An 80800-nucleotide genomic window follows, 5' to 3' on the forward strand; every position below is an offset into this window, starting at 1 on the left:
TCGAATCTAGACAACTCGAATCATACCGAAGGCCGGAGCCGTGTCTTTTGGTATCTAGGCTATGCTGCTGTGAAAGTGCGCAAGAGATTGTACGTTACCCTGGAATCGTCGGCCGACGATCCGGAGTTCCCCGCCATGCAGGAGTTCGAGGTAGACGAGGGCGGCCCCAAAGCGAACACGCGCAAGCATCCCGGGCTCATATGGGCGATCATCGCCATCGTGGCGGTCATCGCGCTCTGCATCGCTTTCGCCGCCGCCGGCGACTGGATGAACCCCACCCAGGCCGAGAAGGTGCAGCAGACCGAGTTCGAGGAGCAAACCGTCCCCGAGGATTTAGGGCCGAACGAGAACCCCGAGGCAGCCTAAATCGGGCGAGCACGCCCCCACCGCCGTCCGCCATATCGTGCGACGGCTACATCACCTGCGCGCCAAAGGGCAAAAGCGACAGCTTCGCCATCTTAAGACACTGGAGGCCAATGGGGATACCGATGACGGTGATGCAGTAGAGAACACCGAGCACCGCGTAGGAAACCGCCATGGGCAGGCCGGCCAAGATGAGCCAGAATATGTTGGCGATAAGCGACGGCGCACCGCCGCCGTAGACGATCGTCTTCCCGAAGGGCGCCAGCGTGAGCGATGCCATCTTAAAGCACTGCCGTCCGAGCGGAATGCCAATGATGGTGATGGAGAACACAATCCCCGCAAGACACCACCCAATCGCCGTGACCAGCCCGCCGAAGATGATCCAGATTATGTTCGCGATAATAGACATCAGGCGCGCGCTTCTACGCTGTCGTCTTCGACCAGCACTTGCGACAAAGACTCTAAAAGCTTGGCAGAATTCTCCTCATCACAAGGGAATAGGTAGAATCTGACACCCTGGCCATACTTTACATCTGCGTAGATGTCGGCATCTCCTCGCCCTTCTATATCATCGATGATCGAGCGTCCCATATTATCGGAATAGAACACACGAGCCTCGCGATATTCGGCAATATGCTTCCCGCTAAACTTTTCCCCATAGGTTATCGCGACGTAGCAGCCGGGGAAGCTGACAAACCGACCTGCGCTTACATCTCCGCAATCCCCAGAGTCGTGCTTCAGCGTCTTAGCGTCGATAACCACCGGAGCACACGCGAGCAATTCCTTCCGAGCCTCAACTTGTGCCATCTGCTGTTGCTTTCTCTCAGAGGCTGCTCGGCTTTTTTCCCTCATCTTATCCCTGCCGTCTCCGACAACTTCAACAACTTTGTCCTTCGCGGCGCCAGCTGCTCCAGCTGCAGCACGACCGGCCTTCTTTACGACTGGTGCCGCCGCCTTGGCGGCTGCAGGAGCAACCTGCGCAGCCACCGCAACCGCAGGAGCGGCCTTATGCACCACCTTTGCAGCAGCTTTGACCTTCGGATTCTGAATCTTACCCATCATTGCCGCCACAGCTGCTACTGCCTCTGCAACATCCTTCCCGTCCATACCGACCCCCATTCTCTCCACGGGTTTCTTGCCAAATGACGATATACGTTTTTCTCTGCTTGCCCGCAACTCCCACAAACTTCATATCTTTCCCAGAATACGCCCCAGACTCAAAACGCCGGCCGGTTGACAACCTCATCGACAATCTGGGGGACCAAGCAACCAGTTATACGATTGTAATCGTACTTGATTTTGGTGGTTCTTCCAACTTTGACCTCAATGACCCCTTTGCTAGGATTAATGCCGCATTTTGCAGTGATGATGGAATTCTCTCTGATTGAGAACTCAAGTACGCCATGTTTTTTAACCGTGCCCGCATGAACGCCATTAGCGTATATCTTGAGGGAGCCGCCTATGAGGTTCATTTGCGAGAGCCCGTAGACAATCACTGTCCCACTACCCTCATCGGCATCGCCCCCAAGCGGGCATCCGCATTTTACACAAGCGCAAGCCCTGTTGCTCACATCGGCGCCGCACTCGGGACATTTAATAAGCATGGCATACTCCAATCAAGCTCGATCGGTATATCCGAACCATCAGAAAAGAATGGGAGTGTCGCAGAAACGCAAACGCGACTCAAATCCATCCTATTCTAAAGAGTCGCGGAGTCCTCCGCATTAGCTGCCAGCTAAATGCTGCTTCCGTCCCTCGCGCATAATTGCGTCAGCGCGCACTGAACCTTCTGCATCTAGAGAGGCAGGAGAGACTACGGCGCTTCAAGGATACAAGAGATGCCTTTCGACGAGGAGTAGAGGACAGTGACAGCCTAGGCCACCACGACGAAAGACTCTTCCTCCATGACCACCTCGGTTGAGCGCTGCGCGTCCAGGCGGCGATTGCGGAAGTAGACGAGCCAGTTGGCGGCAATGCACACCACGTTGATGAAGTAGACGATCAGCACCCAGTTGAGGTTGCCGGAAACGAACTTGGCCGCGATACCGGCGAAGTAACCGGCAGTGATCAGCGCGATGAACTGCCAGCTGGTACCAACCGCTGTGCCGGCTCGATAGTTCTTGTACGCGTTCAACGGCCATGACAGACCGAAGCAGATGAGCATGATGGCCTCGAGTAGCTCCGCCATAAAATCGATCGCTTCCTTTGCAAATCGTCGTATGTTCCGTACGGTTGTCGATTCTAGAACACCCGGGCCGCACGTCAACCTCTTTAACGGCATGACGGCATCCGTTACCCACTTGCCACGGCGTGCCCACAGAATCGGCGAGCTGCGCGCGACCCGTACGAGACAGCCGCCTGACGCGCGCGGACTCGCCGCGGAGTTCTCCCAGGACGCCTCGGCCCGACTGCGCCTCTGCATGCCAGCCCAAATCTGACTGCCGCCATCCGCCTCGCGCTTAACGCTGCGCTACCTTCCATGTTTTCATCGATTTCGCGGCGACCCCTTCGGCCGTGGTATGCTGCTGTTCATGGAAAAACTCTACGATATGCACTGCCATGTGGGATTTGCACCCGCACCTGCCACCGTAGCGGCTGAGGGGGCGCAAGCGGGCATCGGCGCGCTCTCGTGCACGGTGGAGCCGACGGAATACGAGCAGCTGCGCGCAGCCCTGGCCGATGCGCCGAACGTCGCTGTGGCCCTGGGCGCACACCCCTGGTGGATCGCCGACGGGCGCGTGGGCGAAACCGAGCTGGCCCGGTTCTGCGAGCTTGCGCGCACGACCCGATTCATCGGGGAGATCGGGCTCGACTTCGCCGGCCCGCGCGATACGGAAGAGAGCCGTGCCCTGCAGACGAGCGCTTTCGCCTGTATTCTGGCCACATGCAACGAGTCCGCAGCGCCCTTGGCACCCACCAATCCCGAAGGCGCGACAGCAACCAGCGGGCAAAACCGAACCTGTATCGCAACCACGAGCCCCGAGGCGAACCCACCCAGCGAAGGCACCCTCACCCGCAGTGCCACCGACACTGCGCCGAAGCTCATCTCCATCCACGCCATCAATGCCGCCGCAGCAGCACTCGATGCGCTCGAACAAGCCAGCACCTTTGCGCTGCATCGCGTGATCTTTCACTGGTTCTCAGGCACTTCCGATGATTTGCATCGAGCCGTCAAGCTTGGCTGCCTCTTTTCGGTGGGGCCGCGCATGCTGGCGTCGCGGCGCGGACGCGAATACGCCCGGCAGATTCCCCTAGGTCAGCTACTCCTGGAAACCGACATGCCCGCCCGCAAGGACGACAACCTACCCGCCGAAGTTTGGCGCGCCGAGCTGAACAACGCCCTTTCCGGCATCGCGCAGCTGAAGGGCATCGACCGCGCAGAGCTTGCGGAGCACATCGCCTCCACAAGCCGCGAGCTGCTGATACGCTAGCAGTGAGCGCTCCTCGCGTGCCGGACAGCCCATCTTGGCCACAAGGTTTCTTCTTCTGAGGAGGACATTTCCGCAGCCGTTTCGCGACAGCACTTACGCGGCGTGCAAACGAGGCAGCCGACTCGCGTATAATGGTCGCCATGAACGCTAAGCCCAAGAAAATACGCCTGGACGACCTGCTGGTAGAACGGGGAGACTTTCCCGACCGCGCGACCGCGCTGCGGGCCGTGATGGCGCGCGAGGTGCGGGTAGACGACGTGTACGCCACGAGCGCCGCGATAAAGGTCGCGCCCACAGCCGACATCTTCATTCGCGGCCGCAAGCAATTCGTCTCCCGCGGCGGCAAGAAACTCCAGGGGGCGCTGGACGCGTTCAAGCAGGACGTCGCCGGCATGAACTGCCTGGATATCGGCTCGTCCACCGGCGGCTTCACCGACTGCCTGCTGCAGGCGGGCGCCTCGCGCGTGGCGGCCCTCGACGTGAACTACGGGCAGCTCGCCTGGAAGATCCGCCAAGACCCGCGAGTGGCCGTCTTCGAGCGCACGAACATCAAGGACGCCGATCCCGCCGAGGTCGGCGCACCCTTCGACCTCATTGTCATCGACGTATCCTTCATCGGCCTGGCAGCACTCGCCCCCCTCTTTCCCCGCTTCAGCCGCCCGGGCACGATCTTCATCGGCCTGGTGAAACCTCAGTTCGAATCGGCCCACGACGAGACCGACCGGGGCGTCGTCCGCGATGAGGCAGTGCGACTGCGCACTGTGGAGGAAGTAAAGGCCGCCCTCGCCGCCGCAGGGTTCACCGCAACCGGGGTGGTCGAATCCCCCATCACCGGCCCCGAAGGCAACGTGGAATACCTCGTCCGCGCCGTCTTTCGCAACAAGTCCGAGGCAATCTGAGAAGGAGCCTGCGGCGATTCCGCGACTCGCATTGGGTTCAGTCAACGAACCCTCCAATTTCTGCACGAGATCTCGAGTTATAAGCGTCTGCGAGCAGCCCATTGAGGCACTTCGAAGGATCTTTTCAGCAAACCCCCAGGTCACGCTCTTCAGATCAAAAAGATTCCGTTCGGCATCTCGACATCGGACGCTTACAACTCGCGATCTGCTGCAATTTCAGGGCAGCTCGTCGACCGAAGGCCGATGATCATCTGCAAGTGATGCTCCGGCACCCATCCCGAACTCGGCCGCACGAAGCGCCTTCTTGCTTGACCCATCTCAGCAGGCCGCACGGGTTGCGAACGTGAGCTACGCGTCGCCCTCTTCTGAGGGGGAGACTGGCGGAAAGTGCTGGTGGTGAAATGCGCGCAGCTCGTGGCGAAGCTGCAGATGGCGGTCGAGAAACGAGACAGGGCGCACAGGAGTTCTGCCTCTTGTTTTGCGCGAGAGGGCGTCGGCTATCTCGATGAACTCTGAGACGCTATCGATCTGCGAAGACGTAACCGTTACAACATCGAAGCCATCGGCGATGAGGGCGTCGCGGCGCCGGGAATCACGCGCCTGCTGATGTCGCCCGCCATGAAAGGCAAGGCCGTCGTACTCCGCCGCAACGCGGGCCTGCGGCCACAGAAGGTCGCATACCACCCGATCGCCCCGTGCGATGCGCGCCGCCTCCTCCGAAAGCGCAACCGGCTCGTTGGCGAGTGCCGGAGGCAGGCTCAAACCGCCCCACCGCATGGGCGTCATAAGCAACGCATCCATTTCCGTCTCCTTGGCAGAAGCAGATTTCGCGTAGACGAACTGAACAGCGATGCGCGCTTTCCGCAGGCCTTTCATGCGCTCGACGCGGTTAACGAACGCGGAGAGTCGGGCCGGCGTTGTAAGCTGCGCCCGCACGAGCGCGCCCGAACGATTCGCCTCAAGGGGGTAGCATCCGCAAAACTCATATCCCAAAGCAATGAGCTCGCCCATAGGGAGGGTTTCGGCCAGTTGGACAAACACAAGTTCAGGAGAGCATACGGCCACGCCGGGAGCGATTTCGAGAAAGGCCCCACGCAGCAGCGGCGCAGCAAGCTGATGGAAGCAAACACGCTTCGTGGAATGACGCCCGATTTTGGGCCGCGCGAGAACGTGAAGAGGGCGCTCGACCGTGGCGTTGCCCCATAGCTCTTCGAGCATTCGCTTCAGGCTGGGCCTTTTCGCACTCTCGATGGCCGCACGAACAGCAGCCTCGGTATCTGCGGCACGGGCAAGCGAGCTGAAGCCCTTCAAATGGGAGGAAGGAAGGTGCCCCACATCACGCGAACGCAGATCGTGGAAGGCACGCAAAGCCAGAGGATGATTGCACGACCACATCCTGAGAAAATCCAAAGCTGTTGTATGACTGAAGATCACTTCCATGTGCTGCAAGATAACAGGCTTTAGCTGTCGCGAGGCGTACATGCGGTAAATCTGCCGAACCGACATTCATGAGCAGAACAGTTACTTTTATCGCAACCGCGCCTTTGCACGTTGAAAGAAGGCCTGAACTGCTTGGCAGAAGTAGCTCGCACGAACCGTCCTCGCTCACGGGAAAACGAAGCGCAACGACCGTCCTGAGAACATTGGCGGTTCACGCAGAGTGATTGCCGACGGGTTCAGTCAACGAAGATGCCCTTTTCTGCATGAGATCTCGAGTTATAAGCGTCATCTCTTTCCAAGAAAGATCACAGCTAGAAAGGACTTTTGGAAAACACCAGTTCAGAGAAGCGCGCAGAACTGCGGTGCTTTCGCGCCGGCCCCTCAGCAACTCCCGAGACGCTTATAACTCGAGATCTCATGCAGAAACCGAGGGGTTCGTTGACCGAGCGGGCCATCAGTCGTTCGGATCATCGCGATAGGCGGCGCGGGCGAGATACGCGCAAAAGACCGATGACTGTCCGAGACCCAGTAGGCACAATGCCGCCGCACGGGCCCGCGCAGAAAAATGGAGCCCCATAGCGGGACTCCATTGGAGATCCTTCGACTCGCTTCGCTCGCTCAGGATGACGCCTGTTCTACGGCAGAAGCAGCTGGGCGATTTGCACGGCGTTCAGGGCCGCTCCCTTGCGGATCTGGTCGGCCACATCCCAGAAGGCGATGCCGTGGGGCACGGTCGGATCCTTGCGCAGACGTCCGACGAAGGTGCCGTCGGTGCCAGCAAGCAGACCAGGCATCGGGTACACCTTGTTCGCGGTGTCATCCATCACCTCCACGCCGGGGGCCGCCTCGAGCGCCGCGCGGGCCGCCTCCACGGTCACCTCATCGGCGAACTCCACGTTGATGGCCTCACCGTGGCAGCGCAGCACCGGCACGCGCACACAAGTGGCCGCCACTTCGATGGCGGGGTCGCCCATGATCTTCTTGGTCTCGACGACCATCTTCCACTCCTCTTTGGTGGAGCCGTCGTCCAAAAAGACGTCGATATGCGGAATGGTGTTGAAAGCGATGCGGTGGGCGAAAGCGGAGATTTCCAACTCGTCCTCGGGAGTGCCGTCCAGGAAGGCGCGGGTCTGGTCGTACAGCTCGGCCATGGCCGGCGCGCCGGCACCGGAAGCAGCCTGGTAGGTGGACACCACGACGCGCTTGATGGGGGAGAGGTCGTAAAGCGGCTTCAGCGCGACGACCATCTGGATGGTGGAGCAGTTCGGGTTCGCGATGACGCCGGAATGCCAGGCCACGTCCTGGGGGTTCACCTCGGGCACCACCAGCGGCACGTCCTCATCCATGCGGAAGGCGCTGGAGTTGTCGATCATGACGGCGCCGGCAGCGGTGACCGCCTCGCGCATCTCCTTGGACACGGAGGCGCCGGCTGAGAACAGCGCGATGTCGACGCCCTCGAAGGACTCCGGCGTCATCTCCTGCACGGTAAGCTCGCCGGCCGGCACGAGTCCGCACCCCTCGAAGGGCACCTTCTTGCCAGCCGAGCGCGCACTCGCAAGAGCGCGAACCTCACTCGCCGGGAAATCCACGTCGTGCAGCACGCGCAAAAACTCCTGCCCCACCGCACCCGTCGCTCCGGCCACAGCCACCACGGGGTTTGCCGGCATTTCCTTCGTCCAAGTCATGTTGGTTCTCTTTCTCTTCTCGAATGAATATCTCACTTGGTTGGGAGGGACGACCAAGGTCGCCCCCTACGGGATTAGCTAGAAACGAATCACAAGTTCGCCCAAGGAAGTCAGCGAGGTTGCGACAGGTGCCTGGAATTGGGCCGCCTTTGGGCCAAGTTGCCTTCGCGCAACGCCGAGCCCAAAACAAGGGCCAAGGCCAGGCGCAGTCGCAACCGCAGCGTCGGCGTTCCCGACGTTGCGTCAGCAATGGCGGAACATCAACGGCCTTTCTTCATTTTGGCGGCGATCTCTTCCGCTGAAAGCTGGGTTTCCACGAACACGTCGTCGGAATCGAGCCCGAAGGCGGTGTGCAGGCACTGGACGGCCTGCACCGCCTGGGCCGCGTCCACGATCATGGACAGGCGGATAGGCGAGGTGGAGATGGCCACGATGTTGATGTTGTTGTCGCCCAAAGTCTGGAACGTGCGCGAGGCGACGCCCGGCGACGACTTCATGCCCGTGCCCACCAGCGACACCTTCGCGATGTCCTCGTCGACGATGAACTCGCGAGCGCCGATCTCGGGCACGATGCGCTCCATGGTCTCCTTGGCGCGGGGCAGATCGGCCCCGGGAGTCGTGAAGGAGATGTCGGTGAAGCCGGCCTCGGACACATTCTGGATGATCATGTCCAGGTTCACGTTGGCAGCGGCCAGCGCCCCGAACACGCGAGCGGCCACGTTCGGCGCATCGGGCACCTGGCGGATGGTCACCTTCACTTCCGACGTGTCGCTGGCGATGCCGGTAATGACGGCTTCTTCCATTTCGTACTCCTCCTTGACATAGGTTCCCTCGGCCTCCGAGAATGCGGAGCGAGAATGGATGACCACTTTCCATTTGCGGGCGAACTCCACCGCGCGGCTCTGCAGCACACCCGAGCCGGCGCTGGAGAGCTCCAGCATGTCGTCGTAACAGATGGAATCGAGCTTGCGGGCCCGGGGCGCGATGCGCGGGTCGGTGGTGTAGACGCCGTCCACATCGGAGTAGATCTCGCAGACGTCGGCATTAATGCCCCAGGCGATGGCCACCGCCGTCGTGTCCGACCCGCCGCGACCGAGCGTGGTGATGTCGCCGTTGGCGTCGATGCCCTGGAATCCGGCGACCACGGGAATGGCGCCATCGTCCAGCGCGTCTAAGATGCGCTCGTTGTGCACCTTCACGATGCGCGCCTTGTTGTGCGTGCCGTTGGTCTCGATGCCCGCCTGGCGGCCGGTGAAGCTGATGGACTTGTAGCCCAAAGCCTCGATGGCCATGGCCAGAAGCGTCATGGAAACCTGCTCGCCGGTGGACAGCAGCCGATCCAGCTCGCGGGCCGGCGGCGCCGTCGTGATGGCGGAGGCGAGCCCCATGAGCTCGTCGGTGGTCTTGCCCATGGCAGACACCACGGCCACCACCTCGTCCCCGCGCTGGCGCATGCCCACCAGGCGCTTGGCGACGTTTTTGATGCGCTCGGGGGAGGCAACCGACGTGCCCCCGAATTTCGCGACGATCAGAGCCATTGCGCTTGCTCTCCTTCGATACGGAACTAGTCGAAAATGCAAGTGGGCACCACTATAGCAAAGTTGCAAGGTCAATGAGGGCGAGCGCAGCCCGTACGGGCGCATCTTCGGTCGGAATGCCATCAGCGGCCACGGGCGGCGAGCGGCCATCCGGCCCCGGGGATGCCGACCACCCCGCCGAGGCACCCCCGGCCACCCCGCCAGGTGACGCCGGCCAGCTCGCCAAAGGAGCACCGTCTGCTCCGTCTACCTAGTATGTCGGTTTTCCGACGGACGACACCCACCGTCCGCTGGCGGCCGCACCATTGTTTATGATGGCCTGTGTACCTATCATGATCGCTTTGCATTCAACATCGGGCAACGCCATCGGAGAGGAGAAGCCATGCCGGCCATCATCACGCACGACCTGTTCGGGAAAGACGTGTACGGCAAGACCTTCGATACCATCGGAGGTTCCCGCGATGCGGCCGAGGCCTTCCTTTTGGGCAACCAGGGCCCCGATCCTCTGTTCTTCGTCGCGCCCGATCCGCGCTACCGCCGCGTGGGAAAGCTGGCCTCAACGCTGCATCGGACGCGCCCGGCAGAATTCCTCGTGGCCCTGAAGAGCGCTGTGCGCGAGCTGCCGGCGCAGGAGCGCTCCGTCGGACGCGCCTACGCGCTGGGCTATGTGTGCCACTACCTGCTGGACAGCACGGTGCATCCACTCGTCATAAGCCAGGTGAACGCCTTGTGCGGCGCCGGCGTGGAAGGCCTCACGACCGAGGATGCCCATGAGGTGCACGCCGTTATCGAAACCGAGCTGGACGAGCTTGTGCTGACGGCCAAGCGCGGCGAGACCGTGGCCACCTACCACCCCGCCACCTCGGTGCTGCGCGGCCGCGACAGCATGCTGGATACCGTGGGCCGCCTGTACGCCGGAGCCGTCGACGACGCCTTCGGCCTCGCCATGCCCAAGGGCATGTTCAAAAGCGCCGTGCGGGCCGAGCGCGCGGCCCAGCGGGCCCTCTACTCCCCCACCGGCGCCAAGCGCGCCGTGCTCTCCGCTGCCGAGCGCCTCGTGCGCCCCCATGCCATGACCGGGGCCATGAGCCACCGAGCCGCCGAGCGCGCCACTTCCGCCTTCGCCAACGACGAGCGCGCGCCCTGGCGCCATCCGGCCACCGAGGCCGTCAGCCGCGCCAGCTTCTGGGATCTGTACGACCAGGCGCGCGCAGGCGCCCTGGACGCCATTAAGGCCATGGATGCCGACGACTTCGACCTGGCCGCTTCCCACCGCCTCACCGCCGACGTGAACTTCTACGGCGAGCCCGTGGTGGCCCTCGTCGTGGCCGTGGAAGACGCCGCGACCGGCGACGACGTCCCCGACGTGCGGAATCGGTAGGAACGCCCATGACCCTCGAGACCGCCTTCGACCTCCCCTTCTGGTTCGAGTTCGCCGCCACCGTCACCGGCGGCCTGTCCGGCGGCATGTCCGCCGTGCGCGCCCGCTACGACATCTTCGGCACCGTGGCCATCGCCTGCATCACCGGCATGGGCGGCGGCATCATCCGCGACATCCTGCTGCAGAACTACGGCCTGTACGCCTTCCAAAGCCCTTGGTTTCTCCTTTCCTGCGCCCTGGCCGGCGTGGCGGTGTTCTACTTCGGCAAGCTGGCCACCTACCTGGACCCCATCGTCGACCTCCTGGACAACATCTCGGTAGCCCTGTGGGCCATCATCGGCGCGTCGAAGAGCCTCTCGGCGGGCCTTACCGTCATCCCCTCAGTAGTGCTCGGCACCATCACCTCCATCGGCGGGGGCATCTCCCGCGACGTGCTCATGAACCGTCCGCCCGTCGCCTTCCAAACCGGCCCCATTTACGGCAGCGCGGCTCTTATCGGCTGCATGGTCTACTGCCCGCTGAAGGCCAACGGCATCCTGCCCGACACGGCGGGCATCCTGTGCGCCGGCCTCATCATGGTCCTGCGCTACCTGTCCCTCATCATGGGCTGGCGCACCAAGCCGCCCCGCGACTACTCGGACACCGTGGTGGAAAGCGTGGCGCGGCCGATGCGCTTCATCGCGCGCAAGGTGCACGTGCCCATGGGCAAGACGGCCCGCGAGCGCCAGGGCACGACCAAGTTCGACCGCTTCAAGAGGAAGGGCAAGAAGCTTTACGACCGTCTGAGCGGCCGTTGGATGGACGACGACGGTGAGCACTTCCAACCCACCGTGCTCATGGATAAACTGGTGGTGCCCTTGGCCGACGAGGACGAGCACGTCGCAGAGCCGGCGCCGGACCCCTCCGATCGCCTGTTCGTCGACCGCGACGAGCTCTACCGCATCATCGGCCTCGACCACGAGCCCCGCCGCACCGGCCCGCAGGCAGCGGTGAAGGATTCTGCCGCGGACGCCCAGGACACAGAAGATGCGGGAAGCGAGAAAAAGGAAGGCGTGGAAGGCGCCGACGCGGATGCGGCACGAAAAGCCGACGACGAGCCGGCCTTCGACCCCTTCGAACCGCAAACCCCCGACCCGAAGAAGCCCCAGCACAACCCCCGCGACCAGAAGAAGCGTTCATGACGCTCTCCCGTCGCCAGGACACCAAATTCGTGCAGGATTTTGCGATAGGGAGAGACCAAGGCGGCCCAGCAACCGATTTAGAGTCTCCCTATCGCAAAATCCTGCACGAATCACCCAGACGCGCTCTCTCTAGCGAAAAATCTTGCACGGAAATACGGCGACCGTCGCCGCACACTGAACAAGCTCGCCGCTTGGCCTGCAGACATCCCCGTAGGGACCGGCCTCGATCGGCACTCCCGAGCCAGAACGTCCGCCAATGCAGAAAGGGCGGCGCTTGCGCCGCCCCTACGTAGGTGTACCGATTCCCCGATCCTGAGCCTACATATTCTTCAACAGAATCGTGCTCATGAGGTCGGCGGTGTGCTCGCAGGCGTCGCAGCAGCTCTCCATGAAGGCGTACAGGCGCGACCACTTCAGCACGTGCATGGGCTCGTCGGCGTGGTTCACATGCAGGTTGCGGATGACCTCCACGTACAGCGCGTCGGCCTCCTCCTCGTTGTCGGAGACCTGAATGACCAGCTGCTTGAAGTTCTTCGACTTCTTGAAGTTGCGGAAATCCTCCATGGCGGCGTCCACGGCCTTGCACGACTTGCGGATGAGGGTGGCGAAGCGCAGGGCGTCCTCGGGAATCTGATGGATGTCGAACATGTAGAAGTACTGCAGCACGTCCTCGATCTCATCCAGAATCTCGTCCAGCGCGCCGGCCAAAGCCACGATGTCCTCGCGATCGAACGGCGGCATGAAGTCGTTGCCGACGTGCTTGTAGATGTCGTGGTTGATCATGTCGCCGGCGTGCTCGAGCGCATGGGCCTCATCGAGCACCGCGCGCAGGGCAGCGGCATCGGTGAAGTTCTCCATGGCGCGCACAAGGACGCTCGCCTCTTGCACGGCCAGATCGGACAGCTCTTCGTAGGCGTCGAAGTAATCGTACTTGTGTTTCTTGGCCACTGGACTTCCCTTCTCGTGTTACAGGATCATAAGGAACAACTTGGCACAGGCGAAGCCCAGGATGCCGCACCCGGGGAAGGTGAGCACCCACGTCTTCACCATATCGATGGCGATAGACCATTTCACGGACTTGGGGCTCTTCGCGGCCCCCACGCCCATGATGGCCGTCGTGTTGGTGTGCGTCGTGGAAACCGGCAAGCCCCCGAAGGTGGCGAGCATAAGACTCACGAACGTGGAGAGGCTGGCGGCGAATCCCTGGAACGCCTCGAGCTTCACCATGTCCATGCCCACGGACTTGATGATGCGCTCGCCGCCCACGGCCGTACCGAGGCCCATGTTGAAGGCGCAGAAGATCATGAGCCACATGGGCATAGCCACGCCCGACAGATCCATGCCCATGCCGGCGGTCATCATGATGGCCAGCATGAAGATGGACATGAACTTCTGGCCGTCCTGGGCGCCGTGCATGAAAGCCACCCCGGCGCCAGAGCAGATCTGCGCCCACTTGAAGAACGAGTTCGCCTTCAGGCGATCCACATTGCGGCACATACGGCCGATGACCTTGTAGTTGATCCAGCCCAGGCCGAACCCGAGCAGCGTGGAGAGCAGGATGCCGTAGACGACCTTCATCCACTCGGCGCCGTTGATGGCGTCCAGGCCACCCTGAACGGCGATGGCCGCGCCGGTGAGGCCGGCAATGAGCGAGTGGGATTGCGAGGTGGGAATACCGAACCACCAGGCCGCCGCGCCCCAGACGATGATGGCGACCATCGCCGCCATGAGCGCCGTCAGGGCCTGATGGGAGTTGCCGCCGAAGTCCACCATGGAGAAAATGGTATGGGCCACCGCCGTGGAGACCAGCGACACGAGCAAAAGCCCCAGGAAATTGAACACCGCCGCCATGATGATGGCATGCCGAGGCTTCATGGCCCGAGTAGAGACCGCCGTGGCGATGGCATTGGGCGCATCCGTCGCGCCGTTCACAATGATAACGCCGATATTAAGCAGAGTCACCACCAGAAGGATGGGGTTCTGCATAAGCTCGGAGAGGAAAAAGGTCCACTCGATCGTCACGGAGTTCCTTCCAACAGATAAGCTGCACCCAGAAAATGCGCAGTGGCCCAAGTCTACCCTATGACACGCCGTCAATGAGACAGACTGCTGTGTTTTTTTTGAAAAAGCTCCTACTCGGGGTCGCCGTAGAGGGCGAAGACGCGGCGGCGCTCGGCGCCGATGGTGGTGAGGTTGTTGTGGCCGGGAAGGACCGCCGTGTCGTCGGGCAGCGCCGCGAGCTTCTTCAAGGAAGCGCGCATGTCAGCCATGGAACCGCCCTTGAAATCAGTGCGCCCGATGGTGCCGGCGAACAGCGTGTCACCGGAGAGGAGCACCGGAAGCCCCTTGGGATGGTTGCCGAACTGCGGGATATCGAACAGGCAAATGGAACCGGGGGTGTGGCCGGGCGTCGCGATGACCTTCCACTTCATGTTCCCCACTTCCACAACATCGCCGTGGGCCACGGTGCGGTCGACCGGGCAGGGCACGCCCCGGGTGGAGAGATCCTCGTCGCAGGGTTCCTCGATAAGCGGCGCGTCAATGGCCGACGCAATGACGGGCGCACCCGTGGCCTCGCGCAGCTCGGCGGCGGCGCCGGTGTGGTCGAAATGGGAATGGGTGAGCACGATGGCGTCCAGTTTGCGCTCGCCCAGAGCCGCCAAAATCTTGTCAGCCGAGCAGCTGGGATCCACCACCATGGTGCCTTCGCCGTCGGAGACGATATACACGTTGTTGGCGAGCACGCCCATGATCATATACTCGACATCGACGCACAATCCGCTGATCTCATACAAATCCGTCGCCATTTCTCAACCTTTCTTGCTTGATCCTTGGGGCATCATTCTACGGGCATCGAAGACGCCGTCGATGGCGGACAGGCGCTTTGTCATGCGCTCGATAACCGCCAAGTCGGACAGCTGGAAGAGGAAGCGCATCTCCACCATGCCGTCGCGGTGAGTGGTGGTATTGCAGGACAGCACGTTGGCGCCCATCTCGGAAATGACGCGCGTCACGTCCAAAAGCAGGTTCATGCGATCGAGCGCCTCGATGTAGATTTCCACCTGGTAGGTGGCCGCCGTGGGCGTGCCCTCCCATTCCACCTCGATGATGCGCTCGGGATGCCGCTTCAAGTCGAGCGCATTGGGACAGTCGGCCCGGTGCACCGACACGCCGCGGCCGCGAGTCACAAACCCCAAGATATCGTCGCCGGGCACGGGGTTGCAGCAGCGCGACAGGCGCACGAGCACGTCGTCGACACCCTTCACCACGATGCCCTGGGACGAGTGGGTCTCGTGCTTCTTCGGGCGCTTCACGGACGTGAGCATGGGGGCCATAATGCCCGTGGAGGAGGCCGATGTGCCCACCGTGGGCTTCTCCGCCTCTTCGTTGCCCTTGTCCACCAGGATCTTCAGCAAGCGGTTTGTGACGTGCTGGGCCTTCTCCTTGCCCGTGCCGATGTGCACGTACATCTCATCGGGGTCTTTGAAGCCGAGCGCCTCGGCCACCAGCTTCAGCGCCCGCATCGACTGGGCGCTCGACAGGCCCAGTCCGTGCTTGCGCATCTCGCGCACGAGCATGTCGCGGCCCATCTGCATGTCGTCGGAACGGGTGATCTTCGAGAAGTAGGAACGGATCTTGCTGCGGGCCGAGGGCGTCTTCACGATGTTCAGCCAGTCGCGGGAGGGGCTCGCGCTCTTCTGGGTGAGCACCTCCACGCGGTCGCCCACCTGCAGCTGATAGGACAGCGGCACAATGGAGCCGTTCACCTTGGCGCCCACGCAGTGGTTGCCCACCTCGGTATGGATGGCGTAGGCGAAGTCCACCGGCGTGGAGCCGGCGCGCAGGCTCATGACCTCGCCCTTGGGCGTGAACACGAAGACCTCCGTGTCGTCGAGGTCCATCTTAAGCGACTTCAAGAACTCGCGGGAGTCCTCGGTCTCGTCCTGCCAGTCCACCATCTGGCGCAGCCACGCCAGCTGGGCATCCAGGTTGTCGGCGGCGCCGGGGCGCGAGGCGCCGGTCTCCTTGTAGCGCCAGTGGGCCGCCACGCCGTACTCGGAGTTGCGGTGCATCTCCTCGGTGCGGATCTGCACCTCCAGGGGACGTCCGGCCGGCCCCATGACCGTCGTGTGCAGCGACTGGTACATGTTGAACTTCGGCATGGCGATGTAGTCTTTGAAGCGGCCGGGCATGGGGTGCCACAGCGTGTGCACCGCGCCCAGGGCCGAGTAGCAGTCCTTCACCGAGCTGGTGATGATGCGCACGGCGATGAGGTCGTAAATCTCCGAGAAGCCCTTGCCCTTCTTCGTCATCTTCTGGTAGATGGAGTACAGATGCTTCGGGCGCCCCATGATCTGGGCCGAAATTCCCACCTTCCCCATCTCCTCGTGGAGCACGGCGATGACGTCGGCCAGGTACTTCTCGCGCTCGGCGCGGGACTCGGTCACCATGCGGGAGACCTGCTTGTACTTGTTGGGCTCCAGGTAGAAGAAGGAGAGGTCCTCCAGCTCCCACTTGATGGAGTTGATGCCAAGGCGGTGGGCGATGGGGGCGTAGATCTCCAGCGTCTCGCGGGACTTGAAGATGCGCCGATCCTCGCGCAGGGCCGCCAGTGTGCGCATGTTGTGCAGACGGTCGGCCAGCTTGATGACGATGACGCGGATGTCCTTGGACATGGCCACGAACATCTTGCGAATGGTGGCCGCCTGCTCGTCGGTGAGCGACTCCACCTCGATGCGGGTGATCTTGGTGACGCCCTCCACCAGCGCCCGCACCTGTGGGTTGAAGGTGCGCTCCACCTCCTCGGCCGTCACCTTCGTGTCCTCCACGGTGTCGTGGAGCAGCGCCGCCGTGATGGTCTCGGCGTCCATGCGCAGATCGGCCAGGATGATGCCCACCTCGATGGGATGGATGATGAACGGCTCGCCGGACTTGCGGCACTGGCCCGCGTGGGCGTCGCGGGCGAACTCGAAGGCGCGGCGCAGCATGGCCTCCTCCGGCGCGTCCATGTAGGCACTCGTCAGGCGCGCCAGCTCGGCGAAGCGGTTCTCGGGCGTGGCGGGCCCGCGCTCGATGGCCGAATCGGCCGTGGGATGCGGGCGGCCCAGAAGCGCGTCCACGGTCTCTTTCGTGGCCTTCCCGGCGCTGACGGCATCGGCCGCCGCCCGGACGGAATCGTCTCTCTCGGCGCTCATGGGCGCCTCCCTTCTCCTGAACGCGGATGGTCCGCGGATCGCTATCGGTTAGTGCCCCTGGCCCGGTCGGTTCCTCGGCACGATGGGATGGCACAGACGCACCGTGAGCGCGGGCTCGTCGGTGCCCAGCGCCCATCGGCAGAAGCCGCCGAACAGCGTGCGCTCGTCGATGCCCTCGCGGTAGCGCACCGAATCGGTCAGTTCCACCTTCGACGCCCCTTCGCGCACCCGCACCCACAGATGCGGGCGGCCGGCCTCGTAAACGGTGCGCGTCTCGATGAGCCCGAGCTCGCGGAACACGGCCAAGCCGCAGGCCGCCGAGGTGGGGCTCACGGCGCGGAAAGCGTCGGAGGCGGCCTCGGCCAGATCGGCGTCGGCCACGCAGAAGTAGTCGTCGGGAGTGTTGCGCTGCAGCGAGCGCAGCTTGCGGTACACCTGGGCCATGACGTCATGATCCGGCGTGGCGTCGGCCAAGATGCGCTCGTTGATGGAGGCGTCCCCGCGCCCGTAGAGCAGATGCACCCACGCCGGCTTCCCATCGCGCCCGGCCCGGCCGCTCATCTGGTTGAACTCCACGTCGCTGAAGGGCAGGTGGTACAGCACCACGTGCCGGATGTTGGGAATATCGACCCCCTCCCCGAAGGCCGAGGTGGCCACGAGCACCTTCAGGTCGTCGCGACGGAACAGCTCTTCGATGCGCTTGCGCTCGTCGCGGGAGAGCCCCGCGTTGTAGAAGCCGATCATGCAGGCGAGCTGCGGCACCCGCCGGCGCAGCATGCGCGCGAGCGCCACGGAATGCTCGCGGGAGTTCACGTAGATGACGGTCTTCTCGCCCGTGGCCACCAGGGAGGCCAAATAGTCGTCGCGGTGCGGGATGTTGCGCTGGTCGTCCAGGTACAGGTTGTCGCGGGCCGTCTCGTCGATGACCGAGTCCTGAATGGGCAGGACCGCATCGATGTCGTCGGCCACGGCGTCGTTGGCCGTGGCGGTCACCGCGAGCACCACGGGGTCTCCGAGCCGGGTCAGCGCCCGGTCGAGCTGGGTGTAGGCCACGCGCTGGCCGGCCTTGGCCTGGCCGATGTGGTGAGCCTCGTCCACGACGACGAACCCGACGCGCCCCGAGGCCGCCAGCTCGTCGGTGTGGAACATGAGGTACTCCGGCGTGGTGAGCACGATATCGAGACTCCCGTCGGCCAGCCCCGCGTACACCGCCGCGCGCTCCTCGGGCGTCGACTCGCCGGTGATGACGGCGCTCGCAATGCCGAAGCGCTCGAGGCTCGCCCGCAGATGGAATACCTGGTCGGCGATGAGCGCCCGCAAGGGGTAGATGAACAGGCTCGCGGCATGGTCGGTCAGCGCGCGGAAGGCGGCGTAGGTTTGGAAGCACAGCGACTTGCCGCGCCCCGTGGCCATGACGGCGAAGGTGGACTTCCCCGCCCGCAGCCGATCGAGAATCTCTCGCTGGGCCGGATGCAGCGGGCGGTCGCCGATGATGGCCTTCACAATGGCCGCCTCCAGGCCGTCCGGGTCGCGGCGGGCCGTCTCCTCCCACCGGGCGCGGCGGGGCGCCAGATCGGGGAGCGCCGGCTCGGGCGCCTCGTCGGCGGCCGCAAGATCGGGCTCCCCTTCCGCCTCGGCGAACAGATCGGCGGTGAACGACACGGCATCCGGGTCGAGGCAGGCCTCCAAAGCGCAGCAGCTGCGCGCCGGCGCCACGGTTTCCAGCATGGCCTTCACCGAGCGGCGGCCGCGCCATTCGTCGATCTGCACCGTGAAGGCGGCGTCCACCACCGCGTCGTTCACGAGCAGCGCGTCGATGGCGGCGCAGTGGAACATGATGCCGGCCACCGATGCGCGCCCGTTGGTGAGCGTGCAGGCGAAGTGGTCCTTGGTCTGGCCCACGGCCCGGGTGTTCACGAGCGTCACGTTGCGGGCCAGGAACGTGGGCTGGGGGTTCTCCTGGCCGAAGGGGGCGAGCCGCTCCACGAGCGCCACGGATTCGAGCGTCAGCTCGTCCAGGCTCACGAGCGCGTCCACCTCGGTCAGCGGATGGAAGGCCGCCTCCGGCAGCTTCTGCATATAGGCGTCGAGGCGCTGAGCGAAGGCCTTCAAATTTTTGGTGGGGATGGTGACGCCCACGGCCGCCCCATGGCCCCCGAAGCGCTTCGTGAGATACGAGATCGACTCCACCGCCTCGAAGAGATTCACGTTGCCCACGGAGCGCCCCGAGCCGCGGGCCTCGTCGCCGTCGATGGTGAACAGGAGCGCCGGCACCCCGTAGGTGTTCACGAGGCGGGAAGCCACGATACCCTTCACGCCCTCGTGCCAGCCCTCGCCGGCCACGACAAGCGCCCGCTGGCCGTGGTAGATCCTGCCGGCCTGCTCCTTCGCGATGTCCGACAACTCCGCCTCGATGGCGCGCCGCTGGTTGTTCACGTCCTCCAGGGCCTCGGCCATGGCGCAACACTCGCCGTAGTTGTCGCACATGAGCAGATCAAGCGCCAAATCGGCATTGCCCATGCGCCCGGCGGCGTTCAGGCGCGGGATGAGGGAGAACGACAGGTTCGTGGCCGAAAGCGGTTTGCCGGCCTGGCCCGTGGTGGCCAGAAGCGCGGCGATGCAGGGGCGCGGATTGGTGTTCATGCGAGTGAGGCCGTCGGCCACAAGGGCCCGGTTCTCGTCGCGCATGGGCATGAGGTCGGCCACGGTGCCCAAGGTGGCGAAGTCGGTGTAGCTGCGCCACAAATGCGGAAAGCCCAGGCGGCTGCCGAGCACCTGCACGAGCTTCAGGGCCACGCCCACGCCGGCGAGGATAGCGCTGGGGCAATCATCGGCCATCTTCGGATCGGCCACGGGAACGCCCTCGGGCACAAGGTCGGCCGCCTCGTGGTGGTCGGTGATGTAGACCTCCACCCCTGCCTTCAGGATGTCGGCCACCTCGCTCTTGCAGGCAATGCCGCAATCCACGGTGACGATGACGTCCGGCTCTAAGGCCCGGGCGCGCTCGAAGGCAGCGGCGGTGATGCCGTAGCCCTCCTCGAAGCGACGGGGAATGAAGGGGAAGGCGCAGGCGCCGAGAGCCCGTAGGCCCCGGGTGAGCACGGTGGTAGCGGAGATGCCGTCCAAATCGAAGTCGCCGAACACGACGATGCGCTTCTTCTCGCGGATGGCGTTGATGAGTCCGTCGGCCACTTCCGCCAGCCCCGGGATTTCCAGGGGGTTGCGCCAGTCGCGGTCCAGCGAGGGATTCAAAAAGCGCTTGGCGGCCCGCACCGTGGTGATGCCGCGGGCCACGAGGGTCGTCGCGATGAAGCGGGGCAGACCGAGGTCGTGCGCCAGACGCGCGACGATCTGCGGATCGGCCTCCCGGATGCTGAATTGGGCGGTCATAATGTGCTAGCTACCTTACGTGCGTTCTTTTTCGTAGTTCGGAAGGTATTTTCGCATAAAGCTCGCATTCTGTCACCGCAGCACGACGGCGGCGCGGCAATTTCCCACGGCACCGCCCGGGCAGCTCCTCGCAAGCCTTCAATCGACGTTCGGCAGCGAGTCGCACAGCGCCTAGCGGTTGTCCACTTTCTCGGGGTATAGGTCGTGCTGGGACAGGCGCGTCCAGGCCACTTCCTCCCAGCGAGTGCCGGGACGCCCGTAGTTGCAGTACGGGTCGATGGAGATGCCGCCGCGCGGGGTGAACTTGCCCCAGACCTCGATGTACTTCGGATCCATGAGCGCGATGAGGTCCTTCATGATGATGTTCATGCAGTCCTCGTGGAAGTCGCCGTGGTTGCGGAAGCTGAACAGGTACAGCTTGAGTGACTTGCTCTCCACCATGCGCACATCGGGCACGTAGGAGATGTAGATGGTGGCGAAGTCCGGCTGGCCGGTGATGGGGCACAGGCTCGTGAACTCAGGGCAGTTGAACTTCACGAAGTAGTCGTTTCCCGGGTGCTTGTTCTCGAAGGTCTCCAGCACCGACGGATCGTAGTCGGTCGGGTACTGGGTATGCTGGTTGCCGAGCAGGGTGACGCCGCCGGCGCGAGTCTCATTCTCATCGCGGCCAGCCGAGGCAGCGGCGGGAGCAGTCGCTGGCGCGGGGCCGGCATCCTCGCGAGCCAGATGGGCCGCGATGGCGGCCATAGCCGAAGTATCCACCGATCCCTCGGGCTTCCCGATTGCATCATCGTCGCTGCCAAACAGCGCTTCAGCCATGTCCATTGGTTTCATTCCCAGCTCCTCTTCTTTAGCAACTCCTTGGGGGCGGGCTGCGGGGTACCGCCCAGTCGCTCAGACAGTCCTCGCTCGGCGAAACAGGACGTTTAGTCCTGTTTCGAACGCTCTCGGAACTCGCTTGGTGAGCAATACCCCACATCCCGCTACACTCAACTCTGCTTGATTATCTCATAGCCGGATCTTCGACGCCGTTGGCGGCGAAGGCGGCGGCACGGTCGAGGCAGGTGGCGCAACGGCCGCAGGGCGCCTCTCCCCCTTCGTAGCACGACCAGGTGAGCTCGTAGGGCACGCCAAGGGCCAGCCCCTCGCGCACGATGTCGGCCTTCGACCAGGTGACGAACGGAGCTTCCAAGCACAGCTCGCCGCCGGTGCCCTCCACGATGGCGCGATTCATGGCCTCCACGAACTCCAGCGAGCAATCGGGGTAGGCGTTGCCGGCCCAGTCGTCATGATGGGCGCCGTAATAGACCGTCGAGCAGCCGAGCGAGAGGGCCATGGAGGCCGCCGAGGAGAGGAAGAGCCCATTGCGGAAGGGCACGTACGTGCTCACCGGGCCGCCGTCGCCTTCGGCCTGCTGATCGGCGTAGCTGGACTCGGGGATGGCTGCATCGGAATGGGCCAGAAGCGAGCAGTCGCTGTCGGCGAAGATGGCGCCCAAATCGAGGAAGCGCTGCTCTACACCGTAATGGGCCGCCACGGCGCGGGCCGCCTCAATCTCGCGGACGTGCTTCTGCCCGTAGCTGATGGAAAGCGCATACACGTTTTCCGCGCCGTACTTGCTCACGGCCCGCGCCAAAAGCGTCGTGGAATCCACACCGCCGGAGCACAGCACCAGGGCTTTGGTTTTGGTCATGGTTCGTTCCTTCCGGATCTTTAGACCCCGCGCGTCTCATCGGGCCAGATGATCTTGTGCAGCTGCAGCTGCAGACGGGCGCGGTCCAAGCCGTGATCGATCAGATAGGCGGCAATCTCGGCCGGCTCGATGGCGCCCCATACCGGACTTGCCAGCACCGAGCAGCGATCCCACAGCCCCGCCTCGTCGGCGCAGCGTTCCATGAAAGCAAGATCGTCCTCGGTGCCCACGACGAACTTCACGGCATCGCGCGTATCCAGCAGATCGTAGTTCTCGCGGCGCATGGCGGCGGACACGGCCTCGCCGGCCGTGGGTGTCTTCCAATCCACCGTGAAGTGCAGGCTGCCGGGAAGCCCCGCCTCGGCGCACGCCTCGCGCAAGTGCGCCATGGGACTCAGGTCGCGCGAACCGTTCGTCTCGATTTCCACGCGCAAAGGGCGCGGGTCGTCCACCGCGAGCAGAGTCTGCACCAAATCGGGCAGATAAGGCTGCAGAAGCGGCTCGCCGCCGGTGAGCGTCACGCACGACACGCCGGTCTCGGCCACCCAGGCCACCAGGTCGGGCACGCTCCACCCTTCCACTTCCACCAACGGATGGTTCGCCCAGCGGGTGTCGCAGTAGGTGCACCACATATTGCAGCCGGCGAACCGGATGAAAGCGGCCGGCCGCCCCGCCGCCAGGCCCTCCCCGTTCACGGACACGAACTTCTCCGCCACGGGGAACAGCTGGGCACGGGGGGCGATGGTATGGCGCGCCTGGTGCCGCTCGGCATCCAGCAGGCCGTCGTTCTCCTCCTCGGGCACCATGGGCTATCGCTGCTCCCGATAGTAGGCGCAGTTGTTGGGGGTCTCGTAGACCTCCACCTGGGCCACGGGCAACCCGCGGGCGGCCAGCGCGTCGAAGAACCACTTCGCGAGGTTCTCTGCCGTGGTGCGGAAGGGCACAATGAACAGGGCGAAACCCTCGCGCTCGAGGCACGCCAAGGTGTCGGGGGCAAGGGAGCCCTCCTCCACGATGAAATGGTGGTCGAGTCGCTCGGTCAGCGCGCGCAGCTCGGTTTTAAACTCGCCGAAATCCACCACCATGTCCTTGCAGGTGCCCTCCGTCTGCAGGTGCTCCACCTCCAGATAAGCCACCACGCGCCAGCGGTGCCCATGCAGGTTCTCGCACTTCCCATGATAATCGGTCAAAAAATGAGAGGCATCGAACGAGCTCTCCGTCTTCAATCCGTACATGCAAATCCTTTCAACGCTTGGGGCCATTATAGAGCGCCCCTTTGCTAGAACGCGGCATCGAAGGGGGCGGTCACGATGATTTCACTTTGGCCGCGGGTGAGCTCGGTGAGCTTTTCCAGGAAGGGGGCCTGAGTGCCGTCGAGCATGCGGAAGGTGAGCAGGACGTTCTCGGCGAAGTCGCTCTCGGCAAGCTTCGCGCCGGCCGCCTCAGCGATGCGACAGAGCTGCTCGTACAGGCTGTAGGGCACCTCCAGGATGATGTCGACGCAGACCGACACCGTGACGACATCCGCCGCTTCGATAGCCGCCTTCGTGGCGTCGGTGTAGGCGCGCACCAGGCCGCCGGTGCCGAGCAAAATGCCGCCGAAGTAGCGGGTGACCACCACCGCCACGTCTTCCAAACCTGCATGTTGAATGGCCTCGAGGGTCGGCATACCCGCCGTCTTGGCCGGCTCGCCGTCGTCGGTGTAGCGCACGCGACCGCCGCGCAGCACGTAGGCGTACACGTTGTGGCGCGCCATGCGGTGAGCCGCCTTCACCTCGGCGATGAAAGCGAGTGCCTCTTCCTCAGTGGCGACCGGCGCGATTCGCCCGATGAAGTGGCTCTTCTTCTCGACGATCTCGGCCTCGGCACGAGCGGCTATGGTCTTGTACGCGGCCACTACTCCCCCAGCTTCTCGGCGGCTTCGAACCATTCCAGCTCGAGGGCTTCTATTTGAGTTTCGAAGTCGGCGATTTCCTCTTGCATGGCGGTGAGCACCAGATAGTCAGATTGGTCGGCGGCGGCCATTTCCAGCTGCTTCTTCTCGATCTTGCCCTTCAGGGTCTCGATCTTCTTCTCGTTGGAGGTCATGAGCTTGCGCAGGGCGCGCTGCTCGCCGCCGGAGAGGACGGGGGCGGAAGAGGCAGCCGCATTCCCGGGATTGCTGGAGGTCGCGAGCGAGGGGCGACCAAGGTCGCCCCCTACGGAGCCGACCCCAGAGTCATTTCCGCGGCCGCCACCGGCGCTCTTCGCGGCTTCGCGGTCGGCCTCTTCGGCGAGTTTCAGGTACTCGTCCACGCCACCGGGCAAATGGCGCACCTTGCCGTCGATGAGGGCGAACTGGTGGTCGGTCACGCGCTCCATGAGGTAGCGGTCGTGGGTGACGAGCAGAAGCGTGCCGGGCCAGCCATCGAGCAGGCTCTCCACCACCGCCAGCATGTCGGTGTCCAAGTCGTTTCCCGGCTCGTCCAAGATGAGCACGTTGGGCTCGTCCAGCAAGATGAGCATGAGCGCCAACCGACGCTTCTGGCCGCCGGACAGGTCGCACACCGGCTCGTTCTGGTCATCTTTGGTGAACCCGAGCCGTTCGAGCAGCTGCCCCGGTGTCATCTCCTTGCCGTCGAGCATTGTGCGCCGCGAGTAGCGCGAGATCACCTGGCGCACCCGGTCGTCGCCGAGCTTGCGCAGCTCGTCCAAATGCTGCGACAGCACGGCGAAGCGCACGGTCTGGCCGATTTTCACGCGCCCGGAATCGAGCGGCTGCAGCCCTTGGATGATGCGCAGAAGCGTCGTCTTGCCGATACCGTTGGCGCCCACGATGCCGTAGCGATCGCCCGGGCCGATGATCCAGTCGACGTCGTCCAAGATGACGCGGTCCCCGAAGCGCAGCGATGCGCCCTTAAGGTCGACCACCTGCTTGCCGAGACGCGCCATGGCCATGCGCTTGAGCTCCAGCTCGTTGCGCAAGGGCGGCACGTCGGCGATGAGCGCCTGGGCGGCGGCCACGTGGAACTTGGGCTTGGTGGCCCGGGCGCGGGCGCCGCGGGATAGCCACGCCAGCTCGCGGCGCAGGGCGTTCTGGCGCTTCTGCTCGGCCAGAGCCTCCAGGCGATCCCGCTCCACCCGCTGCATGATGTAAGCGGAAAAGCCTCCCTCGAAGGGCCAGACACGGCGGCCGTGCACCTCCCACATCGCCTCGCAGACCTCGTCGAGAAACCAACGGTCGTGGGTCACCACGAGCAGCGCCCCTGCCCCGCGGCGCCAGCGGGTCTTCAGGTGCTCGGCGAGCCAGGTGATGGCGCGCACGTCCAGGTGGTTGGTGGGCTCGTCCAGCATGAGCACGTCCCAGTCACCGATGAGCAGCCGGGCCAGATCAACCCGTCGACGCTGGCCGCCGGAAAGGGTTCCCACCGTCGCGCTCCAATCCACATCCTCGAGCAGCCCCGCGATAATGGCGCGAACCCGAGGGTCGCCGGCCCACTCGTATTCGGGGATATCCCCCACCACGGCCCGCTCCACGGTGTCCGCGTCGCGCAAATCGTCGCTCTGGCCGAGTACGCCCACCGAAACGCCGCGGGTGCGGATGACACGGCCGTCGTCCACTTCCACATCGCCCGAAAGCACCCGCAAAAGCGTGGATTTCCCATCGCCGTTCTGGCCCACGATGCCGATGCGAGCCCCCTCGTCCACCCCGAGGGACAGCCCCTCGAACACCGTCTTCGTGGGGAATTCCACGCTCACTTTTTCACAACCGAGAAGAAACGCCACCAAGGCCGCCTTTCACTTCCATTCGTTTCGGAGCAGATTATACGCTAACGGATTTTCCAAACGGCAACAATGAGCACCGCCAGCGAAAGCGCCGCCGACAGAGCAAAGGCCGCCCGATAGCCCCACACGGCCGCCTCCGCGCCGCCCATGCCTGTCAGAGCCAGCGATGCGGGCACGCTTACCACGAGCAGCATCATGAGCGCCGTGCCGAGCGAGGCACACACCTGGCGGGCCGTGGCGAAAAAGACGCTGCCGTCCATCGTGTTCGCGGGAAGCAAGCCCGAAAGACCCCAGGAGTTCAACGGCCCCACGAGCGTGCTCACGCCCAAAGCGCGTACCGCTTGCATGGCCGTCAGCAGCCATAGCGGAGTCGCTGCATCCACGAACATCATGGAGGCCGCACCAACGACGAGCAGCACGGCGCCCGTCACCGTAACCGCGCGTGCGCCCACCCGATCGGTGAGCAGGCCAGCTAGCGGATTCAGGAACAGGGCTATCACCGTAGCCGGCACGAACACGATGCCGGCATCGAGCGCCGAGAGCCCACAGATGCCCTGCACGAACAAGGGAACGATGAGCGTGATGCCCATGAATGAGGCGAACAGGCAGTTCTGGGCCACGAACGCCGCCCGGTACTGGCGGGCGCGAAACACGCCCAGATAAATAAGCGGATGAGAAATACGGTTCTGCCGCACGAGGAACGCAGCCACGCAGCAGGCACCGCTCAGCGCCGGAACCCACACGCCCTCGCTGGACAGCGGCATGTTCGCCGCATTCGATGCCGCCAAGAGCAGCCCGCCGAAACCGAGCGTGGAAAGTGCCAGCGACGGCACGTCCAACACAGCGCCGGCGCTGCCATCCCCCTCCTCGCGCACCAACAGAGCGCAGGCCAGCGCAAGCAGCACCAAGGCACCGATAAGGAGCCCGTAGAAGCTGCGCCATCCCCAGGAGTCTACGAGCGCGCCGCCGATAATGGGGCCGATATTGGGGGCGAACCCCATGGCAATGCCCGCGATGCCCATGGTCGTGCCCGTGCGCTCTCTCGGAAAGCGCGTCATGGCCAGCGACTGCACGAGCGGCAGCGTGATGCCCGTAGCCACCGCCTGCAGCACGCGTCCCAGCACGAGCGTGAAGAACGTTCGGGCAATCAGATCAACGGCCGAGCCCGCCAGAAAGAGCCCGAGGGCCAGACACACCAGGCGCTTGACCGACATACGCCGGGCGAGGAACGTCACCACCGGCACCGTAATACCCATAACGAGCATGTAGACCGTGGTCAGCCACTGCCCCTCGCCGGCATCGATGAAAAACTCCGCGCAAATGCCCGTGAGCATGGAGTTCGTAGCGGTTTGGGAAAGCGATCCTAACGCACAGGTGATGACGACGATGGCGAACAGGGCGTAGGTGTGCCCCTTCTCGGAAAGACGCATAGGAATTTCCAGCCCTCAGTTGAACCGCTGCTGGGTCTTTTCCAGGCCGTTGTCGATGAGGCACAGCACCGCGTTCGAGCCCTCGGCCACGGCGTGATCGAAGGCCTCGGTGTCGTCCTTGCTGCGGGGGCGCGAGAGCACCCAGTCGACCACGGGCTTCCGTCCCGGCGGCCGCCCGATGCCGATGCGCACCCGGTACCAGTCGCGGGTGCCCAGCTTATCGCAGATGGAGCGCAGCCCGTTATGGCCGGCATGTCCCCCGCCGAACTTCACCCGAATAGTGCCGGGGTCGATGTCCAGCTCGTCGTGGATGACGATGAGATGGTCGGGGGCCGCCTTGTGCGTCCGCATGAGCTTGCTCACCGGGCCGCCGGAGGTGTTCATGAAGCTCTGGGGCTTTACGAGCAGAAGCTCGTGGCCGTGGTAGCTCGCCTTCCCTACGAGTGCCCCGCCCTCGTTCTTCCAGTAGCGCACGCCCAGCTCATCGGCCAGCGCGTCCACCGTATCGAACCCGGCGTTGTGCCGCGTGTGCTCGTACTCCTCGCCCGGATTCCCCAGGCCCGCGATCATATACAACTTGTCACCTATTTCCGTCATTCATCTTTGGAAGAGTAGGCCCGAGTCCCCGGGGAGGGGGCCCGCGCGCAGTTCATTGAAGTGCAAAGAAAGAAGGCCCGAGACCCTCGGAGAGACCCGCACTTCAATGCTGTTTGAGCACGGGCTTCCTCCCCGGGGACTCGGGCCGGACAGCCAAGCAGCTATTCGAACAATTTCCCAATAGAGCCGTTGTTGTACACGACATCGATGGTCTGCGCGAACAGCGGCGCGATGGAGAGCACCTTGATCTTGCCGGTCTGGCGCGCGAGCGGCACGGGCACGGCGTTGGTGACCACCACTTCCTCGATGCAGGAGTTCTCCAGACGCTCGTAGGCCGGGCCGGAGAACAGGCCGTGGGTAGCGCAGGCGTACACCTCGGCGGCGCCCTTGGCCTTCAGCGTGGCGGCCGCGGCCACAAGCGAGCCGCCCGTGTCGATCATGTCGTCGTTCAGGATGCAGATCTTGTCGGTCACGTCGCCGATAAGCGCGGTGATCTCGGCCTGGTTGTGCTTCGGGCGATCCTTGTGCATGATGGCGATGTCGCAATCGAGCGCCGTAGAGAACTTCTTCGCCGCCTTCGCGCGACCCACGTCCGGCGAGACCACGCACAGACGCTCGGGATCGAAGCCTTTGTTGCGGAAGTAATCCACGAAGATGGGCATGGCCGTCATGTGGTTCACGGGGATGTCGAAGAAGCCCTGGATGGCATCCTGGTGCAGATCCACCGTGATGATGTTGTCGATGCCGGAGACCTCGAGCAGATCGGCCACGAGCTTGGCCGTGATGGGCTCGCGCGGGGCGGCCTTGCGGTCCTGACGGGCGTAACCGTAGTGCGCGATGACCGCCGAGATGGAGCGGGCGCTTGCACGCTTGGCGGCATCGGCCATGATGAGCAGCTCCATGAGGGCGTCGTTCACGTCGAAGGTCTCGCTCGCGCACACCGACTGGATGAGGAACACGTCGGCGCCGCGGATGGACTCCTGGTAGCGGGCGTAGATCTCGCCGTTGGCGAACTTCTCGTGCTTGATGTTGCCGAGGTTCACGTTCAGGTACTTGGCGATCTCCTCGGCCAGCTCCGGATTCACCGAGCCGGAGAACAGGATCATGCGCTTGGTCATCTCGGTCATAGGGTGCGTCCCTTCTGCGACGGGTCTTTCAGCTTCGGTTATTGTAGTACGGCGCGCCGCTTCATGCGGGCTGAAGCGGCGCGACCGACTATTTCTTCTTCTCGATGGGGTGCGCCGCCACCCAGCCTTCTATCTCCTGCTGTCTGGCGCGCCCGAGGGCCAGCGCTCCCGGCGTCACGTCCTTGGTGATGGTGGAGCCAGCACCCACGAGCGCCCCGGCGCCGATGGTCACGGGCGCTACCATCATGGTATCGGATCCTACGAAGGCGCCGTCCTCGATGACGGTGGCGTGCTTGTTCGCGCCGTCGTAGTTGCAGGTGATGGAACCGGCGCCGATGTTCACGCCCTCCCCCATGGTGGTGTCGCCGATGTAGGACAGATGCGGCACCTTCGAGCCCTTGCCGATGGTGGATTTCTTGATCTCCACATGGGTGCCGGCCTTGGCGCCCTCGCACAAGTGCGCCGCCGGACGCAGGTAGGCGCGCGGACCGCAGGTGGCGCCATCGTCGATGAGCGCCTCTACCGCCACGGTCTCGTCGATGCGGCAGCCGCAACCGACGCGCGTGTCGGTCAGGCGGCTGTCGGGGCCCACGACGCTGTCCTCGCCGATCGTCGTCTTCCCCAGCAGCATGACGTTGGGCAGAAGCTCCACGTCGGGGGCGATCTCCACCTCGGGGCCGATGTAGGCCGTGGCCGGATCCCACATCGTGACGCCGGCGGCCATGTGCGCGTCGTTGATGCGCCGCTGCATGACGCGGGTCGCCTCGGCCAGCTGGCCGCGGGAGTTCACGCCCAGGCACTGCTCCGCATCGCTCGTCTTATAGGCGAGCACGGGCCGCCCGGCGGCGCGGCTGATGGCCAGCACGTCGGTAAGATAGAACTCGCCCTGGGCGTTGTCGGAATTCACCTGGGAAAGCGCGTCGAAAAGGGCGCGGGCGTCGAAGCAGTAGACGCCCGAGTTGCACTCGGTGATGGCCGCTTCCTCGGGGCTCGCGTCCTTCTGCTCGACGATGCGGGCCACCTCCCCGGCGCCGTCGCGCACGATGCGACCGTAGCCGAAGGGGTTTTTAAGCTCCATGGTAAGCACGATGACCGCCGCGTTGTGCTCCTCGCGCAGAGCCGCCATCTGGCGAATGGTCTCGGGCTGAATGAGCGGAGAGTCGCCGGAGAGCACCACGACGGCGCCGTCGAAGCCGGCCAGGGCATCGGCGGCGGCCAGCACCGCATCCGCCGTGCCGCGCTGGGCCTCCTGCACGACGACCTCGGTATCGCCTTCCACCAAAGGGATCACCTGGTCGCGCATATGCCCCACCACGGTGACGACCCTATCGGTGCCCGCCTCCTTGGCCGCTTCCACGACCCACCGCACGAGCGGGCGGCCCAGCACCTCGTGAACCACCTTCGGCTTCTTCGACTTCATACGGGTACCGGCCCCCGCGGCCAAAATAATCGCAGCAGTTTCCATGAAACGCCTTTCCTCGTTCTGCATTCGAAGCGAAGCACGCTTGTCCAGGGGCACCGCACCGGCGCCGCCTCAAACGTCCGGAAGAACCGTTTGCGCGCTATCGTTTGCTGGAAAGAAAGTATAGCGCAAGGATCTCGCCATCCGGAGATGCTCCGTTATTTCTCACAGCCGGCACGGCCCGCCTCCACGCCCACCAGATCGCAGAGCCCCTTGCGCGAATGGACGCCCAGCTTCTGATAGAGGTGCTTGATGTGGGTCTTCACCGTGCTGGGGGCGATGTAGAGGTCGTGGGCGATCTGCCCTTGCTGCTTGCCCTGGGCGAGCAGCGTGAGAATCTCCGCCTCCCGCGAGGTGAGCCCGAACTGCTTGCTCAGCTCGTCGCACTTGGCGCCGATACGCGAGCGGTCGCCGAAGCTCTGCCCCGAAAGCGTCTTCAGCACCGTCCCCCACGGCGTGGTCAGCTGCTTCTCGGAAAGAAAGAGGGCCGTGGCCACCACAACGGCGACGGCCACCACGACGCACAGCGCCAGGTAGCCGAACGACGAATCGGTTAGCGCCTCTGTAGCGGCGAGCCCCGCCTGCACGGACACGAGGCGCACGGCCCGCTCGATGCCGAACAGCCACACGGCATTGAATCCGTATTGGTACGTCAAATTGCTCAGCACCACCATGATGACGATGAGCACGAAGGTGTAGGCGGCCAGAGCGCAGAAGCTCGCCAGCTCGCCGCCGATGGGGCCAAGCATCCACAGGGGAAGCAGCGACGCCAGAAGAAGCGGGCAGGCAGCGCGGTAGGCGAACGACAGGTGCAGCCGGTCGCGCCGCAGGCACACCACCAGGTAGACCGCACCGGCCGCCGCCACGCATCCGAGCCCCGAGTGGATGCCCAGCTCGCTTCCGAACACGCGCTCGCACATGCCGTAGGCCAGCGAGTAGAGAGCCATCACGGCGATGGGCTTCCACGGGAAGGAGAAGGTGCCCCACGACCGGCGCGGACGCTCGTCGTCGGGGAGCAGGTCATAGGCGCGGCGCAGGCAGACGAGGCTCACGACCGGCACCAGGCAGGTGCACACCCACAGCCACGGAATGGCCAGGCCTTTGAACAGCCACAGAACGAGAGCGCCTACCACCAGGCCGCCCGAGAAGTACAGCGCCACCCGGAAGGGATTCAAGCAGCCGAACAGCTCCGACCACAAAAGGATGATGAGCGCGATGCCCACCGCCCCCAGCACTGCAGCCGGGGCCCCGAAGAAGGGGGCGAGTTCGGGGAAGTAGATCGTCGAGAAGTTCAGACACGCCGACGCTATCATGCACGCGCCCGTGACCCAGGGCACCGCCCGCTTGCCGTACAGCGGCGCGATGCGCCGCGAGGACAAGGCCAGCACGACGAGTACGACGGCGGCGATCATGTTGAAGGCCGCGAAGCCGAAGCCCGTCTCATCCTGAGCGGGGAACGCGAGGGCGCCGTTGGAGTACACCGTCTCCGTCCACACGCGAAACAGCCCCATGCCCGTAAAGGCAAAGGGCATCTCGATGAGCCGTCCCTTCCAAACCGATCGGCCGGCCGTCTCCCTCTCGTCCATACGCCCTCCCTGCGCCGCAGCGGCAACCCTTCCATGCACGGTGCCCGCGCGCCGGTTCCCGTCGCCTGCAATCGCAAGACGGGCGGGAGCGCGTGCGCGGCATCCTCGTGGCGAAAATTATAGGCGACTGAGGGAGCCAAAAAAGCCGTCGGAGACGATATCCCCCCTCTTTTTGGCAAAAGGGGTAGAAGGGCGCGAAAATCTCCCCCCTCTCTGACCTGGGAAGAGGATGACGCGGCGCAGCCGGCTCGGTAAAGTTCGCAATCGTTGGCGAACCGAAAAGCCCCGCGGAAAAGCACGAGGGGGACGCGATTCGCACGGAGAGGAAGGGCGCTCGTCACCGATGCGGGGCGGGCGCGGCAACCAAGAAAGGAAGCCATCATGAACAAGAGCATCTCTCGCCGCAATTTCCTGACCGGAGCCGCCGTCGCTCTGGGTGGCGCCGCCGCAGCCGGCATGGCCGGTTGCGCTCCGAGCACGCCGCAGCAGACGCTGAGCGAGACGGGCGAGGGCGCTGCAGCCCCCGGTACCCGCTGGAGTTGGGAGACCAAGCCCGAGCCCATCGCCGACGACGAGATCGTCGAGACCATCGACACCGAGATCTGCATCGTGGGCCTCGGCTCGGCCGGCACCACCTCGGCCATGGCCGCTGCCCAAAGCGGCGCCAAGGTCGTCGTGCTGCAGAAGCTCGACAAGGTCATCACCAACGGCTGGTGCGTGGCCGCCTTCAACTCCAAGATGTTCCTCGACGCCGGTCAGACCTACGACTTGGCCGATATCTACTTCAAGTTCGCCGACCTGTCCAACGGCCGCGACAACCACAAGGTGGTCAAGACCTTCCTGAACCGCTCCGGCGAGGTGGTCGACTACGTCATCCGCCAGACGCCGGACTTCACCCCGGTCATGCTGGGATCGGGCCACACCTACGGCTGGTACATCAACAACGACATGGCCACCCGCTACGACCAGTTCCACAAGCTGCTGGACGCCATCGCCGAGAAGGCCGTGGCCGCCGGCGCCGATATCCGCTACAACACGCCCGCCGTGCAGCTTCTGCAGGACGAGTCGGGACATGTGACCGGCGTCATCGGTGAGAGCAAGGAGGGCTATGTGAAGGTGAACGCTTCCAAGGGCGTCATCCTCTGCACCGGCGACACCTCCGACGACGAGGAGATGCTGGAGGCCTTCTGCCCCATCATGAAGGGCGTGCAGAGCATGCACGGCGCTCCCTGCAACACCGGCGACGGCCACAAGATGGCGCTGTGGGCCGGTGCTTCCATGGACCCGGCTCCCCACACCATGATGATGCACTTCGACCCCACCTGGATGCCCGAGGGCAACGCCCCCTACTCCGGCATTCCGTGGCTGCGCGTGAACCTCAACGGCGAGCGCTTCGGCAATGAGAACCTGGGCTACCAGAGCCATGTGACCCAGGTGCGCTTCCAGCCCGAGATGACCGCCTTCCAGATCATCGACAAGAACTGGGATGCGCACGCTCCCAAGGGCGACTACAAGCACCCCAACAGCCACAGCCGCTCCACGGCCGATCCGGCCAACGACTGGGCCGACGCCTTGGAGCGCGGGGCCATCATCGAGGCCGACACCCTGGAGGAGCTGGCCGATAAGTGCGGCATCAACAAGGAGAACTTCCTCGCCACCGTGGCCCGCTACAACGAGCTGGTGGATGCCGGCAAGGACGAGGACTTCGGCGTCGACAGCACGTTCATGACCTATAACGGCATCAAAGAGGCCCCCTTCTACGCCATCAAGCGCATGCCCGGCCTGCTGTGCACCGCCGGCGGCCTCACCATCAACGAAAAGCTCGAGGTGCTGAACGAGGCCGGCGAGCCTTTGGGCGGCCTGTACGCCGCGGGCAACGCGTCGGGCTCCTACTACGGCGACGACTACCCGCTGTTCATCACCGGCGGCTCCCACGGCCGCGCCTGGACCTTCGGCGTGCTGGCGGCCCGCTCGGCCCTCGGCCTGCTCGACGAGCCGGTGGACACCCTGGGCGACTAACCGTTCAGCGGAAAGGTGCGCGCTGCCAGCCCCCTCCCTCACAGCGGCGCGCCCCCTTTGGAACCCTCCCCTCCCGCGGGCCCCGTTTTCGGGGCCCGCTTTGCATCGGAGAGCTTGGCGTCGTTTCCTCTGCATGCTCGTGACGCACTACGGGGCTTTGCGGACAGTTCTCGCAATTTGCCCGCGTTGTCCGCGGAAATACCATGACTGTTATGCCGCGTGGCTCCTATACTTGCATCAACGATTTTGAGGAGGCGACCATGGCCCAAGGATTGGACGCGCTGACCCGTGAAGAGCTGGTCGAGCTTTTGGAAATCACCGCGAAGGATCTCATCGCGCTGGACGGAACATGGTTCCAATCGCTGGAACGCAAGCAGGGCATGGACACGGCCATGGAGCACGACCGTGCTGCCTGGCGACGCTTCGTGCCCAGCGAGGCCCGACGCTTGAAGAAGCTGCTCGACCTTTCGGATAGATGCGGACTTGAGGGACTCGCCGAAGCGCTGCCTTTGCGCTGCACCTCACTGGCAAACGAATGGGAGATTCTCTGGGAGGACGACGCGCTCGTGTTCCGCATCACGGATTGCCGCGTGCAGAACGCCCGCGCGCGCAAGGGAATGGAGTTCCACCCCTGCAAGAGCGTGGGCGAATTGGAATACGCCGGCTTCGCCGCCGCCTTGGATGACCGCATCCACTGCGAATGTGTCAGCTGCTTTCCCGACGTCACCGACAACACCTGCAACTGCGCCTGGCGCTTCTGGGTGGAGGGGTAGGCCGCGCTCCCTTCTACTTGAACCGCTTCAGCAAAAGGGAGTTGCTGACGACGCTGACGCTGGAGAGGGCCATGGCGGCGCCGGCGAGGGCCGGAGCGAGGATGCCCACAGCGGCCAACGGGATCATGATGCAGTTGTAGATGAGCGCCCAGAACAGATTCTGCTTGATCTTGCGCATGGTGGCTTTCGACAGGCGCAAGGCCACGATGAGGTCGGACAGGCGGTTGCGCATGAGCACCACGCTGCCGGCATCCAGGGCCACGTCGGTGCCCGAGGCCAGCGCCACGCCGATGTCGGCGGCGGCCAGCGCCGGGGCGTCGTTGATGCCGTCGCCCACGAAGGCCACGACGGTCTTCGCGCCGGCGGCCGCGTCCTGGGCGGCGCTCGCGGGCGACTCGAGGGGCACCGGCTCGGCGGGAATGCCCATGTCGGGGTCGGAGGCGGCCATGAAGGCGGGGTCGGTCACTTCCATTTCCATAATGCGCTCGTCGTCCTTCTCGGTATCGCGGGCCTCGGCGGCGGCCTTGCCGAGCATGGAGACGTCGGCGGCGCCCCGCACGGCGCGCACGCAATCGGCCTTCTCGAGCGGTTTCACACCGGCGAACACATGGTCGGGCGCGATGCCCACCTCCTCGGCGATGGCCCGGGCCGTAGGCGCCGCATCGCCGGTGACCATGTAGGAGGTCACGGCGAAGTCGCGGGCCAGCTCCCGCACCGTGGCCGCCGCGTCCGGCTTGGGCTCATCGCGGAACTGGATGCGGCCCGCAGGCACGCCGTCGACGGACACGAGGGATCCCGAGGCCCCGGTTTCGGCTCCTTCACCCTCGGCCTTCCCAACGCCCACGAACACCTCGTGGCCTTCCACGACGCCGCGCACGCCCTCGCCGACGACGGCCTCGAAGGACTCAGCCGCGGGCAGCGGCGCCAGGTCGCGCCCGGTCGCATAGGTCACGACGGCGCGGGCCAGGGGGTGCTCGCTCTTCGCCTCCAGAGCGGCGGCCAGACGCAGGGCGTCATCGGGAACATCACAGGCCACGACGACCGGCTCACCCTGGGTGAGAGTACCCGTCTTGTCGAAGACGGCCGCCGTGAGGTTGCCCATGGTCTCCAGCACCGTGCCGTCCTTGATGAGCACGCCGAGCTGCGCGCCCTTCCCCATACCTACGGTGAGCGCCGTGGGAGTCGCCAGGCCCAGCGCGCAGGGGCACGCCACGCAGATGACGGCGATGGCCGGCATGAGCGCCTGCACGAGCCGCCCGTCGGGGCCGGCCGGCACGACGAAGAACCACGCGCAGAACACGACGAGCGCAATCAGCAGGATGGCGGGAACGAACACCGCAGCGATGCGGTCGGCGATGCGCTGGATGGGGGCCTTGGTGCCCTGGGCGTCCTCCACGGCGCGCACGATGCGGGCCAACGTGGAATCGGCGCCCACGCGCAGGGCGCGCACGGTCACCGCGCCGGTGGTGTTCTGGGTGCCGCCGGTCACCGCGTCGCCTTGGGCCTTCACCACGGGCAGCGTCTCGCCAGTCAGCATGGATTCGTCCACTTCCGTGGCGCCTTCTGTCACCACGCCATCGACCGGCATCTTCTCGCCCGGTCGCACGAGCACCGTGTCGCCGGCCACCACCTGGGCCAGGGGCACCTCGCGCTCCTCGCCGCCGCGGACCACCCGCGCCGTGGGCGGCGTGAGGTTCATGAGCGACTCGATGGCCTGATTCGTGGCGCCCTTGGCGCGGCTTTCCAGCATCTTGCCGAACAGCACGAAGGTGATGAGCATGGCGCAGGTCTCGAAATACGGCATGCCGTCGTTGATGGCGAGCGCCGCATGGCTTTCCCAATCCCCCGTGATCACCGGGAGGAACGTGATCCACAGCGAGAACAGAAACGCGATGGAGGTGCCGAGCGCCACGAGCACGTCCATGTTCGCCGAGCCGCCTTTGAGCGAGCCCCACGCGCCCTTGTAGAACCGCGCGCCGCAGCCGAACTGCACTGGCGCCGTAAGTGCCAAAAGCAGCAGGTTCGCCGCGAACATGGCCTGCACATGGGTGGGGTCGGTCACGAACAGGCCGGCCAGGGCCGCGCCCACCCCCATGTGCCAGCCGGGAATCATGCCGATGGCCACGATGATCACCGTGAGCACGGCCGCCACGCCGAACACCTTGCGATCGCGCTTGGCCCGGGCGGCCTCGCGGGCGCGTCGCCTCTCGTCCACCAGCGGCGCGTCCTCGGGGATGATCTCGGCCGTGAAGGACAGGTTGTCGAAAACGGCGAGCATGTCGTCCACGCTGGCCTGGGCCGGGTCGAACACCACGCGCCCCGTGTTGTTGGCCAAGTTCACCGCCACATCGACGACGCCGGGCGTGGCGCGGTAGTGCTTCTCGATGTTGGCCGCGCAGTTCGCGCAGTGCATGCCGTCGATGGCCAGGCGCAGGTTGGCCCGGAGCGCTTCCCCGTCGTGCTGTGGCGGCTCTTGCCGAGTCGTCTCCTGCTGCATCGTCTCCCGCTGGATTGTCTCTCGTTGGGACATAGCTTGCCTTCCTTACTTCGAGAAACGGCGCATGAGCGCCATCACTTCGTCGATCACCTCGTCGTTGCCGGCGCGCACCTCTTCCACCACGCAGGTGCGCATATGCTCGGCCAGCACCATCTCGGAGACACGCCGCACCGCTGACTCGGCGGCGGCCAGCTGGGTGAGCACGTCCCCGCAGTAGCGGTTGTCCTCGATCATGGCCTTCACGCCGTTCAGCTGCCCGATGGCCCGGTTCAGCCGCTTCTGCATATCCGCCTGCAGCTCGGTGCTGCGCGGTGTGTTCTTGTGCCGGCAGGGGCAATCGGGCACGTGGCCCGTTCTACCTGCACCAGTCTTGGCCGCTGCCTGGGCCGCCCCGGCCTTCGGCATTGTCTGCGCCGTCCCTTCCCCGCTGCATGCTTTCTCGTTCTTCATAGCATTCCTTCGCTCATAGCTCCGGCTTTCATTCTCAAAAAAACTTATACCCCTAGGGGGTATTTTCGTCAAGCAGGAAAAGACTGCAGTCAACGAAGACCCACGATTTTGCATGAGATTGACGGTTATGAGCGTCTAGAGAATCTAAGTTCACTCGAAATTGTCAATTATCGTTAATTCTAATCACTATAGCTTCCCTTCAGACGCTCATAACCTTCAATCTCATGCATCGACAGGAACCTTCACCGACTGAGCGAGACGAGATGAAGCGCGAAGCGGCCATTACCGGAAAGGCCGATCGGAATCGGTTCCCATAGAAGTGGAGCGCGACCGCTCTTATCGAACGGGGCTCAGACACGTTTCCTCCGGCAGAGCGGCACGAGCCCACACGGGGCCTCTTTCGGCACATACGCAGGGAACTAGGCAACAAAAAGGCCCCGCAGCCTGATGGCTGCGGGGCCCCAGTTCTGCTGAAACGCGACGGGCGCTTACAGCGAGTCGATGTAAGCGACCAGGTCGCCCACGGTGACAAGCCCCTCGGGCTCGCCGAAGTCGACCTCGCAGGCCTCCTCCAAGTCGCAGATGAGCTCGACCATGTCCAGCGAGTCGATGCCGAGGGACTCGAAGGTCGCCTCGGGGGTGACGGTGGCGGGGTCGATGTCGAGGTTGCTCTCGAGAACGCCGGCGATGGTGTCGATAGTGGCCATGAACTAATCCTCCTTTTGGGTGAGCAGACCGTAGCCGCCGTCCTCGCGGCGGTACAGGATGTGCACCAGGTTGGTGTCGCGATCAGTGTACGCGAAAAAGTCGTGACCCAAAAGATCGATCTGGATGAGCGCCTCTTCTTCGGTCATGGGCGTGAATTCCGTCTCCTTGCGGCGGATGATCTCGTCCTCGGACAACTCGTCCATCAGACGGTCGAGATCCAGCTCGCTCTCCGGGTGGGCGTCCTCGTGGGCGTAGTCGACGATGCGCTCGGTGGCGCGAACCTTCTTGTCCAGCACGCGGGTCTTGTACTTGCGCAGCTGACGGGCAACCTTGGCGGCAGCCACGTCGATGGCGGCGTACATGTCCTCTTCGCTTTCCTCCACGCGCACGATGTGGCCCTTGACGCGGACGGTGACCTCGCAAATAGCCGGCAGCGGGTTGGCCGGGTTCTTCTCGGTGTAAAGAACAATTTCCGTGGAGACGGTGTCGGCGTCCACAGCCTTGATCGCGTTACCGACCTTCTCCTCAGCGTACTGACGAAGGGCGTCGGTGACGGGCATTTTGCGTCCGGACACGGTGATCGTCATGATTTCCACCTCTTTTACCTCGTTGCTTGCACAATCAGCGTGGAAGGCGCGAGCCCGCTGGGGCATCTGAGCGCACCATGCGTAAAACGCACCCTTCCAAACTGGAAAAAACAGCATAGCGCACTTTTCGCGAGATTGACCGAGCAATTTGAGGTTGCAAGAAAACGATTGCCGTCTGAGGACTGTTTTCGGAATGCAGCGCCTTTGAAGTCGAACGGTTCTCGTTTTCGTGTGAAAAAGGCTGCTACGGGGACTTTACAGATAGGGATTTTCGCTGAAGCGAAAGGGAAAGCGGTTACAATTAACGGATATCTGTGAAGCCGTCTTGCTCGCAGGCGGCTGAGTCGGTAAGAGAAATTGAGGATGTAAGGCATGGAACCCACTGCGAAGAATCCCGATCCGCATCATATCTTCATTGATGAAGTCCAGGGGCATCAGCGTCGCTGGTTGAAAGTCATCCAATTTACGAGTTCGTCCACGAAGGCGGCGGCCATCATGCTGGCGGCGGCTATTGTGGCCCTCGTTATCGCGAACTCGCCGTTCTTCGAGCCCTTTGAGGAGTTCTGGCACACCCATGTAGTGGTGGGCGTCGGCGGCTTTATCGGCGAGATGTCGCTGGCCCATATCATCAACGACATCTTCATGGCGGTGTTCTTCCTGCTCGTAGGGTTAGAGATCAAATACGAGATGACCGTCGGCGAGCTCACGAACATCCGCCAGGCGGCGCTGCCCATCATCGCGGCCTGCGGCGGCGTTCTGGCCCCTATCGTCATCTACTCCATCTTCAACGCCACCAACCCTGAGACCTCCCACGGCTGGGGCGTGCCGACGGCGACCGATATCGCCTTCGCCTTGGGTATCATGGCGCTGCTCGGCAACCGCGTGCCCAACGGCGTGCGCGTGTTCCTCTCCACCTTGGCCGTGGCCGACGACATCATCGCCATTCTCGTCATTGCCATCTTCTACGGCCAGAGCCCCTCGCTCATGTGGCTTGCCATCGCTGCGGCCATTCTCGTGGTGCTCGTACTGATGAACCGGGCGCACGTGTACGCCCTGACGCCTTACATGCTGGTGGGCTGCCTGTTGTGGTTCGCTGTGTTCATGTCCGGTGTTCATTCCACCATCGCCGGCGTGCTGCTCGCCTTCACGATCCCTACGGGGTCGCGCGTCGATCTGCAGAAGTTCATGACCTGGTCGGGCGACCGGGTTCGCGAGGCGCGCGCCGCCTATGTGGAGACCGAGCCGGTGACGCTCCAGAAGGATTACATGTTCACCGTCACCCGGCTCTCCAGTGTTGCTCGTCAGGTGGTACCCCCGGCCACGCGCTTGGAGCATATGCTGTACCCGTGGGTGTACTTTGCCGTGCTGCCCCTGTTCGCGCTGACCAACGCCGATGTGAGCTTCCTTGGCGGCGATGTTCTCGCTATGGTCTCGAGCCCGGTGTTCTTCGGCGTGTTCTTCGGATTGCTTCTGGGCAAGCCCATCGGCATCCTGCTCTTCAGCTTCTTGACGGTGAAGCTGAAGATCGCCAACCTGCCCGATCATGTTAACTGGATCCATATGCTGGGTGCCGGCATCCTGGGCGGCGTGGGCTTCACCATGGCCATCTTCGTGGCAAACCTCGCCTTCCCCGAGGCCGTGCTCATCGCCGATGCGAAGATCGGCATTCTGTCGGCCTCGCTTCTGGCCGGCGTGATCGGCTTCCTCTTCCTGTTCATGCAGGCGAAGGCGGCCGAGCGCCAGGGCATCTCGTACGTGTCCGCCTCGCTGGATGAGGTGGTGCGCCAAACGGCCGGGGAAGAGGCCGCCGACATGGCCGACGACGTGGTTCTCGGCTGCGGCGACGAGGATCTGGTCGACGATGTGCGCGAGGTGCTGGAAGCCGAGGGCGGCGTGGCGGAGTTCGTCGTGCACGAGATCCGCGACGAGGCCGAGGCCGAGGAAGCCGAAGACGTCACCGGCACGCGACCCTAGGGGACGCGTCGGTCCGCGGGCTTTTCGTACTTTCGGAGGGCGCTCTTTCGGGGGCGCCCTTTTTCATGCATCAAGTCGTTTTCGCAAACAGCAATCTCGCTACAACGCGCCCATGAGGTCGGCGATGGCGTAAAGGGTGCCGAAGGCGACGGCGCAGCCCTCGGGTCCGGCGGCGTCGCGGGCTGCGCGCAGGGCATCGGCGGGAGCGCCGCACGTGCGCACGGGCACGTCATCGGCCCGGCCCTCTTCCACCATAATCTCGCGCACGCAAGCCGCCAGCTCGTCGACCGCCAGGGCGCGAGGGCTTTTCGGGGCGTACGCCGAGAAGCTGCGGGCCCACGGCGCCACGGCGCGCACCATGGCCGGGTAGTCCTTGTCGGCCAGCACGCCCAAAGCAAAGTCGACTGAGGCGCGTCCCTCCTCCCCCAGAAGATCGGCGAGCGAGGCGGCCAGGGCCTCGGCCCCCTGAGGGTTGTGACCACCGTCCACAATGGTAAGCGGCGCGGTATCCACCACTTCGAAACGGCCGGGCCAACGGGCGGAGGCGATGCCCGCGAAAGCGGCCTCGTCGGAGATGGCCCACCCGCGCCCGCGCAGCACGTCGACCGCCGTCAGGGCCAGCGCCGCGTTGAAGGGCTGGTAGCTGCCGAGGAGACGCGTCTCGAATCCCCTCCCCTTCCACGAGAACCGGCGCAGGGCCGCTCCCGCGAGCGGCTCCACGGACAAGTCGCCGAAGTCGGGCACGAAAAGTTCGCAACCGCGCTCGGCGGCCACGGCCTCGATGACCGCCATGGCCTCGCTCTCCTGAGGCCAGCTCACCACGGGCGCTCCCGCCTTCACGATGCCGGCCTTCTCGCCGGCGATGGCGCCCAGGGTATCCCCGAGCAAATCGGTATGGTCGAGCCCGATGCGGCAGATCACGCTCGCCTCGGGGGTCTCGATGACGTTGGTGGCGTCCAACCGCCCCCCGAGCCCCACTTCCAGCACCACGATATCGCAGCCCACGGCGCGGAAATGCTCGAAGGCCACCGCCGCCATGAGCTCGAACTCCGTAGGATGATCCCCGCACGCCGCCTCCACGGCCGCGGCCGCCGGGCGCACCGCCGCCACGGCCCGGGCGAGCTCCTCGCCCGTGATGTTCTCCCCGTTCACGCGGATGCGCTCCTCGAAGCAGAGGATGAACGGACTCGTGAACAGGCCCACCTTGTAGCCGGCCGCCTGCAGCACCGAGGCCACATACGCGCACACCGACCCCTTCCCGTTGGTACCCGCCACGTGCATGAAGCGCAACTCGTCCTGGGGGCGCCCCAAGCGCTCCAGCAGATCCACCATGCGCGAGAGCCCCAGGCGCGAGGCCTGCCATCGCGGGGTGTTTATCCAGGCAACGGGATCGAAGTGGCGCGCATCTTCCACGGCACGTTCTCCTTCAAGGACGCGGCTACCGTTTTCTTACAAACCCGGTAACCGATGGGGCATATCACGGCTCCATTCTATACTAGGTTCCGGGCACGAGAGGCCGCGCGACGAGAGGAGGAGCCATGGCAGCCATTTACGACCTGAACCGGCCGAACCCGCTGGCAGCGCCCTGCGACGAGGAAAACTGCAAGCCGCCCCTGGTCAAGATCCTCACCTCCCACGAGTTCAGCCAGCTCACGCATATCGCTCCGGAGGCGCGGGCAGAGCTGGCGGCGCTCGAGCTGGCGGCGGCCAACTTCGTCGAGCTGTACCCCTCCTACATCATCGGCTCGTTCTCGGTGCCGGACAAATCCGACCCCACGGGCGATCCGGACACCATGTCGTTCTACCTGGAAGCCGACCACCTCATCCTCATCGACGACGGCGACATCGCGCAGAAGACCCTGGATAAGGTGGCCGCCACGGGCATTCTCACGAAGCCCACCACTTCGCATGCGCTCTACGCCTTCATGAAGACGCTCATCGCCGACGATTTCAGCTGGTTCTCCTCCATGGAAGACGCCATGGAAAGCCTCGAGGACGCCATGATCGGCCACCATGCCGACATCTCGTCGCAGACCATCATGAGCTACCGGCGCGCCGCCATGCGCATGGGCTCCTACTACCAGCAGATCGGCGTCATGGCCGATCTCATCGCCGACAACGAGAACAAGGTGATGAGCCGCGAGGAGGCCCGCACCTTCGGGCACATCACCACCCACGCGAATCACCTGTCCGACCGCGCCGACATGCTGCGCGAGTACAGCCTGCAGCTTTACGAGCTGCATCAGACGCAGATCGACTTGAAGCAGAACTCCACCATGCAGATTCTCACCATCGTCACGGTGATGTTCGCGCCGCTCACGCTCGTCACCGGCTGGTTCGGCATGAACCTCACCGTGCTGCCGGGACTCGATTGGCCTTATATGGCGGCCACGATCATCACCCTGGCCCTGGTCATGATCGTGGTGATGGTGCTGTTCTTCAAGCGGAAGAGATGGCTTTAAACCTCGCCGCGCAGCAGCTCGCCTAAGGTAGCGAAGTCGTTTTCCAAGGCCTCGCGCTTCTTGCTGTCGTAGAGCGCGGCCGCCGGATGGAAGATGGGGAACACCTTGAAGCGCCCCACCCGCTGCAGCGTGCCGTGCAGGCGCGTGATGCCCACATCGGTTTTCAGGATGAACTTCGTGGAGAAGTTGCCCAGGGTGACGATGTACTCCGGGTTGATGGTGCGCGTCTGCTCGCGCAGAAACGGCGTGCAGGCTTGAATTTCCTCGGGACGCGGATCGCGATTGGAAGGGGGACGGCACTTCAGCACGTTGGCGATGTAGACGTCCTCGCGGGACAGCCCGGCGATGGCCAGAAGCTCGTTGAGGTACTTGCCGGCGGCGCCCACGAAAGGCTCGCCCTGCAAATCCTCGTTCTTGCCCGGAGCCTCGCCGACGATGAGCACCCGGGCCTCGGGATTGCCCACGCCGAACACCGTCTGCGTGCGGCCATCGCACAAGGGGCAGCGGCGGCAGGCGGCCACTTGGGCTTGCAGGTCTTCTAGCGGAATGTGGGGGTGCTCCATCGGGCGTCCTTCTTTCTTGAATTCCTTTTTGGGACTCGCCTCGGGCGAGCGCCGGGAGGGGGTGCCGTGCTCAAACAGCATTCTATGGCATTTCCCGCCGAGAGTCGCGGCATTTTCGTATGCCATAGAATGAACTGCGCGCGGCACCCCCTCCCGGCGCTCGCTGCGCATTGCTTTCGTTTCAACCTGCTGCACGGCCTTGGTACTCGCTGACCGCCGCTTTCTACACGTACAACCTCGGCAGTCGAGAGCAACCGAAGCCGATGGCCACCTCGTGCTGGATGGTGCCCAGCGTTTCGGCCATCTGGTCGATGGTGACCGAGGCCTCGCCCTGCTCCCCCACGATGGTCACCTCGTCGCCGATCTGCGGGTCGAGGTCGTTGCGCTGGCGCAGGTTCACTTCGAACATGGACTGGTCCATGCAGATGTTGCCCACCTGGTGGAAGCGGCGGCCGGCCAGCAGCACGTCGGTGCGACCGGAAAGGCCCCGGCGGAAGCCGTCGGCGTAGCCGATGGGCATGGTGCAGATTTTCACAGCGCCGGGGCTGCGGTAGTTCAGGCCGTAGCTGACGCCCTCGCCCACCGGCAGCGTCTTCACATCGGTGATGCGGGCCTTCACGCTCATGGCCGGCTTCAGGTCGATCATCGGATAGGCCTCGGGGCACGGGTAGAATCCGTACAGCGAAATGCCGAGGCGCACCATGTCCAGCTGTACCTCCGGGTAGCGGATGGCGGCCGCGGAGTTCGCCGCGTGCACGATGCCCGGGTTGATGCCGGCCGCGCGCAGGGCGTTCACGGCTTCCGAGAAGCGCTTGACCTGACGCTCGAAGTCGATGGTGCCGGGGCAGTCGGCCGTGGCGAAGTGGGTGAAGGTGCCCACCAGATCGAGCGCCCGATGGAACGATATCTGTCGCGCGAATTCCACGACCTCGTCCCAACGCACGCCGATGCGGTTCATGCCCGTGTTCACCTTCATATGGAAGGGCGCGGACACCCCGAAGGCGTCGGCGGCCTCGGCGTAGCGGATGGCGAACTCGGCGGTGTAGACCGCCGGCATGATCTTGTAGGCCAGAAGCAGCGGGATGGCCGTAGCCGGGGGCTCGCCCAGAATGAGGATAGGGGCGTTCACGTAGGCCTCGCGCAGGGCGATGGCCTCGTCCACCGTGGCCACGCCCAAGTACTCGGCCCCGGAGTTCAGCGCCGTTTTGGCGCACTGCACGGCGCCGTGGCCGTAGCCGTCGGCCTTCACCACGGCCATGAGCCGGGTACCCGGATTCAGGCGCTGCTTCACGGCCGAGGCGTTGTGGCGGATGGCGTTCAGGTCGATCTCCACCCAGGCCCAGCGCCGATCCACCTCGGGAATGCGGGCGAGCTTGTCCGGATCGAAGCGCGGAGCGCCGGCAGCCGCCGTGCCCTGCTCAGCGAAGCGCAGCACATCGCTGGCCGCCGAGGACAGCTGGGACAGGGGGCGTGCTCCGGCCCCGCGAGCGACTGCATCGGAGCCGCCCTCTGCAGCAACGCCCGCGCCGACGCGCTCGGCGCCGGCCGGCGACCAAGCCTCGGCCAGATTGCGGGCCTGGGCCTGTTTGCGCGCCGCGAACGGCGTGTCGTCGTACCGCGAGCCGCGCAGGGCGTCGCCCGCGGACACGAAGTTCGGATCTCGGTGCGAAAACCCCGTGAACCCGTTGGGAAGATCAGTCATAGTGCTACCACCTCAAACAGCCGCGCCCTATCGAGCGCGGCCGCATCTAGAACACGTTCCTCATGAAGTATAGCGCAGACCCGACGCACGGGAACGCGCTCTTTTGGCATGGGGCAAAGACTTCCGACCGCGAGAACCCAGTCCCGGAAAGCCATACGGCAAGCGCATCCGCAGCCAACCCTCCATCGCGACTTCGAAGCCAAAGGCCCTTGCGTACCCGCCGCCTTACCCGAGTTCGCCCCGGGCCGCGGCGGCGGCGAGTTTCTCCGAGAGATCCTTCTGCGTGTTGTGCCCCTCGCCGGCCATCATCTTCACGGCATGGGGAAGCGCCTCCACGATACCTTCCCAGTTCTCGGTGGCCGCCTTAGTGGAGCCGGGCAGGTTGATGATGAGCGTGTGCCCGCGCTGGGCGCAGATGGCGCGCGAGAGCATGGCGAAGGGCGTAATGGCGACACTGTGGGCGCGCATGGCCTCAGCGATGCCGGGCACCTCGCGGTCGGCCACGTCGCGGGTGGCCTCGGGGGTCACGTCGCGCAGCGAGAGACCCGAGCCGCCGCAGGTGAGCACGATGTCGGCGTCGGTGTTGTCGCAGGCGTCGATGAGCGCGCCGGCGATGAACGGGCGCTCGTCCATTTCCACAACGCGGCGGACGCACTCCCAGCCCTGCTCGGCAATGAGCTGCTCCAGCTTCTGCCCCGCCTCGTCAGTTTCCAAAGTGCGGGTATCGGAGCACGTGATGATGGCGAATTTGATGGTCATGGCTTCTCCTAGAGAACGACTTCTTCCGGAATATCGAGCAGCAGGCAATCGACGATGGAGCCCGCAGGTTGAGGCTCGGTGCCCTCGGGCATGACGGCCAGGCAGTTGGTCTTCTGGATGGGGCCGAACAATCCCGAGCTCTGGTTCTTGGCCGGCGTCACTTTATAGCCCTCGGCGGTGCGCATCAGGTTCGCCCGCAGGTAGATGCGGCGCGGGTCACGGTTCTTTTCGTCGGCAGTGAGGCGCGCCTTCACGACGGGATGGTCCATGAAGCGGTAGCCCTGCATGGTGCGCAACGCCGGGCGGATGAGCATTTGGAAGCCCACGTAGGCGGCCGCCGGGTTGCCGGGCAGGCCGAAGACGGGCGTGCCCTCCACGATGCCGAAGGTCTGGGCTTTGCCGGGACGCATGTTCACCGTGGTCATCAGAAGCTCGCCGAGCTCGGCCACCACCGGCTTGATGAAGTCGAAGTCGCCGTTGGCGGCACCCCCCGTGGTGACGACGAAGTCGTACTCGCGGGCCGCTTGCGCCACGGCGTCGCGCAGGGCCTCGAAGGTGTCCTGGACGATGGGGAGCATATGGGCCTCGGCGCCGGCCTCGCGGGCGCAGGCGGCCATGGCGTAGCTGTTGGAGTTGCGGATCTTGCCGGGGCCGGGCACCTCGGAGGGCGGCACGAGCTCGCTGCCCGTGGCGATGACGGCCACGCGCGGTCGGCGGAAGACGGGCACCTCCAGCACGCCGCAACCGGCCAGAAAGCCGACGCCGGCGGCGGTGAGCACATCGCCCGCTTCCACGACTACGTCCCCCGCATGGGCCTCCTCACCAGCGGCGCGGATGTTCGATCCCACCTTCGTCGGGGCCGAGAACGACACCACCGAGCCGGGTTTGCCGTCGCCTTCCACCACGCCCACGATCTCGTACTTCACCACGGCATCGGCGTCGGCAGGCAGGCAGGCGCCGGTCATGATGCGCACGCACTCGCCTTCCCCGATGGTTCCCTCGAACACGTCGCCGGCGCCGATTTCGGCGATGACCCGCAGCATCGCGGGGCTCTCCTCGGCGGCATCGGCAATCTCGGCGGCGCGCAGGGCGAAGCCGTCCATGGCCGAGTGCGCGAAGGGCGACACGTCGATGTCGCTTGTCTGGTCGGCCGCCACCACACGCCCGACAGCGTCCAGCAGCTCCACCGTTTCCACGGGCAACTTCTCCACAGCCCCGCACACGAGCGCGCGAGCCTCTTCCAACGGAATCATTTCTCTCACAGGATCGGTCCTTCCCTTCCACGCCACCACACCACCGCGCTGCAGCAATGCCGCGGCCGCGGAATCCAACCGTCGTCATTTCACTGGGAATCATTATAACTATTGCAGGATAACCGCGACTAAAAAGAGCGACGTTTTCACCTTCGATCCAAGCCGGGCACGCGACGGTCGCCCCTTCCGTGTCTGCGACAAGCCAACCGAGCTTCGGCATCTTCCGCCCTCAAGAAGCTAGCATCCCGCAAAACCATCTCATACCCCCTTCGTGCAGAAAAAAGTGCGATCGTGCGAGTTGAAAACCCCCGAAGATCTTCTTCATGCAGAGTAAAGTGCGATCGTGCGAGTATTTGATCCCTCAGAACTCGCACGATCGCACTTTTTCCTGCACGAAGCCGATGATTTTGTTTTCTAGAAAGGCGAACGCGTCCTCAAGCGAATCTCGGCTCCCGTTCTAATCGCCGAACTGCATACGGTAGTAGCGGGCGTAGACGCCGTCGCGGGCCAGCAGCTCGTCGTGGGTTCCCTGCTCAAGCACGCGGCCGTCCTCCACCACGGCGATGAGGCTCGCGTTGCGAATGGTGGACAGGCGGTGCGCGATGGTGATGGTGGTGCGCCCGCGGGAGAGCTCCGCCAGCGACGCCTGGATGGCGTGCTCGCTCTCGTTGTCGAGCGCGCTCGTGGCCTCGTCCAAAATGAGGATGCGCGGGTCGCGCAGGAACACGCGCGCGATGGAGATGCGCTGCTTCTGACCGCCGGACAGCCGCGCGCCGCGCTCGCCCACGAGCGTGTCGTAGCCGTCGGGCAGCGAGCAGATGAACTCGTGGATGTTGGCCTTGCGCGCCGCTTCCTCGATTTCGGCCTGGGTGGCGCCGGGGCGGCCGTAGGCGATGTTCTCCCCCACCGTGCCACCGAACAAGTACACGTCCTGTTGCACGATGCCGATGGCCTCGCGCAAACTTGCCAACTGTACGCCGCGCACGTCCACGCCGTCGATGGTCACCGCGCCCGCGGCCACATCATAGAATCGGGGCAGAAGCGAGCAGGTGGTGGTCTTGCCGCCGCCCGAGGGCCCCACGAGCGCCACCGAGGTGCCGGCGGGGATGGAAAGCGTGAGCCCGTCGAGCACCGGGTGGGTGCCATCGTAGGAGAACGTCACGTCGCGGTAATCCACAGCGCCGCGCACCTCGCCGCCGCAGGCCTCGGCCAAGGTGGGCGCGCCGGGCTTGGTGGCCACGTCGGGCCGCTCGGCCAACACCTCGATGAAGCGGCGGAAGCCCGCGTAGCCCTTCTGCAGAGTCTCGGTGAAGTTGATGAGCTGCTCTACCGGTGCCATGAAGATGCCCACGTACAGGGCGTAGATGGCCAAATCGGTCACGGCGAGCGTTCCGGCGGCCACGAAGTAACCGCCGCCCGCCACGACGATGGTGTACAGAAGCCCCGTGAACAGCGAGTTCAGCCCGTGGAAGGCGCCCATGAACTTGTAGGAGCGGTTCTTCGTGTCGAGGAACGCCTCGTTGGCCGCGCGGAACTTCTCGCGCTCGGCGTCCTCGCCGCCGAAGGATTTCACGACGCGGATACCGCCGAGGGAATCCTGCACCGCGGCGTTGATGCCGGCCATGCGCTCGCGGTTCTCGCGGAATATGCGGCGGCGCCAATAGTTCAGCGCGAAGGACAGCGCTGCCATGACGATGGTGACGACGAGCATAATGGCGGTGAGCGGCCCGTTGATCATGAACAGCAGCACGAAGGAGCCGACGATCTTGAGCGTGCAGATGAACAGGTTCTCCGGCCCGTGGTGCGCGAGCTCCGATATGTCGAACAGATCGGTGGTGATCTTCGACATCATGACGCCGGTGTTGTGGCGGTCGTAGTAGCCAAAGGAGAGGCGCTGGTACTGCTCGAACAAATCGCGGCGCATGTCGGCCTCCATGCGCGCGCCCATGACGTGGCCCCAGTAGGTGATGAACCACTGGCAGCCCGTGCGCGCGGCGTACAGCGCGATGAAGAGCAGCGCGATGAGCCCGAGGCTACCCAAGATGACCGAGGGCGACTCGGTGAAGAACTCGCGGGTGAAGAAGTTCAGCAGCTGCGGAAAGGCCAGGTCAACCCCAGCCAAAATGCAGGCGGCCACGAGATCGGAGAAGAAGAGCGCCTTGTAGGGCTTGTAGTAGCCAACGAACCGCCGCAGCACCTCGGCGGCGGCGACGTCGGCGTGTGTTTCCTTGGATGTGTCGATAGCAGTGGCCATAGGCCCATTCTAGCCCTCTGGGAATAATTTCGATGCCGAAGTCATCACGCTTTCACAACCCTTCGACGAATCACCGCTCCCCGTCCTCCCTGCATGAGATCTCTTGCATGCGCAACTTCACATTCCTTGGGAACCGGCGGTCGAAGCGCTACAATGGCCTCAGCCATCCCGCAGAGAGAAGGTGCCCATGCCCTTTACGCCCACGCCCTACACGCCGCCCGACTTCACGCTCCCCCATCTCGTCGCCGCGCCCGACGTGACGCTCGTGCCCGCGCCGAAGGATTTCGTGGCCCCGGAGGGCTACCACGCCATGTCCATTTATCCGGAGTATCTGAAGATCGGCGGCCAATGGACGCTCGCCCGCGATTCCCGCATGGATTGCGTGGCCGTCGTGGAAGGCGACAACGTGTTCGTGCGCGAGTTCCGCCACATCCGCGCTGGAGACCTCATCGCCTGCGGGCGCACCGAAAACGGTGAAGAGGGCATTCTCGTCTACACCGACGGCTTCCGCGGGCTGGCGACGGCCGAGGACGGCGCCCCGCATCCGGGCGGCCACGACAACTTCGCCTTCCGCCTGGGCCGCTCCCGCGAGACCGCATTCTCGCGGGACTATGACGAGCTCTACGAGCTTCTGCGCCACGACCGCGACCACGGTTCCATCGTATGGGTCATGGGGCCGGCCTTCACCTTCAACGGATTCTCGCGCGACGCCTTCGCGAAGATCATCGACGCCGGCTATGCCGATGCGGTCTTCGCCGGCAACGCCCTGGCTACCCACGATTTGGAGGGCGCCTACTTCCACACGTCCCTCGGCCAGGACATCGACACCCAGGAGAACCGCCCCAACGGCCACTACCACCACCTGGACACCATCAACCGCGTGCGTTACTGGGGATCCATCGAGCGGTTCATCAAGGAAGAGGGCGTGCGCGACGGCATCATGAACGCGCTCGTGCGCAACGGCGTGCCCTACGTGCTGGCCGGATCCATCCGCGACGACGGCCCCTTGCCCGGCGTGTACGGCAACGCCTACGAGGCCCAGGACGCCATGCGCGATCACATTCGCAGCGCCACCACGGTCATCTGCATGGCCACCATGCTGCACACCATCGCCACGGGGAACATGACTCCTTCCTACCGCGTGCTGGCCGACGGCACCATACGCCCCGTGTACTTCTACTGCGTCGATATCGCCGAGTTCGCCGTGAACAAGCTGGTGGATCGCGGCAGCCTCGCCAGCCGCGGCATCGTCACCAACGTCCAGGACTTCATCGCCAACATCGCCAAGGGGTTGGGGCTTCTAGGGTAGAAGGAGAGGAACGTTAAACAAAAGGCTTACCGCATCAGACTACTTTCTCCAATCCAAATTTAACAAACATATGTTCTAATTCTTATGCTATAATTGACATAGAGAGTTTGGCTGGGACTGACTGGCCCTAACTTCGCGAGACGCCAAGGACAGCCCGAGAAGCTGCAGCGGCGCTCGCAGCTTCTTCCTTTCTAGTGTTGACAAAATGAGATATTTCTCATATTCTAGGAAAGGACGGTAGCCATGAAGTACACGTTGGAGTTCTACGAAACGGAAACCGGAAGCTGTCCGGTGGCAGATTTCCTCATCTCGCTACCCGCGAAAGCCCGAAGGAAGGCGACCACCTATTTCGAAGTGCTTGAGGAAGGAGGCCCAAACCTAAGAGAGCCTTACACGAAGCACTTGAGAGATGGCCTCTATGAGCTTCGCTGCCAATGCGGCCAAGACACGATGAGGTTCATCTTCTTCTATTTCGAGAATCGCATCATTGTCGCAACAAACAGCTTCAGGAAGAAGACGAGAAAGACTCCAGCCCGGGAACTTCGCCTAGCGGATGAGCGCCGGAAAGACTACGTCAGGAGGTACAGCAATGAAGCTTAGAGAATTCGTCGAGGAGCAAGAACGTCTTGACCCTGAATTCGCGGAGGCCCGTCACGAGTTTCAGCCTGAAGCCGCCCTCATGCGCGCTATGATCGAGGCCCGGCAAAGTCAAAATCTCACGCAAAAGGAATTGGCCGAGCGCTGCGGTATAGCCCAAACAGAAATCAGTCGCATAGAACGAGGAATTCGCAACCCATCGATACGCGTTCTTCAGAAAATAGCGGAGGGGATGGATATGTACCTGCAAATCTCCTTCCTCCCCCGCGACCCGCAACCGGGCACCCGCTCCGCATAGCATAGCAACGCGAAGACGCCGCCGGCGTGCTTTTGGGCTCCCCAGGGCCGTTCTGAAGAAATCCCGGTCAACGAACTACCCATTTTTGCACGAGATCTTGAGTTATCAGCGTCTGAAGGGTGCCTGCAACCTGAAAGCCGGGAATGCGCCTCCTGAGCGCAATGCTCTGACCAGACGTTTTCCAAAAGCCGTTCTCAGCCGCGAGTCCCGTTGCAGATTCCGGACGCTTATAACACGAGATTTCGTGCAGAAACAGAGGGGTTCGTCGACCGAGAACGGGCAAAAGCGATCCCAACCGGCTGCCGCGAAACAGAAGAAGGGCCGCCTCAATATGAAGCGGCCCTTCTTTGGTCGTTTGTGCGCTCGCCTCCCAAGGCGAACCTTGTGGAATGCGAGCCCCGCTCGGCCCTCTAACGCTTAATGTTGTAGAAGGCTTTCATGCCCGCGTACTGGGCCTGGCCCTCCAGCTGCTCCTCGATGCGGATGAGCTGGTTGTACTTGGCCACGCGGTCGGAACGGCACGGGGCGCCGGTCTTGATCTGGCCGGTGTTGCAGGCCACGGACAGATCAGCGATAGTCACGTCCTCGGTCTCGCCGGAGCGGTGGCTCATGACGCAGGCGTAGCCGGCCTGCTTGGCCATCTCGATGGCCTCGAGCGTCTCGGTGAGCGAGCCGATCTGGTTCACCTTGATGAGAATGGCGTTGGCGCAGCCCAGCTCGATGCCCTTGGCGAGGCGCTTGGAATTGGTAACGAACAGGTCGTCGCCCACCAGCTGCACGCGGTCGCCGATGCGGTCGGTCAGCTTCTTCCAACCGTCCCAGTCCTCCTCGGCCATGCCGTCCTCGATGGAGACGATGGGGTACTTGTTCACGAGCGCCTCCCAGTAGTCCACCATCTCGTCGCTCGTCAGCTCGCGGCCCTCGCCGGCCAGCACGTACTTGCCGGTCTCGGCGTTGTAGAACTCGGTGGAGGCGGGATCCATGGCAAACAGGATGTCGGTGCCCGGCTTGTAACCGGCCTTCTCGCAGGCCTCAACGATGTAGGCCAGCGGCTCCTCGTTGGTCTTCAGGTTGGGGGCGAATCCGCCCTCGTCGCCCACGCCGCCGCCAAGGCCCGCATCATGCAGCACCTTCTTCAGGGTGTGGTAGATCTCGGCGCACCAGCGCAGGGCCTCGGCAAAGGTGGGAGCGCCCACGGGCATGATCATGAACTCCTGGAAGTCCACGTTGTTGTCGGCATGCACACCGCCGTTCAGGATGTTCATCATGGGCGTCGGCAGAAGATGCGCGTTCGCACCGCCCACGTACTTGTACAGCGGCAGCTCGGCGGCCTCCGCGGCGGCCTTGGCCACGGCCAAAGACGCGCCCAGGATGGCGTTGGCGCCGAAGGCCCCCTTGTTCTCTGTGCCGTCGGCCTCGATCATGGCGGCATCTACCATGCGCTGATCCTCGGCCTCAAGGCCGATGAGCATGTCGGCGATCTCGTTGTTCACATGGGCCACGGCATCCAGCGTGCCCTTGCCCAGATAACGGCTCTTGTCGCAGTCGCGCAGCTCCACGGCCTCGAAAGCGCCCGTGGAAGCGCCCGAGGGAACCGCCGCGCGGCCGAAGGCGCCGTCTTCCAGCACAACTTCCACTTCGACGGTGGGGTTGCCGCGAGAGTCGAGAACCTCGCGCCCGTACACATCGATGATGACGCTCATGTAGTGCCTCCTTGAAGGTTGGTTGATGCTTCTAATCAGCGTTCACCATCATAGCACGAACGACGCACGCGCAAGCGCCCCGCGCGGACTCATTCCGCACGGGGCGCATAAAACAGGCTGGGCCACTGTTTTCCGAACCTAGTGGATGCCCGGCCACACGGCACCCGTAGCGGGCACGGGCACATCGCGGTTCTCGTCGGTGGTCGGAATGACGCCGAACTCCTTCAGAAGACCGTAGATGTCGGTATGCTCGATCTCCTTCAGGCCGCGCGACAGCAGCAGCTTCTCCAGCACGTTCATGTTCATGTCCGTTGCCGGCTTGCCGTCGCGCAGAAGCACCGTCGCGTTCAGCAGCACGCGCAGGTCGAATACGCTGCCCCACACCTCGGGCACACCGCGGTCGATGTCGAGCAGCGTATACACCGCCTCCATGCCAGTGCGCATGGAGTACTCGGTGGTGAAAATAGTGTCGCGCGGCGTCTCGGCGAACTGCCCAATGAAGGCGAAGTTCACGGCGCCCTCAGGCACGACGAGCGGACGGTCGCCATCGGCGCGGGGCATGAAGAAGGCCGTGATGTAGGGCATCATGCAGGGCACCGTGTTCGCGGAATGCTCGGCCAGCTCCTCGATTTGCTCCTCGGGCACGCCCAGGTGGTACAGCCACTCCTCGCAGATTTCCTTGCCGGTGCAATCGCGCATGGGCTTCTTCACGTAGTCGCCGGGCACGTCGGTGAACAGGCCGTAGAGCCACACGCACACCTGCCCCTCGGGCTGGGCGCGGAACTGCGGCTGGCGGTTGATGGTCCAGGAGAGCAGCCAGCTGGAGTCCTTCACCGACACGATGCCGCCCGTGACAACGCCGCCGGAGAGCGGGTCGCGCTTGCAGATAGCCTCGATGTAGGGCAGGATCTTCTCGTCCAGCGTGGTCACCGTGGCGCTTTCCCAGTTGCTCTTCTCCGGGTCGCCGCAGAACTTCTCGGGACGGCCGAACTCCGGCGACTGGGCCGCGATCTTCTTCCACAGATCCCAGCCGTCACCAGGGGTGAGCTCAGGTGCGAAACGGGCGGGGGCGTCCTGGCTGCCGAAGGAGGAATGGGCCACCAGGCTGCCGGGCGTGATGAAGACGAGGTCGTTTTCCGTGAGCGGAATGGTCTCCTCGCGGCCCGTATCGGCTGCGGGAGCCGTCTTGCCGTCTTCGGGCAGCCCCTCGGCAGCATCGATGGCCGCCGGGTTGTTCTCGCGCACCAGTCGAATTTCCGTGGCCAGCTTGCGGTTGTCGTCTTTGGCGTCGTCGCAGCTGAAGCGCACGTCGGTCACATGGGTATTGAACTGGAAGTCGACACCGTGGGCCTCAAGGTAGTTCACCATGGGCAGGATCATGGACTCGTACTGGTTGTACCGCGTGAAGCGCAGGGCCGAGAAATCGGGCAGGCCGCCCAAATGGTGCACGAAGCGGGTGACGTAGCGCTTCATCTCCAGCGCCGAGTGCCAATTCTCAAAGGCGAACATCGTGCGCCAGTACAGCCAGAAGTTCGAGTTCAGCACCTCGTCGGAGAAGTACTCGGTGATGACCTTGTCCTGCAGCTCCTCTTCCGGGGTGAAGAACAGGTTCATGATCTCCATGCAGGCCTTGTCGGACAGGTTGAACTTGTTGTCGGTATGGGCGTCCCGGCCGCGATCCACCGTGGCGCGGCACAGCGAGTAGTTCGGATCGCGCTTGTTCAGCCAATAGTAGTAGTCGAGCACCGATACCGACGGATCCTCGATGGAGGGGATGTCGCGGAACAGATCCCACATCACCTCGAAGTGGTTGTCCATCTCGCGGCCGCCGCGCATGGTGAAGCCGAGCCCCGGGTACTCCCAGCCATCGCAACCGCCGCCGGCGCGCGGGTCGCGCTCCAGAATGTGGATCTTCTCGCCGGGCATTCGGCCGTCGCGCACAAGAAAGCACGCCGCAGCAAGTCCCGCCAGGCCGCTGCCGATAATGTAGGCCTGCTTGTTTTCCACGCCCTCGGGCGGAAGCGGATGAGCGAAGGCCTCGTAGTTGCCGCTGGAATAGTACATAGCGCACGTCCTCTCTGGTCGGGTTTAACGCTTACCCACCATCATGCGGCCACCGTGCACACCCACGCCCGTCAACAGGATTCCGTTGCGCCCCCGTTGGCTGGCAGTAACCTGGCGAAACGCGAAAGGCCGCACTATAATGGCAGGCTGTGACTGAGAAGAGACATATCCCCGGCTTCGTGTACAAGCTCATGCTGTTGGCGGCCACCATTATTTGGGGGTTCGCCTTCGTGGTGATGAAGGACGCCGTCGACGTGCTGCCGCCGGCCCAGCTCATCGGCGTGCGCTTCTTCCTGACGGGGCTGCTCATGGCCGCCGTGTTCCGCCGCTCGCTGGCGGGCACGCTGAACGGGCCGTGCCTTAAGGCGGGACTCGTGCTGGCCGCCGTGACCTTCCTCGCCTTCTGGGTGCAGACCGTGGGGCTTGCTGACACTACACCGGGAAAGAACGCCTTTCTCACGGCTACCTACTGCGTCATCGTGCCCTTCATGCTGTGGGCCGTCGCCGGCAAGCGCCCCACTCTCGCCAACGTGGGAGCGGCGGGGATGTGCATCGTCGGCATCGGGCTCGTATCGCTTACGGCCGGCTCCCTCTCCTTCGAGTTCGGCGATGCCATGACGCTTCTGTGCGCCGTCTTCTTCGCGGCGCAGATCATCGCTATCTCACGCTACTCCGAGCACTTCAACGTACTCGCCCTCACCGTGTACCAGTTCCTCTTCGGTGGCCTCATGGGGCTCGTGGTCGGTGCACTCACCGAGCCGGCGCCGAACCTGGCGGCTCTCACGCCGGAGTTCGCCTTCAATCTGTTCTACCTCGTGGTGTTTGCCTCGGGGCTGTGCTATCTCTTCCAGAATGTGGGGCTCGCCCACGTCTCTCCGGCCCAAGGGTCGCTTCTGCTGTCGTTGGAATCGGTCTTCGGCGTGCTGGCCAGCGTGCTGTTCTACGGCGAGGTGGTTACGGGGCGCATGGCCGCGGGCTTCGTCCTCATCTTCGCGGCCATTCTGATAAGCGAGCTGGCGCCGGCACGGGCAAAGCGCGAGAAGCGACCGGAGACGAACGAACCGCTCGGCATCCTGGGATCGCGCAACGTCCCGATAGCCAACGAGGACGACGCCGAGCCCGTTGCGAACCCCTAGGGAACGAGCGCGAAAGCGACACAGGCGGCAACGCCGACGAGAAGAACCGCTCCGTCGCCGGCGGAGAAACGGCGCTCGACAAGCGAGGTCGGCTCTCCCGAGGCCCCGTAGCATCGCGCCTCCATAGCTGCGGCCAGACGATCGGCCCGGCGAAAGAGCCCTACGAGCACCGGCACCATGAGCCCCCCGTAGGCCCGCAGGCGTCGCACGAGCCCTGCGTCCTCGAAGGCAGCTCCCCGCGAGGCCTGGGCGGCTCTCACGGCTCTCAGCTCCTCGGAAAGCAGCGGCATGAACCGCAGAGCGATGGAAAGCGACGTCGTGAAGTCGCGTACGGGCAGGCCCAAGCGACCCAAAGGGGAGAACAGGCGGCGCAGCCCCTCGGAAAGCTCTGCGGGCGTGGAAAGCGCCATGAGCAAAAGACTCGCCCATACCAGCAGAAGCAGCCGGAGGGCGACCGCGATTCCCGCAAGCCATCCAGAGGCTGCAACGTTGTAGACGAGCAGGAAGCCGACAATGGGATAGGCGAAGGCTCCTTCTCGCAGCAGACGTGCGACGGGGACGCCCCCGACGAACGCCACCGCCGCCAACAGCGCAGTCGCCACGCCCAGGCCCAAGAGGTTTCCCGTGCAGAAAAGCGCCACAGAATAGGCCACGAGCAGCCCGATCTTCGCGCGGGCGTCCACGGCGCGCAGCATCCCTTTCGCACCGATACGCGCAGCGCGCCGAGCTTCGCCGCCGCTGCATCTCGCACCGCCTGCGTGTTCCGCAGCGCCAGCGCGAGCAGCACATGCATCCCCTTTCTCGGATGCGGCAGAATATGTCGGGGCTTTTTCCATGTCGCCAGTATCCCACAGAGCTTCCACCGTCCAGCATACCGCCCCTTCCCTATCGGCCAGACTCCCGTAAGCACTCGTGTTTTGTGCACGGACGCAAAAGAAGGCGCCCCCATGCTCAAGGGGCGCCTTCTTTCAATTCCGTCAAGCCATCCCGCGGACTCCTGTTAAGGAAGAGCCCAGGCTTGGTGGAGTCGTTTCGAAGCCGGCGAGTTAGCGAACCGGCCTCAAATTGGCGAGCCGCACGGCTCGCATGCGAGTTCTAGAGCGATTGCTCGGCCGCAATCTCGGCCTGCTCGAACTCGAAGGCAGTCTCCGCATCCTCAGCGGCAGCCTGCTCGTTGCCCAGCGCGTCATCGTACTCGGTGGACATGGTGGCCTCGGCCACGATCTCCTGCTCGACGCGCTCCAGATCCTTGGCAGCATCTTCGTTCTTGGCGGCCTCGGTCGCAACGAACTCCTCCATCAGCGTATCCTTGTCAGCCATGATCCGGCTCCTTTCAATCGGTGCGATACCCGTGTACTTACACTGCAGGAGCAAGATCGGTTGCCCTTGCAAGGAGTATTCTATGGGCCTGCGCAGCAACCTAAACTTGAGCGAGCCGATAGTAATTCACTGGTTGGATGCGCGTTGCTTTGCCGTCACAGAGCCGCGTCGCGAGTCATACCGTGCTTGCGGCAAGGGGCGACCAAGGTCGCCCCCTACGGGGAGGAAGCCCCCACCGCGGGTCTTACCGTGCTTGCAGCAAGGGGCGACCAAGGTCGCCCCCTACGGAGGGAACGCAGAGAAGCCGCCCTCAGGCGGCTTCTCCGGTATAGAACGATGCTTCCGCGCCCCGCGTTTGCGGCTGGCGGGCGCGCGGTGCATCCGAAGGTCCCAGTCGAACGATTACTCGCTCTTGACGTCGGCCTTCTCTTCCTCGGCCTTCTCCACCTCGGAGGTCTCGGCCTCCTTGGCAGCCTCGGCCTCGGCCTTCTCGGCCTCCTCCTTGGCGGCCTCGTCAGAATCGCCGGCGGTCTCCTCGGTCTCGCGGAACGCCTCGGCCTCTTCGGCCTTCTTCTCTTCGACGGCCTCAACCTTCTCGGCATCGGTCATCTCGGCGCCGTTCTCGGCAACGGCCTCGGCGGCGTCCACAGCCTCGATCTGCTCGACGGTGCCGTCGGCCTCGAAGCCCAGATCCTCGGCGAGCTCCTCGGACTTGTCGGCCTTCTTGGCGACCTTCTTCGGGGCGGCCTTCTTGGCAGCGGCCTTCTTCTCGGCCGCGGCCTTGCGCTCGGCCTTGGGCACGCAGGGCTCGGTCACGAGCTCCATGATGACCATGGGGGCGTTGTCGCCCTTGCGGGGCCCGAGCTTCATGATGCGGGTGTAGCCGCCGGGACGATCCTGGAACATGCCCTGGGCGACCTTCTCGAAGATCTCGCGGACGAGTTCCTTGTCGTTCAGGTAGGCGATGGCCAAACGGCGGGAATGCAGATCGCCGCGCTTGGCCCAGGTGATCACCTTGTCGACCTGCGGGCGGATCTCCTTGGCACGGGACTCCACCGTCTTGATGCGGTCGTTCAGGAACAGGGCGGAAACCAAGCTGCGCTTCATAGCCTTAGTGTGGCTATAGTCGGTACCGAGCTTGCGACCCTTCTTGTTGTGTCTCATAACTCTTTGTCTCCTAAAGCTTCAAATTGAGGTCCATGGAAATGAGCTTGTCCTTCACTTCCTCGATGGACTTCGCACCAAAGTTCCGAATGTTGAGCAGGTCGTTCTCGGAGAACTCGACGAGCTGGCGCACGGAATGGATGCCCGCGCGCTTCAGGCAGTTGTAGGAGCGGACGGAAAGGTCCAGATCCTCGATCTGCTTGTCAAGCTCGGCGTTGGACTCCTGACCCTCCGGCGCGAAGATGGAGGGAGCCTCGCCCTCTTCCTCCTCGCCGGTGGAAGCCAAAGCCAAAAACGCGCCCATGTACTGGTTGATGATGTTGGCCGCGCGGCACACTGCCTCAGTGGGGGCAAGCGAGCCGTCGGTCTCCACCTCGAGAACCAGCTTGTCGTAGTCGGTGCGCTGGCCCACGCGGGTGTCCGTCACGTTCATCGTGCAACGGCGCACCGGTGAGAACAGCGAGTCCACATGGATGATGCCGATGGGATCCTCCGTGCGCTTGTTGCGCTCGGCGGACACGTATCCGCGACCGACACCGATGCGGATGGTCATGTCCAGCTGGCCGCCGTCGGCAACCGTGGCGATGATGTGATCGGGGTTCACCAGGTTGAACTGGCCCGGCACCTCCAGATCGGCGCCGGTCACCGTGCAGGGGCCCTCGGCGAACACGTGCGCGGTCGCCTCGTCGGCCTCGTCGGACACCTGGGAGAACACCAGGCCCTTCACGTTCAGCACGATATCGGCGATGTCCTCGATGACGCCTTCCGCGGTAGTGAACTCGTGCTGGACGCCCTCGATCTGGATGGCGGTGGCCTTAGCCCCGTCCAGCGAGGAGAGCAGCACGCGACGCATGGAGTTGCCCAGCGTGTTGCCGTAGCCGCGCTCGAGCGGCTCGACGATGTAGCGGGCAACGGTGTCGTTGACTTCCTCCGTGGTAACGGTAGGCCTCATGAACTCTGTCATGTATGGGTAGCCTCCTAAAAAAGTCGCGATTATTTCGAGTACAGTTCGACGATGAGCTGCTCGTTGATGTCCAGATCAATCTGGTCGCGCGTCGGGAGGGACAGCACGCTGCCCTGCAGCTTCTCGATGTCGATCTCCAGCCATGCCGGGACCTGAACGCGCTCGTTGGAAACCAGAGCGCTCTTCACCACGAGAAGCTCCTTGGCCTTGGGGGCCACCGAGACGAGCTCGCCGGGACGCACGCGGAAGGACGGGATGTCCACGCGGCGGCCGTTCACGCAGATGTGGCCGTGGGTCACCATCTGGCGGGCTTCCTTGCGGGTGCGGGCGAAGCCCAGACGGAAGACAACGTTGTCGAGACGGGTCTCCAGGATGGTCATCAGGTTCTCACCGGTCTGACCCTCCATGGACTTGGCGCGCTTGAAGTACCCACGGAACTGCTTCTCGAGCACGCCGTAGATGAACTTGGCCTTCTGCTTCTCGCGCAGCTGCATAGCGTACTCGCTCTCCTTGCGGCGACGCTTGGGCTGGCGGATGGATTCCTTCTTGCTGGAGTAACCGAGCACCACAGGATCGATGCCCAGCTGACGGCAGCGCTTGAGAACCGGAGTTCTGTTGATTGCCATAATGTACGATCCTTTCAGTTACACGCGGCGACGCTTCTTGGGGCGGCAGCCGTTGTGCGGAATGGGGGTGCAGTCCTGGATGCTGGCCACTTCGAGGCCGGCAGCCTGCAGGGAGCGGATGGCGGTCTCGCGACCGGAACCCGGGCCCTTCACGTAGACGGCAACCTTCTTCAGCCCGTGCTCCATGGCCGTCTTCGCGGCGGCCTCGGCGGCCATCTGCGCGGCGAACGGCGTGGACTTGCGAGAGCCCTTGAAGCCCACGGTGCCCGCGGACTGCCAGGAGATCACGTTGCCCTGGGGATCGGTGATGGAGACAATGGTGTTGTTGAACGTAGACTTGATGTGAGCGGCGCCCACGGCAATGTTCTTACGCTCAGAGCGCTTGATGCGCGTAGTACGTACTTGCTTCTTAGCCACGGTTTGCTTACCTCACTACTTCTTCTTGCCGCCGATTTGCTTGCGCGGACCCTTGCGGGTACGGGCATTCGTGTGCGTGCGCTGGCCGCGAACGGGCAGGCCGCGACGATGACGCAGACCGCGATAGCAGCCGATCTCCATCAGGCGCTTCACGTTCTGAGAAACCTCGCGATGCAGGTCGCCTTCGACCTTGAGGTTCTGCTGGATGTAGTCGCGCAGCTTCGCGAGGTCTTCCTCGGAAAGGTCCTTCACGCGAATGTCGGGATCGACGCCGGTAGCGGCGATGATCTCTTTGGCCGTAGTGAGGCCAATGCCGTAAATGTAGGTCAAGGCGATCTCAATGCGCTTATTGCGGGGAAGATCGACACCAACGAGACGTGCCATGTTTGTTCAGAGTCCTTTCTTCCTAGCCCTGACGCTGCTTATGGCGCGGATTCTCGCAGATGACGAGGATCTTGCCATGGCGTCGGATGATCTTGCACTTGTCGCACATCTTCTTGACCGAGGGACGTACCTTCATGTCGTTTCCTTTCGGTATGCGGATCGTTCTATACGTGCACGCCCAGCCGCTGGCGAGTGTTTTCTCAGCTGTGACCGCGCGCGAAGGATCCGGGTCTTCGCGCGGGGGCGCCCTACCGGGCCTTAAGGGGGATTACTTGAAGCGGTAGGTGATGCGGCCGCGGTTCAAGTCGTACACCGACAGCTCCACGGTCACGCGGTCGCCGGGCAGGATCTTGATGTAGTGCATGCGCATCTTGCCGGAAATGTGGGCGAGGATGGTGTGGCCATTCTCGAGTTCCACCTTGAACATCGCGTTGGGCAGGGCTTCGAGCACCGTGCCCTCGAGTTCGATTACATCTTCCTTAGCCAAAAGTTGCTCCTCCAAAACGGACTGATAAAGCAGCAACGCAAGATAGTACCAAAAAGGCAAGGGGATTTGAAGAAAAAATCGCACAAGGGCGTAAAAAACCAAAAAGCGGATTTGGCTTTGAAGATGACCTGCTTGTCAGGCCTGCGGTCGAGCCGCGCAGCTCTCAGTGATCAACCGGAGCCGCCAGGTATTATTCGCGCTGCCTAAGCGCTGCCGCCTTGTCGGCAATTGGGTATGCTAGCACAGGTGCGCCCCTCGATGCAAGCGGGAGGCGCACCTTGGCAGATAAAACAAGGGGGCGGCGCGCCCAGATGAGACAACAGGGAACCCAGGCGCGCACCCCTACACGAAAAGATGGTCGACGGCTACTCGCTCAACCAGCGCAGGGTGCGGCTGCTTTTCTTCGCGAGGATGACCAGGGCGATGATGACGATATCGACGATGAAGCCGAACACGAACACATTCTGGAACACGCCGGTGGCCTCGTAGATGGACATCATCAGCGGAATGCCCAGGCTAGCAACCAGGTAGCCGCAGCTGGTGATGCGCGAGAAGATCTTCTCGAAGTCCCTCATGCCGAAGATGGAGAGCGCGAAGGTGGAATAGCCCACGCCGGTGATGGCGTACATGGCGTCGTTCAAACCAGCGCCTACGCACGAGCCTACCACCGACTCGCTGCTGAAGTACAGCACCACGAATGACACCATGGTGATGCCCGTCCACAGCACCATGGCGCGCGTCGAGCCGAATTTATCGCTGGTGGCACCCGCCAGGGGGTTAAAGACAATGTCGCAGAGGCTCGCCGAGGACACCATCAGTCCGCCCACCACCGCGCCAAGTCCCACCACTTCGGCGTAGGTTGGAAAAATGGCGTTCATACAGGCCGTCCCTTGGCACAGCATCACCACGCCCACGCAGAGGAGGAACGGCACGCTGCGGAACGCTGCGGCTGCCGGCACGCCGGGCGCGGTGCTGGGAGCCAGGGTTTTAGCGCGCCCAGCCGCTTCCTCGTACCCGTAAGGCAGAAGCCCCTTATCTTCAGGGCGATAGCGGATAACGAAGACGATGGCAGGCAGCGCCAGGCATGCGGATGCCGCGGCGAGCACGAAATATGAGGAGCGCCAGCCAATGGCCTCGATAATGGTGGCGAACAAAGGGCTTGCCACGGCGCAGTACAGCGCCTGGATGGCCCACACCACGCCGATGGCGAAGCCGGTCTTCTTCGCGAACCAATTACCCATGGTGGGCGTGACGGTAACGGTGCTGGTGGCCGCCAGCCCGAGACCGACGAACACACCGGAGACATACCACATCCAGGGCTCATCGTAGAAGGCCATGGCCACAGTGGCCAGCACCTCCATGGCCACGGCCGCGATCAGGATGACCGGCAGTTTCACGCGCGTGAGCAAATTGCCCACCAGGGGCATGGCCAGGCCCATGCACACCATTTCTATGGTGGTATAGAGCGTCAGGGTAGAGAGTTCGCAGCCGATGTCCGTGCTGACAGGATAGAACCACTGCGCGCCCACCACCGAGAACGAGCCGATGGTGCCGCTCATCATCAGACCATAGGCAATCATCACAAGCCATGCATAGTGGGGCTTATTCCCCTGTTCAACGGTTTTCGCAGATGTCATTGCATCCAACTCCGTTTCTAAGCTCGAAGATTCGTTTCCAAAGTCGATCTCTCACAGCTGCGAGATTACATAGGACCGGTACTCGAAGGCCTTGTCGGCAATGGGCAGCGGGAACGTGTCGAAGGTGTGCGTGAGGCCCGTGAGCACATGGAGCTCGGCGGGAACGTGAGCCGCCATCAGGCGCTTCGCGTACTCGATGGTTTCGTCGCGGAACAGGTCGAGCTCGCCCACCTCCAGGAAAGCCGGCGCCAGGCCCTCGAAGCTCTCGTTGCGCGCCGGGGCCTCGCAGGGCAGCACTTCATCGGTTCCCCGGCGCTCGCCCAGCACGGCCTCCCAGGCCATCTTGTTGTTCTCCGCGAACCACACGTGTGCAAGGCCGTCGAGCTCATCGTCGCAGGCCACGGTTCGGTCGTCCAGCATGGGGTAGATGAGAATCTGCTTGGCCAGCGGCACGCCTCTGTCGCGCGCGAGGATAGCGGCCCCCGCCGCAATGCCCGCGCCGCCGCTGTCGCCCATGATGGCAACGCGGTGCGCATCGATGCCCAGCTCGTCCGCATGGCCGATGAGCCACAGGTACCCGTCGAGGGCATCCTCGGCCTGGGGGCGCGGATGCTCGGGCGCCAGGCGGTAGCCGATGGACAGAAACGGCACGCCGCTTAGGGCCACATAGCGCGAGATATCCGCGTCCATCTCGTCGATGCCCATGAGGATCATGCCGCCCCCGTGGACGTACATCACCGCCGAGCGCGCATCCGACCCCTCCTTCCGGTACCAGCGGGCCCGCATGGGATAGCCGTCGGCCGTCTCAATCTCCACATCACGCGCCACGACCCCCTCCGCCAGCGGCAAGTCCCGCATCTCGGCGTAGAGGGGGTCGGCGAACGCGCGCATTTCCTCAAGGGTTCCCACGAACTTCTCCGCAGGCGGGAAGCCCGCGGGGTCGTCTACGAGCTCCTGGAGCTCGGGATGGTAGCGATAGGTCATTCCCCTCATCCTCTCCTTTTCTCGAGAATCGGAAAACGCGAAAAGCCACCTGCCCGGCACAAGGGCAGGTGGCTTTGGGGCTTACTCCTGCGGGGCGGCCTCGGCGGCAACCTCGACGGTTTCCTGGGGCAGCTTCGCGGACTGCTTCTCGCCCACCAGCAGGCATACGATGATGATGGCGCAGACGATGAACCCGAAGACGAACACGTTCTCGAAGGCACCGGTAACCTCGTAGATCTTCATCATGATGGGCACGCCCAGGCTGGCAACAAGATAGCCGAACATCATGACCGTGGAGAAGATGCGCTCATAGTCCTTCTTGCCGAACCAGGCCATGGTGAAGGTGGCTAGGCCCACGCCGCAGAGCGCGTACATGACATCGTTGATGCCCGCGCCCACGATGGCCAGAATGGGGCTGTTCACGCTGAAGTACAGGATGACGAACGACACCATGGTGACCACGGTCCAGCCGATGAACGACTTGGTGGGGCCGAACTTGTCGGCCGTGGTGCCCAGGATGGGATTGAGAGCGATATCGGCAAGGCTTGCCGCCGTCACCATGAAGCCGCCCACAATGGCGCCAAGGCCAACTACCTCGGCATAGGTGGGGAACACCACGTTCATGTTCGAGATGGTCATGGACATCATGACCACGAGGACGGCCATCACGAAGGGCACCGAGCGCAGGGCCAGTTTGTAGGGCACGCCGGTCTCGGCGACCGCGCCACCCTCTTCCTCAACGGCGTTCGGGTCGTAGCCGTAGGGCAGCATGCCCTTGTCCTCGGGACGATAGCGAATGACGAAGATGGTGAAGGGCAGGGCCATGACCGCGGCGATGATGGCCAGCACCACGTAGCTCATGCGCCAACCGAGCATCTCGATCATGTTGCTGAAAATGGGGCTCGCCACCGCCACAAAGATACTCTGGATGGTGAAGATCATGCCAATGGCGAAACCGGTCTTCTTGTGGAACCAGTTGCCCAGGGTGGGCGCAGCGGTCACGGTGCTGGTGGCCGACAGGCCGAAGCCGATGGGCACAGCCGCCACAAACCACATCCACATCTCGGTGAACATGGACATGCAGGCGAAGGGAACGAGCTCCAGCAGCACGGCCACGGTCATGAGCACCGACAGCTTGATTTTGCCCGATGCCATGATCTTGCCGCAGATGGGCATGCCCAGCGCCATGAACACCATGGACAGCGTCACGTACAGGGTGAACGATGACAGATCGAAGCCCAGCTCCTCGCACACCGGATAGTAGAACAGGCCGCCCATGACGGTGATGGCGCCGATAGTGGCGCACATGACCATGCCAAAGCCGACCATGACGAGCCAGGCGTAGCCGCTTCCGCTTTTCTTTGCTACTTCAGTAGACATGTTTTCTCCTTACGGGAACGGCGGGCAGCCGCGCAGGCCGCCCGCCCGTGGTGAGTCGACGACTAGATGCCCAGAACAGCGGCCAGGCAGGCCTTGATGGTGGGCTGGCGGTTGCCGGCCTCGCGGAAGATCTCGCTGGCGTGCTTCTCGAAGCACTCGTCGGAGATGCAGATGCCCTCGGTGAGGATGCGGCGGTCGCGCTCGTTCTTGGCCTCGGCCAGGAACTTCTGCATCAGCTTCATGTCGGCGTTGTGGTAGGCCGGCAGCATATGCATGACCAGGCAGTCGGGGTTCTTCACGTAATCTTCCATCAGGTCGCTCGTCACGCGGTAGGGCTCCATGATGTCGGAGTGGCGCAGCCACGCGTCGTAAGAGTACTCCAAGCTCGTCCAGTCGCCGGTGGCGGCCAGGTCCTCGTCGTGCACGTCGGGGTTCTGGTAGATCCAGCACTCGGTGGTCACCACGTCCATGCCCTTCAGCTTCTCCTTGTCGGAGGTGAGCACGATCTCGTTGTTCGGTGCCCACTTGTTGAACAGGTCCTCGATGTTCTCCTTGAAGGAGTCGCACAGCTGGTAGCGCTCGTCGTCGGGGCCCACGGCGTAGAAGTCCATGCCCAGAAGCGCGCACAGGCGGCCGTACCACATGGCGGTGGTGGCGCAGTTGCCCACGAAGGCCAGCTTGCGGCCCTTCAGGTTGCCCAAAAGCTCCTGCATGGTGAGGGCGTCGGCCAGCATCTGGGTGGGATGGTCGCCCTCGCAGCAGGCGTTGATGACTGGAATGGTGGCGATGTCGGCCACCTCGCGCACGTAGGCCTCCTCGCGCTGGGCGCGCAGCACGATGGCGTCGTACATCTCGCTGAACACGCGGATGGAGTCCTTCACCGTCTCCTTGTTGCCGAAGTGCGAGTTGGACAGGTAGGTGAAGCCCAGGCCCAGGTCATGGCAGGAGGTCTCGAAGGCGCAGCGGGTGCGGGTCGACTCCCACTCGAAGTGGGCCACCACGTTCTTGTTGTGGAAGCGGGCGTGATCGACGCCGGTCATCTTCTCGGCCTTCAGCATCTTGGACAGATCCAGCAGGTACTGGAACTGGTCGGGGGTCATGTCGCCGATGTTGATGATGTCCTTTCCTACGAAGTTGTTAAGCATGGGTGAGATTCCTTTCCTCTTGTTTTCTTCCCTTGCGAACTCACGTTATTGGGGCATTGCCACGTTCTTGGTCCAGCAGTGCACGCCGCCGCCGAACAGGTTCAGGTAGTAGGTGTCCAGCATGACGACCTCGCGGCCGGGGAACACGCTCTTGAGCACCGCCTTGGCGCGCTCGTCCTTCTCCTTGATCTTCGGATCCATGCCCTCGTGCCAGTAGCGCTGGCCCAACACCACGTCGTTGCACACGAGGAAGTTGCAGTAGCTGCAGGAGTTGACGAAGCAGTAGTCGCCCTCGGGCCACGGGGTGCCGTCGAAGGCCACGCCGCCGTTCTCGTCGAAGAACTGCTTCCAGCCCATGACCGTGGGGTTGTCCTGGCTGCCGCGGAAGATGAGATGCTCCGGGAAGGGCATGCGCACGATCTTCAGCGGGCGGCCGTCGGGCAGCGTCTCGTTCTTGAGGATCTCGTAGGCGGCGTCGATGCGGCGCTTGTTCTCGGCGCTGATGGGGCCCTCGGCGGCTTCCTCCTCGGTCACCTCGGCCAGAAGCACCGTGTCCTCGTCCACGAAGCGGCAGTACTCATCGGCATGGGCGGCGAAGGAGCCAGGCCAAATCAGCGTGCCGTCCTCCATCTTGTCGATGGGGCCCTTGCGGATGTCGTCGTCTTCCAGCATCGGCTTGGGAATCCAGATGATCTTGTCCAGGTTCCAGACGCGCTTGTACTCGTCCTCGATTTCTTCCTTGGTGTACTCGGGGTTGCGCTTGACCACCTCGGTGTCCTCAACGGCGATCATGACGCCCTTGCCATTGAACTCGCGGTTGCCGCCTTCGGACACCATGTCGGAGTTCACCATGTCGAAAACGTCAAGGTCGATGGCCATGTTCGCGCCGGCGCGACGGGCCAGCTGCTGGGCAGGCTCCATCTTGTCGTTGTTGGAGTAGTTGCTCCAGCGCATGTTCACAGCCAGCGTGTTGCCCTCGTCGTCGATCATGACATCGGGGCCGTTGTCGCGGATGGACACGCTCCAGTCGTCGAACTGGGTGAAGCGGATGAAGGGGCTGAACTTCTCATCCCCGTTGTCAGCGGCGGTGTTGCGCTGACCCTCGGTATCGGGGTCGGACACATCCACACCCGCATCGGCCAGCATCTGCTTGCAGGCCTCAAGGGAGGTCTCGCAGCCGCAGTTCACATGAACGTTCACGTGACCCAGCAGATTCTTCACCACCTCGACGAGCACCTCACGACCCTTGTCGCCGTCCTCACCGGCGCAATAGTCGGGAAGCCAGTTGATGAACACGTCGGTCTGCGGTTCGAACTCTCCCGGGAATCGGAACTTCTCAATTTCCACTTGCTGCTCCTTTCGTCCTGCCTGCGCTCTTGCGAACGCCCCTCTTGTTCCTTACTTACTGTAAGTAAGGCAAACTATAGTGACCTTCCCGCTCAAAGTCAATGGATTTTTTTACAATGTGTAAGTTTTTTTACACGCTGTAAAGATTTCAGGTAATATATAGGCGATCGAAAAAGCATCGAGCGAACGAGTCTATTGGTTGCAGAGCGAGGAAAACCCCATGTCAACACGAGATCAAATACTGGAAATCGCCTATCGGGCCTTCGCGGAGAAGGGCTACAACCACACCTCCATGGGAGCCATCGCCGAAGAGCTCGGCATCACGAGGCCGGCCCTCTACTACCACTTCTCTTCCAAAGAGGACCTGCTGCTGGCCACCTACGAGATGATCGACCCGCTCATCAACGTGAGCGCCGACGAAGCGCTCGGCTGCACGGAGCCCGCCGAGTTCAAGCAGGCCTTCGCGGCCCTCATTGCGAGCATCACCAGCAATTTGCGCAACGATGAGCAGCGGGCCCGGTTCGTTGCCACCGTCGAATCGACGTCGGGGCAGATTCCGGCCATCACCGAGAGCGCCCAGGCCCAGTACGACGAGACCTGCGCCATATTCGCAACTGCGCTGGAGCATGGAAAGGCAATCGGCGCCGTTTCGGCCGATATGGACATCGATGCGGCCAAGCAGTACTTGGGCATCTTCATCTACGGCATCGGCGACATCATGCTCCGCGGCTGCAAGATCAACATGAAAGCCACCCGTGACATGGCCTTGAAAGCCATCTTCGGATAGGGTCCTTCCCTACTCCACGTACCCTTTCTGGAGCTTGCGGGCCAGTTGCAGGCCGCGGGCTACGAAGCCCTGGCCGTATTCCTCGCGGATCTTCCAGGCGTAGCGAGTGTGAGGGTCCTCGAACTTCAGGCGCTGGAAGGCCAGGCATTCGTGGACCGAGGTGCCGAAGTCATCGAAGAACGCTTCCATGGCATCGATGATACGCTTGGCAGCCTTCACCACCGAGCAGGCGGTGCCGTCGGGCATGACGATCTTCACGGTCTTCAAATCGTAGTGGGCGGCGTTCTTGAAGTTTTGCACGGCCTGCACCTGGTCCTTCACCGTGAGGTTCGCCGGCGCTTGGGCGGCGGCCCATACCAAAAACAGCTGGCTGAACAGCACGTCGCGCTCGTCGATACCGGAACGGACGAGCGGGTTCAAGTCCACCATGCGCAGCTCGATGTGGCTGATGCCCTCTTTTAAGCCCTCCAGGCTGTAGGGGCCGAAGTTTTTCAGCCGGATGGGGTAATAGAGCTCGGAGGGGTAGCGAATCATGCCGCTGTCGATGTAGGACTGGATGGAATCGGCGTAGGCCGCCGCACTCGTATAATCGAGAATGGGCGCGAAGAAGTTCCAGTAACCGAGCTCCGAACAGCGTACGGTGGCCAGGCCCTGGAAGAGGTCGCCGCCGATGCGGCCCTTCTCCACGAAGGAGGAGTCGCACACCGGGCTCGCGGCCATGACCGCGGTGAGAATCCAACTGTAGGCCACGCAGTTCTCGGCCAGGCGCACGTAGAACTGGTCGCGGTAGGCCTCGAAAATGGCGGGGGCGTCGGGACTCTCCGCGCGGGCGAGCTCGTAGTCGGCACGCAGCAGCGCCTCGCCGAAAGAGTAGTTCAGGTGAATGCCGGAAAAGGCCATCTTGTAGCGGCCGTAGCGGTCGGAGAGGTACTCGCGGTATTCCGTCTTGCCGGCATCGTCGCCGAAGTACTGGGCGATGGGGATGTCCTTCTCGTTCAGGATATAGGGCGGGTTCGAGAAGGGCCACAAAAGCTCGCGCTCGGGCAAATTCGCGATGGCCCGCTGCACGAGGCCGTTGTAGTGCTCCAGCGATTGGATCGCCTCGGCCGGCGTGGCGCACACCGGCGTGTTCACTTCCACCTGGTTCTCGGAGAAATCGCGCACGATGTGCACGTCGTCGGCGAAGTCGGCCGGCGTATGGGCGAGAAAGCCGCCGCCGTCGATGCGCAGCGACTCTTTCTCCAGGCCGAAGCCGCCCTCCAGCAAGTGGGCGCGAACTGATTCATCGTGGGCGTGCAGCATGATGGCCTCCCGAAATGCGTCGGGCGTCGACGCGGCGCCCTGAAGCGGCGGCCATGCGGTCCCGCTTTCCCTGATGTTCGCGGTTAAGTTTACCAGTTGCGACTTCTCTCTCGCGAAATACCATCGCATCGCTACGAATCTGCAATCTGCAATCTGGACATCGAATGCAGCCCCGTTTCCGCATCCCGATTGCTCATTGACCGAAATCGTCCGGAACGGTAAACTAAGCGCTTGCGTGAAGAAGTGGGCCTTTAGCTCAGTTGGTAGAGCAGGGGACTTTTAATCCCAAGGTCGCGGGTTCGATCCCCGCAGGGCCCACCACTTTTCGCCTGGTCGCGCAAAGCAACCGTTGCGCATAACGCCAAGCTCTAAAGAGAAGCGTTCCCGCAGCTTCCCACGACCGGAAGGCGCGCGACCTTACGTTCTGACACTGGGGTATCGTCCAACGGCAGGACTCTGGTTTTTGGTACCAGCTACCTAGGTTCGAATCCTAGTACCCCAGCCATTTTCCGCACAAGCAAGCCGCTCTCCGGAGCGGCTTTTTCATTGCCTGCTGAGAGACGGAGACGCAACCGCGAGAACCCTCCCCTACCGTGCGCCCTTTTCGGTTTTGGCGACAACGAGGAACAGGGCCAGGGCGAGCACACCCACGACGGCCATGCAGAGGTACAGGTTCGCATACCCAATGAGCGGGGCCACGATGCCGAGCAGGATGGGGCCGATGCCCACGCCCACGTCGAGCAGCATGTAGAAGGTGGCGTTGGCGACCGACAGGCGCGCATCGCTCGTCACGCGCACGGCCATGGCCAACCCGCACGACTGCACGGTGCCCACGCCGAAGCCGAGCAGGGCCGCAGCCCCCAGGATCATCCAGTCGTTGGCCGCGAAGGCGAGCACCACCATGCCCGCTGCGAAGGACACGAACGCCGGCACCATGACGGGATGCGGCCCCACGCGGTCGAAGGCGCGGCCGGTGAAGGGGCGCGTGACGAACATGGCCAGCGCGTACACGACGAAGAACATGCTGGCGGCCCGGGCCAGGCCGATCTCAGTGGCGTAGGGCGTGAGGAACGTGAGCAGGCTGGAATAGCCGAAGAACAGAAGGCCGCACACCACCGAGATGGGCAGTACGCCGGCTTCCACGAAACGGGCGAGCGGCGAATGCTCCACCTTGGCGGCGACCTTCTCTTCCAAATGAGTGGAAGGCACGCGCGTTGAGACGGCGGCATGCAGCGACTCTACTAGGACCTCGTCGCGGTTGGCGGCGGCGTCCTCGCGACCCTCTTCGGCGGGGGCATCCGTAACCGCACCGGCCACGGCATCGGCGGCCGCTTCCACCTCGGCCTCGGCGGCCGCTTCGCTCCCCTTCACCTTCGTGGAAGATGCGGGGCGCAGAAGCAGCGCCGCCGGAATGGAAAGAGCCACGAGCACGCTCGCCACAACGAACACCACCGGATAGCCGAAGTTGTTCGCCAGGAAAATGCCCGCAAAGGGCCCGATGGCGCTGCCAAGGGTGATGGACAGCATAAAGTACCCGATGCCCTCGCCCTTGCGCTCGGGCGGCACCACGCTGGTAATGACCGTAGCGATGGTGGTGGAGCACACGCCGTAGGAGAACCCGTGGGCCAGACGCACGCCGATGAGCGCGCCCACCGGCTCGTTCAGCAGGTACAACGCCGAAAGCGCCACCTCGGCGATGCAACCGACGATAAGCAGCGGCAGCCGTCCGAAGCGCTCCATCATCGGCGCGGCGGCGAAACGCGAGAACAGCGTGCCCACGATGAAGGCGCTGGCGCAGAAGGCAGCCACGGCGGCCGGCGCCTGGTACACGGTAAGCGCATAGGAGGTCATGACCACCATGAGCATGAAGTAGTTGCCGGCGATGAAGAAGTTCAGGAAGGTGCCAGCGATGAAGTTGCGCGTCCAGAGCGGTGCGGGCGCAGGCGCGGGCCTTTCGCAACGCGAAGGAATAGCAACCTTGGCAGCAGATGAGGCCATTAGCGGCAGTCGCCTTCTTTCGCGATGAGCACCGTCATGGGCGACTCCTTGGTGACGGCATAGCTCACGGAACCCAAAAAGCCCTTCACGCCGCCTTGGCCGCGACTGCCCATGATGATGAGGTCGCAGCCCTCCTCCTTCGCGCAGTTCACGATGAGGTCGGCCGGGGACGTGCCCTTGAGCACCTTCACCTCCGTGGGGTTCACCATGTCGGCGGCGATGGCCTCCAACTCCTCGCGGATGGCCATGGCGTCGTCCACCATGACGGTATCCATGCCGGCAGCGGCCGAGCCCGAGGAGAACAGGCGCATCACATGGACGAGCACCACTTCCACCGCCGGGTTCTGGGCGGCGATCTCGCGCATCACCTCCAACGCGCGATGAGAGGGAGCGCTGCCGTCATAGGCTACGAGAATCTTCTTGCACCACATGGGCGTCCTTTCTGCTCACGTATCCGCCCCACACCTCCGCCAGGTGCCAGCGCGGCCGAATGAAGTCCACTTGCCATTGTAGACCCGCCAGCCTGCCGCCACCGATTCTTTGCAAAGTTGTTGCAATAGAAAAAGCCGCCCCCGTCTGACAGCGGAAGCGGCCCCACAACACAATTATTCGAAAGCATTGCGAGGCGGCCCGCCGTGGCCGCGGCGGCTCGCCTGTTCTTTACCATAGAAGGCGTCCGGCGAAAGCCAACGACCTTCCTCGGAAGGCCCCTACTCTGGCTCGACGAACGTGTCGCGGTCGGGGGCGAAGGACTGCATGGCCTCGATGGTGCGGGCGAACAGCTCGTCCAGCTCCCAACCGAGCATATCGGCGCCCGAGGCGATGACCTCACGGCTCACGCCAGCGGCGAAGCGCTTGTCCTTGTACTTCTTCTTGAGCGACTTCACGTTGAAGTCCATGACCGACTTGCTCGGCCGCATGACGATGGCCGCCCCAATGAGCCCGGTCAGCTCCTCGGTGGCGAAGAGAATCTTCTCCATCTGAAGCTCCGGCTTGGGCAGATCGGTGTTGTAGTCGGAGGTGTGTGACTGAATAGCGCGAATGAGCTCCGGCGTACCACCCGCCTCCTCGATGAGCGGCGCGGCGTACAGCGTGTGCTTCTCCGGCTCGTCGTCGTGCTCTTCCCAATCCAAGTCGTGCAGAAGGCCCACGATGCCCCAGAACTCCTCGTTTTCCGGATCGTACTCGCGGGCGAAGTAGCGCATGGTCTGCTCGACGGTCTCGCCGTGCTCGATATGGAACGGATCCTTGTTGTGGGCAGCGAGCAGTTCAGCCGCTTGCTCGCGGGTCATGCCGGCGGAAAGTGCGGTCATGGGCGTCTCCTCTCGTCTTGTTTGTCGCTTCCTGACACTATAACGGGGATGCACCCCCTTGCGCTATGGGGTGCGAAACAAAATTCCCTATGCCCACTTTAGTGCTCGAACAATCCACGTCCTTGTTTCGGGCAAGAATTTCGAGTTGTTAGACTCTCACTGTCGAGCAAAATGATCGTTCCGCCGTAGCATGATCCTGCTGCAGAGCAGTGACAAGGTTGCGACCTGGCCTTTTGCCCAGTTGCCTCGAGATGCGCAGTCGCCAAACCGATCGACAGACCTGTTAGCGCGCTCCCTTATGTCTAACAACTCGAAATTATGCCCCGAAACGAGCCCCCAGGATTCCCGGGTGCCCGTTCTGGGGCAGCAATGCGAAGAGACCAGCAGCAGGATGCTTGCAGCTACGCGACCCGATTCTACGCGACCCGATTCTACGCGACCCGCTTCTACGCGACCCGCTTCTTTCCGAAGATGGTCTTGCAGCCCTTGACGGCCAAGATGACGGCGAACACCATGAGCAGCACGCCGATGACCAGCTGCAGCACCGTGGCGGCATCCATCGTGCCGGCCACCAGAAGGCCGATCTTGGCCCACACCGTCAGCGCCAGCGAGGTCAGCGTCACCACCATCATGAACGCCATGGGGACATAGAACATCTTGTTGTTGCGGCCGGCGTTACCCAGCCACGCGCACACAGCGAGCAACCCGAGCGCGGCCAGCAGCTGGTTGGCGGCGCCGAACAGCGGCCACACGAGCTGGTAGCCGGTCATGCCCAGCCCCACGCCGAGCACCACCGTGATGATGGTGGCGACCCAGGGGTTCACGAGCACCGCGCGCCAACCGGTAAGGTCGCTTGCCTCCATGCCGTGGGGCGTGAAAAGCTCCTGGAACATGTAGCGGCCCAGGCGCGTCGCGGTGTCGAGCGAGGTCAGGCAGAACACCGACACCGCCAAGACAAGCAGAGCGTAGGCGACCGACTCCGCGCCGGCGAGCCCGGGCACGCAGGCGAGCATCTGGGAGAGGCCCGCGGCGAAGACCTGGGTCGGCGAGGCGTAGGTGCCGTCCATGTAGCCCGAGAACACGAAGGCCACCGCGCACAGCGAGATGACCGCCACCAAGCACTCGAGCAGCATGCCGCCGTAGGCGATGGGCTGCGCCTCGGCCTCGCGGTCGAGCTGCTTGGAGGTAGTGCCCGAGGCCACAAGGCTGTGGAAGCCGGAGATGGCGCCGCAGGCGATGGTGATGAACAGCGCCGGGAACAAAAAGCCCGAGGCAGCCACCTTGGATGTGCCAGCCGCAGCGGAAAAGCCGGTGAATGCGGGAATGTCCAGCGAGGCGGCGTTGCCCATGACGCCGGCGCCGATGATACCGACAAGCGCCAGGGCGATCATGCCGTAGAGCAGATAGCTCGACAGGTAGTCGCGCGGCTGCAGAAGGATCCACACCGGGGCCACGGAGGCCACGAGGATATACAGGCCCACAAGGATCATCCAGGTGGTGTTGTCCAGCGCGATCACCGGCAGATTGTAGCCGAGGGCCACGACGACCACGATGATGGCCAGAGCTGAGACGATGTTCGCGGCCGCGGGGATCTTGCGACCACGGGTGATAACGCCGTAGATGACGGCTACCACGATGAACAGCACCGAGATCATGGCCGTGCGCATGTTGGCCAAATTCCCCGTCTCGACTGCCACGGCCTTGGCGGCGTCGTCAGTGGGCACCGGTGCCACAGCAAAGGTGCTCGCCACGATGGAGGCGAAGGCGGCCACCACCAAAATGAGCGTCAGGTACGAGAAGATGCAGAACAGCTTCTTGGCCGTGTCGTCGATGTTCTCGGCAATGACCGTCGCGAGCGTCTGCCCCTTGTGGCGGATGGAGGCGAACAGCGCGCCGAAATCGTGCATGGCGCCGAAGAAGATGCCGCCGATGAGCACCCACAGAAGCACCGGCACCCAGCCGAAGATGGCCGCCTGGATGGGGCCGTTGATGGGGCCGGCGCCGGCGATGGACGAGAAATGGTGGCCGAGCACCACGTAGGGCGCGGCGGGCACGTAGTCCTTGCCGTCCTCGAACTCGTGGGCCGGCGTGGGGCGGTTGGGGTCGATGCCCCACTGCTTGGCGAGCCAGCCGCCGTAGAAGACGTAGCCGCACACGAGAACCGCGATGGCTACCAGAAGAATGATCAGGGCATTCATAACGTACTTCCTCTCTTCTCGCCCTGGGCTTCAAAGAGAGGGCGCGCGCCATCGCAGGCTCGGCCCTCCCGATCTTGCGGAAACGCCGGGGCGGACGCGTCAAGCCGATGCCCATCGCGCGCGGCGTCGCGAACAGCGCTGCTCGCGTTGCCGCAACGAGCGTCGCGCACAGCAACACCGCCGTCGATGAACGCATTGGCCTGGAGCGTTTCCCCCAGCGGTTTTCCCTGTGAATTGGTCGTCACGCGCCCGCGCGACAAGTCGGCCACCGCCAGACGCAGATCGGCCCACCCCCGCCAGCCGAGCGCGAAGTTCTTGCGGAAGCGGGTGCGCCGCACGCGCTCCCACGCGAGATCGTCCACGGCATCGGCGACGATGGCGAGCGACAAGTACGTCATCATGTGATCGGGCGCGGGCCGCACGAGGGAGAGCCCCTCGCCGGTAACGCAGCCGACCAAGTCGTCCAGCTCGCCTGTGGTCAGGCGGGGCGTGCCCCAGAAGAACAGGTGCTCGTGGCTGGCCGCCTCCCACAACTTCGCGCGCTTGACGAGCACGTACTGAGAGACCGAGGAATGGAACTCGGCGTAACCCGGGAAGGTGCGGCCGGCGAAGTCGTGGTCGCGCTCGACGTCGAACCACGCTTCATGGGCGGCAAGAAGTCGCTCGATGACTTCTCCACGGCCTGCCAACGCCATCGCCTTCTTCCCATTGATGACCGAAAAAGTTAACTTTGCGAGCGTAGTACTTACGACTGGGCGATGCAAGAACTTTTTTGACGGCTCGTCAGGTTTTTACGGAGTGGAAACGCTCGGCGATGCCGCTAGAACACGACCCCCAGGCCATTGCAGATAAGGCCCCAGAACACGCCTATGGCGTACAGCACCGCGATGATGGCGACGTTCTGCTTCCAGTGGCGATTGGCCCGGACCAGCACGAGCAGCCCCACGCCGGCGCTCACCAGAAGCCCGGCCAGCATGGCGCCGGCCCCCAGGACGCCCTCCACATACAGCTGGGCGATGACCACGCTGGCGGCGCAGTTCGGAATGAGGCCCACAAGCGCGCAGGCGAACACCGAGAAGTTCGGATTGTCGCCGAGGAACTGGGCGAGCGCGTCCTCCCCCACCGTTTCCAGGACAATGTTCAGCACGATGGTGATGAGGAAGATGAACAACGTCACCTGCACCGTATGCTTCGTGGCGCTCTTCAGGATGCCCTTCCAACCGTGCCCATGCTCATGGGTGTGCTCCACGTCATCGTGGTGCTCGTAGGCGCGCTCGGGGGCCTGCTCGCAGGTGTGACAGTCGTGGTTGCAGCCGCACTGGTCCTGCTCGCACAGCTCATGGATGCGCAGGCGCTCCTTGTCGCGGCGCGCCAGGCGCAGCACGGCATCCACGATGAAGCCCATGACCATGCCGATGACCACCTTCGCCCCCATGATGGACAAGATGGTATTGCCGGGCACCGCCTCGGCCAGGAAAATGGGCAGCATCTCGTCGGAGGTGGAGAGGAACACGGCAAAGAGCGTCCCCAGCGTTATCACGCGACCCGCGTACAGCGTGGCCGCCACGGCCGAGAAGCCGCACTGGGGCACCACGCCCAGAAACGCGCCCACGATGGGCCCGGCCGCACCGGCGTGGCGAATGGCCTCCTGGGTCTTGCCGCCGGTCTTGTGCTCGAGCCACTCCATGGCCAGGTAGGTGACGAACAGAAACGGGATGAGGTACAGGGTGTCGGCCAGAGAATGCTCCAGCACGTGTTCGGCTATGTGCGCGATGGTTTCCATGGATCTAAGATTCTAACGCGTCTGTGGCGATATCCACCGAATCGTTGCCCTCCTCCACGATCAGCGGGCCCTCCACCTTCTGATCTTTGGGCAAAAGCAGGCTCGCCAGAATGGCCACGACGAAGACCACGGCCACGCAGTTGTCGGCGAATACGCTCTGCACCAGTTCGGGGAAGATGGCGAAGATGTCGCCCATCTGGGTAAACCCGATGCCCACGGCCAGCGACAGCGCGGCGATGGTGATGTTGCGCTGGGAGAAACCGGCATTGGCGATCATCTGGAAGCCGCTGACGATGATGTTGCCGAACATCATGATGGTGCAGCCGCCGAGCACCGCCTCGGGCAGCGATGCGAACACGAGGCTCACCACGGGCACGAAGCCGGCGAGCACGAGCACGACCGCTCCCGTGGCGATGGCGCGACGGTTCACCACGCCGGTCATGGCGATGAGGCCGACGTTCTGCGAGAACGAGGTGACCGGCGAGCAGCCGAACACGCCGGCGAGCGAGCTAACGAGGCCATCGGCCGTCACGGCGCCGGAGAGCTCCTTGTCCGTGGGGTTGCGGCGCAGCGCGGCGGCCGTGAGCGCCGAGCAGTCGCCCACGGTCTCGGTGGCGGAGACGAGGAAGATGAGCGTGACGGTGATGATGGCGCCGAGGTTGAACTCCGGCGTCACAGGCAGCACGCCCGGCAGCGAGAAGAGCTGCGCTGTGGCGAATCCGGAGAAGTCCACTTTGCCCAGCGGAATGGCCACCAGATACCCCACGACAAGGCCGAAGAGCACCGAAAGCTGTTTAGTGGCGCCCTTGGCGAGGCCCTGGAACACAAGGCACGCCAGAAGCGAGACGGTGCCGAGGATGAGGTTCGTGGCGCTGCCGAAATCCTCCGCGCCGGAGCCGCCGCCGAAGGAGGCCGCCCCCACGCCGAGCAGCGAGAACCCGATAGAGGTCACCACCACGGCCGCCACGATGGGTGTGATGATACGCCGCCACCAGCGGGCGAACAAACCCAGCAGCCCCTCGATGAGGCCGCCGACGATGACCGCTCCCACGAGCGCCCCGTAGCCCTGGGTCGCCGCAATGGTGCAGGCCACGGAGACGAAGGTGAAGCTGATGCCCATGACGATGGGAAGCCCGCTGCCCACCCGCCACAGCGGGAACAGCTGCACGAAGGTGCCGATGCCGGCGATGAACATGGCGTTCTGAATGAGCGTGGCCCGCAAGTCTTCGGGAAGGCCGGCCGCTGCCGCAATGATCGCGATGGGCGCGAGGTTCGCCACGAACATGGCCAGCACGTGTTGCAGGCCGTAGGGGAAGGCCGCAAGCCAGCCGATCTCGCCATCAAGGGACGAGAGCGCCTTCATCTTCGGGTCGATGAAAACCACGCCGCCCTCGCTTTCCACGTTTCTCTTGCGGCTCATGAGCGGAACTCGATGGCGCCGGTGGCCGGATCCATGGCCTCGACGATGGCGAGGGACTGCAAGTCGTAGCCCGCCTCGCGCAACTCGTCGCCACCGGGCTGGAAACCTTTCTCAATGGCGATGCCGATGCCCTCCACAGTGGCCCCGGCACTCTCGCAGATCTCGAGCAGGCCGCGTAGGGCGCAGCCGTTGGCGAGGAAGTCGTCGATGATGAGCACATGGTCGTCGGGCCCGAGAAAACGCGTGGAGACGATGACGTCGTAGATGCGGTTGTGGGTGAAGGACTGGATGCGCGTGGAATACATCGTGCCATCCAGGTTGATGGACTGGGTCTTCTTCGCGAACACCACGGGCACGCCGAAATGATGCGCCACCACGGCGGCGATGCCGATGCCCGAGGCCTCGATGGTGAGGATCTTGTTAATGGGCTTGCCCGCGAACAGGCGCTTCCATTCCTCGGCCATCTGGGAGAACAGCTCAATGTCCATCTGGTGGTTCAAGAAGGCGTCCACCTTCAGCACACCGCCCGCCTTCACCACGCCATCGCGGCGAATGCGCGCTTCCAACAATTCCACGGAAACCTCCTTGGGCTTCGGGGCCATTTTCGCGTATCGCACTATCTTAGGAGATCGCGCCCCTCTTGGGAACGACTGCCGAAAACGCCCATGAAATAGAGCGGACGGGAAATTGGCGGTTGAGAACTTGGAAAATGTGCTTTTTTGAATAGGGGTTTGACCTGGTATTTCTTGAGTTTTATCAGGTCAAAATGGGGGTTTGGGGATGCTGACGTTTTTCCGTCCCAAAACCTATGCTGCAAGCCCCAAGGTTCTCCTGTATTGCACGGGGCTCATCCCTCCCAATGATAGCTTGATC

Annotated in this window: 71 protein-coding genes, 2 tRNA genes and 1 pseudogene; 16 read left to right on the top strand and 58 right to left on the bottom strand. The window is 63.6% G+C overall.

What is annotated here, in order from left to right; translation table 11 throughout:
• Positions 1-87: 87 nt before the first annotated feature.
• Positions 88-366 (top strand): hypothetical protein, encoded by a 279-nt coding sequence (locus ACYVRU_RS08960; protein WP_461186032.1) that lies wholly within the window; start codon positions 88-90, stop codon positions 364-366.
• 46 nt (positions 367-412) lie between these two features.
• Here the strand turns inward: ACYVRU_RS08960 and ACYVRU_RS08965 are convergent, their stop codons facing one another.
• The 4 genes from ACYVRU_RS08965 to ACYVRU_RS08980 form a co-directional block, all read right to left on the bottom strand.
• Positions 413-772 (bottom strand): YccF domain-containing protein, encoded by a 360-nt coding sequence (locus ACYVRU_RS08965; protein WP_114548617.1) that lies wholly within the window; start codon positions 770-772, stop codon positions 413-415.
• Positions 772-1470, bottom strand: coding sequence for a hypothetical protein (locus ACYVRU_RS08970; RefSeq protein WP_147270644.1), 699 nt, complete (start codon positions 1468-1470; stop codon positions 772-774). The genes ACYVRU_RS08965 and ACYVRU_RS08970 overlap by 1 nt, the downstream gene beginning before the upstream one ends.
• Before the next feature lie 110 nt (positions 1471-1580).
• Positions 1581-1979: a hypothetical protein gene (locus ACYVRU_RS08975; protein WP_147270645.1), complete on the bottom strand. Its 399-nt coding sequence runs from the start codon at positions 1977-1979 to the stop codon at positions 1581-1583.
• Positions 1980-2236: 257 nt separating this feature from the next.
• Positions 2237-2551 (bottom strand): hypothetical protein, encoded by a 315-nt coding sequence (locus ACYVRU_RS08980; protein WP_114539982.1) that lies wholly within the window; start codon positions 2549-2551, stop codon positions 2237-2239.
• A gap of 331 nt (positions 2552-2882) precedes the next feature.
• Between ACYVRU_RS08980 and ACYVRU_RS08985 the strand changes: the two genes are divergently transcribed.
• Together ACYVRU_RS08985 and ACYVRU_RS08990 are read left to right on the top strand one after the other, a co-directional pair.
• Positions 2883-3794, top strand: a complete 912-nt coding sequence (locus ACYVRU_RS08985; RefSeq protein ID WP_197745994.1) for a TatD family hydrolase — start codon at positions 2883-2885, stop codon at positions 3792-3794.
• A 140-nt stretch (positions 3795-3934) separates the two neighbouring features.
• Positions 3935-4693 carry a TlyA family RNA methyltransferase gene (locus ACYVRU_RS08990; RefSeq protein ID WP_114539995.1) on the top strand — a complete coding sequence of 253 codons (759 nt, stop codon included), beginning with the start codon at positions 3935-3937 and terminating at the stop codon, positions 4691-4693.
• Between the two features lie 348 nt (positions 4694-5041).
• Here the strand turns inward: ACYVRU_RS08990 and ACYVRU_RS08995 are convergent, their stop codons facing one another.
• From ACYVRU_RS08995 to ACYVRU_RS09005, 3 genes are all read right to left on the bottom strand, one after another.
• A complete protein-coding gene (locus ACYVRU_RS08995; protein WP_147270646.1) occupies positions 5042-6142 on the bottom strand; it encodes a hypothetical protein in 1101 nt (366 codons plus the stop codon).
• 626 nt (positions 6143-6768) lie between these two features.
• A complete protein-coding gene (locus ACYVRU_RS09000) occupies positions 6769-7818 on the bottom strand; it encodes an aspartate-semialdehyde dehydrogenase (RefSeq protein WP_114548621.1) in 1050 nt (349 codons plus the stop codon).
• Positions 7819-8078: 260 nt separating this feature from the next.
• Positions 8079-9356 carry an aspartate kinase gene (locus ACYVRU_RS09005; RefSeq protein WP_022740370.1) on the bottom strand — a complete coding sequence of 426 codons (1278 nt, stop codon included), beginning with the start codon at positions 9354-9356 and terminating at the stop codon, positions 8079-8081.
• Between the two features lie 382 nt (positions 9357-9738).
• Here ACYVRU_RS09005 and ACYVRU_RS09010 point away from each other — a divergent pair, with 382 nt between their 5' ends.
• On the top strand, positions 9739-10737 hold the full coding sequence (locus tag ACYVRU_RS09010) for a zinc dependent phospholipase C family protein (protein ID WP_461186033.1): 999 nt from the start codon (positions 9739-9741) through the stop codon (positions 10735-10737).
• Positions 10738-10745: 8 nt separating this feature from the next.
• Positions 10746-11918: a trimeric intracellular cation channel family protein gene (locus ACYVRU_RS09015; RefSeq protein ID WP_114540593.1), complete on the top strand. Its 1173-nt coding sequence runs from the start codon at positions 10746-10748 to the stop codon at positions 11916-11918.
• Between the two features lie 318 nt (positions 11919-12236).
• On the opposite strand, the gene ACYVRU_RS09020 is transcribed toward ACYVRU_RS09015, so the two are convergent.
• The 16 genes from ACYVRU_RS09020 to ACYVRU_RS09095 all read right to left on the bottom strand — a co-directional run bounded on the left by ACYVRU_RS09020 (position 12237) and on the right by ACYVRU_RS09095 (position 32163).
• On the bottom strand, positions 12237-12866 hold the full coding sequence (locus ACYVRU_RS09020) for a DUF47 domain-containing protein (protein ID WP_022740373.1): 630 nt from the start codon (positions 12864-12866) through the stop codon (positions 12237-12239).
• An 18-nt stretch (positions 12867-12884) separates the two neighbouring features.
• The gene (locus tag ACYVRU_RS09025; protein WP_114540592.1) at positions 12885-13940 is read right to left on the bottom strand and encodes an inorganic phosphate transporter; all 1056 of its coding nucleotides are present in this window, start codon (positions 13938-13940) and stop codon (positions 12885-12887) included.
• Positions 13941-14050: 110 nt separating this feature from the next.
• On the bottom strand, positions 14051-14725 hold the full coding sequence (locus ACYVRU_RS09030; RefSeq protein ID WP_114540591.1) for an MBL fold metallo-hydrolase: 675 nt from the start codon (positions 14723-14725) through the stop codon (positions 14051-14053).
• Positions 14726-14728: 3 nt separating this feature from the next.
• A complete protein-coding gene (locus ACYVRU_RS09035) occupies positions 14729-17113 on the bottom strand; it encodes a RelA/SpoT family protein (protein WP_161127345.1) in 2385 nt (794 codons plus the stop codon).
• A 48-nt stretch (positions 17114-17161) separates the two neighbouring features.
• Positions 17162-20503, bottom strand: coding sequence for a single-stranded-DNA-specific exonuclease RecJ (gene recJ / locus ACYVRU_RS09040; RefSeq protein ID WP_461186034.1), 3342 nt, complete (start codon positions 20501-20503; stop codon positions 17162-17164).
• A 171-nt stretch (positions 20504-20674) separates the two neighbouring features.
• Positions 20675-21337, bottom strand: a complete 663-nt coding sequence (gene queF, locus ACYVRU_RS09045; RefSeq protein WP_261797815.1) for a preQ(1) synthase — start codon at positions 21335-21337, stop codon at positions 20675-20677.
• Between the two features lie 169 nt (positions 21338-21506).
• A complete protein-coding gene (gene queC / locus ACYVRU_RS09050) occupies positions 21507-22196 on the bottom strand; it encodes a 7-cyano-7-deazaguanine synthase QueC (RefSeq protein ID WP_330038221.1) in 690 nt (229 codons plus the stop codon).
• A 20-nt stretch (positions 22197-22216) separates the two neighbouring features.
• Positions 22217-23002: a radical SAM protein gene (locus tag ACYVRU_RS09055; protein ID WP_114548625.1), complete on the bottom strand. Its 786-nt coding sequence runs from the start codon at positions 23000-23002 to the stop codon at positions 22217-22219.
• A 3-nt stretch (positions 23003-23005) separates the two neighbouring features.
• Positions 23006-23431: a 6-pyruvoyl trahydropterin synthase family protein gene (locus ACYVRU_RS09060; RefSeq protein WP_022740381.1), complete on the bottom strand. Its 426-nt coding sequence runs from the start codon at positions 23429-23431 to the stop codon at positions 23006-23008.
• Positions 23432-23475: 44 nt separating this feature from the next.
• Positions 23476-24093, bottom strand: a complete 618-nt coding sequence (locus ACYVRU_RS09065) for an IMPACT family protein (RefSeq protein WP_114548626.1) — start codon at positions 24091-24093, stop codon at positions 23476-23478.
• Complete coding sequence (locus ACYVRU_RS09070) at positions 24093-25961, bottom strand: ABC-F family ATP-binding cassette domain-containing protein (protein ID WP_461186035.1); 1869 nt, start codon at positions 25959-25961, stop codon at positions 24093-24095. The genes ACYVRU_RS09065 and ACYVRU_RS09070 overlap by 1 nt, the downstream gene beginning before the upstream one ends.
• Positions 25962-26005: 44 nt before the next feature.
• The gene (locus ACYVRU_RS09075) at positions 26006-27391 is read right to left on the bottom strand and encodes an MFS transporter (RefSeq protein WP_114548628.1); all 1386 of its coding nucleotides are present in this window, start codon (positions 27389-27391) and stop codon (positions 26006-26008) included.
• 15 nt (positions 27392-27406) lie between these two features.
• A complete protein-coding gene (gene pth, locus ACYVRU_RS09080) occupies positions 27407-27967 on the bottom strand; it encodes an aminoacyl-tRNA hydrolase (RefSeq protein ID WP_114548645.1) in 561 nt (186 codons plus the stop codon).
• 182 nt (positions 27968-28149) lie between these two features.
• Positions 28150-29115 carry a ribose-phosphate diphosphokinase gene (locus ACYVRU_RS09085; RefSeq protein ID WP_022740387.1) on the bottom strand — a complete coding sequence of 322 codons (966 nt, stop codon included), beginning with the start codon at positions 29113-29115 and terminating at the stop codon, positions 28150-28152.
• A gap of 88 nt (positions 29116-29203) precedes the next feature.
• On the bottom strand, positions 29204-30580 hold the full coding sequence (gene glmU / locus ACYVRU_RS09090) for a bifunctional UDP-N-acetylglucosamine diphosphorylase/glucosamine-1-phosphate N-acetyltransferase GlmU (protein WP_114548629.1): 1377 nt from the start codon (positions 30578-30580) through the stop codon (positions 29204-29206).
• Positions 30581-30735: 155 nt separating this feature from the next.
• Positions 30736-32163: a helix-turn-helix transcriptional regulator gene (locus ACYVRU_RS09095; RefSeq protein ID WP_461186036.1), complete on the bottom strand. Its 1428-nt coding sequence runs from the start codon at positions 32161-32163 to the stop codon at positions 30736-30738.
• Between the two features lie 381 nt (positions 32164-32544).
• Here ACYVRU_RS09095 and ACYVRU_RS09100 point away from each other — a divergent pair, with 381 nt between their 5' ends.
• Both ACYVRU_RS09100 and ACYVRU_RS09105 read left to right on the top strand, forming a co-directional pair.
• Positions 32545-34182 (top strand): FAD-dependent oxidoreductase, encoded by a 1638-nt coding sequence (locus ACYVRU_RS09100; RefSeq protein WP_461186037.1) that lies wholly within the window; start codon positions 32545-32547, stop codon positions 34180-34182.
• Between the two features lie 260 nt (positions 34183-34442).
• A complete protein-coding gene (locus ACYVRU_RS09105) occupies positions 34443-34955 on the top strand; it encodes a DUF6125 family protein (protein WP_461186038.1) in 513 nt (170 codons plus the stop codon).
• 13 nt (positions 34956-34968) lie between these two features.
• Here ACYVRU_RS09105 and ACYVRU_RS09110 read toward each other — a convergent pair whose 3' ends face one another.
• The 4 genes from ACYVRU_RS09110 to hpf form a co-directional block, all read right to left on the bottom strand.
• Positions 34969-37485, bottom strand: a complete 2517-nt coding sequence (locus ACYVRU_RS09110; RefSeq protein WP_461186039.1) for a heavy metal translocating P-type ATPase — start codon at positions 37483-37485, stop codon at positions 34969-34971.
• A gap of 12 nt (positions 37486-37497) precedes the next feature.
• Positions 37498-37902, bottom strand: a complete 405-nt coding sequence (locus ACYVRU_RS09115; protein WP_225885477.1) for a metal-sensing transcriptional repressor — start codon at positions 37900-37902, stop codon at positions 37498-37500.
• Positions 37903-38390: 488 nt separating this feature from the next.
• A complete protein-coding gene (locus tag ACYVRU_RS09120) occupies positions 38391-38609 on the bottom strand; it encodes an acyl carrier protein (protein ID WP_016309287.1) in 219 nt (72 codons plus the stop codon).
• Positions 38610-38612: 3 nt separating this feature from the next.
• Positions 38613-39197, bottom strand: coding sequence for a ribosome hibernation-promoting factor, HPF/YfiA family (hpf, locus tag ACYVRU_RS09125; protein WP_022740393.1), 585 nt, complete (start codon positions 39195-39197; stop codon positions 38613-38615).
• A 372-nt stretch (positions 39198-39569) separates the two neighbouring features.
• On the opposite strand from hpf, the gene nhaA reads away from it, so the two are divergent.
• Complete coding sequence (nhaA, locus tag ACYVRU_RS09130; protein WP_022740395.1) at positions 39570-41171, top strand: Na+/H+ antiporter NhaA; 1602 nt, start codon at positions 39570-39572, stop codon at positions 41169-41171.
• A 99-nt stretch (positions 41172-41270) separates the two neighbouring features.
• On the opposite strand, the gene ACYVRU_RS09135 is transcribed toward nhaA, so the two are convergent.
• Complete coding sequence (locus tag ACYVRU_RS09135; protein WP_461186040.1) at positions 41271-42584, bottom strand: bifunctional folylpolyglutamate synthase/dihydrofolate synthase; 1314 nt, start codon at positions 42582-42584, stop codon at positions 41271-41273.
• 125 nt (positions 42585-42709) lie between these two features.
• Here ACYVRU_RS09135 and ACYVRU_RS09140 point away from each other — a divergent pair, with 125 nt between their 5' ends.
• Complete coding sequence (locus ACYVRU_RS09140) at positions 42710-43633, top strand: magnesium transporter CorA family protein (RefSeq protein ID WP_461186041.1); 924 nt, start codon at positions 42710-42712, stop codon at positions 43631-43633.
• Here ACYVRU_RS09140 and ACYVRU_RS09145 read toward each other — a convergent pair.
• From ACYVRU_RS09145 to ACYVRU_RS09165, 5 genes are all read right to left on the bottom strand, one after another.
• Complete coding sequence (locus ACYVRU_RS09145) at positions 43630-44196, bottom strand: uracil-DNA glycosylase (protein WP_461186042.1); 567 nt, start codon at positions 44194-44196, stop codon at positions 43630-43632. The genes ACYVRU_RS09140 and ACYVRU_RS09145 overlap by 4 nt on opposite strands.
• A 223-nt stretch (positions 44197-44419) precedes the next feature.
• Positions 44420-45898, bottom strand: a complete 1479-nt coding sequence (gene alr / locus ACYVRU_RS09150; protein WP_461186043.1) for an alanine racemase — start codon at positions 45896-45898, stop codon at positions 44420-44422.
• Between the two features lie 225 nt (positions 45899-46123).
• Positions 46124-46657: a MogA/MoaB family molybdenum cofactor biosynthesis protein gene (locus tag ACYVRU_RS09155; RefSeq protein WP_117283910.1), complete on the bottom strand. Its 534-nt coding sequence runs from the start codon at positions 46655-46657 to the stop codon at positions 46124-46126.
• An 8-nt stretch (positions 46658-46665) separates the two neighbouring features.
• Complete coding sequence (locus ACYVRU_RS09160; RefSeq protein ID WP_461186044.1) at positions 46666-47919, bottom strand: molybdopterin molybdotransferase MoeA; 1254 nt, start codon at positions 47917-47919, stop codon at positions 46666-46668.
• 448 nt (positions 47920-48367) lie between these two features.
• Positions 48368-50164 (bottom strand): ABC transporter ATP-binding protein, encoded by a 1797-nt coding sequence (locus ACYVRU_RS09165; protein WP_461186045.1) that lies wholly within the window; start codon positions 50162-50164, stop codon positions 48368-48370.
• Positions 50165-50351: 187 nt separating this feature from the next.
• On the opposite strand from ACYVRU_RS09165, the gene ACYVRU_RS09170 reads away from it, so the two are divergent.
• The 3 genes from ACYVRU_RS09170 to ACYVRU_RS09180 all read left to right on the top strand — a co-directional run bounded on the left by ACYVRU_RS09170 (position 50352) and on the right by ACYVRU_RS09180 (position 52368).
• Complete coding sequence (locus ACYVRU_RS09170; RefSeq protein ID WP_461186046.1) at positions 50352-51473, top strand: putative NPN-dependent ornithine cyclodeaminase; 1122 nt, start codon at positions 50352-50354, stop codon at positions 51471-51473.
• Between the two features lie 243 nt (positions 51474-51716).
• A complete protein-coding gene (locus ACYVRU_RS09175) occupies positions 51717-52073 on the top strand; it encodes a type II toxin-antitoxin system RelE/ParE family toxin (protein ID WP_461186047.1) in 357 nt (118 codons plus the stop codon).
• On the top strand, positions 52063-52368 hold the full coding sequence (locus ACYVRU_RS09180; RefSeq protein ID WP_279054035.1) for a helix-turn-helix domain-containing protein: 306 nt from the start codon (positions 52063-52065) through the stop codon (positions 52366-52368). Before ACYVRU_RS09175 ends, ACYVRU_RS09180 begins: the two co-directional genes overlap by 11 nt.
• A gap of 410 nt (positions 52369-52778) precedes the next feature.
• Here the strand turns inward: ACYVRU_RS09180 and eno are convergent, their stop codons facing one another.
• Both eno and ACYVRU_RS09190 read right to left on the bottom strand, forming a co-directional pair.
• A complete protein-coding gene (gene eno / locus ACYVRU_RS09185; RefSeq protein ID WP_114549706.1) occupies positions 52779-54071 on the bottom strand; it encodes a phosphopyruvate hydratase in 1293 nt (430 codons plus the stop codon).
• 138 nt (positions 54072-54209) lie between these two features.
• Positions 54210-56135, bottom strand: coding sequence for an oleate hydratase (locus tag ACYVRU_RS09190; protein ID WP_418379700.1), 1926 nt, complete (start codon positions 56133-56135; stop codon positions 54210-54212).
• Positions 56136-56284: 149 nt separating this feature from the next.
• On the opposite strand from ACYVRU_RS09190, the gene ACYVRU_RS09195 reads away from it, so the two are divergent.
• Positions 56285-57271 (top strand): DMT family transporter, encoded by a 987-nt coding sequence (locus tag ACYVRU_RS09195; RefSeq protein WP_270356227.1) that lies wholly within the window; start codon positions 56285-56287, stop codon positions 57269-57271.
• On the opposite strand, the gene ACYVRU_RS09200 is transcribed toward ACYVRU_RS09195, so the two are convergent.
• The 14 genes and pseudogenes from ACYVRU_RS09200 to ACYVRU_RS09265 all read right to left on the bottom strand — a co-directional run bounded on the left by ACYVRU_RS09200 (position 57268) and on the right by ACYVRU_RS09265 (position 69126).
• Positions 57268-57966, bottom strand: a complete 699-nt coding sequence (locus ACYVRU_RS09200) for an energy-coupling factor transporter transmembrane component T family protein (RefSeq protein WP_418911206.1) — start codon at positions 57964-57966, stop codon at positions 57268-57270. The two genes, ACYVRU_RS09195 and ACYVRU_RS09200, sit on opposite strands and share 4 nt — an antisense overlap.
• A 400-nt stretch (positions 57967-58366) precedes the next feature.
• On the bottom strand, positions 58367-58591 hold the full coding sequence (locus ACYVRU_RS09205) for a hypothetical protein (RefSeq protein WP_022740411.1): 225 nt from the start codon (positions 58589-58591) through the stop codon (positions 58367-58369).
• Positions 58592-59320: 729 nt separating this feature from the next.
• Positions 59321-59755: pseudogene (gene rplQ, locus ACYVRU_RS09210) on the bottom strand (50S ribosomal protein L17); the annotation flags it as partial.
• A 13-nt stretch (positions 59756-59768) separates the two neighbouring features.
• Positions 59769-60719 (bottom strand): DNA-directed RNA polymerase subunit alpha, encoded by a 951-nt coding sequence (locus ACYVRU_RS09215; RefSeq protein WP_461186048.1) that lies wholly within the window; start codon positions 60717-60719, stop codon positions 59769-59771.
• A 29-nt stretch (positions 60720-60748) separates the two neighbouring features.
• Positions 60749-61345, bottom strand: a complete 597-nt coding sequence (gene rpsD / locus ACYVRU_RS09220) for a 30S ribosomal protein S4 (protein WP_022740414.1) — start codon at positions 61343-61345, stop codon at positions 60749-60751.
• Positions 61346-61363: 18 nt separating this feature from the next.
• Entirely contained in the window at positions 61364-61762 is a 399-nt protein-coding gene (rpsK, locus tag ACYVRU_RS09225; RefSeq protein WP_022740415.1) for a 30S ribosomal protein S11, read from the bottom strand.
• Between the two features lie 15 nt (positions 61763-61777).
• On the bottom strand, positions 61778-62146 hold the full coding sequence (gene rpsM / locus ACYVRU_RS09230; protein ID WP_022740416.1) for a 30S ribosomal protein S13: 369 nt from the start codon (positions 62144-62146) through the stop codon (positions 61778-61780).
• A gap of 22 nt (positions 62147-62168) precedes the next feature.
• A complete protein-coding gene (gene rpmJ / locus ACYVRU_RS09235) occupies positions 62169-62282 on the bottom strand; it encodes a 50S ribosomal protein L36 (protein WP_016309305.1) in 114 nt (37 codons plus the stop codon).
• A 132-nt stretch (positions 62283-62414) separates the two neighbouring features.
• Positions 62415-62633, bottom strand: coding sequence for a translation initiation factor IF-1 (gene infA, locus ACYVRU_RS09240; protein ID WP_016309306.1), 219 nt, complete (start codon positions 62631-62633; stop codon positions 62415-62417).
• A 365-nt stretch (positions 62634-62998) separates the two neighbouring features.
• Complete coding sequence (locus ACYVRU_RS09245) at positions 62999-64270, bottom strand: MFS transporter (RefSeq protein WP_114539649.1); 1272 nt, start codon at positions 64268-64270, stop codon at positions 62999-63001.
• Between the two features lie 51 nt (positions 64271-64321).
• Positions 64322-65254, bottom strand: coding sequence for an alpha/beta hydrolase (locus ACYVRU_RS09250; RefSeq protein WP_181815615.1), 933 nt, complete (start codon positions 65252-65254; stop codon positions 64322-64324).
• 81 nt (positions 65255-65335) lie between these two features.
• Positions 65336-66634, bottom strand: a complete 1299-nt coding sequence (locus tag ACYVRU_RS09255; protein ID WP_114539647.1) for an MFS transporter — start codon at positions 66632-66634, stop codon at positions 65336-65338.
• Between the two features lie 62 nt (positions 66635-66696).
• Entirely contained in the window at positions 66697-67779 is a 1083-nt protein-coding gene (locus ACYVRU_RS09260) for an ornithine carbamoyltransferase (protein ID WP_114549675.1), read from the bottom strand.
• A gap of 45 nt (positions 67780-67824) precedes the next feature.
• On the bottom strand, positions 67825-69126 hold the full coding sequence (locus ACYVRU_RS09265; RefSeq protein WP_114549676.1) for an agmatine deiminase family protein: 1302 nt from the start codon (positions 69124-69126) through the stop codon (positions 67825-67827).
• A 220-nt stretch (positions 69127-69346) separates the two neighbouring features.
• Here ACYVRU_RS09265 and ACYVRU_RS09270 point away from each other — a divergent pair, with 220 nt between their 5' ends.
• A complete protein-coding gene (locus ACYVRU_RS09270) occupies positions 69347-69913 on the top strand; it encodes a TetR/AcrR family transcriptional regulator (protein WP_114539644.1) in 567 nt (188 codons plus the stop codon).
• Positions 69914-69922: 9 nt separating this feature from the next.
• On the opposite strand, the gene ACYVRU_RS09275 is transcribed toward ACYVRU_RS09270, so the two are convergent.
• On the bottom strand, positions 69923-71215 hold the full coding sequence (locus ACYVRU_RS09275; RefSeq protein WP_114539643.1) for a hypothetical protein: 1293 nt from the start codon (positions 71213-71215) through the stop codon (positions 69923-69925).
• Positions 71216-71460: 245 nt separating this feature from the next.
• Between ACYVRU_RS09275 and ACYVRU_RS09280 the strand changes: the two genes are divergently transcribed.
• Positions 71461-71536: transfer RNA gene (locus ACYVRU_RS09280), tRNA-Lys, on the top strand.
• Positions 71537-71646: 110 nt separating this feature from the next.
• A tRNA-Gln gene (locus tag ACYVRU_RS09285) sits at positions 71647-71720 on the top strand.
• Positions 71721-71803: 83 nt separating this feature from the next.
• On the opposite strand, the gene ACYVRU_RS09290 is transcribed toward ACYVRU_RS09285, so the two are convergent.
• The 8 genes from ACYVRU_RS09290 to ACYVRU_RS09325 form a co-directional block, all read right to left on the bottom strand.
• On the bottom strand, positions 71804-73213 hold the full coding sequence (locus ACYVRU_RS09290; RefSeq protein WP_461186049.1) for an MFS transporter: 1410 nt from the start codon (positions 73211-73213) through the stop codon (positions 71804-71806).
• A complete protein-coding gene (locus ACYVRU_RS09295; RefSeq protein WP_157011962.1) occupies positions 73213-73644 on the bottom strand; it encodes a universal stress protein in 432 nt (143 codons plus the stop codon). Before ACYVRU_RS09295 ends, ACYVRU_RS09290 begins: the two co-directional genes overlap by 1 nt.
• Before the next feature lie 279 nt (positions 73645-73923).
• Positions 73924-74526 carry an HD domain-containing protein gene (locus ACYVRU_RS09300; protein WP_114539640.1) on the bottom strand — a complete coding sequence of 201 codons (603 nt, stop codon included), beginning with the start codon at positions 74524-74526 and terminating at the stop codon, positions 73924-73926.
• Between the two features lie 446 nt (positions 74527-74972).
• Positions 74973-76724: a carbon starvation CstA family protein gene (locus tag ACYVRU_RS09305; protein ID WP_461186050.1), complete on the bottom strand. Its 1752-nt coding sequence runs from the start codon at positions 76722-76724 to the stop codon at positions 74973-74975.
• Positions 76721-77413 (bottom strand): hypothetical protein, encoded by a 693-nt coding sequence (locus ACYVRU_RS09310; protein ID WP_461186051.1) that lies wholly within the window; start codon positions 77411-77413, stop codon positions 76721-76723. The genes ACYVRU_RS09305 and ACYVRU_RS09310 overlap by 4 nt, the downstream gene beginning before the upstream one ends.
• Positions 77414-77544: 131 nt before the next feature.
• A complete protein-coding gene (locus tag ACYVRU_RS09315; protein WP_461186052.1) occupies positions 77545-78507 on the bottom strand; it encodes a putative manganese transporter in 963 nt (320 codons plus the stop codon).
• Positions 78508-78511: 4 nt separating this feature from the next.
• Positions 78512-79927, bottom strand: a complete 1416-nt coding sequence (locus ACYVRU_RS09320) for a uracil-xanthine permease family protein (protein WP_461186053.1) — start codon at positions 79925-79927, stop codon at positions 78512-78514.
• A complete protein-coding gene (locus ACYVRU_RS09325) occupies positions 79924-80502 on the bottom strand; it encodes a xanthine phosphoribosyltransferase (RefSeq protein ID WP_461186054.1) in 579 nt (192 codons plus the stop codon). The genes ACYVRU_RS09320 and ACYVRU_RS09325 overlap by 4 nt, the downstream gene beginning before the upstream one ends.
• Positions 80503-80800 lie beyond the last annotated feature (298 nt).

This window comes from Adlercreutzia sp. CNCM I-6216, from assembly GCF_977113345.1.

What these genes read in the sequence shown, in the direction of transcription:
- ACYVRU_RS08965 (WP_114548617.1), bottom strand. Translation starts at nt 772, where the DNA reads ATGTCTATTATCGCGAACATAATCTGGATCATCTTCGGCGGGCTGGTC.
- ACYVRU_RS08970 (WP_147270644.1), bottom strand. Translation starts at nt 1,470, where the DNA reads ATGGACGGGAAGGATGTTGCAGAGGCAGTAGCAGCTGTGGCGGCAATG.
- ACYVRU_RS08980 (WP_114539982.1), bottom strand. Translation starts at nt 2,551, where the DNA reads ATGGCGGAGCTACTCGAGGCCATCATGCTCATCTGCTTCGGTCTGTCA.
- ACYVRU_RS08985 (WP_197745994.1), top strand. Translation starts at nt 2,883, where the DNA reads ATGCTGCTGTTCATGGAAAAACTCTACGATATGCACTGCCATGTGGGA.
- ACYVRU_RS08990 (WP_114539995.1), top strand. Translation starts at nt 3,935, where the DNA reads ATGAACGCTAAGCCCAAGAAAATACGCCTGGACGACCTGCTGGTAGAA.
- ACYVRU_RS09000 (WP_114548621.1), bottom strand. Translation starts at nt 7,818, where the DNA reads ATGACTTGGACGAAGGAAATGCCGGCAAACCCCGTGGTGGCTGTGGCC.
- ACYVRU_RS09005 (WP_022740370.1), bottom strand. Translation starts at nt 9,356, where the DNA reads ATGGCTCTGATCGTCGCGAAATTCGGGGGCACGTCGGTTGCCTCCCCC.
- ACYVRU_RS09010 (WP_461186033.1), top strand. Translation starts at nt 9,739, where the DNA reads ATGCCGGCCATCATCACGCACGACCTGTTCGGGAAAGACGTGTACGGC.
- ACYVRU_RS09015 (WP_114540593.1), top strand. Translation starts at nt 10,746, where the DNA reads ATGACCCTCGAGACCGCCTTCGACCTCCCCTTCTGGTTCGAGTTCGCC.
- ACYVRU_RS09030 (WP_114540591.1), bottom strand. Translation starts at nt 14,725, where the DNA reads ATGGCGACGGATTTGTATGAGATCAGCGGATTGTGCGTCGATGTCGAG.
- ACYVRU_RS09035 (WP_161127345.1), bottom strand. Translation starts at nt 17,113, where the DNA reads ATGAGCGCCGAGAGAGACGATTCCGTCCGGGCGGCGGCCGATGCCGTC.
- recJ (WP_461186034.1), bottom strand. Translation starts at nt 20,503, where the DNA reads ATGACCGCCCAATTCAGCATCCGGGAGGCCGATCCGCAGATCGTCGCG.
- queF (WP_261797815.1), bottom strand. Translation starts at nt 21,337, where the DNA reads ATGAAACCAATGGACATGGCTGAAGCGCTGTTTGGCAGCGACGATGAT.
- queC (WP_330038221.1), bottom strand. Translation starts at nt 22,196, where the DNA reads ATGACCAAAACCAAAGCCCTGGTGCTGTGCTCCGGCGGTGTGGATTCC.
- ACYVRU_RS09055 (WP_114548625.1), bottom strand. Translation starts at nt 23,002, where the DNA reads ATGGTGCCCGAGGAGGAGAACGACGGCCTGCTGGATGCCGAGCGGCAC.
- ACYVRU_RS09060 (WP_022740381.1), bottom strand. Translation starts at nt 23,431, where the DNA reads ATGTACGGATTGAAGACGGAGAGCTCGTTCGATGCCTCTCATTTTTTG.
- ACYVRU_RS09075 (WP_114548628.1), bottom strand. Translation starts at nt 27,391, where the DNA reads ATGCGTCTTTCCGAGAAGGGGCACACCTACGCCCTGTTCGCCATCGTC.
- ACYVRU_RS09085 (WP_022740387.1), bottom strand. Translation starts at nt 29,115, where the DNA reads ATGACCGAGATGACCAAGCGCATGATCCTGTTCTCCGGCTCGGTGAAT.
- glmU (WP_114548629.1), bottom strand. Translation starts at nt 30,580, where the DNA reads ATGGAAACTGCTGCGATTATTTTGGCCGCGGGGGCCGGTACCCGTATG.
- ACYVRU_RS09095 (WP_461186036.1), bottom strand. Translation starts at nt 32,163, where the DNA reads ATGGACGAGAGGGAGACGGCCGGCCGATCGGTTTGGAAGGGACGGCTC.
- ACYVRU_RS09100 (WP_461186037.1), top strand. Translation starts at nt 32,545, where the DNA reads ATGAACAAGAGCATCTCTCGCCGCAATTTCCTGACCGGAGCCGCCGTC.
- ACYVRU_RS09105 (WP_461186038.1), top strand. Translation starts at nt 34,443, where the DNA reads ATGGCCCAAGGATTGGACGCGCTGACCCGTGAAGAGCTGGTCGAGCTT.
- ACYVRU_RS09110 (WP_461186039.1), bottom strand. Translation starts at nt 37,485, where the DNA reads ATGTCCCAACGAGAGACAATCCAGCGGGAGACGATGCAGCAGGAGACG.
- ACYVRU_RS09115 (WP_225885477.1), bottom strand. Translation starts at nt 37,902, where the DNA reads ATGAAGAACGAGAAAGCATGCAGCGGGGAAGGGACGGCGCAGACAATG.
- ACYVRU_RS09120 (WP_016309287.1), bottom strand. Translation starts at nt 38,609, where the DNA reads ATGGCCACTATCGACACCATCGCCGGCGTTCTCGAGAGCAACCTCGAC.
- hpf (WP_022740393.1), bottom strand. Translation starts at nt 39,197, where the DNA reads ATGACGATCACCGTGTCCGGACGCAAAATGCCCGTCACCGACGCCCTT.
- nhaA (WP_022740395.1), top strand. Translation starts at nt 39,570, where the DNA reads ATGGAACCCACTGCGAAGAATCCCGATCCGCATCATATCTTCATTGAT.
- ACYVRU_RS09140 (WP_461186041.1), top strand. Translation starts at nt 42,710, where the DNA reads ATGGCAGCCATTTACGACCTGAACCGGCCGAACCCGCTGGCAGCGCCC.
- ACYVRU_RS09145 (WP_461186042.1), bottom strand. Translation starts at nt 44,196, where the DNA reads ATGGAGCACCCCCACATTCCGCTAGAAGACCTGCAAGCCCAAGTGGCC.
- alr (WP_461186043.1), bottom strand. Translation starts at nt 45,898, where the DNA reads ATGACTGATCTTCCCAACGGGTTCACGGGGTTTTCGCACCGAGATCCG.
- ACYVRU_RS09155 (WP_117283910.1), bottom strand. Translation starts at nt 46,657, where the DNA reads ATGACCATCAAATTCGCCATCATCACGTGCTCCGATACCCGCACTTTG.
- ACYVRU_RS09165 (WP_461186045.1), bottom strand. Translation starts at nt 50,164, where the DNA reads ATGGCCACTGCTATCGACACATCCAAGGAAACACACGCCGACGTCGCC.
- ACYVRU_RS09170 (WP_461186046.1), top strand. Translation starts at nt 50,352, where the DNA reads ATGCCCTTTACGCCCACGCCCTACACGCCGCCCGACTTCACGCTCCCC.
- ACYVRU_RS09175 (WP_461186047.1), top strand. Translation starts at nt 51,717, where the DNA reads ATGAAGTACACGTTGGAGTTCTACGAAACGGAAACCGGAAGCTGTCCG.
- ACYVRU_RS09180 (WP_279054035.1), top strand. Translation starts at nt 52,063, where the DNA reads ATGAAGCTTAGAGAATTCGTCGAGGAGCAAGAACGTCTTGACCCTGAA.
- eno (WP_114549706.1), bottom strand. Translation starts at nt 54,071, where the DNA reads ATGAGCGTCATCATCGATGTGTACGGGCGCGAGGTTCTCGACTCTCGC.
- ACYVRU_RS09190 (WP_418379700.1), bottom strand. Translation starts at nt 56,135, where the DNA reads ATGTACTATTCCAGCGGCAACTACGAGGCCTTCGCTCATCCGCTTCCG.
- ACYVRU_RS09200 (WP_418911206.1), bottom strand. Translation starts at nt 57,966, where the DNA reads ATGCTGCGCGCCGTGGACGCCCGCGCGAAGATCGGGCTGCTCGTGGCC.
- ACYVRU_RS09205 (WP_022740411.1), bottom strand. Translation starts at nt 58,591, where the DNA reads ATGGCTGACAAGGATACGCTGATGGAGGAGTTCGTTGCGACCGAGGCC.
- ACYVRU_RS09215 (WP_461186048.1), bottom strand. Translation starts at nt 60,719, where the DNA reads ATGACAGAGTTCATGAGGCCTACCGTTACCACGGAGGAAGTCAACGAC.
- rpsD (WP_022740414.1), bottom strand. Translation starts at nt 61,345, where the DNA reads ATGGCAATCAACAGAACTCCGGTTCTCAAGCGCTGCCGTCAGCTGGGC.
- rpsM (WP_022740416.1), bottom strand. Translation starts at nt 62,146, where the DNA reads ATGGCACGTCTCGTTGGTGTCGATCTTCCCCGCAATAAGCGCATTGAG.
- rpmJ (WP_016309305.1), bottom strand. Translation starts at nt 62,282, where the DNA reads ATGAAGGTACGTCCCTCGGTCAAGAAGATGTGCGACAAGTGCAAGATC.
- ACYVRU_RS09245 (WP_114539649.1), bottom strand. Translation starts at nt 64,270, where the DNA reads ATGACATCTGCGAAAACCGTTGAACAGGGGAATAAGCCCCACTATGCA.
- ACYVRU_RS09250 (WP_181815615.1), bottom strand. Translation starts at nt 65,254, where the DNA reads ATGACCTATCGCTACCATCCCGAGCTCCAGGAGCTCGTAGACGACCCC.
- ACYVRU_RS09255 (WP_114539647.1), bottom strand. Translation starts at nt 66,634, where the DNA reads ATGTCTACTGAAGTAGCAAAGAAAAGCGGAAGCGGCTACGCCTGGCTC.
- ACYVRU_RS09260 (WP_114549675.1), bottom strand. Translation starts at nt 67,779, where the DNA reads ATGCTTAACAACTTCGTAGGAAAGGACATCATCAACATCGGCGACATG.
- ACYVRU_RS09270 (WP_114539644.1), top strand. Translation starts at nt 69,347, where the DNA reads ATGTCAACACGAGATCAAATACTGGAAATCGCCTATCGGGCCTTCGCG.
- ACYVRU_RS09275 (WP_114539643.1), bottom strand. Translation starts at nt 71,215, where the DNA reads ATGCTGCACGCCCACGATGAATCAGTTCGCGCCCACTTGCTGGAGGGC.
- ACYVRU_RS09290 (WP_461186049.1), bottom strand. Translation starts at nt 73,213, where the DNA reads ATGGCCTCATCTGCTGCCAAGGTTGCTATTCCTTCGCGTTGCGAAAGG.
- ACYVRU_RS09295 (WP_157011962.1), bottom strand. Translation starts at nt 73,644, where the DNA reads ATGTGGTGCAAGAAGATTCTCGTAGCCTATGACGGCAGCGCTCCCTCT.
- ACYVRU_RS09300 (WP_114539640.1), bottom strand. Translation starts at nt 74,526, where the DNA reads ATGACCGCACTTTCCGCCGGCATGACCCGCGAGCAAGCGGCTGAACTG.
- ACYVRU_RS09305 (WP_461186050.1), bottom strand. Translation starts at nt 76,724, where the DNA reads ATGAATGCCCTGATCATTCTTCTGGTAGCCATCGCGGTTCTCGTGTGC.
- ACYVRU_RS09315 (WP_461186052.1), bottom strand. Translation starts at nt 78,507, where the DNA reads ATGGAAACCATCGCGCACATAGCCGAACACGTGCTGGAGCATTCTCTG.
- ACYVRU_RS09320 (WP_461186053.1), bottom strand. Translation starts at nt 79,927, where the DNA reads ATGAGCCGCAAGAGAAACGTGGAAAGCGAGGGCGGCGTGGTTTTCATC.